108 protein-coding genes (1 of these 108 running past the window's edge) are annotated in these 114728 nt (G+C 66.8%); 57 read left to right on the top strand and 51 right to left on the bottom strand.

Going from position 1 to position 114728, the window contains the following annotated elements; translation table 11 throughout:
* Positions 1 to 717: the 5' portion of a molybdate ABC transporter substrate-binding protein gene (modA, locus tag B9C43_RS41190; RefSeq protein WP_084432882.1), read on the bottom strand. It extends 69 nt beyond the left edge of the window; only the first 717 of its 786 coding nucleotides appear in the window; the start codon lies at positions 715 to 717; its stop codon lies beyond the left edge, outside the window.
* Positions 718 to 892: 175 nt separating this feature from the next.
* On the opposite strand from modA, the gene B9C43_RS41185 reads away from it, so the two are divergent.
* Together B9C43_RS41185 and B9C43_RS41180 are read left to right on the top strand one after the other, a co-directional pair.
* Complete coding sequence (locus B9C43_RS41185) at positions 893 to 2476, top strand: ABC-F family ATP-binding cassette domain-containing protein (RefSeq protein ID WP_084432881.1); 1584 nt, start codon at positions 893 to 895, stop codon at positions 2474 to 2476.
* Between the two features lie 249 nt (positions 2477 to 2725).
* Positions 2726 to 3193, top strand: a complete 468-nt coding sequence (locus B9C43_RS41180) for an ester cyclase (protein ID WP_051896913.1) — start codon at positions 2726 to 2728, stop codon at positions 3191 to 3193.
* A gap of 3 nt (positions 3194 to 3196) precedes the next feature.
* On the opposite strand, the gene B9C43_RS41175 is transcribed toward B9C43_RS41180, so the two are convergent.
* Both B9C43_RS41175 and B9C43_RS41170 read right to left on the bottom strand, forming a co-directional pair.
* Entirely contained in the window at positions 3197 to 5995 is a 2799-nt protein-coding gene (locus B9C43_RS41175; RefSeq protein WP_160097056.1) for a helix-turn-helix transcriptional regulator, read from the bottom strand.
* Between the two features lie 13 nt (positions 5996 to 6008).
* On the bottom strand, positions 6009 to 8738 hold the full coding sequence (locus tag B9C43_RS41170; RefSeq protein WP_084432879.1) for an ATP-binding protein: 2730 nt from the start codon (positions 8736 to 8738) through the stop codon (positions 6009 to 6011).
* 119 nt (positions 8739 to 8857) lie between these two features.
* Between B9C43_RS41170 and B9C43_RS41165 the strand changes: the two genes are divergently transcribed.
* Genes B9C43_RS41165 through B9C43_RS41155 form a run of 3 tightly spaced genes read left to right on the top strand, consistent with a single transcriptional unit; the run spans position 8858 to position 13556 of the window.
* The gene (locus B9C43_RS41165; RefSeq protein ID WP_084432878.1) at positions 8858 to 10024 is read left to right on the top strand and encodes an acyl-CoA dehydrogenase family protein; all 1167 of its coding nucleotides are present in this window, start codon (positions 8858 to 8860) and stop codon (positions 10022 to 10024) included.
* Positions 10021 to 12003 carry an acetate--CoA ligase family protein gene (locus B9C43_RS41160; RefSeq protein WP_200825927.1) on the top strand — a complete coding sequence of 661 codons (1983 nt, stop codon included), beginning with the start codon at positions 10021 to 10023 and terminating at the stop codon, positions 12001 to 12003. The genes B9C43_RS41165 and B9C43_RS41160 overlap by 4 nt, the downstream gene beginning before the upstream one ends.
* Positions 12003 to 13556: a thiamine pyrophosphate-binding protein gene (locus tag B9C43_RS41155; RefSeq protein WP_084432876.1), complete on the top strand. Its 1554-nt coding sequence runs from the start codon at positions 12003 to 12005 to the stop codon at positions 13554 to 13556. The genes B9C43_RS41160 and B9C43_RS41155 overlap by 1 nt, the downstream gene beginning before the upstream one ends.
* Here B9C43_RS41155 and B9C43_RS41150 read toward each other — a convergent pair.
* A complete protein-coding gene (locus tag B9C43_RS41150) occupies positions 13532 to 14140 on the bottom strand; it encodes a TetR/AcrR family transcriptional regulator (RefSeq protein ID WP_033389240.1) in 609 nt (202 codons plus the stop codon). The genes B9C43_RS41155 and B9C43_RS41150 overlap by 25 nt on opposite strands.
* A gap of 3 nt (positions 14141 to 14143) precedes the next feature.
* Positions 14144 to 15325 carry a Glu/Leu/Phe/Val dehydrogenase dimerization domain-containing protein gene (locus B9C43_RS41145; protein WP_235039143.1) on the bottom strand — a complete coding sequence of 394 codons (1182 nt, stop codon included), beginning with the start codon at positions 15323 to 15325 and terminating at the stop codon, positions 14144 to 14146.
* 127 nt (positions 15326 to 15452) lie between these two features.
* On the opposite strand from B9C43_RS41145, the gene B9C43_RS41140 reads away from it, so the two are divergent.
* Entirely contained in the window at positions 15453 to 16988 is a 1536-nt protein-coding gene (locus B9C43_RS41140) for an APC family permease (RefSeq protein ID WP_200825926.1), read from the top strand.
* 126 nt (positions 16989 to 17114) lie between these two features.
* On the top strand, positions 17115 to 17861 hold the full coding sequence (locus tag B9C43_RS41135; RefSeq protein WP_084432874.1) for a metallophosphoesterase: 747 nt from the start codon (positions 17115 to 17117) through the stop codon (positions 17859 to 17861).
* Here the strand turns inward: B9C43_RS41135 and B9C43_RS41130 are convergent.
* Positions 17847 to 19694, bottom strand: coding sequence for a sensor histidine kinase (locus B9C43_RS41130; protein WP_160097054.1), 1848 nt, complete (start codon positions 19692 to 19694; stop codon positions 17847 to 17849). The genes B9C43_RS41135 and B9C43_RS41130 overlap by 15 nt on opposite strands.
* Positions 19695 to 19866: 172 nt before the next feature.
* On the opposite strand from B9C43_RS41130, the gene B9C43_RS41125 reads away from it, so the two are divergent.
* On the top strand, positions 19867 to 20676 hold the full coding sequence (locus B9C43_RS41125) for an SCO4651 family lipoprotein (protein WP_143446954.1): 810 nt from the start codon (positions 19867 to 19869) through the stop codon (positions 20674 to 20676).
* Positions 20677 to 20869: 193 nt separating this feature from the next.
* Positions 20870 to 22027 (top strand): DUF222 domain-containing protein, encoded by a 1158-nt coding sequence (locus B9C43_RS41120; RefSeq protein ID WP_084432871.1) that lies wholly within the window; start codon positions 20870 to 20872, stop codon positions 22025 to 22027.
* Here the strand turns inward: B9C43_RS41120 and B9C43_RS41115 are convergent.
* From B9C43_RS41115 to B9C43_RS41090, 6 genes are all read right to left on the bottom strand, one after another.
* The gene (locus tag B9C43_RS41115; protein ID WP_033389249.1) at positions 22024 to 22680 is read right to left on the bottom strand and encodes a response regulator; all 657 of its coding nucleotides are present in this window, start codon (positions 22678 to 22680) and stop codon (positions 22024 to 22026) included. The two genes, B9C43_RS41120 and B9C43_RS41115, sit on opposite strands and share 4 nt — an antisense overlap.
* 217 nt (positions 22681 to 22897) lie before the next feature.
* Positions 22898 to 23851, bottom strand: a complete 954-nt coding sequence (locus B9C43_RS41110) for a methyltransferase (protein ID WP_084432870.1) — start codon at positions 23849 to 23851, stop codon at positions 22898 to 22900.
* A complete protein-coding gene (locus tag B9C43_RS41105) occupies positions 23848 to 25500 on the bottom strand; it encodes a PEP-utilizing enzyme (protein WP_160097052.1) in 1653 nt (550 codons plus the stop codon). The genes B9C43_RS41110 and B9C43_RS41105 overlap by 4 nt, the downstream gene beginning before the upstream one ends.
* Before the next feature lie 65 nt (positions 25501 to 25565).
* Entirely contained in the window at positions 25566 to 26051 is a 486-nt protein-coding gene (locus B9C43_RS41100) for an ester cyclase (RefSeq protein ID WP_051896916.1), read from the bottom strand.
* Positions 26052 to 26154: 103 nt separating this feature from the next.
* A complete protein-coding gene (locus B9C43_RS41095) occupies positions 26155 to 26511 on the bottom strand; it encodes a DUF4406 domain-containing protein (RefSeq protein ID WP_200825925.1) in 357 nt (118 codons plus the stop codon).
* Between the two features lie 10 nt (positions 26512 to 26521).
* Entirely contained in the window at positions 26522 to 27292 is a 771-nt protein-coding gene (locus B9C43_RS41090) for a DeoR/GlpR family DNA-binding transcription regulator (protein ID WP_084432868.1), read from the bottom strand.
* A 231-nt stretch (positions 27293 to 27523) separates the two neighbouring features.
* Here B9C43_RS41090 and B9C43_RS41085 point away from each other — a divergent pair, with 231 nt between their 5' ends.
* From B9C43_RS41085 to B9C43_RS41065, 5 genes are all read left to right on the top strand, one after another.
* On the top strand, positions 27524 to 28657 hold the full coding sequence (locus B9C43_RS41085) for a sensor histidine kinase (RefSeq protein WP_143446953.1): 1134 nt from the start codon (positions 27524 to 27526) through the stop codon (positions 28655 to 28657).
* Positions 28644 to 29759: a hypothetical protein gene (locus tag B9C43_RS41080; protein ID WP_084432866.1), complete on the top strand. Its 1116-nt coding sequence runs from the start codon at positions 28644 to 28646 to the stop codon at positions 29757 to 29759. Before B9C43_RS41085 ends, B9C43_RS41080 begins: the two co-directional genes overlap by 14 nt.
* Positions 29756 to 30397, top strand: coding sequence for a response regulator transcription factor (locus tag B9C43_RS41075; RefSeq protein ID WP_033389259.1), 642 nt, complete (start codon positions 29756 to 29758; stop codon positions 30395 to 30397). Before B9C43_RS41080 ends, B9C43_RS41075 begins: the two co-directional genes overlap by 4 nt.
* A gap of 77 nt (positions 30398 to 30474) precedes the next feature.
* Positions 30475 to 31134: a response regulator gene (locus B9C43_RS41070; RefSeq protein ID WP_033389255.1), complete on the top strand. Its 660-nt coding sequence runs from the start codon at positions 30475 to 30477 to the stop codon at positions 31132 to 31134.
* Positions 31135 to 31137: 3 nt separating this feature from the next.
* Positions 31138 to 31779 carry a sensor histidine kinase gene (locus B9C43_RS41065; RefSeq protein WP_084432865.1) on the top strand — a complete coding sequence of 214 codons (642 nt, stop codon included), beginning with the start codon at positions 31138 to 31140 and terminating at the stop codon, positions 31777 to 31779.
* A 1-nt stretch (position 31780) separates the two neighbouring features.
* Here B9C43_RS41065 and B9C43_RS41060 read toward each other — a convergent pair whose 3' ends face one another.
* The 4 genes from B9C43_RS41060 to B9C43_RS41045 all read right to left on the bottom strand — a co-directional run bounded on the left by B9C43_RS41060 (position 31781) and on the right by B9C43_RS41045 (position 34528).
* On the bottom strand, positions 31781 to 32347 hold the full coding sequence (locus B9C43_RS41060) for an HdeD family acid-resistance protein (protein ID WP_084432864.1): 567 nt from the start codon (positions 32345 to 32347) through the stop codon (positions 31781 to 31783).
* 147 nt (positions 32348 to 32494) lie between these two features.
* Positions 32495 to 32902 carry a DUF5313 family protein gene (locus B9C43_RS41055; protein WP_033389257.1) on the bottom strand — a complete coding sequence of 136 codons (408 nt, stop codon included), beginning with the start codon at positions 32900 to 32902 and terminating at the stop codon, positions 32495 to 32497.
* Positions 32899 to 33978 (bottom strand): FAD-binding protein, encoded by a 1080-nt coding sequence (locus B9C43_RS41050; RefSeq protein ID WP_084432863.1) that lies wholly within the window; start codon positions 33976 to 33978, stop codon positions 32899 to 32901. Before B9C43_RS41050 ends, B9C43_RS41055 begins: the two co-directional genes overlap by 4 nt.
* Before the next feature lie 7 nt (positions 33979 to 33985).
* Positions 33986 to 34528, bottom strand: coding sequence for a DinB family protein (locus B9C43_RS41045; RefSeq protein WP_084432862.1), 543 nt, complete (start codon positions 34526 to 34528; stop codon positions 33986 to 33988).
* A gap of 302 nt (positions 34529 to 34830) precedes the next feature.
* Here B9C43_RS41045 and B9C43_RS41040 point away from each other — a divergent pair, with 302 nt between their 5' ends.
* A complete protein-coding gene (locus B9C43_RS41040; protein ID WP_327224499.1) occupies positions 34831 to 36099 on the top strand; it encodes an MFS transporter in 1269 nt (422 codons plus the stop codon).
* Here the strand turns inward: B9C43_RS41040 and moaC are convergent.
* Positions 36087 to 36644: a cyclic pyranopterin monophosphate synthase MoaC gene (moaC, locus tag B9C43_RS41035; protein WP_407657155.1), complete on the bottom strand. Its 558-nt coding sequence runs from the start codon at positions 36642 to 36644 to the stop codon at positions 36087 to 36089. The genes B9C43_RS41040 and moaC overlap by 13 nt on opposite strands.
* Positions 36641 to 37672: a GTP 3',8-cyclase MoaA gene (gene moaA / locus B9C43_RS41030; RefSeq protein ID WP_200825923.1), complete on the bottom strand. Its 1032-nt coding sequence runs from the start codon at positions 37670 to 37672 to the stop codon at positions 36641 to 36643. The genes moaC and moaA overlap by 4 nt, the downstream gene beginning before the upstream one ends.
* Before the next feature lie 524 nt (positions 37673 to 38196).
* Between moaA and B9C43_RS59970 the strand changes: the two genes are divergently transcribed.
* Positions 38197 to 39630, top strand: a complete 1434-nt coding sequence (locus B9C43_RS59970; RefSeq protein ID WP_084432860.1) for a cellulase family glycosylhydrolase — start codon at positions 38197 to 38199, stop codon at positions 39628 to 39630.
* A 183-nt stretch (positions 39631 to 39813) separates the two neighbouring features.
* On the top strand, positions 39814 to 41355 hold the full coding sequence (locus B9C43_RS41020) for an alpha/beta hydrolase (RefSeq protein ID WP_084432859.1): 1542 nt from the start codon (positions 39814 to 39816) through the stop codon (positions 41353 to 41355).
* A 21-nt stretch (positions 41356 to 41376) separates the two neighbouring features.
* Here the strand turns inward: B9C43_RS41020 and B9C43_RS41015 are convergent, their stop codons facing one another.
* On the bottom strand, positions 41377 to 41892 hold the full coding sequence (locus tag B9C43_RS41015; RefSeq protein WP_033389267.1) for a hypothetical protein: 516 nt from the start codon (positions 41890 to 41892) through the stop codon (positions 41377 to 41379).
* Positions 41893 to 42008: 116 nt separating this feature from the next.
* Here B9C43_RS41015 and B9C43_RS41010 point away from each other — a divergent pair, with 116 nt between their 5' ends.
* The 12 genes from B9C43_RS41010 (at position 42009) to B9C43_RS40960 (ending at position 52409) form a co-directional block, all read left to right on the top strand.
* Positions 42009 to 42992 carry a Gfo/Idh/MocA family protein gene (locus B9C43_RS41010; protein ID WP_084432858.1) on the top strand — a complete coding sequence of 328 codons (984 nt, stop codon included), beginning with the start codon at positions 42009 to 42011 and terminating at the stop codon, positions 42990 to 42992.
* Between the two features lie 59 nt (positions 42993 to 43051).
* A complete protein-coding gene (locus B9C43_RS41005; protein ID WP_033389269.1) occupies positions 43052 to 43426 on the top strand; it encodes a VOC family protein in 375 nt (124 codons plus the stop codon).
* A gap of 9 nt (positions 43427 to 43435) precedes the next feature.
* A complete protein-coding gene (locus B9C43_RS41000; protein WP_084432857.1) occupies positions 43436 to 43771 on the top strand; it encodes a fluoride efflux transporter FluC in 336 nt (111 codons plus the stop codon).
* The gene (locus tag B9C43_RS40995) at positions 43768 to 44091 is read left to right on the top strand and encodes a fluoride efflux transporter FluC (protein ID WP_084432856.1); all 324 of its coding nucleotides are present in this window, start codon (positions 43768 to 43770) and stop codon (positions 44089 to 44091) included. The genes B9C43_RS41000 and B9C43_RS40995 overlap by 4 nt, the downstream gene beginning before the upstream one ends.
* Before the next feature lie 79 nt (positions 44092 to 44170).
* Positions 44171 to 44857 (top strand): response regulator transcription factor, encoded by a 687-nt coding sequence (locus B9C43_RS40990; protein ID WP_033389272.1) that lies wholly within the window; start codon positions 44171 to 44173, stop codon positions 44855 to 44857.
* On the top strand, positions 44850 to 46655 hold the full coding sequence (locus B9C43_RS40985; RefSeq protein WP_084432855.1) for a sensor histidine kinase: 1806 nt from the start codon (positions 44850 to 44852) through the stop codon (positions 46653 to 46655). Before B9C43_RS40990 ends, B9C43_RS40985 begins: the two co-directional genes overlap by 8 nt.
* Positions 46656 to 46679: 24 nt before the next feature.
* Positions 46680 to 47300, top strand: a complete 621-nt coding sequence (locus tag B9C43_RS57060; protein ID WP_160097050.1) for a hypothetical protein — start codon at positions 46680 to 46682, stop codon at positions 47298 to 47300.
* Complete coding sequence (locus tag B9C43_RS40980; RefSeq protein ID WP_160097048.1) at positions 47297 to 48340, top strand: efflux RND transporter periplasmic adaptor subunit; 1044 nt, start codon at positions 47297 to 47299, stop codon at positions 48338 to 48340. Before B9C43_RS57060 ends, B9C43_RS40980 begins: the two co-directional genes overlap by 4 nt.
* Entirely contained in the window at positions 48337 to 49014 is a 678-nt protein-coding gene (locus B9C43_RS40975) for an ABC transporter ATP-binding protein (RefSeq protein WP_143446952.1), read from the top strand. The genes B9C43_RS40980 and B9C43_RS40975 overlap by 4 nt, the downstream gene beginning before the upstream one ends.
* A complete protein-coding gene (locus B9C43_RS40970; RefSeq protein ID WP_235039142.1) occupies positions 49001 to 50176 on the top strand; it encodes an ABC transporter permease in 1176 nt (391 codons plus the stop codon). The genes B9C43_RS40975 and B9C43_RS40970 overlap by 14 nt, the downstream gene beginning before the upstream one ends.
* Positions 50177 to 50198: 22 nt before the next feature.
* Positions 50199 to 51248, top strand: a complete 1050-nt coding sequence (locus B9C43_RS40965; protein WP_200825922.1) for an ATP-dependent DNA ligase — start codon at positions 50199 to 50201, stop codon at positions 51246 to 51248.
* A gap of 9 nt (positions 51249 to 51257) precedes the next feature.
* The gene (locus B9C43_RS40960) at positions 51258 to 52409 is read left to right on the top strand and encodes an alkaline phosphatase family protein (RefSeq protein ID WP_084432851.1); all 1152 of its coding nucleotides are present in this window, start codon (positions 51258 to 51260) and stop codon (positions 52407 to 52409) included.
* On the opposite strand, the gene B9C43_RS40955 is transcribed toward B9C43_RS40960, so the two are convergent.
* Positions 52360 to 53637: a sensor histidine kinase gene (locus tag B9C43_RS40955; protein ID WP_033389279.1), complete on the bottom strand. Its 1278-nt coding sequence runs from the start codon at positions 53635 to 53637 to the stop codon at positions 52360 to 52362. The two genes, B9C43_RS40960 and B9C43_RS40955, sit on opposite strands and share 50 nt — an antisense overlap.
* Positions 53638 to 53641: 4 nt before the next feature.
* Positions 53642 to 54334: a response regulator transcription factor gene (locus B9C43_RS40950; protein WP_084432850.1), complete on the bottom strand. Its 693-nt coding sequence runs from the start codon at positions 54332 to 54334 to the stop codon at positions 53642 to 53644.
* 85 nt (positions 54335 to 54419) lie between these two features.
* On the opposite strand from B9C43_RS40950, the gene B9C43_RS40945 reads away from it, so the two are divergent.
* Complete coding sequence (locus B9C43_RS40945; protein ID WP_143446951.1) at positions 54420 to 55025, top strand: DUF998 domain-containing protein; 606 nt, start codon at positions 54420 to 54422, stop codon at positions 55023 to 55025.
* Positions 55022 to 56968 carry a glycosyltransferase gene (locus B9C43_RS40940; RefSeq protein ID WP_084432848.1) on the top strand — a complete coding sequence of 649 codons (1947 nt, stop codon included), beginning with the start codon at positions 55022 to 55024 and terminating at the stop codon, positions 56966 to 56968. The genes B9C43_RS40945 and B9C43_RS40940 overlap by 4 nt, the downstream gene beginning before the upstream one ends.
* Here B9C43_RS40940 and B9C43_RS40935 read toward each other — a convergent pair.
* Positions 56922 to 58094, bottom strand: coding sequence for an amidohydrolase family protein (locus B9C43_RS40935; protein WP_084432847.1), 1173 nt, complete (start codon positions 58092 to 58094; stop codon positions 56922 to 56924). The two genes, B9C43_RS40940 and B9C43_RS40935, sit on opposite strands and share 47 nt — an antisense overlap.
* 71 nt (positions 58095 to 58165) lie before the next feature.
* On the opposite strand from B9C43_RS40935, the gene B9C43_RS40930 reads away from it, so the two are divergent.
* Entirely contained in the window at positions 58166 to 58660 is a 495-nt protein-coding gene (locus tag B9C43_RS40930) for a MarR family winged helix-turn-helix transcriptional regulator (RefSeq protein ID WP_084432846.1), read from the top strand.
* On the opposite strand, the gene B9C43_RS40925 is transcribed toward B9C43_RS40930, so the two are convergent.
* From B9C43_RS40925 to B9C43_RS40905, 5 genes are read right to left on the bottom strand one after another with little or no spacing between them, the layout of a single operon-like run.
* The gene (locus B9C43_RS40925) at positions 58661 to 58867 is read right to left on the bottom strand and encodes a heavy-metal-associated domain-containing protein (protein ID WP_033389285.1); all 207 of its coding nucleotides are present in this window, start codon (positions 58865 to 58867) and stop codon (positions 58661 to 58663) included.
* Between the two features lie 31 nt (positions 58868 to 58898).
* Positions 58899 to 59327 (bottom strand): winged helix-turn-helix transcriptional regulator, encoded by a 429-nt coding sequence (locus B9C43_RS59735; RefSeq protein ID WP_268811611.1) that lies wholly within the window; start codon positions 59325 to 59327, stop codon positions 58899 to 58901.
* A complete protein-coding gene (locus B9C43_RS40915) occupies positions 59324 to 59656 on the bottom strand; it encodes a DUF6542 domain-containing protein (protein ID WP_084432844.1) in 333 nt (110 codons plus the stop codon). Before B9C43_RS40915 ends, B9C43_RS59735 begins: the two co-directional genes overlap by 4 nt.
* Positions 59657 to 59663: 7 nt before the next feature.
* Complete coding sequence (locus B9C43_RS40910) at positions 59664 to 60863, bottom strand: LCP family protein (protein WP_084432843.1); 1200 nt, start codon at positions 60861 to 60863, stop codon at positions 59664 to 59666.
* A 5-nt stretch (positions 60864 to 60868) separates the two neighbouring features.
* The gene (locus B9C43_RS40905) at positions 60869 to 61609 is read right to left on the bottom strand and encodes a polysaccharide deacetylase family protein (RefSeq protein ID WP_084432842.1); all 741 of its coding nucleotides are present in this window, start codon (positions 61607 to 61609) and stop codon (positions 60869 to 60871) included.
* 174 nt (positions 61610 to 61783) lie between these two features.
* Between B9C43_RS40905 and B9C43_RS40900 the strand changes: the two genes are divergently transcribed.
* The 4 genes from B9C43_RS40900 to B9C43_RS40885 all read left to right on the top strand — a co-directional run bounded on the left by B9C43_RS40900 (position 61784) and on the right by B9C43_RS40885 (position 65200).
* Positions 61784 to 62350 carry a hypothetical protein gene (locus B9C43_RS40900; protein WP_084432841.1) on the top strand — a complete coding sequence of 189 codons (567 nt, stop codon included), beginning with the start codon at positions 61784 to 61786 and terminating at the stop codon, positions 62348 to 62350.
* Positions 62350 to 63030 (top strand): two-component system response regulator CseB, encoded by a 681-nt coding sequence (gene cseB, locus B9C43_RS40895; RefSeq protein ID WP_033389288.1) that lies wholly within the window; start codon positions 62350 to 62352, stop codon positions 63028 to 63030. Before B9C43_RS40900 ends, cseB begins: the two co-directional genes overlap by 1 nt.
* Positions 63027 to 64256, top strand: a complete 1230-nt coding sequence (locus tag B9C43_RS40890) for a sensor histidine kinase (RefSeq protein ID WP_084432840.1) — start codon at positions 63027 to 63029, stop codon at positions 64254 to 64256. The genes cseB and B9C43_RS40890 overlap by 4 nt, the downstream gene beginning before the upstream one ends.
* Before the next feature lie 140 nt (positions 64257 to 64396).
* The gene (locus B9C43_RS40885; RefSeq protein WP_084432839.1) at positions 64397 to 65200 is read left to right on the top strand and encodes a thioesterase family protein; all 804 of its coding nucleotides are present in this window, start codon (positions 64397 to 64399) and stop codon (positions 65198 to 65200) included.
* On the opposite strand, the gene B9C43_RS40880 is transcribed toward B9C43_RS40885, so the two are convergent.
* The gene (locus tag B9C43_RS40880; RefSeq protein ID WP_033389290.1) at positions 65197 to 65565 is read right to left on the bottom strand and encodes a recombinase family protein; all 369 of its coding nucleotides are present in this window, start codon (positions 65563 to 65565) and stop codon (positions 65197 to 65199) included. The two genes, B9C43_RS40885 and B9C43_RS40880, sit on opposite strands and share 4 nt — an antisense overlap.
* A gap of 134 nt (positions 65566 to 65699) precedes the next feature.
* On the opposite strand from B9C43_RS40880, the gene B9C43_RS40875 reads away from it, so the two are divergent.
* The 4 genes from B9C43_RS40875 to B9C43_RS40860 all read left to right on the top strand — a co-directional run bounded on the left by B9C43_RS40875 (position 65700) and on the right by B9C43_RS40860 (position 70847).
* Positions 65700 to 66209 (top strand): alpha/beta fold hydrolase, encoded by a 510-nt coding sequence (locus B9C43_RS40875; protein ID WP_235039141.1) that lies wholly within the window; start codon positions 65700 to 65702, stop codon positions 66207 to 66209.
* A gap of 114 nt (positions 66210 to 66323) precedes the next feature.
* Positions 66324 to 67226 (top strand): shikimate dehydrogenase family protein, encoded by a 903-nt coding sequence (locus tag B9C43_RS40870; RefSeq protein WP_200825921.1) that lies wholly within the window; start codon positions 66324 to 66326, stop codon positions 67224 to 67226.
* Positions 67227 to 67417: 191 nt separating this feature from the next.
* Positions 67418 to 68446, top strand: a complete 1029-nt coding sequence (locus tag B9C43_RS40865) for an NlpC/P60 family protein (protein ID WP_033389293.1) — start codon at positions 67418 to 67420, stop codon at positions 68444 to 68446.
* 139 nt (positions 68447 to 68585) lie between these two features.
* Positions 68586 to 70847 (top strand): ATP-binding cassette domain-containing protein, encoded by a 2262-nt coding sequence (locus B9C43_RS40860; protein ID WP_084432836.1) that lies wholly within the window; start codon positions 68586 to 68588, stop codon positions 70845 to 70847.
* On the opposite strand, the gene B9C43_RS40855 is transcribed toward B9C43_RS40860, so the two are convergent.
* Genes B9C43_RS40855 through B9C43_RS40845 form a run of 3 tightly spaced genes read right to left on the bottom strand, consistent with a single transcriptional unit; the run spans position 70844 to position 72808 of the window.
* Positions 70844 to 71260, bottom strand: coding sequence for a CoA-binding protein (locus B9C43_RS40855; protein WP_084432835.1), 417 nt, complete (start codon positions 71258 to 71260; stop codon positions 70844 to 70846). The genes B9C43_RS40860 and B9C43_RS40855 overlap by 4 nt on opposite strands.
* 10 nt (positions 71261 to 71270) lie before the next feature.
* Entirely contained in the window at positions 71271 to 72452 is a 1182-nt protein-coding gene (locus tag B9C43_RS40850) for an RNA polymerase sigma factor (RefSeq protein ID WP_084432834.1), read from the bottom strand.
* Positions 72449 to 72808 carry a YciI family protein gene (locus B9C43_RS40845; protein ID WP_084432833.1) on the bottom strand — a complete coding sequence of 120 codons (360 nt, stop codon included), beginning with the start codon at positions 72806 to 72808 and terminating at the stop codon, positions 72449 to 72451. The genes B9C43_RS40850 and B9C43_RS40845 overlap by 4 nt, the downstream gene beginning before the upstream one ends.
* A 98-nt stretch (positions 72809 to 72906) precedes the next feature.
* Here B9C43_RS40845 and B9C43_RS40840 point away from each other — a divergent pair, with 98 nt between their 5' ends.
* The 3 genes from B9C43_RS40840 to B9C43_RS40830 all read left to right on the top strand — a co-directional run bounded on the left by B9C43_RS40840 (position 72907) and on the right by B9C43_RS40830 (position 74976).
* Complete coding sequence (locus tag B9C43_RS40840) at positions 72907 to 73341, top strand: YybH family protein (protein WP_033389303.1); 435 nt, start codon at positions 72907 to 72909, stop codon at positions 73339 to 73341.
* 11 nt (positions 73342 to 73352) lie between these two features.
* Positions 73353 to 73715, top strand: coding sequence for a VOC family protein (locus B9C43_RS40835; RefSeq protein ID WP_033389304.1), 363 nt, complete (start codon positions 73353 to 73355; stop codon positions 73713 to 73715).
* A 76-nt stretch (positions 73716 to 73791) separates the two neighbouring features.
* Positions 73792 to 74976: an MFS transporter gene (locus tag B9C43_RS40830; protein ID WP_235039140.1), complete on the top strand. Its 1185-nt coding sequence runs from the start codon at positions 73792 to 73794 to the stop codon at positions 74974 to 74976.
* On the opposite strand, the gene B9C43_RS40825 is transcribed toward B9C43_RS40830, so the two are convergent.
* Positions 74937 to 76109: a cytochrome P450 gene (locus tag B9C43_RS40825; RefSeq protein WP_084432832.1), complete on the bottom strand. Its 1173-nt coding sequence runs from the start codon at positions 76107 to 76109 to the stop codon at positions 74937 to 74939. The two genes, B9C43_RS40830 and B9C43_RS40825, sit on opposite strands and share 40 nt — an antisense overlap.
* A gap of 291 nt (positions 76110 to 76400) precedes the next feature.
* Between B9C43_RS40825 and B9C43_RS40820 the strand changes: the two genes are divergently transcribed.
* Positions 76401 to 77111 carry an AfsR/SARP family transcriptional regulator gene (locus tag B9C43_RS40820; protein WP_160097046.1) on the top strand — a complete coding sequence of 237 codons (711 nt, stop codon included), beginning with the start codon at positions 76401 to 76403 and terminating at the stop codon, positions 77109 to 77111.
* Between the two features lie 18 nt (positions 77112 to 77129).
* On the opposite strand, the gene B9C43_RS40815 is transcribed toward B9C43_RS40820, so the two are convergent.
* From B9C43_RS40815 to B9C43_RS40775, 9 genes are all read right to left on the bottom strand, one after another.
* Positions 77130 to 79964, bottom strand: coding sequence for an AfsR/SARP family transcriptional regulator (locus tag B9C43_RS40815; RefSeq protein ID WP_160097044.1), 2835 nt, complete (start codon positions 79962 to 79964; stop codon positions 77130 to 77132).
* Positions 79965 to 80037: 73 nt separating this feature from the next.
* Positions 80038 to 80643, bottom strand: a complete 606-nt coding sequence (locus B9C43_RS40810) for a GTP-binding protein (RefSeq protein ID WP_033389310.1) — start codon at positions 80641 to 80643, stop codon at positions 80038 to 80040.
* Positions 80621 to 80983 carry a DUF742 domain-containing protein gene (locus B9C43_RS40805; protein WP_033389311.1) on the bottom strand — a complete coding sequence of 121 codons (363 nt, stop codon included), beginning with the start codon at positions 80981 to 80983 and terminating at the stop codon, positions 80621 to 80623. Before B9C43_RS40805 ends, B9C43_RS40810 begins: the two co-directional genes overlap by 23 nt.
* 15 nt (positions 80984 to 80998) lie before the next feature.
* Positions 80999 to 81430: a roadblock/LC7 domain-containing protein gene (locus tag B9C43_RS40800; protein WP_033389312.1), complete on the bottom strand. Its 432-nt coding sequence runs from the start codon at positions 81428 to 81430 to the stop codon at positions 80999 to 81001.
* The gene (locus tag B9C43_RS40795; RefSeq protein WP_084432829.1) at positions 81427 to 84153 is read right to left on the bottom strand and encodes a sensor histidine kinase; all 2727 of its coding nucleotides are present in this window, start codon (positions 84151 to 84153) and stop codon (positions 81427 to 81429) included. Before B9C43_RS40795 ends, B9C43_RS40800 begins: the two co-directional genes overlap by 4 nt.
* Positions 84154 to 84184: 31 nt before the next feature.
* Positions 84185 to 84994, bottom strand: a complete 810-nt coding sequence (locus B9C43_RS40790; protein ID WP_235039139.1) for an ABC transporter ATP-binding protein — start codon at positions 84992 to 84994, stop codon at positions 84185 to 84187.
* A complete protein-coding gene (locus B9C43_RS40785) occupies positions 84991 to 85941 on the bottom strand; it encodes an ABC transporter permease (protein ID WP_084432828.1) in 951 nt (316 codons plus the stop codon). Before B9C43_RS40785 ends, B9C43_RS40790 begins: the two co-directional genes overlap by 4 nt.
* A complete protein-coding gene (locus B9C43_RS40780; RefSeq protein ID WP_235039138.1) occupies positions 85938 to 86951 on the bottom strand; it encodes an ABC transporter substrate-binding protein in 1014 nt (337 codons plus the stop codon). Before B9C43_RS40780 ends, B9C43_RS40785 begins: the two co-directional genes overlap by 4 nt.
* A 76-nt stretch (positions 86952 to 87027) precedes the next feature.
* The gene (locus B9C43_RS40775; RefSeq protein ID WP_084432827.1) at positions 87028 to 87375 is read right to left on the bottom strand and encodes a hypothetical protein; all 348 of its coding nucleotides are present in this window, start codon (positions 87373 to 87375) and stop codon (positions 87028 to 87030) included.
* A gap of 274 nt (positions 87376 to 87649) precedes the next feature.
* On the opposite strand from B9C43_RS40775, the gene B9C43_RS40770 reads away from it, so the two are divergent.
* From B9C43_RS40770 to B9C43_RS40750, 5 genes are all read left to right on the top strand, one after another.
* Positions 87650 to 90046: a PEP/pyruvate-binding domain-containing protein gene (locus tag B9C43_RS40770; RefSeq protein WP_084432826.1), complete on the top strand. Its 2397-nt coding sequence runs from the start codon at positions 87650 to 87652 to the stop codon at positions 90044 to 90046.
* A gap of 77 nt (positions 90047 to 90123) precedes the next feature.
* Positions 90124 to 90606, top strand: a complete 483-nt coding sequence (locus B9C43_RS40765; RefSeq protein WP_084432825.1) for a 2Fe-2S iron-sulfur cluster-binding protein — start codon at positions 90124 to 90126, stop codon at positions 90604 to 90606.
* A complete protein-coding gene (locus tag B9C43_RS40760; RefSeq protein ID WP_084432824.1) occupies positions 90603 to 91574 on the top strand; it encodes an FAD binding domain-containing protein in 972 nt (323 codons plus the stop codon). The genes B9C43_RS40765 and B9C43_RS40760 overlap by 4 nt, the downstream gene beginning before the upstream one ends.
* Positions 91571 to 93691 (top strand): xanthine dehydrogenase family protein molybdopterin-binding subunit, encoded by a 2121-nt coding sequence (locus B9C43_RS40755; protein ID WP_084432823.1) that lies wholly within the window; start codon positions 91571 to 91573, stop codon positions 93689 to 93691. The genes B9C43_RS40760 and B9C43_RS40755 overlap by 4 nt, the downstream gene beginning before the upstream one ends.
* A 10-nt stretch (positions 93692 to 93701) precedes the next feature.
* A complete protein-coding gene (locus tag B9C43_RS40750; RefSeq protein ID WP_084432822.1) occupies positions 93702 to 94346 on the top strand; it encodes a TetR/AcrR family transcriptional regulator in 645 nt (214 codons plus the stop codon).
* Positions 94347 to 94358: 12 nt separating this feature from the next.
* Here B9C43_RS40750 and B9C43_RS40745 read toward each other — a convergent pair whose 3' ends face one another.
* Complete coding sequence (locus B9C43_RS40745) at positions 94359 to 95213, bottom strand: DUF4429 domain-containing protein (protein WP_084432821.1); 855 nt, start codon at positions 95211 to 95213, stop codon at positions 94359 to 94361.
* Between the two features lie 70 nt (positions 95214 to 95283).
* Here B9C43_RS40745 and B9C43_RS40740 point away from each other — a divergent pair, with 70 nt between their 5' ends.
* The gene (locus tag B9C43_RS40740) at positions 95284 to 96699 is read left to right on the top strand and encodes a sialidase family protein (RefSeq protein ID WP_160097042.1); all 1416 of its coding nucleotides are present in this window, start codon (positions 95284 to 95286) and stop codon (positions 96697 to 96699) included.
* Positions 96700 to 96811: 112 nt separating this feature from the next.
* Positions 96812 to 97867, top strand: a complete 1056-nt coding sequence (locus tag B9C43_RS40735; RefSeq protein ID WP_143446948.1) for a chitinase — start codon at positions 96812 to 96814, stop codon at positions 97865 to 97867.
* 6 nt (positions 97868 to 97873) lie between these two features.
* On the opposite strand, the gene cobF is transcribed toward B9C43_RS40735, so the two are convergent.
* Positions 97874 to 98653, bottom strand: coding sequence for a precorrin-6A synthase (deacetylating) (cobF, locus tag B9C43_RS40730; RefSeq protein ID WP_084432819.1), 780 nt, complete (start codon positions 98651 to 98653; stop codon positions 97874 to 97876).
* 173 nt (positions 98654 to 98826) lie between these two features.
* Here cobF and B9C43_RS40725 point away from each other — a divergent pair, with 173 nt between their 5' ends.
* The gene (locus B9C43_RS40725) at positions 98827 to 99873 is read left to right on the top strand and encodes a ScyD/ScyE family protein (protein ID WP_084432818.1); all 1047 of its coding nucleotides are present in this window, start codon (positions 98827 to 98829) and stop codon (positions 99871 to 99873) included.
* On the opposite strand, the gene B9C43_RS40720 is transcribed toward B9C43_RS40725, so the two are convergent.
* Entirely contained in the window at positions 99866 to 100249 is a 384-nt protein-coding gene (locus B9C43_RS40720; protein WP_033389322.1) for an MmcQ/YjbR family DNA-binding protein, read from the bottom strand. The genes B9C43_RS40725 and B9C43_RS40720 overlap by 8 nt on opposite strands.
* A gap of 16 nt (positions 100250 to 100265) precedes the next feature.
* Positions 100266 to 101045 (bottom strand): SDR family NAD(P)-dependent oxidoreductase, encoded by a 780-nt coding sequence (locus tag B9C43_RS40715; protein WP_084432817.1) that lies wholly within the window; start codon positions 101043 to 101045, stop codon positions 100266 to 100268.
* 218 nt (positions 101046 to 101263) lie between these two features.
* Between B9C43_RS40715 and B9C43_RS40710 the strand changes: the two genes are divergently transcribed.
* Positions 101264 to 102340, top strand: coding sequence for a ScyD/ScyE family protein (locus B9C43_RS40710; protein WP_084432816.1), 1077 nt, complete (start codon positions 101264 to 101266; stop codon positions 102338 to 102340).
* A 17-nt stretch (positions 102341 to 102357) separates the two neighbouring features.
* A complete protein-coding gene (locus B9C43_RS40705) occupies positions 102358 to 102897 on the top strand; it encodes an AAA family ATPase (protein WP_407657153.1) in 540 nt (179 codons plus the stop codon).
* On the opposite strand, the gene B9C43_RS40700 is transcribed toward B9C43_RS40705, so the two are convergent.
* From B9C43_RS40700 to B9C43_RS40690, 3 genes are all read right to left on the bottom strand, one after another.
* Positions 102863 to 104215 carry an MFS transporter gene (locus tag B9C43_RS40700; RefSeq protein ID WP_143446947.1) on the bottom strand — a complete coding sequence of 451 codons (1353 nt, stop codon included), beginning with the start codon at positions 104213 to 104215 and terminating at the stop codon, positions 102863 to 102865. The two genes, B9C43_RS40705 and B9C43_RS40700, sit on opposite strands and share 35 nt — an antisense overlap.
* Positions 104216 to 104254: 39 nt before the next feature.
* Positions 104255 to 105016: a hypothetical protein gene (locus tag B9C43_RS40695; protein WP_033389332.1), complete on the bottom strand. Its 762-nt coding sequence runs from the start codon at positions 105014 to 105016 to the stop codon at positions 104255 to 104257.
* A 105-nt stretch (positions 105017 to 105121) separates the two neighbouring features.
* Positions 105122 to 107995: an AfsR/SARP family transcriptional regulator gene (locus B9C43_RS40690; protein ID WP_084432814.1), complete on the bottom strand. Its 2874-nt coding sequence runs from the start codon at positions 107993 to 107995 to the stop codon at positions 105122 to 105124.
* Between the two features lie 134 nt (positions 107996 to 108129).
* Here B9C43_RS40690 and B9C43_RS40685 point away from each other — a divergent pair, with 134 nt between their 5' ends.
* On the top strand, positions 108130 to 108663 hold the full coding sequence (locus B9C43_RS40685) for a hypothetical protein (protein ID WP_084432813.1): 534 nt from the start codon (positions 108130 to 108132) through the stop codon (positions 108661 to 108663).
* 7 nt (positions 108664 to 108670) lie between these two features.
* Here B9C43_RS40685 and B9C43_RS40680 read toward each other — a convergent pair whose 3' ends face one another.
* Complete coding sequence (locus B9C43_RS40680; protein ID WP_160097040.1) at positions 108671 to 110872, bottom strand: FtsX-like permease family protein; 2202 nt, start codon at positions 110870 to 110872, stop codon at positions 108671 to 108673.
* A gap of 109 nt (positions 110873 to 110981) precedes the next feature.
* Positions 110982 to 112061 (bottom strand): ROK family transcriptional regulator, encoded by a 1080-nt coding sequence (locus B9C43_RS40675; protein ID WP_084432811.1) that lies wholly within the window; start codon positions 112059 to 112061, stop codon positions 110982 to 110984.
* 89 nt (positions 112062 to 112150) lie between these two features.
* Between B9C43_RS40675 and B9C43_RS40670 the strand changes: the two genes are divergently transcribed.
* Positions 112151 to 113392, top strand: a complete 1242-nt coding sequence (locus B9C43_RS40670) for a DUF1479 domain-containing protein (protein WP_084432810.1) — start codon at positions 112151 to 112153, stop codon at positions 113390 to 113392.
* Between the two features lie 82 nt (positions 113393 to 113474).
* Positions 113475 to 114101, top strand: a complete 627-nt coding sequence (locus tag B9C43_RS40665) for a hypothetical protein (protein WP_084432809.1) — start codon at positions 113475 to 113477, stop codon at positions 114099 to 114101.
* Positions 114102 to 114119: 18 nt separating this feature from the next.
* Here B9C43_RS40665 and B9C43_RS57055 read toward each other — a convergent pair.
* Positions 114120 to 114728 (bottom strand): hypothetical protein (locus B9C43_RS57055; RefSeq protein ID WP_160097038.1); only part of this gene is annotated, 609 nt, incomplete at its 5' end.

Raw genomic sequence — 114728 nt, 5'->3', positions numbered from 1 at the left:
TGCCTTGCCGCCCAAGGTATTGGGCGCCTTGGCCAGTGTGACGATCGGGTAATCGTTGATCGCCTGCGCGGCCTCGGGGAAGTCCACACCGTCGACGTCCTTGGCCGACGCGGAGACGTCCGTCTTGTAGACCAGGGCCGCATCGACCTCACCGAGCTTGACCTTGGTCAGCGTGGCCTTGACGTCCTGCTCCAGTGTGACCGGCTTGGGCGTCAGCTTCGCCGCCTCGAACGCCTTCTTGGCTGCGGCGCCGCACGGCACCTGCTCGGCGCAAAGCGCCAGCTTGACCTCGGGCTTGAGGACGTCTGCGAGGGACATGATCTTCAGCGGATTGCCTTTGCTCACCGCGATCTGCAGCTTGTTACGCACGAAGGTGGCGGCCCCGGCAGCGGCCCCGGTGTCGGTGACCTGCTTCATGTTGGCCGGGCTGGCCGAGGCGAACACGTCCGCGGGCGCGCCCTGGTTGATCTGCTGCGCCAGCGCGGAGCTGCCGCCGAAGTTGAACTTGACCTTCACGCCCGGGTTGGCGGCTTCGAAGTCCCTGCCGATCTGGGTGAACGTCTCGGTCAGGGACGCCGCCGCGAACACCGTGACCTGGCCAGTGATCGACTGGCCCGTGCCCGGCGCCGGAGGTGCGGCCGCAGGTTGTGCTGAGTTGGCACACCCGGCCAGCAGGATCGGCGCTACAAGCGCGGTCGCGAGCTTTTTCACGATCATCCTCCGTATATGCGGAACTGTACGCAATCTACGGCAGCATCTGCGGAGAACCAATAATCGTTTGTGGCACCTTGCTAACGTCGTAACCATCATGGAGAGCTGATATCGCCACCCGTCCGCGCCCGAGGCCTGCTGCCCGGCGGACGTCCATCCGAGCTTTCACTGGCGGTGTGCGATGTCTCCATCCCCGTACTTGCTCGCGCGTGACCTGGACAAGGTCTACGGCGACCGCCGAGTTCTCGACAGCGTTTCGCTGACCGCCTCACCTGGGCAGCGCCTCGGGCTGGTCGGTGAGAACGGCGTCGGCAAGTCGACCTTGCTGAAATTGCTGGCCGGGGTCGAGGAACCGGACGCCGGCGAGATCCTCCGGCCACCGGACTGCGGCTTCCTGACCCAGGAACTGCCGTACGGCCTGGCGCAAACGGTGGGCCAGGTCGTCGACAGTGCACTGGCCGAGATCCGCGAGGCCGAGAAGCAGCTGGAGGACCTCAGTACGAGGTTGGACGATCCAGCCGCGCTCGCCGAGTACGGCGAGGTCCTGGAGTGGGCGCAGGCCCACGACATCTGGGACGCCGACCGGCGCGCCGCACTCATCATCGAGGGCCTCGGCCTGGCCGGCATCGACTATGAGCGCGCGCTTGGTTCGTTGTCGGGTGGCCAACGTTCGCGGCTCGGACTCGCGGCCTTGCTGATCCGGCAACCTCAGGCGTTGCTGCTGGACGAGCCCACGAACCACCTCGACGACGAGGCCATGGCGTTTCTGGAGCGCCAGCTGACGCGGCTGCCTGGCGTGGTCGTGGTCGCGTCGCACGATCGGGTATTCCTCGACGCGGTCTGCACGGCGATCGTGGACCTCGACCCGGCGCGCGGCGGGATCACGTTGTACGGCGGCGCGTACACCGACTACCTCGACGCCAAACGAGCCGAGCGCGCGCGTTGGGAACAGCAATACGAAACGGAGCAGGGTGAACTGAAGCGCCTGAAGCACTCGGTGGAGGTGACGGCTCGCGGAGTCGCCCACAACCGGCCACCACGGGACAACGACAAGATGGGTTACGACTTCTTCGGTGGCCGAGTGCAGAAGCAGATCTCACGGCGCGTGCGCAATGCTCAGCTCCGGCTCGACGAGTTGACCCGCACGCAGGTGCGTAAGCCTCCAGCGCCGTTGCGCTTCGCCGCAGCCCTGACCGCGGAGCCGCCGGAGGACAAGCTGGCTCTTTCCATGCGCCAGGTCTGGGTAGCGGGCCGGTTGGCCATCGGCCAGCTCGACATCGTGACCGGTGAACGGCTGATGGTCTGCGGCTCGAACGGCGCCGGGAAATCCACGTTGCTCCACGTGCTCGCCGGACGGCTGACCCCGGACGGTGGACAGGTGCATCGTGCTCGCGGTGTCCGCGTCGGCCTGCTCGAACAGGACGTGGAGTTCGCCGAACCGGTCAAAAGCCCGCGCAGCCTGTACTCGGGCGCGGTGCCGCTGGCCGAACTCGGGCTGGTCGCGCCGAAGGACCTGGACCGTCCGGTCGGCCACCTGTCGGTCGGGCAGCGGCGCAGGTTGGCCCTGGCCATCCTGATCGGCCAGCCGCCTGATGTGCTGCTGTTGGACGAGCCGACGAACCATCTGTCGTTGAGCCTCGTCGAGGAACTGGAAGACGTGTTGCGGTCCGCGCCGGGTGCGGTCGTGATCGCGTCGCACGATCGGTGGCTGCGGCGGACATGGCACGGAGCCGAGTTGGTCCTTAAGGGTGGCCAAGTGGCCTGACCTCAACCTCTGCCCAAGGTGGACGTCTTTCTGGGCGGGGCACCGGGCACTGCCAGGTCATGCAAGGAGGACGAAGGACCGTGATGCGACGCCCTTTCGGCTACTCACTGGATCGGTCCGGCTACGTTCGGCAGTCATTTACGTAGCCATTGGACAGGATGTGCGTAATTACCACGAAGCGCGCAGGGCCGCAGTGCGTCACTATTGTCCGGGGCAAGGGGACCTCCTGGGGAGAGGGTCGAGGAAGCAATGACGGGGACCGCTCACTACAAACGCCTTGTGCTGGAGCTGTGCCGGGCGTTCAACGACGGGAAGATTTCCAGGATCGACGACTACCTGACGCCGGACTTCGCTGACCTCGGGGTGTCAGCCGGGCCGGACTGGTTCAAAAGCTCCATCCAGGCGTTGCGGCGTGCGTTCAAGGACGCCCGCTGGGACGTGCTCGGCTTGGTCGCCGAGGGCACGACAACAGTTGTCCGGCTGCGGTTTTCCGGGGTGCACGTGGGCGAATACCTCAACGTGGCGCCGACGCGATGCGCGGTCAGCATTGAGCAGGTGCACATCTACGAAGGCCGCGACGGCCGCTTGGCCACGCACTACTGCGTGCGCGACGACCTGGAGCTGCTCGACCAGCTTGGCGTCCGCCCGGACACCACGATGGTCGGCGAGACCAAGCCGATGCGGAAGAAAAAGATCACTGTCGCCGCGGCTTCGTGATGGCTACGAGGCCTGACCAGCTCGGATGACGGTTGCGGCCAGCGCGGCGCGTGACTCGACAGCCAGCTTGCCGCGGATGTTGGAGATGTGGGTCTCGACGGTTCGTCTGCTGAGCCGCAGCCGATGCATGATCTCCCGGTTGGTCAGGCCGTCGGCGACAAGCTGCGCGACTTCGGCTTCCCGCGCCGTCAACTGTGGGAGGCTGGCCTGCGTTGACGACCTGCGTGGCGCCACAGCGTTATGGCCCAACGTACGCAATCGCCGGTACACGCCATCGCGGTGCCACGCCATGCCGTAGCGCTCGTACAACCTCGCGGCCTCGGAAAGTTCCTTGATCGCAGCGGAGACGTCGCCGGACGCGGCCAGCGCCCTGCCCAGGATTTCGCGGCTTTCCACTTCTGCGATCACATGATCGGTCGCTTGGAACGCTGATGCCGCCGTGGCCGCGTACTCGATCGCCGCGTGCGGGTCGCGTTCGGCCATGCGGACCGTGGCATGACAGTAGGCGATGTGGCCCGACCTGTTGGCCAACAGGTCGCCGCCACGACAGCCCGCTACGGACTGTTCCATCCACTCGATCCATTGTCGGGCCTCGTCGGGACGACCCCGGGCCAGCTCGGCGGCCACCAGCCCACGGGCGAAAACGGGCCTGTGCAAGGGATCCAGCAACGGCAGCTCAGGACCGCCGGCCAGGCGCACCAAATCGGCCACACACGCGTCCGCGTCCCCGTTGATCATCCACGCACCGCCCAACGCGCAACCCGCGACCGCCGACCACCAGTCCAAGGTGTCGCCACCCGCGCGGACCGCCCGCCGGCCTGCCCGCAACGCGAGATCATGGTTGCGGCGGCTCGTTTCCACCATCGCCTGGACCGTGTACGCCGCCACCCGCAGCTTGTCGCTCGCCGACAACTCCGCGACCTCCACCGCCTCGGCCGCGCTCGCACTTGCTTCCACGAGGTCGCCCAACAGCAACAGAGCCATGGCTTTCCCCGTGAGCAGGTACACGAGTTGCTGGCTTTGCCCAGTGCGCGCTGACAAAGCCAGCCCGCGGTCGATGTGCCGCAAGGCCACGCGCGGCTTGGCCAGGTACAGCTCGGCCCAGCCCAATGTCGCCGGTCCGTTCAGGTTGGCCGCCAGATCGTCGTCGGGCAGCTGGTCAAGGAGCATGGCTGCTTTTTGCTGCCACTCGAGCGCGGTGGCCGCGTCCGAGGCGCCGTATGCGGCGAGCGCGTGGACGCAGCATGCCTCGGCTTCCATGGTCCGGTCGCCCAATTCGCGAGCGGTGGCCAGAGCGTCGTCGATCCAGCCGATCTCGATCTGGAAGTCGCAGCTGATCAGTCCCACCGAACCGAGTTCCAGTTCGAGCCGGACCTTCTCGGCAGGATGTGTTTCCGGCAGGCGCCGCAATTCGGCCAGCAACAGGCCGCGTGCTTCGTGGTGGTGGCCCAGCAACTGCTCCACGCGCGCGCACGACACCACGGCCGCCGCACGCTGAGCCGGTTCGTCGGCTGGCAACTGGTGCAGCACGGTTTGAAGGACGTCACGGCTTTCGTGCACCGAACCGCTCAGCGAAAGTGCATGGCCGAGTTCGGCGAGCAAACCCAGCCGTTGGTCCGCAGCGGTTTCCGGCAGTAGGTCAATGGCCGCCCGCAACCACTGCGCGGCCATTGCAGGGCCGTGCGCGAGCGCCTCGCGGGCAGCGCTCGTCAACAGGTCAATGGCCTCCTGGTCACCTACTTGAGCCACCCGCATCACGTGCGGGGCTTGCTGGACAAAGGGTGCGTTCACCAGCGTCCTGGCCGCCCGGGCGTGCGCTGCGTGCAACCAGCCTCGGCTGGCCGACCGGTACGCGGCACGCCGGACCAACGGATGCCGGTAACGCCACTTGCTTCCGTCAGGGCGAATCAAGTCTCGTGCGACGAGCCCGTCAAGCGCGGATCTGGCCTCGTGCTTGGACAGTTCGGCAACCCGCGCGACCGTGTCCAATTCGAACGGCTCGTCCAACGCTGCGGCCGCGTGCGCGGCCAGGCGCTCCGGTTCGGCCAGCACGGCCAGTTCCGCGTGCAGCACGGCGTCGAACGAGGCCAGAGTGCCCACTTTGGACAATGCGTCCAGGTAGAGCGGATTCCCGCCGCTGAGGTCGTACAGCCGGTTCAGCCGGTGCTGGGACACGTCCGGGCCGACCAGCTCGGCGATCTGTTCGCGGGACAACGGAGCCAGCTCGACGATTTCGCTGTGGCCTGCGGCGAGCGCCGCCGTCAGATGCGACGGCTGCTGGCGCGGCCGATACGCCAGCACGATCACCATGGGCACCTTCGGTGGTCGTCGCAGCAGACGGCCCAGCAACTCGGAGGTCGCTTCGTCCGCCCAGTGCACGTCGTCGAGAGTCAGGACCAGGCCGCCGGGAGCAGCCAGCCACTCGAGCAATTCGCTGAGCGCCGCGTGGACCCGGTATCGGCCGCCGCTCGCCGGGCGTTCGGCGGGTGCGAAGTCCTCGATCGACGGCAGCACGTCGGCCAGCAGCGCCAGGGAATGGTCGTCCAGCGGCGGCCGGCAACCCACCAAGACGTCGTCGATGGCATCGACCAGGACGGAGAACGGCACCGTGCCGGACAACTCGCCGGCTTGCCCGGCGAGCACACGGTGGCCCTTCGCGGACGCCACCGCGCGGAACTCGGCCAGCAGCCGGGTCTTGCCGATCCCCGGTTCACCCACGATCTCCGCGACGCACAAGCCAGGGCGAGCCAGGAGAGCCGTCAGCACAGCCAGTTCGTCGGCCCGTCCCACGAAGTGCGCCATGGCCTCCATATCCCTATTCGCCGCGGGTGTGTTGCGCCGCCAGCGCAGCGCGTGAAGAAACTCCCAGTTTGGCGTAAATCCTCGTCAGATGTGTGCCGACGGTCCGCTCGCTGATCACGAGCGCCTCGGCGATCTGCCGGTTGGAGCTGCCGGACGCGACGAGCTCGGCGATTTCCCGTTCCCGCGCGGTCAGGGTCTCCGACCCCGCTGCCCGGCGGCCGAGCTGCCGGAGCTCGCGGGTGGCCTGCGCGGACAGGACCGGCGCGCCTGCTGCCGTCAGCAACGCCGCGGCTTTCTCCAGTTCGCCGACTGCTTCCGCCGAGTCGCCGAGCGCGGCTGACGCGCGGCCTGAGGCCAGGTACGCCCGCCCAACTTCGAACCTCGCTGCGGCAGCCTCGAAGGTCTCGATCGCCGCCAAGGCACAGGTCTTGGCCAGATCGTTCTCCCCGGCGCCCAACTCGGCGTTCGCCATCGCGAGATGGGCCAGACCGACGCCTATTGGCAGGTCAGGGTGGGTGGCTCGGTGAGCGCGCCATGCCCATTCCCGCGCGCGATCGACGTGTCCCGCAGCCAAGTCGATCCTGGTGAGTTCCTCGTAGCGGATCGGTTGGGTATACGGATCGATCTTGGTCAATTCGGGTCCGCCCAGCACCTCCATCGCCACGTCCATTCCGTCGGCCTGGCCGGTCGTGAGCGCCAGCATCTTGCGTGCGGTACCGGATGGACAGAACGGATCGTTGTCGAGGCGATCCATCACCGACCGCGCGGCTTCGGCGGCGCCTACCGAATCACCAGCGACAAGGCGGATCCGGCTGGCGACCAGCAACGCGAACCCATGGAGCGGCCCGCTGCCCTGCTCCCGCGCCAGCGCCGCGCCATCTTGTGCATGGCGGACCGCTTCGTCGAGCCTGCCGAGCCAGCGCAGGAGGATCGCGCGGCGAACCAGCAGCTGTGGCAGCACGTACGCCCGGCCAGTGGCCGTGGCCAGTGCGATGCCTCGGTCGACGTGGCGCAGCGCGTCATCGGAGCGTTCCAGGGCGCCTTCGGCGTGGCTCAACCAGACGGCCAGTTCGATCCACTCGCCGACCTCACCGTCGAGCAGCCCGTCGAACAGCGCCTTCGCCGCGTCACAACTCTCGACTGCCTTGGCCAGATCACCTGCCAGGTAGCTGGCCCACGAGAGCAGGGCGAGTGCTGCGGCCTCCAAGACGCGGTCGGCCGATCGGCTGGCGAAACCGAGGACTTCATCGACGAGGTTGATGTCCTGCTCGAACTCGCCGCGCACCACGCCGTTGAGAACCACCTCGAGTTTCAACCTGGCCGCACTGATGGTGTGCGTCCCTGAGGGCATCTCGGCGCGCAACATCGAACGTGCGGCCTCGTGTTCGCCCAGCAGCCGCTCGACCATCCCGCACATGGTCGCCGCGGTCGTCCTGAATTCCACATCGTCGCCAGGAAGCTCGGCCAACGCGGTGCGGAGCAGGTCGCGGCTTTCGGCCAGGCGCCCTGTGATGGCCATGGCGTGGCCGGTCATGGTCAGCAGCCGGTGCCTGAGCTGTGGCTGTTCGGCGGGCAGCAGATCGAGAGCCACCCGGAGCCAGTGCACGGCAGTTGCCGGAGTTTCGCGCATCGTCGCATCGGCGGCACGGATGAGCGTGCTGATCGCGTCCAGATCCCCGGCACGTGCGGCAAGGGCGGTGTGGTGCGCCCGAACAGCCACCGGCGCATCCCGCCGCGCCAGTTCGGCGGCAGCCCGGTCATGGGCGAGCCGCGTCCAGGTCTCGTCCCCGTCCAGATACGTGATCTGACGGACCAAGGGGTGCCGGAATCGCAGTCTGCGCTCGTCGTCGGCCCGGATCAGGTCACGGGCCATCAGGTCGTCGAGCGCCACGAGAGTGTCGGCGATGCTCAGCGCGGCGATCGCCGCGACCAGACCTGGCTCGAAGGGATCGCCAGCCACCGCGGCCGACCACGCGACCAACCGGACCACGGGAGCGAGCCCGGCAAGCTCGTCGATCAACGAGGCCGTCGCGATGCCGCTTGGTGGCGCGGTCAGCAGCCACAAATAGAACGGGTTGCCTCCGGACACTTGATGCAGCGCTTCGGTTCGAGCCCGGGGAACGTCCTCGCCGAGAATCTCGGCGAATTGGTCGACTGTCAGCGCGTCCAACGCGATTCGTTCGGCGTCGCCGTCCCGTACCGCCTGGTCGACGGCCGCGGTGACCTGCGCGGACGCTTGTGCGGGCCGGTAGGCCAGCACGACGAGCAAGGGGCCTGTGGGCGGGTGGCGCAACAGGTGCGCCAGCAGTTCGGCGGTGCCGTCGTCGACCCAATGCAGGTCGTCGAGCAGCAGGACCAGGCCGGCCGGCTTGGCCAATGACTCGAGCAATGCCCGGATCGCCCGGTGGATCCGATACCGCTCGACCGTCCCCGAATGCGGCCCGAGTTGCGGGAACAGCGGCGCCAGCGCGGCTCGCTGCGACTTGCCGAGATCCGCCGCGCGGACGTGTTCGGTGAGAGCTTCGGTGATCGTGCTGAACGGAACTCGCCGGGCGCGTTCAGTCGATCGGGAACCCAAGACCAGCATTCCTTGCCGCAGTGCGTGTGCACGCATTTGGTCGAGCAGGTGGCTCTTGCCGATGCCCGGCTCGCCGACGACTTCGATGACCCAGGGCTTGCTGCCTAGCCGGTCGAGGGTGGCTTGGAACCTGGCCACCTCGTTCGCCCGGCCGATCAAGGTCATGTCGCGAAGTATCACAGGGTCGCGCCACTGGTGACAGTGCTCAGGCGCCTCTTGACAACCCTTCCGCTACGAGCGAAGTTATATAACTGACTGGCCAGTTAATTTTCGGAGGGGAGCTCATGGCCCGACCGGTTCGCGACGCGGTGCACCTGACCGGTGAGCAGCGTCAGTTCCTCGAGCTGGCAGCACAGTTCGCCGCCCGCGACATCAGGCCCGTGGCCCGCGCCGTGGACGACGCACAGGTCGAGTCTCCACTCGACCTGTGGCGGGCGGCCGCGAAAATCGGCCTCACCGCCTTCATGCTGCCCGCGGAGGTCGGCGGAGGCGGAATCGTCGACCTGCTGACCCAGGCGCGCGTGCAGGAAGAGCTGTGCCACGGTGACATCGGCATCGGAAACCTGATCACCTCCAACGGTTTCTACGCCGCGCCAATCCTGGAACTGGGTACCGCGGAGCAACGTGGCCGCTGGCTTGAGCCACTGTGCGGCGACGACCCGCCGCTCACCGCACTCGCGGTCACCGAACCAGACGTCGGCTCAGACGCCGCATCACTGCGCACCACGGCCGTCCGGCGTGGCGACCACTACGTCCTCAATGGACAGAAGGCGTGGATCTCGAACGCGCCCTACGCCCAGTCGTTCGTCATCTTCGCCACCGTGGCACCGGGTTCGCGCAGCAAGGGAGTCACCGCGTTCGTCGTCGATCGTGACTCCGAGGGACTGACCGTAGGCAAGCCGATGCGCAAGCTCGGGCAGCGCGCGATCGTCAACGCCGAGGTGTTCCTGGACAACGTCAAGGTGCCGGTGGCCGACCGGCTTGGTGAAGAAGGCCAGGGCTTCTACGGGCTGATGCGGACCTTCGACGCCTCCCGGATCCTGATCGGCGCCGCCACGACCGGTCTGTCCCGGGCAGCTCTGGACCTCGCGACAACGTATGCGAAGGAACGGCAACAGTTCGGCGTGCCGATCATCGAACACCAGGCGGTCGCGTTCCGGCTGGCCGACATGGCGACCAAAGTAGACATCTCGCGGCTGCTGACCATGCGCGCGGCCCAGCTTTTCGACGCGGGTGAGGATGTCACCTCTGAGGCGGCGATGGCCAAACTCGTCGGCTCCGAGAACGCGATGTGGTGCACCTGGGCGGCCGTCCAGACCCTCGGCGGATGGGGCTACTCGCAGGAATTCCTGGCCGAGAAATGGCTGCGGGACGCGAAGTTGGAGGAGATCGAGGAAGGCACCTCCGACATCCAGCGGCTGGTGATCTCCCGTCGGTTGGCCCGGTCGTGACGCTCGGCGTCTTCCGTGATCCCAGGTCGGTAGCGGTGGTCGGCGCGAGCGACCACCCCGCGAAATGGGGCCACTGGCTCGCCCGTGGCGCCCTGGCCGGCGCGCACCGGCGAGCTGTCTACATGGTCAACGCCAAGGCCGACACGGTTCTTGGACAACCCGCATATCAGCGGCTCAGTGATCTTCCGGAAGTACCCGATCTGGTCGTCCTCGCGGTCCCGGCGACTGATTCCGTTGTGGACGAAGCGGTGAGCCTCGGCGTTCGCGGGCTGCTCGACATCTCCGCCAGCAAGACGTCCAGCAAGGATCTCGCTGCGCGAGTCCGTGCAACGGGTGTACGCATGATCGGCCCGAACTGCCTGGGGCTCTACGACGCGTCCACCGACCTGCGGCTCGCGTGGGGCACCTTCACCGGTGGCGCGCTGGGGATTGTGTCGCAAAGCGGCCAGCTCGGTGTGGAGATCGCGAATCTGGCGGCGTCACTCGGAGTCGGTGTGTCCCGGTTCGTCTCGGTCGGCGACCAAGTGGACGTCACCGTCTCCGACATACTGGCCGACCTGGTGGACCATGAGCCCACTCGTGCGATTGCCTTGTATGTAGAGGACTTCGGTGACGGCCGGGCTTTGGTGCGTGCCCTGGCCGAGCTATGGGCCGCTGGCAAACCCACTCTGCTTCTCACTGTCGGCGCGAGTACCGCGAGCCGCGAGACGGCGCAATCCCACACTGGTGCGCTTACCGCGCCACTTGACGTGGTCGACGCAGCCTGCCGTGCCGCCGGTGCGATTCGTGTTCGGACACCAGCGGAACTGGCTTCGGTGGCCCACCTCCTGCTCAGTACGAAGGTCACCGGCAACCGGCTCGCGATCTTGACCGACAGCGGTGGCCAGGGCGCGATCGCGGCGGACATCGCGAGCGCGGCCGACCTGCAGGTTCCACGATTGTCCGACGAGGTGTCGGCGGTGATCTCCCAGTGGCTGCCCGAACGCGCCAGCAGCCGCAACCCGATCGACCTGGCCGGTGAGGGCGAGAAAGACTTGGGTGTCTACAGCCGCATCACGACCGCGTTGGCCGCGAGCGGGGAAGTCGACACGGTCCTGATCACCGGATACTTCGGCAGTTACGGCGTGGACATTCCGGAACTGCGTGCGCGTGAGCTCGAAGTCGTTAAAGACCTTGCCGCCAGCGGCCAAACGATCGTCGTGCACAGCATGGCGGCGGATGGCCCGACGGTCGATGCGTTGCGCGCCAACGGCATCCCGGTGTTTCGCGACGTCGATACCACGCTGGTCGCACTGCGTGGGGGAGTGCGAGCAGCGGGAGCGCAGCCTCGGAAGGTTCCAGAAATCGGCTGCCAGACAGGCGACCTTGGCGCCGGGTACCTCGCCGCGCGGGAACTGCTCGCCACAGTCGGAGTCAGATTCCCGCCGTGTGCCGAGGTCAACGGGGTGGTCCAGATTTCTGGCCTGCGCGCTCCGTACGTCCTGAAGGCCGACTGGCTCGCGCATAAGAGCGAGTCCGGTGCCGTCCTGCTTGATCTGTCCGACCACGCCGCTGTGGTGGACGCGCACGCCGAACTTGTCGCACGTCTCGGGCCAGGTCGCTACGTGGTCGAGGAGATGGACACCCGCGCCGACGCTGTCGAGTTGATCGTCGGCGCACACCGGGACGCGTCGTTCGGTCCGGTGGTGATGGTGGGAGCAGGCGGCGTCGCTACCGAGTTCCACCGGGACACCACCTTGGAGCTGGCTCCTGTAGACATTGACCAGGCGCTCGCCATGGTCCGACGGCTGCGGTGCGCGCCGTTGTTGGACGGGTGGCGCGGCAGGCCGGCCGTCGACGTGCGAGGCGTCGCCGAAGTCATCGTCGCCGTGTCGGAATTGATCACCGCGCGTGCGGACATCGCCGAACTCGAACTCAATCCTGTGCGGGTCACCGCGGACGGCCCGCTCGCCGTGGACGCACTGGTGATGGGGCGCTGATGCCGAGGATGAGCGGTGGCGAGGCGCTGGTGCGTTCACTGGCCGCGCACGACGTCGAGGTGGTGTTCGGCATCCCGGGCACACACAACCTGGGAATATATGCACACCTGGGGATACAGCACGTTTCGCCTCGACACGAGCAGGGTGCCGGGTTTGCCGCCGACGGCTACGCGCGCGCCACAGGGAAACCAGGAGTCTGTATCACCACGAGCGGCCCGGGCATCCTCAACGCCGCGACCGCCGCGGCACAGGCCTATTCGGACTCTGTGCCGATGCTGCTGATTTCGCCGGGTCCACCGGTCGACCATCCTGGCCGGTGGGTCGGGATGCTGCATGAGGTGCGCGACCAGTCGGGCGCGATGGAGGCGGTCACCGCGGGCAGCCACCGCGTTCACGGCGTGGAGGAGATATCGCCGGCCGTCGCGCAAGCGTTTGCCGAGATGTCGTCGGGACGTCCTCGCCCTCGGCACTTGGAGATTCCTTACGACCTCCTCGACGCGATCGTGGACACCCCAATCATCGCCCCGATCAGCGTCAGTCCTCCCGTGGCAGACCCCACGGCGGCCGTGACAGTGCTGCGTGGCGCTCAACGTCCCGGAATCATCGTCGGTGGAGGCGCACGTGGAGCCGCAACCGAGTTGATGGCTCTCGCGACGCGCCTGGGCGCGCCCGTCCTGTCTACCGCGAACGGGAAGGGAATCCTGCCCGAGGACCACGAGTACTCCCTGGGCGCAGGACTGCACCATCCGGCTGCGGCTGAGTTCGTCGCCGAGTGCGACGTCGTCCTGGCCGTCGGTACCGAACTGGCGCCCGCGGACCTGTGGAACGGGCCGTTCGCGTTCACCGGCAAGCTGATCCGGATCGACATCGACCCGGCCCAGGTCGTCACCAACGCGCAGCCAGACATTCCGTTGGTTGGTGACGCGGCGCGGACGCTGGCGGCGATAGCGGGCCTAGTGGAACCCCGAACCGGCCTGGAGTGTGCCGCCACATGGCGCGCCAGGATCGCCACCGAGGCTGCCGCTGAAGGCGCCGCATGGGCGCCACTGGTCGACGCGTTGACCGAAACGCTTGGGCGGGACGGAATCTTGGCCGGAGACAGCGCCATGGCCTGTTACTACGGCGCCTACTCCAATCTTCCTCGATACATGCCGGGATCCTTCTTGTATCCCACAGGACTTGGCACGTTGGGGTATGGCCTGCCTGCCGCTATCGGAGCCAAGCTCGGCCGGAAAACCGCGCGTGTGGCTGCTTTGCACGGCGACGGCGGGTTCATGTTCACCGCGCCGGAACTCGCCGCTGCCGCGGCACTGGGCCTTCCTATCGCGGTCATCGTGGTCGACAACGGCGGATACGGTGAGATCCGGCGGGAGATGGTTGCGCGCGGAGACAATCCCGTCGCTGTGGACCTGCCGTCACCCGACTTCGCGGCTTTGGCCCGGTCGCTGGGATGCCACGGAATCACGCAGCCCGACGATCTTCCCGGCGCGCTGAGGAAGGCCTTCGACGCGGACCGGCCGACGCTGATTCACTTGCTGGAGACGGGGCTTTGACTGAGGCTGTCCACATAGGCCAGACAGGTGGCCTTCATGCGCTGGACGGTCATGTTCTGCGAATGTAGCAGGACCTGGAACGCCATCCCGTCGATCATCGAGATCAGCATGTTGGCAAACTGGACTGGGTCGCCCGCACGGATCTGGCCGCTGTCTTGTCCGTCGCGGATGATGCTCGCGACCAGCCGACGCCACTCGCCGTACATCCGCTCGTTGAGTTCCTGCAGGTTCGGCTCCCGCAGGCCTTCAGCCCACAAGGCCGCCCATACGCGCCATGCTTCGACGGTTTCCTCGTCCACCGGGAGATACGAGTCGATCACGAACCGGAGCCGGGAGAACGGATCGTCCGGTGAGTCCAGGATCCACCGGCGCCGCTCCAGCGACCTGGCGAAGTTGTACTCGAACGCCGCATGCACCAGGTCGCGTTTGCTGTCGAAGTAGTAGTGCACCGTCCCACCGCTGACGCCAGCCTTTTTGGCCACGTCGGAGACCCGCAAGTTGACGTAGCCCTGCTCGGCGATGACCTGGCAGGTGGCACGCAGTATCTGGTCCTTGCGTTCGGCTTCGACGCTGGGGCGGGGCATGGATCACACCGTACTTGGCCCGAATCGCCGCGAGATGACGTCGGTCGCCTCAGCCGCGATGGCCGCAGCCGCGGCCCTGGGCGTAGTCGCCTCGTGCGCCGCTTGGTCCAGGACACGGTTGACCAACTTGCGCATGCTCTCGCGGATCTTGGTGAATGCCGCGTCGGCGTCGGCTTCGATGTCGCCGAAGAACGTCCACCACCACCAGGAGTTGGTCGCGGAGTTCGCCACCACATCCGGGATGATCAATACGCCGCGGTCGGCCAGGCTCACCTCGGCAGTCGATGTCACCGGCATGTTCGCGGCTTCCACGACCAGATCCGCGTGCACGGCGCTTGCGTCGTCGATCGCGTACGAAACGGCTGCGGGTACCAGGACTGAGGCCTCGACATCCAACCACGCCTGCAACGGCAGTTGGCGGTCATCGGGACGCAATTGATCTCGGTCGATCATCCCGAACTGATCGCGGGTCAGCAGCAGACGCTCGACGTCCAGGCCGTCCGGATTGGCCACGACTCCGGCGGCGTCGGCGATTCCCACGACTGGGACTCCGGCCTGGGCGAGGAATCGCGCCGTCGCGCCGCCCATCGACCCGAACCCCTGCACAAATGCCTTTGGTGCAGCCAAGTTAAGACGTTCGATGCCGACCAGCGCCGCCTCGGCGACGCCGCAACCGCCCACCAATTCGTCCAGTGCGACGCCGTCCACCGAGATCTCGAAGGCGTCGGCAAGTCGCTGGCGCGCTTTGCTCTCGTCGTCGAGCAGCGGATAGATGGCCTGGATCGACGACTGCATGCCCAGGTCGGCCAGCACCTCGTCGATGGTGTCCTGCCGCAGGCCCAGATCTTCGCCCATGGTCCAGAACCGCTCGATGTACGGCCGGACTGCCATGAGGTAGCGGCGCAGAACGTCCACCGCTCCCGGATCGCGCGGGTCGAAGTCAATGCCGCCTTTCGCCCCGCCAAGGGGGATGTACCGGCCTTCTGGGTCGTAGTTGAGCGCTTCCTTGGCGGTCATGCCGGCTGCCAGGCCGGTGACCTCGGCGAGCGTGCACCCGGCACGCATCCGCAGGCCACCGCTGCAGACGCCGCGGACCAGCCGGTCGATGACCAGGAACCCTGGCCGCCCGGTGACCGGGTCGTGCCAAGTCACCTGCAGGTACGGCGGCTTAACTTGATTGATCACTCAGTCAGTATCGCTTTCGCGTCTCGCCTGTCAAACAGCTGATTCGCGCTCAAGGGTTGACACGACAGGGTGACGATGGTCACTGTGTGCGGAATAACTGACTGACCAACCAGTTATGGAGGCCGCCATGGACGCGCTCGGCGCCGGGTGGGACAAGCAACGCTCGCGGTTGCGCAAGTCGTTGCGCCGAGTGGACGTGGTGTTCTTCCTGCTATGCACGCTCGTCGGCCTCGACACGATCGGCAGCGTGGCGGCCAAAGGGCCGGAAGGATTGACCTGGATGGTCATCCTCGCGGTCGTCTTCTTCCTGCCCTACGGCCTCCTGGTCGCCGAACTCGGAACGGCCTTCCCCGTTGAGGGCGGTCCTTACGTCTGGACGAAGCTCGCCTTCGGGCGCCGAGTCGCCGGTGTCAACCAGGTGCTGTACTGGCTGACCAATCCCGTGTGGGTCGGCGGAAGCCTGACCGTCATCGCACTGACCACGTTCGAGACGTTCTTCGCCGACCTCGGCCGAGTGGGCACGTACGTCGTCGGCCTGATCTTCATTTGGCTCGGTGTCCTCGCGGTCGCCATGTCCCTGCGAATCGGCAAATGGGTGCCGACGGCCGGAGCCATCGCCCGGATCGTCCTGCTCGGATTCTTCACGGTGTCAGTGGTCGTCTACGGGCTCAAGCATGGCGTGCAACCGTTGTCCGCCAGCGGTTTCGCGCCGAGCTACGTCGGATTCATCGCGCTGGTGCCGTTTGTGATCTACAACTACGTCGGTTTCGAACTGCCATCCACTGCGACTGAGGAGATGAGCGACCCACGCCGGACAGTGCCCTTCGCCATTTTGCGGTCCGGGATCGGCGCCGTCTTGCTGTATGGCGGCCCAATTCTGGGCATCCTGTTGGTCGTTCCCGCCGACCGGATCGGCAGCCTGTCCGGGTTCATCGACGCCTGCAAGATGGTGCTCACCGTGTACGGCGGTTCCGTCGACCCGTCCGGGGCGGTCACACTGACCGGTGCGGGTCAGGTATTCGGCACGATCTGTGCGGCAGGCTTGATCATAGGTCTGCTCACCAGCGGCGTGGGCTGGGCCATCGGCGCGCATCGCGCGCAGGCGGTGGCGTGCGCAGACGGCGCAGGCCCGCGTTGGTTAGGCGAGATCTCCGCCAAGCGCGGTACGCCGATCCGGGTGAACGTACTGTCGGGTGTCCTGGCGTCGGTCACCATGGTGCTCGCGTTGGGCCTGACCGGCGGCTCGTCGGAGAAGTATTTCGCCGCAGGACTTGGCCTGACCATCTCGATGACCTTTGTGTCCTATGTGGTCACGTTTCCTTCCTTGTTGGTCCTGCGCAAGAAGATGCCTGACGTTCCCCGACCGTTTCGGGTACCTGGTGGATGGGGAACGGCAACGGTCGTGACAATGCTCCCGACTCTCCTGGTCGCGTTCACCGTCGCCACGTTGATCTGGCCAGGCCTGGGCGTCGGCTGGTTCGGCACGGACGGAAACCCCGATGACTCCCTGCCGACAGCGTTCGCAGGCGAGCGCCTTTCGTACACACTCAGTCAATTGATCCCGCTAGGTGCAGCGGTTGTCATCGGTGTGCTGTTCGTGCTGTGGGGCCGCCTGCAGACCAAGACCCAGGACCCCGCCGGAGAGCTCCTGCCGACCCGCTGAGATCGGGTCGCAGAATGACTGGCGCATTCGCTGAGCCATGCCTCTGACCAGCAGAACATGGTGGCGAACGAGCCTTGCACGCAATACGGTCTCTCTCAGGGCAGATATACGCTGAATGGGGCCTTCATGCTCGTACTCGCGCACGTGAGCGATATCCACATAGACAGCGATCAGCGGAGCATCGAGCGCGCCACCCGCGTGTTCGACTACCTCAACGGGCTTCCCGGCGACATCGACGCGATCCTGGTCACCGGCGATCTCGCGGACCACGGATTGGCCGAGGAGTACGAGAAGGTCGCCAAGCTGTTCTCGGGGCCGCGGACGCTGCTGCACTGTCCGGGTAACCACGATTCACGCGGGCCATACCGCGAAGTTCTCCTCGGTGAGAGCGCCGGTGACGGACCAATCAACCAAGCGCATCGCGTCGGCGAAGCCGTGTTCGCCATGTGCGACTCGAGCATTCCTGGCCGTTCGGACGGTTTCCTCGCCGACGAAACGCTGGAATGGCTGGAAACTGTGCTCATCGACGCCGGTGACGCCCCGGTTTTCGTCTGCTTCCACCACCCGCCGGTGCTGCTGCACGTGCCGTTCATCGACGGCATCAAGCAGAACGGCGAGGATCGACTCGCTGCCTTGATCACTCGATACCCCAATGTTGTCGCGGTTCTCTGTGGACACGCGCACACCAGCGCCGCCAGCACGTTCGCCGGCCTGCCGCTGCTCGTCGCGCCAGGTGTCGTGTCGACACTGATGCTGCCATGGGAGACCGACAAGATCGTCGACCTCGAAGTGCCGCCCTCGATCGCCTTCCACGTCCTGGATGACAGCCGGCGGCTCACAACGCACTATCGCGTCATATCACCAGGGCTTTAGCGGGAGCACGGCTTCGACGCTCCCGCCGTCCGGGCCAGGGCGGGCTTCACATCGGCCACCGACCTCCGCGGCACGCTCGGACATCGATGCCATGCCGACTCCCGGTGACCAGCCGTTCGGACCAGGCCTGCCGTCATCTCGGACGAGAATGTGGAGTTCGTCGCCAACAGTGATCCGCACGCGGACGTTCTCGGCGCCTGAGTGCTTCGCCGCATTGTTCAGCGCCTCAGCGCTGATCCGGTACGCGGCGACCTCGATGGCGGCGGGAAGTTCCGGCATGTCGGCCGGCGCGTCGACGCTGACCGTCAACGGACGTCCACCTTCCTGATAGGACAGTCGCTCGGCTTCCCGGTGCAGTGCGCCGACCAGCCCGAGTTCGTCCAATGCCGGCGGCCGGAGGCCTTCGACCAGACGCCGGATCTCAATGATCGCGTCGCCGATGTCGCCACGCAGGCGCACCAAGAGGTCCACCGCGGTGTCGGGGTCTGACCGGGCCAGGTTCCTGGCGGCGTCCGTCGCGTACGCGACACCACTCAACGTCGGCCCGAGCCCATCGTGCAGGTCACGGCGCAGGCGGCGGCGTTCTTCCTCACGCGCCGCGACGATCCGCTCCCGTGACTGCTGAAGCTCCTCGGACAACATCGTCGCCCGCAGCGCTACGCCGAGCGGAATCGCCAGGACGGACAGCACGTGCATGTCCTGGCCACTCAAGCGACTCTGTCCAGGACGGACACCGATGACGAGTTCACCGCTCGCGGCGCCGGACGCGGCCAGCGGCACCACCTCGAGAACACCGGCCGCCGACCCGGATGCCGCGACTTCCCTGCCTTGCAACCTGAACGCCACATACGGCAGTTGCAACGCGTCACGGACCGCGGTGAGCAGGTCGTCCAACGAGCCCATTTCGGCGTCCAGACGCGCGCTCAGATGGTTCAACGCACGGACTGGGTCACGGCGATGTCCGTAGAGAACGCGGTCGAGCACTCGTTGCAGACGGACTCTGACCGGGTTGAACAGCAAAGCCACGGCAGCGGCGAGGAGTGCCGCCGCACCCAGGTGCGTCTCGAGGTTCAGGGTCGGGCCGAAGAACAGGACCAGGCTGGAATAGATCGCGATCACGCCTACCGACAGCAGCAAGTACAGCATTCCGCGGGAAACCAGCAGCCGGATGTCCAGCAACCGGTAGCGCAGGATCGCGATCGTGATGGCTACGGGAAGCAGCGTGGACGTCACGAGCACCAGGGCAGGCCCCAGACGCATGAGCCACGGCAGGATCGCCCACGCGTTGGCGATCACGGCGAGCACCAGCCATAGCAGTTGTCGCCTCAGTACCTCGTCGCCCCGGCGATAACGCAGCGCCAAGGACGTCGAGACGGCGACGATCAAACCCAACCAGACAAGTCTCGCCGCGGGCCAGCCGGCGATGACAAAGGGCGTGGCCGCGACAAGTGCCCAGGCGAGCACTGCCCACCACGGTCCCGGCAGGCGTCCAGTGGGGAACAGCAGCAACGCAAGAGGCAGTATCAGCGCGGCCGACAAGATCCAGGTTTGTTGCCCGATCATGTCGCCAAGTGGGAGCGCGAGGGCGCTGGCCGCCTGGGCCCAGCTGGCCGTCAACAACAACCACCCGATCGGGTTTGTTGGCCGCTGCGCGGCAAGCAGCGCACCACACACGGACAGCGCGATGCCCATCGCTGTGTTGGCAGTGACCGGTTGCCAACTCGTCCCTTCCGCCGCGGCCAGCACCAGAGCGACAGCGATTCCGGCGACGGCGACCGCGAACATCCCCCAAGCCAGGCTGGTCGTCAGGCGGTGTACGGAAGGGGGCACCACGTAATACTCCGTCGTTTCGGCTGTTTTGTCCTGGGATCGGGGTCCCGATCTCATCCGGACAGTTTCCCGCTCTTTCCCGGGACATGCCCCTGTCATTTGGGCGTTCTGGTGCTCCAGAGTTGTCGTCGTCGAGGGACACAGCACCAACACCCTGCCACGGAGGACGAAGCACATGCGTACACGATCTGGCGTCATTGCCACAGTCGCGCTGTGTGTGCTCGGCCTGGCCGGCTGCGGAACGGCCACCGTGCCCGGCAGTCCTGTACCCGGCGGCGGCGTGGAACAGCAGGCCCCGAACCCGGGCGGTCAGGCCAACGCCGACCCGAAGGCGCTGATCTCCAACGCCGCGAAGACCACGCGGGACGAGTTCAGCTGCAAGATCGAGGCGAAGCTGGAGTTCACGGGGCAGGGCGGCGCCGGTGTGGGCGGCTGGACCAGCACGGGTGCGTTTGACTTCAAGAGCAATCGCTCCAAGGTCGAGTCCGTGATGGACATGGGCGGCAAGAAGATGACGGTGAGCATCGTCGCCGACGGTGATGCCATCTACATGAGAACCTCCGCTGACGGCGCACCGGCGCCGAGGTGGTCGAAGACCGATCTGAAGGAACTGGAAGCGTCGTTGGGGCAGTTGGGCGGCGGCGGCAACAGCAGCCAAGGCGCGAGCAGTGACCCGATGCGGTTCATCGATGAGATCAAGGAGATCGCGGACGTCACCCCGGACGGCACCGAGACCGTACGCGGCGTTCCCACGACTCGCTACAACGTGACCGTCGATCCGGCCAAGATTCCCGCCGAAGACAAGGACACGTCGGGCTTGCCCGGCGACGCCTCCAGCGCCATGAAGCTCTTCGTCGACAGTAAGGGAAGGCTTGCCAGGCTTCAGATGTCGGTATCGGGTGGATCGATGACTTGGGACTTCCTCGACTACGGCGTGCCGGTCAAGATCGATATCCCGGCACCCAACGAGGTCGAAGGCAACTGAACACAGGCTGCCGATCGCCGTCCCCCCAGCCGGTGATCGGTCAGGGAATCACCCCGCCCAGTCCTTGGGCGGGGTGATTTTCTGGGGTCTGAGCAGGGAAAGACCGTACGAACGGTCCGTTCGTACGAACATCCCCAACCGACACACCGAGAACGAACCAAAACTGTCAGACCCCCGGGCTACGGTCGGTCGCATGCATGAAACCAAGCCCGAAACCAGGGCCATAGCCTCCATCCACATCGCCGAGAAGCAGCAGGCCTACTGGGCAGCTGCGCAAATCCGTGACTTCGCCAAGTACGCGGAGTGCATGCCGCCTGGTCGTCCAGGGATCAAGCTCGCCGACGGCGCACCGGAAGAGGTTGCCGCCACCTTGCACACCTCGATAAGGATTGCCACACAACGGATTCTGGAAGCCGAGTACATCGTCCGCCGACTACCCGCCACTCTCGATGCCTTGGAGAAAGGCACCATCGACCTGGCGCGAGTGCGCGCGACCTGTCAGATCACCAAAGGACTGTCCGATGAGGACGCCCTCGCAGTCGAGAATTCCGTGCTCGCCCACGGACCACATGCGACGTACCAAGAGTATCGACGTGCGCTACGTCGTCAGGCGATGAAGGCCGACCCAGAGTCCGCCGAACGAAAACGAAAACAGAAGGAGGAACTACGTGATGTCGTGACTCGAAAGGGTGAGGACGGCTCAGCCAAACTCGTCGCCACGATGCTGGCCGGTGAGGTCGAAGCAACTTACAACGTGTTGAATCACCTGGCTCATCAGTCAAAGACTCCGGACGACACTCGGACCCTCGCTCAGCGCAGGGCTGACGTACTGCTGGATCTCCTTGTAGGCAATGACATGGAGCGAGTGCAGGCCCACATAAACGTCACGGTGCCGCTGACCACGTTGATCGGTCTTAACAACAAGCCTGGTGAACTTTCCGAGTACGGGCCGATCACCGCCGAGCAATGCCGTGAGCTCGCGAAGAACGGAGTGCTCAGGCGAATCATCACTGACGACTTCGGTAACGTGCTGGAGGCGAGCCCACGCCGGTACGCCTCGGACGGGTTCGCCGATCGGATCAGGATGCGGGACCGCACCTGCCGACAACCCGGATGTCGCGTCCCTGCGCGAAAGTGCACTGTGCAGAGGACATCGAAGAAGAAGGCAGGCCGTCGACGGCGGTTCCGCGAACGTGACTACTTCTTGCTGTGCAAGCGCCATCGGCTGATGTACGAGCGGACGAAGGGCTGGATGCTCACACAACCTGAATCAGGCCGGATGGTCTTCATGACACCCACCGGACAAGTACGGCAGATCGTGGCCGAACGGTATGAAGAACCCGCTGCCTAGCGGCCAAGGCCTGCTTCCCGTGCCCGCACGATCGCCGCAGCGCGGTCCACGACCCGCAGCTTGGCGAAGATCGCTGAGATGTGATTGCTGACGGTCTTCGGCGCCAAGTGCAGCTGCCGGGCGATCACGGCGTTGCCGAGCCCCGCTGCCACCAAGTCGAGCACTTCCCGTTCACGGGCAGTCAAATCAGGGAACGGTTCGGCTGTCCGCGGTGTGGCGAGCAGATCCAGAACTCGGTGCGCCACATTCTGACCGAAGATCGCCTCGCCCGCCGCGACGCCGCGCACGGCACGGACGATGTCCTCCTGGCCCGCGCCTTTGAGGATGTAGCCCCTGGCGCCCGCGCGCATCGCCGAGACAACCGACTCGTCGTCGTGGAACATCGTGAGGACCAGTACCGCCACTTCGGGTGCGGCTTTCAGGACCTCACGGGTGGCCGCGATTCCGTTCAAGTCAGGCATTTGGAGGTCGACAAGCAACACGTCCGGTCGGTGCTTCACCGTTTCCTCAACGGCTTCACGGCCGTTGGTCGCTTCGGCGACAACCGTGATCCCTTCGACGGAGGAGAGCAATGCCGTCAATCCGCCCCGAACTACCGGGTGGTCGTCCGCGAGGACCACCGTCAGTTCTTTCTCCGGTGGCAGCGAAGTCATCGCGTCGTCTCCGTCGTCTTCGGCGGGACTCCGTTCCACGCCCAGCGTGTGGCGGGCTGACACGGCCTGCATTCTCGGATCGTCTCGCTTGGGGACCCCCAAACGGTAGGGACCATGCACCTAGATTGGCCGGGAAACTTTCCCGGTCGCACTGGAGAGCCTGCGACTGTCCGTCTGAGTTTCGCGATTGTCGACACTGGTGCTGTACCTCCGGGCTTCATCGGTTGTCGTGCGCGGAAGCGGACTGACGGGGTTTGCGGCCGGTCAGCACGGCGATCGCCAGCGTGGTCGGAAGATCTGTGCTGGTTATATCCGTGAGACCCGCGTCAGCGAGCCATTCGTAATAGGCGTCTGGTTGGTGGACGGCGCCTGCCTGTGTGCGTAGGTACAGCGATAGCTCTTGCATCGCTGAGCCAGGTGCGCCGGCGAGGGTGTCGATGATGGCCAGGACACCTTCTTCGGCCAATGCTGGAGTGAGTCGCTTGATCAGGGCGGATCCGTTGGATCGATCGAACAGGCTGCAGACTTGAGCCACGATGATCAGGTCGTAGGTGCACGGTTCGAGTGGGGTGGTGAGGACGTCGCCAGGGAGAAATGTGTAGCGGTCGGTGAGACCCGCTCGCGACACCGCACGTCGGGTCGAGGGCAGTACCTCCGGTAGGTCGAGCGCGGTGATGTGGCTTTTCGGATGCCCGCGGCAGTACGAGATCGTCCACGGTTCCGCGCCTGCGCCGACGTCCAGGATCCTTGTCGCTGCTGGGAGTGTTGAGATGGCGTGATCGACTGCATCGCCCCAGAGGCTGGCCAGGTACGTCATGGTTCGCGGGTAGATCGCATTGCCTGGCGACGCGGAGTTCGGGTCGTAGACGGGGATGCCGGTCCTCACCGCGTCAGGAAGGTGGTCCCACAAGGGGATTAGGGGGTGCAGAGCGGCTAGGCCGGTCAACACTGGGCGGTAGCGGCCGTCGGCGAGTTGCTCGACGAAGCCGCCTTCGGCGAGTGCGGCTAGGACGACGCGGACACCGCGTTCGGTGGCGCCGCAGGTGCGGGCGAGTTCGGCTGGGTTGGCGGGTTCGCGGTCGATGCGGTCGAGCAGGCCTAGACGGACGGCGGTGGAGAACGCAGCGACTTTGCCTGCTGCGTTGGTGAGGTTGAGGTATGGCGTGCTCACGCCTCGACCTCCACGACTCCTCGTGCACCGTCCACTGTGACCACTTGGCCGTCGTGCAGGGTGGTGGTTGCGAACCCGGTCGCGACTACCGCCGGAATGCGGTACTCGCGGGCGATGATGGCCGGGTGGGACAGTGGGCCGCCTGCGTCGGTGACGATGGCACCGGCTGACGGGAACAGTATTGACCACGATGGCCGCGTCGTTGGGCAGACGAGGACGTCACCGGCTTGAAGCTTGCCGAATTCGTCCTCCGAGTTGATTACTCTGGCTGTGCCTCGGTAGCGGCCGGCGGAGCCGGCAATGCCGGTCAGTGTGGCGGGTTTTGGTTCGGCGGTGACGCGGTTGCTGAGTTTGGGTGCCAGTACGCGTTCGGCGGCCCAAAGGAGGGCTTCTGTGCTCTTGCGTAGGTCCGAGCGCAGCCACCGGGTGTCTGGTTGGCCGTGGTCGTGGCCGTAGCTGGGTGGTCCAGGGTTGGCTATGGCCCACTGGCGTTCTCCTTTGCGCAGAACGACGAGTGTCTGCATGCCGGTGCTGCCTTGGAGTGCGGCGAGGGCTTCGTCGGCTTTGAGGAAGAACACGTCTGAGTGCGTGTCGATCTGGCCGTTGTGTGCCAGGCGTCGTCCGGCTTCCAAGGCCGCGTACCTGAGCAATGCGTTGGGGCTGTCGATGGTGAAGAAGACGTTGTCCTCGCGTATCGGGTAGGCCTTGGTGGCACGGGCGAGTGCACGCTCGAACCAGGCCAGTTCCCGGCCACGCAAGGAACTTCGGGCTTCGGCGGCGGCTTCGGCGCGTTTGCGGGCCAGTTCCTCCGCGCTGGTTGCCGGGTTGAATCCGCGGGCGATCTGGTCTTGCAGCAGGCGCCTGGCCAGGCCTGGGAGTTCCGCGATGGTCGGGTTCGATAGTTCGACGGTCAGTGACCGGCAGCCATAGAGGCGCGCGTATTGCGTGAATTCCGGGGCGTCTTCGCTCTTTCCGGCCAGGGCGGCCAGTTTTCTGGCGGGTTCGCTGGTTCTGGGCGACAGGCCCGCCAGCAGGTTGTCGACGTCGGTTTGTTGCCAGCCGAGTAGGTCGCGGCATGCGGTGGCCAGGTCCGCGAGGGCCAGCCAGTTCGCGAGGTTGACTCGGAAATGAGTGAGTGTGCCGTCGTCGGCCAGTTCGCGGGCTGCGGTGAAGTGGGCGATGAACTGGTCGACGGTCAGGGCCGCCAGGTCCGCGTCGCGGAGTTCGGCGATTCGGCGTTCGAACTCGGGCTGCCACTTGGTGGTCCAGCGGTCGACCAGTTCGTCCGCGAAGTGGGTGCGGGTGGCTTCCTTGGAGCGACGCATTCGTTCGCGGCTGGCGGGCGATAGCCGCAGCAGCAAAGGCATTAGCCAGCCGGGTGGGGGTGGGGCGTCTGGTTTGCCGCCCACCGGCTGCATGGAGAGGTAGTGCCAGCCTCCGATCGATGCCAGGTGCGGCTCGACAAGCAGGCCGTGCTCGGCGCAGGCCTGCTTGAAGGCGCGGTCGGCTGTCATCGTCGATTCGGTCATGGGGGTGAGCGGCATCGGCATGTGCGCTTCCTCGCGCTGCCAGAATCCCGGTGGCACTCGCACTTCTATCGGCACCTGCTCGACGGGCACGTCGTCGATCAGCCCCCGTTTGTTCTCCATGGCCGAAATCGTGGCTATCGCGGTCCACATGCGCTATCCGTGGCACCACGTAATCTCGGCGCGCGTCACCCCGCGAAGCGAGCCATGTATCCGTGTTTGGTCTGGCGGCCAGGCCGCAGGTACATCGTTGCCTGCACGTCCGAGCGCACGCCCAGTTGATCCAGCAGTGCCAGGTCGTCCCGGATGTAGTGGTGGGTGGCCAGCCTGCCGTCACGGCCTTCGTAGAAGTGGATCTGCTCGACGTCGACCTTGCGCCTTGTGGGCGCCACCCCGACTATCTCGCCCACGTGCACGCCGGTGAGCCGGACCCGCAGCACCACTGTGGACCCCTCGGCGACCAGGCCGAGCACCTCCGACCGGGGGTCTGCCAGCGCCGCGCGCAACTGGCGGACCGCGGTCTTGTACCCCTCCGGGCCTGGTGGCATGTCCCGCTCGGCGAAGTCGGGCGTGAGCAGGTCGTCCACGCCTGACAAGTCGCCGGTGTTGAAGGCGTGGTTGAGCGCGAGGACGTGGTTCTTGTACCGCGAGTTGGGCGCAGACCGATCGCTCATGCTGGAAATCTTGCTCCGAGTCGGCCATTCGGGGTATCCGTGGCACTACGGAATCCGCTACGTAGACCCTGCGCGGTCCGTCCATTCGGTTGCATCGGGCGCATCAGACTGGGAGCTCTTCCAGGCTGGTGAAGACCTGTTTGCCCTCGGTACGGGCCTGCTCGACCATCTCGTCGGCGCCAGCCGATGGTCCGCCTATCCGCAGGACGGCGTCGCATCGGGACAGCAGCTGCCGGGCTATCGGATGGAAGATCTCGTCGAATTCGGCGTCGCCGACCCTGGTCGATCCGGCGAGCTCGATCAACGGCAGGGCCAGGGCCTCGCCGGTGACTGGCAGGTGCCCGGCGCGGAATACCTGCAGGGCGGCTTGGTTCATCGCGTCGACGTTGGCCGCGAGCTTGTCGGGGTCGTCTCCGGTGCCTGACCGGTACGGTCCGGCGACCAGGATCATCAGGGACATGGCTGCTCCTTCAGGCCAGTACGACGTCGACGCCGACGTCGCGGATGTCGTTCAGGGTCTCCATGGCGGGGCCGGGTCCGGGATCGTCGGTCACGAATGTGTCGACGTCCCCGAGGCCGGCCACGCGGGCGAAGGCGCGTACGCCGAGCTTGGTCGAGTCGGCCACCACGATCGTCTTGTCGCCGCGGCAGCGCGCGTGCTGCTTCACCGTCGCGTCTTCCATCGAGAACTCCGACCAGCCGAGTTCACGGTGCACCGCGCCGATGGACATCACGAAGGTGTCGAACCACAGCTCTTCCAGCATTCGCAGGGTCAGGTGGCCGACGAGGCTGCGTTCGCCGGGACGTGATTCGCCGCCGATGACCAGCAGCCGGATGCCGGGCTGGTCGGCGAGGCGGTGAGCCGCCTGCAGGCTGAGCACGGCCACTGTCAGCGGTGCGCGCGCGATGAGGCTGCTCGCGAGGGCCGCTGTGGTCGTCCCGGCGTCGAGCAGGATCGTCTGGCCTGGCTCGATCAGTTCGGCGGCCGCCGCGCCGATCCGGTGTTTGATCGCGGCTTGCCAGGGTTCGCGGGCGGCGAATCCGGCTTCCTCCGCGGGTGCGGCGAGGGCGACCGCGCCGCCGCGCACTCGTTGGACCAGGCCCTTGGCTTGGAGTTCGTCAAGGTCGCGGCGAACGGTCATCAGCGAGACGCCCAGCCGGTCGGCCAGTTCGTTCAGTGAGATCCGTTCGGCGTTACGTACCAGCCGCAGGGTGAGGTCGAGTCGATCGGCGACGGCCATGACGCCTTTCTATCATGAGCTTGTTAGAAGTGGTAGATCTCTGTGAGATGTGTGCGGTATACGGTTGGCCTGGTCGGACGCGGATTTCGGGGCAAAACGTTGCCTGACGTTGGCGGTGTCGTCGCGGTCGTGCTGACTAACCCACCACTAGGATGAGCGGGTGAAAGTGGCGCGCATGAGGGACCAGCCTTCCGCTGGTGGTCTGCCGCCGCTCAGATGGAACCGCTGCCCATGACCGGTCCGGCAGAACGGGAACTCAACCGCCTCGGCCTGTTCTACGCCGTGGTCATCCGTGCTGTCGTCGCGGCGCTGTGCAGCCTGGTCTCGTGGGCCACTGCGACGCCACGGGACTTTCTGCTCGCCACTCTGATCATCCTGGCTTTCAACGCGTGGAACGTGTTCTTCGCCGTGCGCATGCTCCGGCGCCAGGAGCCTTGGCTGCTCGTGGTCGATCTGCTGGTCATCACCGGCGTCTGCCTGGCTCAGGTGTGGACGGCCGCGCCCGAGATGCACGTCGATCGCGTCAGCTGGGTGCTCGTGGCGACCTCGATCATCGTCGTGGCGTATCAGTTCCACTCGTCTGTGCTGGTCGGCGCGGTGGCCGCGCTGGTGATCCTGGCCGCGTACCTCACCGGCGGGGTGCTCGCGAAGCTGCAGGACTGGACTCTGGTCGTCCCGATCGGATCGTGGATGGCCATCGAGGCGGTCCTCGGGCGCGGCCTCTACATCCTGGTGCGGCGCGGTGGACGGGCCGCGGACCGTGAATTCGAACGGGGTGAGCAGGTCCGGCGTGAGTCCGCCGTCGCGACTGCGCGGCGCGCTGACGAGCGTGAATACCTCGCGGCCTTGCATGACACGGCGTCGGCGACGTTGCTCATGGTCGGTGCCGGTGTGGCGAGCCGTCAGGAGTCCTGGCTGTCCGAGCAGGCCGCCCGTGACCTTGAGGTCATCCAGGGGCATACCGACCCCGCGGATGGTGAAGTTGATCTGGTCCCGATGCTGCGCCATGTCGTCGAGCACGTACCGGTGCGGATCGAGTGGCATCTGCAGGACTCGGTGACGCTGCCCGCCGTGGTGGCTGTGGCGCTGTGCCGGGGTGCCCGTGAAGCGTTGACGAATGTCGTTCGGCATGCCGGCGTGGACGTCGCCGAGGTCTCTGTCGCGCGGACCGCTGCCGGTGCGGTGCAGGTCTGGATTCGGGACCGGGGCAAGGGTTTCGAGCTGGCCACGATTTCGGGCCATGGTTACGGCGTGACAGGTTCGCTGGTCGAGCGGATGGCTCGGCTGGGCGGCCAGGCCGTCGTCACGAGCACGCCGGGCCGTGGCACCGAGGTCATGTTGGAGTGGCCCGATGCACGCGCCTGAGCCTTACGACGTTCCCGGCCACGCTGAGGACGTGGCCACGAAGTACATGCGGGGCATGCGGTGGAGCTCGGCCGCGATCAGCTTGGTCGTCATTTACGGCCTGTCGTTGCCGAAGCTGCTCAACCATTGGGATTCCTACCGGCCGGTCGAGGTCCAGGTCCTTGTCGTGGTCCTGCTGACGGTGGTTTCGGTGATCGCCGCCTTCGACCGGATCGTGCGGCGCTGGCGTTGGTGGTTGATCGCGATCGTGCTGGCGACCTCGCTGGCCGCCACGCTGACCGTCGCCCCGAGCGACCGGCTGGGGCTCGCGCACTGGTCCGATGGCGTGGTCGGGTGGCCACTGGTCCTTCTTGCGATGGGGCAACCCGTCTGGTTGTTCGCGGGATTGCTTGCGGCCCATTATCTGCCCGCGTTCGGGCTGGCCATTTTCGACGGCCCGGCCGATGTCACGTTCGCGGGCGCCGTCAACACCACAGTGGTGTCGGCGGCGTTCCAGGTGGCGGTCATCCTGTTCGCCAACGCGTTGCGCCGGGTGGCCATGTCGGTGGCCAAGGTGGCGCGCGAGGAAGAACAGGTGCGGACCGCCGAGGCTGTCGCCGGTCAGCTCCACGAAGACCGCAAGGACCGGTACGCGGCGCTCGCGGAGACCACCGCGCCGGTGCTCGCTGGACTGGCGTCCGGGACGCTCGATCCGGGGGACGAATCCGTCCGGCGGACGTGCGCGATCGAGGCGGCGCGCATGCGCAGGCTGTTCGGCGAGGCCACCGTAAGCCCCGATCCGTTGGTGGACGAACTGATGGCGTGCGTCGGTCTGGCCGAGCGAAATGGGGTATCGGTACGGTTCTCCGAGCGGGGCGAGCGGCCGCCGGTGCCCGTCGAGATGCGCCGGCTGCTCACCGAGCCCGCTGTCGCAGTTCTGGCCACGGCGCGTGGCGACGTCCGGCTCACGGTCGTCGGCGCGGGAGAGCAGGTCACCGTGAGTGTGGTGGCTGATTCCGTGCCGTACGCCGTTCCGATTGTGGACAACGACGAGATCACCACTTCGACCGTGACGGCGGGGGACCGGTTGTGGGTGCAGGCGACCTGGAGGGGCCGCGGATGACGAGCATCGTCGTGGTGGACGACCACCCCGCTGTGATCGCGGGGGTCAAGGCCTGGTGCCAGGCCGCCGACCCGCCGATCGACGTGCTGGACTCGGGATCCAGCGTCTCGGTGGCGTGGCTGGACCCGGGTGACCGGGCCGACGTGGTCGTCCTCGACTTGCAGCTGGACATCACCGGCCCGGCGTACGGCGACCTCAAGCGGCTGGTCGACGCGGGGCGCCAGGTGGTCGTCTACACCATGCGGGAGGACCGGGAGACCGCGCTGACCTGCCTGGACATCGGGGCCTTCACGTACCTGACCAAGGCCGAGGGGGAGGACCACCTCGTCGCCGCGATCCATGCCGCGGCGAGCAACACCCCGTACACGCCGCCAGCTTTGTCGGGCGCGCTGGGCACCGACACGAGGGCCAATCGTCCGAACCTGACCCAACGGCAGATCGACGTGCTGCTCGAGTGGTTCCACTGCGAGTCCAAGGAGATGGTGGCGCAGAAACTGAACCTCACCGTCAGCACCGTCAACGGGTACCTCGACCGGGTCCGCGTGAAGTACGCCAACGTCGGCAGGGAAGCACCGACCAAGGCCGCACTGGTGGCCCGTGCCATCCAGGACGGCATCGTCAAGGTCGACGAGCTATGAGGGGCGATTGACTGTCAGAGCCCTGCCCGCGGATCGCTTAGCGTCCTGACCAGCGATCCCAATGGGGAGGGAGATCCATGGCCGCCACCAGGATCCCGGTCGGTGTGATCGAGGACCATCCGCTCTACCGCGCCGCCGTAGCCCAGTTGCTGGCCGACGCACCGGACATCGAAGTGGACGCCGTCGCGGGGTCGGTGGCCCAGTTCGCCGCCCACCGGCAGAACCCGGCCGGTGTGGTGGTCCTGGATTTGCGCCTGCCCGGCGTCCAAGGCTCGTCGGCGGTGGTCGAGGTCGTCGGTATGGGCCACCGCGTGCTTGTTCTCTCGGCCTACTCCGGGCGCGCCGAGGTCCTCGGTGCGATGGCTGCCGGGGCGAGCGGGTACCTGTCGAAGGACTCCGACGGCGCCGAGATCCTGCACGCTGTCCGGCGCATCGCCGGCGGCAACAGCTACGTCAGCCCGATGCTCGCGGCGCACGTGCTGGATGCTCTGCCCGGCCGGGACAAAGGCCTGGTGATCGAGTTGTCCGCGCGGGAGCGTCAGGTGCTTTCCCTGGTGGCGGCCGGGGAGCGGGACCAGGACATCGCTGAGGCCCTCGATATCAGCATCCGGACCGTGCGGTCCTACCTCGACCGGATCCGGGACAAGACTGGTCAGCGGCGGCGGCCCGAGCTGACCAGGTACGCCATCGAGAAAGGCGTCGCGTACGCGCCAGTCGTGCCGACTGTGCCGGTGTGACCGATGGAAATCCTCATCGCGGCGCTGGCAGTCGGCGCCGCCGGTGTTGTCGCGTACGTGATCGGTGTGCGGCGCGGGCGTGCGGCGGAACGCGCGGAGCTCAACCGCTACATCCACGACAACGTACTGCAGGCGTTGGAAGCCATGGCGATGCGGACGCCGTCGGACTCGGTCGACGCCGAGGCGAAACTCACCGAGTTCCGCAATCTGGCCAGGGCGCAGGCGATCGCGCTGCGGCGGGGCTTCGATGAACCCGCGGTGGGCGGACGGTTGACCGAAGACCTGGCTAGCGTGGCCACGGATCTCGCGCGCGATGGGTTGCGTGCGCAGCTGGTGATGGCCGATATCGACGACCAGTTGCCGGAGGCGCGGCGCAAGGCCGTTCGCGACGCCACCAGGGAAGCGCTGCGCAACACGTTGAAGCACGCGCAGACCACCCAGGTGACCGTGCGGGTCGAGGAGCGGGACGGCGGGATCGTGGTCACCACGCGGGACCACGGCGTCGGCTTCGACACCGCGCAACGGCCACGCGGGTTCGGGATCAACCAGTCGATCATCGCCCGGCTCAGCCAGGTGGGCGGATACGCCGACATCGTGTCCCGGCCCGGTGGCGGTACGCGGGTCACCCTGTGGGTGCCGAAATAGGTCAGGTGCGGGCCAGTTTGCGCAGCCGTATGCCGAGCACGATCAGGACCACGCCGTAGATCAGCGCGAACACGCCGATGAACGCGGCGATCGCGGCGACGCCGAGCGCCGGCCAGATCAGCACGAGCAGACCGAAGATCGCGGAGAGCAGACCGGCGAGGCCGAGCAGGAGCTCGCCCTCGATCTGCTTGCGCAGCCGGATCGCCGCGACGATCTCGGCGATCCCGGTGACCAGGGCCCACGCACCGACCAGGATCGCCAGCGCGGCCACCGTGATGCCCGGCCAGACGATCGCGATGATGCCTGCCGCGATGCCGAGGATCCCGCCGAAGATCCGCATGCCGCGGTTGGACTTGTCGGGGTTACGGAACGCGTCCATCAGCAGGCCGATCCCGTCGACCAGGGCGTAGACCCCGAAGACGATGGCGAGGGCCAGCGCGGTCAGGCCCGGCCAGATCAGCGTGAGCAGGCCGAACAGCACGGCCAGCACGCCGCGCAGCACCACCAGCCCCCACGCTTTCGGCAGGTCCATCACAACAATCGGGTCGCTGACATCGGGGCCGGTCATGGCTGCCTCCAGGGGTGTGTTCCGCGCACATTCTCACCCAGAGTGAGCAGTTGTGCACTCGGACAAACCGTCATACAGAGTGACAACCGGACCTTCGGCGACATGGCAAAACGGCGCGATCTGGCCACCTGGACAGCCGGAGAGGGGTCAGCGTGAGGTGGCGCCGCCGTTGCGCCACGTGGCGTTGTAGCGGTCCCGCTCGGCCTGCTTCAAGGCTTTGCGGACCTGCGAGGCGTACTGGTCGGGGTAGCCGTGGCGGGTGACGCGGCTGTCGACGCTGTGCGTCGAGAAGATCAGGGAGTAGTACATGCCCGCGTAGACGCCCAGGCCCAGGCCGACCAGGACGATCGTCAGATCGAAGTTCATCATCACGGCCAGCACCAGGTACAGCGCGGCGAGGATGGGCGCCATGAACACGAGGCGTCTGATCACGTGGCGGACCAGCCATGTCGGCGCGGTCGCGTCGTGCAGCACCCACTCGCGGTAGCGGTCGGGCAGTTTGCCGCCCACCGCGTACCACAGCCACTGTGCGGGGTTCGGCCGTTTCACACTCATGGGGTACCACTCCCGTCCAGATACACACGCCCGCCCGCGTTAAGTGTGCGCCGCCGGAGGTCCGCGTTGGCAGCCAGCATCTGGGTAAGTGACGTGGGCGACTGCGCTGTCCGCAGCACGGCGACGAGGTATGCCACGTCGCCCGCGGGCAAGGACACGGCAGGCGCGGTGATCAGGCGGGTGTCGAACGGGTAGATCAGGACCGTGCCGGTCGGGCCGACGTCGCCGACGGACGCCATGAAATCCGGGACCGCGTCCTGCGGGAGGAACACGTTCAGCCACGGGTGCGGCTTGTCCTGGTCCTCCAGCACGAGCCGGTTGGCGAACTCGAAGTAGGACACCTCTTCGTCCACCGCGAGATCCGGGACCACCGAGTCGTAGGTCGCCAGGGAGATCTCGAACGTGCCCTCGGGAAGGGCCATTCCTTCGAGGTAGTCGAAGCGGCGTGACTCCATCAGTTCACGTTGCACGGCAAGGAACGCAGCCAGGGACGAGAACTCAAGCTTGTAGCGGTAGACGCGGGACGGCGCGGACACGAGGCGCAGAGCGGCCCGCAGAATGATCCCGTGCCGGCCGTAGCCGCCACGGACCAAGTCGAACAAAGGCATCCCGGGTTCGCATGTGTGGACGACGCCGTCAGGAGTGAGGACCTCCAAAAGGCCGACGTTGTCGACCTGCATCCCGTGGCGATGCGTCATTCCGCCGATTCCGCCTACCGAAAGCGTGCCGCCGACCGACAGTTCCAGATAGTCCGTCAGCACCGGCGGTGTGAGGCCGTACGGAAGCGTCGCGGCGAGTACGGCACTCCACCGGGCGCCCGCCCCGGCCAACACCTGAGCACCGTCCACGCAGATCGAGTCCAGGCCGCGCATATCGACCACCACGCCGTCGGAGACCTGCGCTTGTCCCGCTGTGGAATGGCCTTCACCGCGGGGCCTCAGGCGCACGCCGGAAGCCAAGGCGTCCTGGATTTCGGCCACCGTCCGCGGGCGCAAGACGCCTCGCGGACGGGTGTGCACGATGTGGCCGAAATCGTCAGCGGCCCAGGACAAAACGGCGTCATCCGCAGTGGTCACGCCCTCATTATTCGCCCCGCTGGCCGTCGGCGAACTCGCGCAGCACGTCCAGATGCCCGACGTGCCGTGCGGTCTCCTGGATCAGGTGCGTCAATATCCAGCGAACCGTCCGGTCTTGATCCCGGAACTTCAGTTTCGCTTTGTCGGACGGCCGCATTCCGGCAAGCGCGGCGTCAGATCTTGCCCATTCCGCCTCGTAAGCCGCGATCACCGAAGCGGGAGTCGCGTCTTCGGGGATCTTGAAATCCGTGTCCGGTTCGTCGTCATCCCAGTACAGCGTCGGCAGGTCCGATCCGCCGCCGACATTCGAGATCCACCAGCGTTCCACCGCTGTCAAGTGCTGGATCACGCCGAGCATGCTCATCTTCGGCGACGTCGGCCACGGGGTGGCGACCGCTTTGGACCGGTCCAATCCGGCCACCTTGTTCACCGCGGTGATCCGCAGGAAAGTCAGGAACTCGGTGAGCAGTCGCAGTTCATCCAGGGCGTGGACTTCCGGCCAGGAACGTTCTCGCACTTCAACGGTTTCTTTCGAACTGGTGTTCGCCACGGGGATAGTCTGGCACACGCCCAAAAGGGCGATTGACCGGCCAGCGAACAACAGCGACTCTTTAATTGACGGTCGCCGCCGGTGCGGTTCGCGGGGAGTCACACCGTGTGCGCCCAGAGGGAGGCTCGTATGAAGAGTCTGGGTTGTTCAGCGTCGATCCCGTCATTGCATGACCATCCTGAAATCGGTCAATTGCCCGCATAGCGCGGATCCTCCTTTTTCTTTCGCAGGCCACGGGCCGTCTGCCCTGCTTCATTGACGGTCCGGCGGTCGCGCACACCCCACTTCGAAAGGGGGATGCGATGAAACAAGCCGCACCCGTCTCCACGGCGGTTGTGTTCTTGCTCGCGTTGAACCTCCGACCTGCTGTGACTAGCCTCGGAGCAGCTCTTGAAGATGTGTCGGCAGAGCCGGGAATGACCGCGGCGATCGGCGCCGTACTGGTGGCTTTGCCTTTGTGGGCCAGCGGAATCGGTGGTTGGGGCACGCCTTGGCTGCGCAAGCGTGCCGGAATTCACCACGCGGTCACGTGCTCGCTCATCATTCTTGGCATCTCGTTGGTCTTGCGGGTCCAAGGTGGTTCCGAACTGTTACTCGCGGGGACTTTGCTCGCGTGTCTTGCAATTGCAGTCGTGGGCACTGTCCTGCCGGTTCTGGTGCAACCCGCGTCGTCGGGGACGAGAGCCACTTACACACTCGCACTCGGTGCCGGCAGCACGATGGGTGCACTGGTCACGCCCACTTTGGTCGCGGCGTTTTCGTGGCAGTTCGCGCTGGCCTGCTGGGCATTGCTGGCCGCGGTGACCGTCCATGTGTGGCAAAGCGCGCCACGGTCCAGCATGGTCTTCGCGCACAGCGCGCTGAGCCCCAGAAAGCTTTTCCACTCACGGGCCGCGTGGCACCTGACTGTCTATTTCGGACTTGTCTCCACGCTGACGTTCCTGGTCATGGGCTGGTTGCCGGTGATTCTGCGGGACGCCGGGCTGCCGGCGAGCACCGCCGGTTTCTGCCTGGCGTTGTCGATGGCGATGGGCCTGCCGATGATGTGGCTCGTGCCGTTCTGTGTGCACAAATGGCGCAGGCAATGGATCCTGGTCGTACTACTTGTCGCCGTGAACGCCGTTGGCGTGGTCGGATTGCTTGTCGCGCCCGCGTTCCTGCCGTGGGTGTGGTCGATCGGCCTGGGGATCGGCATGGGCGGCCTCGCGATGGCGCTGACCCTGATTTCGGTTCGGACGGCGGGCAACGCGGATGTGACAACGGCGCTGTCCGGAATGGTGCAAGGGCTCGGTTATTTCATCGCCGGTGTGGGCGCGTTGGCGTGCGGCTTGGTGCACAGCATCACCGACGGCTGGACGGCGCCGCTGGTGATGGCCCTTGTCGTCCTTTGCGGACAAATCTGGTGCGGTGTCCGCGTGACACGGCAGGTCGTCATCGCGCCCAAACCTCAGCCGCAGCCACAACCCAGCACGATGGTGGCCGTCGACCTGCCACCGGAACCCGCGATCCCGTTGCCGCGCCTGCCGATCGTGCCGGCGCAGCACACCGAACGAGTCGGTCAGGAGGGTTGACGCCGGTAGTCACCGCTGCGGCCACCGGATTTCGCCTCGAGCCGGACGTCGCCGATGACCATGTCCTTGTCGGCCGCTTTGCACATGTCGTAGACGGTCAAAGCGGCCACACTCACCGCGGTGAGCGCCTCCATTTCCACACCGGTCTTGCCGGTGACGGAAACGGTGGCGGTGATGGCCAGGGTGCCAGGCCCGGACGGTTTCAATTCGACCGACACGCTGTCGATTCCGAGCGGATGGCACAACGGGATCAGCTCGCCGGTCTTCTTGGCCGCCATGATCCCGGCGATCCGCGCGGTGGCGAACACGTCGCCTTTCGCGATCTTGCCGCCGGTGATCAGCTCGAGCGTCGACGGCTTCATGTGCACCGCGCCGGACGCGACTGCGACCCGGTGGGTCACCGGTTTCTCGCCGACGTCCACCATGCGAGCCCGGCCCGCGGAGTCCAAGTGGGTCAGGCCGGCTGTGCTGCTGCTCGACCCGGCACGCAGGTCTTCGGCGTTCATGCTCGACCCTGCAAGCAGGTCTTCGGCCATCTCGTTCATCCTCCGCGGGTGTGCATTTCCAGGTGAGGGTCGCGTTTGAGGTTCTCAAGGCTGACGAAGACCTGTCCGCGGGCGCGTTGGCCGATCCGCTCGACCGCGCCGCGATCGCGGCGCTGCTGCCAGATCCCCGTGATCAGGTCGCGCAGGTCGTCCAGCGACGCGCCGTCACGCAACGGCGTCCGCAGGTCAGTGCCGGTCATCGCGTACAGGCAGCGCAGCCACATCCCGTCCGCGGTCAGCCTGCTGCGGTCACAGGTGGCGCAGAACGGCTGCGTGGTCGAGGAGATGATTCCGAAAACCGTGCCGTCCGGCAGCACGAAACGGTCAGCCGGTGCCGCATCCGTTTTGCGAAGTTCTTCGGCGGGACCGTACTCCTGCGCCAAGGTTTCCAGGATTTCCTTGCGGGAGAAGACTTTTTCCGGCGTCCAGCCGGTGGCGCCGCCGACGTCCATGTATTCGATGAACCGGACTTCGGCTGACATGTTCTTGCCGAATTCGATCAGGTCGACCAGTTCGTCCTCGTTGAACCCGCGCATCACGACGGTGTCGATCTTCAGGTCGGTCAGCCCGGTGGCCACCGCCGCGTTGATCCCGGCCAGCACGTCCGGATGCGTTCCACGCCTGGTCAACGCGCTGAACCGCTCGGGCCGCAAGGTGTCAAGGCTGATCGTCAGCCGGTGCAGGCCCGCTTCCCGCAGCTGTTCGGCGTGCTTGGCCAGCAGCACGCCGTTGGTGGTCATCGCGAGGTCCTTCACCCCGGGCAACCCGGCCAGCCGCCGGACCAGTTCGGGCAGGCCACGGCGCAGCAGCGGCTCGCCGCCGGTCAGCCGCACCTTGTCCACCCCGAGGGAGACGAACGCCTCGGTGAGGCGCTCGATCTCCTCGAAGGTCAGCAGGTCCTCGCGCGGCAGCCAGGCGTACTCCTCCTCGGGCATGCAGTAGCGGCACCGGAGGTTGCACCGATCGGTGAGGGATATACGCAACGCGCCCATCGGGCGGCCGAATACGTCGACTGGAATGCCGTCCACACCCGAGGCTAACACTCCTGTGCCGGTGGAAGCGTCACGCGAGCCGTCGTCGCCGATGTAACGAACGCCTCGCTGACGGATTGCGCATCCAGCGTTACGGACTGCCCGGAATTCCGGATGATGGAAGAAACGGAATAGACGTCGTTTCCAACTCGCCCGAGGAATGTCCGCGAGGAAGTCCCGGCCTGATAGACGCGGTATTGCCGGATTGCCCCAGACTCTTTGGTCCGTGCGGCGGCTGCTGGCGCCCCACTTGTAGCCGGACGGACTGGCCGGCGCTGGTGGGCCAGCGTGCGGCCGCCCTCGGGCGGTCAGCCGGGCCGTGGTGGATCCGGACGACATTTGTCTAGACCATTTAAATAGGGCACATCCGGCCTTCCCGGTTGCCGATTGACAGACGTACCGGACAAGTGGTGTGATTCGGCTACTGTTAGGAAACTTTCCTATCCAATTCGGCAAGATCCAGCGCCACAACTGAAGAACACTCGTCAAGCCGCCGCCCCCGACCCCTGCAGGAGGCATCAGTGGCACGCTCGAGATGGATCGCAGCTGTGCTCAGCCCCGCGCTGATCACGACCGTGATCACTGCAGCCGTGTTCACAATTCCGCAAACCGCGTCCGCCGCACCGGTCACGTACCAGTCCGAGAGCGCGACGATCTCGCAAGGCGTGGTGGAGTCCAACCACACCGGGTTCACCGGCTCCGGGTTCGTCAACTTCGACAACGTCACCGGCAGTTACGTCGAGTACACCGTCAACGCCGCGGCGGCGGGCCGCCACTCACTGGTTTTCCGGTACGCCAACGGAACCACCGCGAACCGGCCACTGGACATCACCGTGAACGGCACCCCTACCGTGTCGGGTCTCGGTTTCCCCGGCACCGGTGCGTGGACCAACTGGCAGTCGGTCACCACACAGGTCAACCTTGTCGCTGGTACCAACAGGATCCGCACCACGGCGACCACGGCCAACGGCGGGCCGAACGCCGACTCGTTGACCGTTGACGTCGCGGGCACCGAGCCGCCTCCCGGCCCGGGCGACACCCCGGTGGCCAAGAACGGCCAGCTGAAGGTGTGCGGCACCAAGCTCTGCAACGAGCGCGGCCAGGTCGTCCAGCTGCGTGGCATGAGCACGCACGGCATCCAGTGGTACTCCCAGTGCGTCAAGACCGCGTCGCTCGACGCGCTCGCGAACGACTGGAAGGCCGACATCCTGCGCGTCGCGATGTACATCCAGGAAGGCGGCTACGAGACCAACCCGCGCCGCTTCACCGACATGATGCACGGGTACATCGAGGAAGCCACCAAGCGCGGGATGTACGTCCTGGTCGACTGGCACCAGCTGACGCCGGGTGACCCGAACTACAACACCTCCCGTGCCAAGACGTTCTTCACCGAGATCGCCCAGCGGCACAAGGACAAGAAGAACATCATCTACGACATCGCCAACGAGCCCAACAACGTCAGCTGGGCCAACGTCAAGCGCTACGCCGAGGAGATGATCCCGGTGATCCGCGCGCAGGACCCGGACAGCGTCGTGTTCGTCGGTACGCACGGCTGGTCGACCTTCGGCATCTCCGACGGCCAGAGCGAGACCTCGGTGTTCAACAACCCGATCAACGCCACCAACTTCATGTACACGTTCCACTTCTACGCGGCGTCGCACCGGGACAACTACCTCAGCGCGTTGTCCCGCATCGCCGACCGTGTGCCGGTCTTCGTCACCGAGTTCGGTACGCAGACCTCCAGTGGTGACGGCGGCAACGACTTCGCGATGTCGCAGCGGTACATCGATCTGATGGCGCAGAAGCAGATCGGCTGGACCAACTGGAACTTCTCGGACGACTCCAGGTCCGGCGCGGTCTTCAAGAGCGGCACGTGCGCGGGCAGCAACTTCACCGGCACCGGTCCGCTCAAGCCTGCCGGTGTGTGGGTGCGCGAACGGATTCTGAACCGGTAAACCGCTCCGCATCAGGGAAAACGGCCCCCGAGTCCGCTCGGGGGCCGCTTTTTTGGCCGCACCACAGGCAATCCCCTAAGGGCAGGCGCCGCGGAAATCAGGGCGAAGTCATCCTCCAGGAGGTTCCCAGCGCCGGTGAGGTCTTGGCAGGGTCGGTGCCTTCCTAGGAAAGGGGCGACGATCTTGAGACCAGCCATGCGCGCGTTCGGGGTGGCGCTCGCCAGCGGAACACTGCTGTTCAGTGCCGGGGTAGCCAGCGCGCAGACAACAGAGGTCCAGGCGTATCAAGTTCCATCCATCGACTGGAAGCCGTGCGCGGAGGACCCCACGGCCGAGTGCGGCAGCCTGCGCCTGCCGATCGACTACAAGAAGCCCGACGGCGAGAAGTTCGATCTCGCGGTGGCTCGCCGCAAGGCGACCGATCCGGCCAAACGGGCCGGGATCATGCTGATCAACCCGGGCGGGCCCGGTGGGTCCGGCGTCAGCTTCGCCATCGGCAGCAAGGAGTACTTCAGCGCCGATGTCCAGGCGCGGTTCGACATCATCGGCTGGGACCCGCGTGGTGTCGCACGCAGCCAGCCGGTCAAGTGCTCGCTCGAACTGCTCACCAGGGCACCGAGCAGCTATCCCGCCAACCAGGCCGAGTTCGACGCGTTGGCGGCGTACAACCGGGAGCTCAAGGAGGACTGCCGCAAGCGCAGCGGCCCGATCTCCGACCACGCCGACACCGGCGCGACCATCCAGGACATGGACGCGATCAGGCGGTCGCTCGGCGAGCAGAAGATGAACTACTACGGCATCTCGTACGGCACCTTGATGGGCCAGCAGTACGCCGAGCGGTACGGCGACAAGATCCGGGCGATGGTCATCGACAGCAACATGGACCACAGCCTCGGCACGTGGGGGTTCGCCGCCACGGAAGCGCAGACCGCGCAGAGCTCCTTCGACGAGTGGGTCAAGTGGTGCGACCGGACCGCGGCGTGTGCGTTGCACGGCAAGGACGTACGCGAGTTCTGGCACAACCTGCTCGCCAAGGCCGACCGCGGTGAGGTCACCGATCCGTTCGACCCGACCCGCAAGGCCGAGGCACGGCAGATCATCGGCGCCGCGTTCGGCGCGTTCTACGGCCCGGACTGGAAGGGCCTGACCGACTTCCTGGTCGAACTCGACAGCGGCAAGCCCGCGCCGACGCGGGCTTTCGCGGCCGACCAGGAGGTCAACGCGGTGTTCCAGGCGGCGTTCTGCTCCGACTGGAGCCTGCCGGTGCGTTCCTTCGCCGAGTACAAGGCGTTGGAGCGGATGGAGAACACGATCGCCCCGGACATGCGCGGCGGTTCGCTCGGGCACTCGGCCATCACCGGCTGCGTCGGCCTGCCGGAGAAGGTCAACAACCCGCAGCACCGGCTGGACATCGACAACGCGCCGAAGATCCTGATGCTCAACGCGTTGTACGACCCGGCGACCGCCTACTCGTGGGCGGTCAACGCACACCGGCAGACCAAGGACACCACCGTTCTGCTGACGTACGAAGGTTGGGGACACGGCGTCTACGGCCGCAGCGACTGCACCAACGGCGCTGTGGACACGTACTTGGCGACGTTGAAGACACCGAAGAAGGGCGCCAGGTGCGAGGCTGTTGAGCCGCCAGTGAGCCAGACCCTGGGCGCGGGCAAGAGCAAGCTGCCCGCCGGGCCACAGCCGGGCATTCCGGGCTGGATCCGCTGAACCACCCGCTGGCCGCGGGTCTCAGCCCGCGGCCAGCGGCCAGGTCGGGCAGGCCATGGCCAGGTTGCGCTCCGGCAGCGGAATGTCCAGCTGTTCCAGCAAGATCGTGACTCGGCGGGCGTAGTCGACCAGGTCGCCTGCGCTGCCGAGCACGTGCTCGGTGCAGCGTTCGTACTCACGCAGGCCGTAGAGGCACATGAGGACGCCGGTTGCGATGCCGTGGGCGGCGTTGACGAGCCCGAGGGCGGCCCTGCGTTGGATCTCCGCGAGGTACGGTTCGACGGCTTTGTCCACGAGATAGGCGCAGGCGTCGTCGGGGTCGCAGACGCCGACGTCGGGTGCGTCCATGTCGCAAAACTCGTAGCCGGTCAGCGTTTTCGCGAGGGCCATGCTGACCTCCTCGTACGACGGGGCGGACAGCAACGTCGTCGCGTGCCATTCGGCCTCGGCCGCGAGTTCCGGGTGGGACCGCAACAGATTCGTCAACACCTGGGCCTGCTCGGACGTCCTGAGTGCGGCCAATGCGGTCGCTGCCACGGGGATTTCCTCCGATCTAGTAGGACGACGCCTATTCAGCCACCGCCGGTTACTTGCCGGTAGAGCCGGAAGACCTACTCCATTCGAGCACCCGGCAGCCGTGACATGATCGGGGAATGCTTCGAATCGGTGTGCTCGGTGCGGCCCGGATCGCGCCCGCCGCGCTGATCAACCCGGCCAAGCGGAACGGGGACGTCGAGGTGGCCGCGGTGGCCGCCCGGGACACCGGCAAAGCCAGGCAGTTCGCGGCCAAGCACGGCATCCGGAAAGTCCACGAGGGCTATCAGGATCTGCTCGACGACCCGGAGATCGACGCGGTCTACAACCCGCTGCCCAACGGGCTGCACGGCCGATGGACGCTCGCCGCGCTGGCCGCGGGCAAGCACGTGCTGTGTGAGAAGCCCTTTACCGCCAACGCTGTCGAAGCCAAGACGGTCGCCGACGCGGCCGAGTCGAGCGGCCTGGTGGTCATGGAGGCGTTCCACTACCGGTACCACCCGATGTTCCGGCGGGCCGTCGAGGTGATGCGGGACGGCGAACTCGGGGACATCGAACGGATCGAAGCCGCGCTGTGCTTCCCGTTGCCGAGGTTCTCCGACATCCGCTACGACCTCGGCCTGGCCGGCGGTGCGCTGATGGACGCGGGTTGCTATCCCGTCCACTTGGTACGGTCGCTGGCCGGATCCGAGCCGAAGGTGTTGTCCGCACGGGCCAAACTGCACAAGCCGAACGTGGACCGGGCGATGATCGCGGAGGTCGGGTTCGACGAGGGGTACACCGCGGAGATCACCTGCTCGATGTGGTCGAGCGACTTCCTGCGTGTATCGGCGACGGTGTACGGCTCGAACGGCCTGATGAGCCTGACCAACCCGTACGCGCCGCAGTTGTTTCACCGGATGACCGTGGTTGCCGGTGGCGGGAAGCGGGTCGAGCGGTTCGGCAAGCGGCCGACGTACGAATACCAGCTGGACGCGTTCGTCAACGCGGTCGAGAAAGGCGAGCCGACCTTGACCCCGCCGCAGGACTCGATCAAGAACATGGCGGTGATCGATGCCATCTACACCGCCGCGGGCCTGGAGCCCCGCATTCCGACCGGCTGACCGAAATCACCTGTGTTGTCGCTTTGACTTCAATATGTCCGACTTCTAGGCTGGAACATATGGCTATTGAGCTGAACCACATCATCGTTTACGCGAAAGACGCCAAAGCATCAGCCAAGTTCCTCGCCGACATCCTCGGCCTCGAGGTCGGCGACAAATGGGGACCGTTCTATCCGCTTGTGGTGTCCAACGGGGTCACCCTCGACTACTTCGACACCACCGGGGACATCCAGTCACAACACTGCGCGTTCCTGGTCAGCGACGACGAGTTCGATGCCTCGTTCGAGCGGATCAAGGCCGCCGGCATCCCGTACTGGGCGGATCCGTACAAGCAGAAGCCGAACGAGATCAACCACATGTACGGCGGCCGTGGCTTCTACTTCGACGACCCGGACGGGCACGCCATGGAGCTCCTCACCGCGCCGTATGCCTAAAGTGCACGGGTGCTGGTTGTACTCGCTGTTTCACTCGGAGGTGGGCTGGGCGCCCTGGCCAGATACGCCGTCGGCCTGCTGGTTCCGTCCATCTGGGGCACTTTCGCAGTGAACGTGCTTGGCTGCCTGCTGATCGGCGTTCTGATGGGGGGACGGCCGGGACACCGGCTGACTCGGCCGTTCCTCGGCGTCGGAGTCCTCGGTGGATTCACGACTTTCTCCACCTACACCGTGCAGGGGCTCGGCCTGAGCCTCGGGATGGCTGTCGGTTACCTGGCCGCGACGCTGGTGGCGGCCATGATCGCGGTGACCGCGGGCGTCCTGATCGGCAGGCGGTTCGCGTGACCGCCTTGATGGTCGTGCTCGGCGCCATGGTCGGTGCGCCCCTGCGATATGTGGCGGGTCGCACGGTTTCCAGGCCATGGGGGACGTTCGCGGTCAATGTGGCCGGGAGTTTCGTCCTCGGGCTGGTGGCCGGTGCGTCCGGCGGGATTTACGCGCTGGTGGGAACGGGCTTCTGCGGTGCACTCACGACATACAGCACGTTCAGCTACGAAACGTTCGAACTCGTCGAACGGAAGGCGTACGCGACCGCGGCAGCCTACGTCGCACTGAGCCTGGTGGCCGGACTTGGCGCCGCCGCACTGGGGCTGGCGATCCGGTGAGGCAACCGGTCCAGAGTGGAATGTGAGGGTCTTGTCAGCATCACTGGCCAGGTGCTGATCTCGCCCTATTATCGGGCATATGTGTGCGCACGTGGTGCTGGCCGAGGACGACCACAAGCAGGCTGAGCTGGTCCGCCGGTACCTTGAGCGCGAGAACCACACCGTCGCGGTCGTGCACGACGGCCGCAACGCCTTGGACGAGGTCCGCAGGCAGCGTCCCGACCTGGTGGTACTCGACGTGATGCTGCCCGGTGTCGACGGCCTTGACGTGTGCCGGATCCTGCGGCGGGAGTCCGATGTGCCCGTGCTGATGCTGACCGCGCGATCCACAGAGGACGATCTGCTGCTCGGCCTCGACCTCGGCGCCGACGACTACGTCACCAAACCCTTCAGCCCCCGGGAACTGATGGCGCGGGTGCGGACGCTGCTGCGTCGCACCGCGCCGAAGCAGTCCCCCAAGGACCGGGTACTGCGGGTCGGCGGGCTGGTGATCGACCCTGACAAGCACGAGCTGAGCAGCGACGGCGCCGTGATCCCCTGCACCCCAGGCGAGTTCCGGCTGATGGCCACCCTCGCGGCCCAGCCTGACCGCGTGTTCACCCGGGCGCAGCTGCTGGAACAGCTGCACGGCTTCGACAAGTTCATCACCACGCGGACGATCGACGTACATGTGATGAACCTCCGCAAGAAGATCGAACCCAATCCACGCAAGCCGACCCGGCTGATGACCGTGTACGGCGTCGGCTACAAGCTGACCGATGGATAGGAGCAAACCCAGGAATCGGCACAGCCTGCTGGTCCGGCTGCTGATCGTGTCGATCGTGGTGGCGTTGTGCTCCATCGCGGCGACTGCGTGGCTCGCGGCCCAGACCACCACGGTCGCGATCAAACAAGCGCAAGGTCAAGCACTCGCCGACGACGCCAAGATCTACGACACCCTGGTCGGCTACGCGGCCACGCACAAGGACTGGGCAGGCGTCGAAGCCGTTGTGCGGCAGCTGAGTGAGCAGACCGGCAGGAACATCACACTGGCCACATCGGACCGTCGGCCGATCGTGGGATCGGAACCGTTGCCGGAGAAGCCGTCGGCGGTCATCGACCCGCTGTCGGTGGACTCGGCATTGGCCACCGGCCAGACCGCCGACCGGATCGATCGCCGCGCTGTCGGCCCCTTCCAGCTGACGCCCGACGAACACGGCAGGCTCAAGAGCGTGGCGGACACCGTACTCGCCTGTGTGCAGACAAGAACCGGATCCGGCACGCTCGAAGAACTCCCGAGTGGACGGTCCATTGTGCGCGGACCGGAGAACACCGCGGCCAGTATCCGTTCTTGCTCGACAGGCAACGACCTCACCACGCCTATGCCCACCGAGCGCGCCGCACTGAAGCAGCTGGCGGCGTTGGTCAACGCCTGTCTTGACCCAAAAGGACAGCCGCATGTGGCTCTCCAGTTCGACCAGAACGGGGAGATAGTCCCGGCTCCGCTCCCGTCGCAGGCCTCGGCGCCGGTTTCGCCCGATCGAGGCCAAGTGGTGGCCGAATGCGTCGCCGACGCGCGGCGCGAGCAGTTGCGGTCGTACTTCGCGCCAGCAGCGTTGTTGTTCGTCAACACACCGAGCGAGGCGTCGGCTGGATGGGACCTGTCCGCCGCGAGCCGGTGGCGGATCATCGGCGTGGCCGCGCTCGTCCTGCTTGTCACGGTGCTGGCCACGGTGTTCGCTGGTGCCCGGCTGGTCCGGCCGCTGCGTGCGTTGACCGGTGCCGCTCTGCGGATGAAAAGCGGAGACGACACCGCGCGTGTCAAGGTCAGCGGGTCGGACGAGATCGCCCAGCTCGCTGCGGCCTTCAACGAGATGGCTGACAGCCGCGAGCAGCTTGAGGGCCAACGCAAGGCGATGGTCAGTGACATCGCGCACGAGCTGCGGACGCCGCTGAGCAACATCCGGGGCTGGCTGGAGGCCGCGCAGGACGGCGTGACCAAGCCCGACCAAGCGCTTGTGACCTCACTGATGGAGGAGGCGCTGCTGCTCCAGCACATTGTGGACGATCTGCAGGACCTGGCGATGGCTGACGCGGGCAGGCTCAGGCTGCACAAGGAACACGTGCACCTGACCGACCTGCTGGGACAAGTCGTCGCGGCGAACCAGCCGCGAGCCAACGGCGTGCGTCTTTCGCTTGACGTGCAAGGCGATCCGGGGCTCGACGCGGATCCCGTGCGGCTGCGTCAAGTCGTGGGCAACCTGGTGACGAACGCCTTGCGGCACACCGCACCGGGCGGATCGGTCACTGTTTGCGGCCGTATGCAGGACGGTTGGGTGGTGATCGACGTCGTGGACACCGGAACCGGGATCTCCGCCGAGGACTTGCCGAAGGTGTTCGACCGGTTCTGGCGTGCGGAGAAATCCCGCAACCGGCAGTCCGGCGGTTCCGGGCTGGGCCTGGCGATCGTCCGGCAACTCGCCGAGGCACACGGCGGCACGGCGACAGCCGTCAGCGAACTCGGCCGTGGTTCGACGTTCCGGCTGCGGCTACCGGTTGACGACACTTTCCTGACAGGATCCTGATATTCGTCCGACAGGTTCGTCGGTATGAAACTCGTGATCACAGGTGTCCTGGTGGGCGTCGCCGCACTCAGCGCGTGCTCGTCGCAGGCTGAGCAAGCCGCCCCGCGGGTCGCTTCCGTGCAGACGTCCGAATCGGCCACACCGAGTCCGCAAGGGCAGCCAAGCTCGCCGGTGAAAGACCGGCCCCGGTTCCGCATCGACATGACGGCCGAGGAAGAAGCCCGGCTGTATGACGACTACCGCAAGTGCATGGTGGACCACGGCATGCCAGCAGACCTGGGGCGCGGCCGTGACGACGGGCAGTCAGGCCCAGTGCTTCCGGGGTCGCCCGGGCAGTCGGGGGCCGGAGGCCAGAAGCCGCCGAAGGAAGTTGTCGAAGCCGCGGCCAAGGCCTGTGACGGTCTGCTGCCGTTGCCCGCGTGGGAGAACGACATCAACAACCCCGAGGCCTTCGACTTCGCCCGTCGCGTTGTGTCGTGCCTGCGCGCCAAGGGCGTGAAGTACGTCGAGGTCAGCAAGAACGAGGACAGCGGCATGGTCGGGCCCGCGTTCGGCGGCCCGCAGAACGACCCGGAGTCGATCAGCAAGGGCCTCGACTTGACGCCGAAGTGCGAGCGGGAAGTCGCGGCGGGCGGGTACAAGTGAGCCGTAAGGGAATCCTGATCACCGCAGGCGTGCTGCTTGTCGCTGTCGCGGGGGCGATCGTGGTCGCCCTGGTGGGAGGCAAGCAGCACGCTGCCACCGCGAGCGGACCCGAACCGGCCAGAACCACCACCGTCGTCAAGACGGACCTTTCGCTGTCCGAGGAATTCACCGGGACACTGGGATTCGGCGACGAGACACCATTGAAGGCACGTGCGGCCGGAACCGTCACCTGGTTGCCCGCGGCCGGTGCGAAGATCGGTCGCGGCGATGTGTTGTACAAAGTAGACAACCGGCCCGCGGTTCTGTTCATCGGCGGCACACCGACCTACCGCAAACTGGACGCTCCTGGGATCAAGGGCCCTGACGTCAAGGTGGTCAACCAGAATCTGGCCGACCTGGGTTACCTGAGCAAGTCAGCCGGGCGGTCCGACACGTTCACTGAAGCTTCGCAAGCAGCGGTGAAGAAGTGGCAGAAGGCTTTGAAGACCGACGAGACCGGGATCGTCGACCTGCCGGACGTCGTGGTCCTGCCCGCACCCGTCCGGATCGGCACGGTCAACGCACAACTGGGAACGACCGCCGACGGTCCGCTGGTCGGCTACACGTCCGATGTGAAGGTGGTGACCATGTCGGTGGACTCGGCGATCGCCACCGGGACCAAAGTGGACATCGTGCTGCCCAGCGGATCGAAGACCACCGGATCGGTGGCCGCCGTCGCCAAGAGCCAGGACAAGCCCGACACCAACCCGGTCGGAGGCGGCACCAAGATGACCGCCACGGTCACTGTGGACGATCCGTCCGCGGTCGCCGCCGTGGAAGGCTCGGTGACGGTCAAGGTCGTCGGCTCGGCCAAGTCGGGCGTCCTCGCGGTCCCGATCGGCGCGCTGCTGGCTGTGAAAGAAGGCGGATACGCGCTGCAAGTGGTGACAGGCAACACGACCAAACTCGTCCCCGTCGAGACAGGCATGTTCGCCAACGGAATGGTCGAGGTGAGTGGAACGGGCATCACCGAGGGACTCACGGTGGTGACCGCCTCGTGATGCCGGTGCTGCGGATCCAGGACGTGAGCAAAGAATACGCGGGTGGTGTCCGGGCGCTGGACCGCGTGAACCTGACGATCACGCCGGGGGAGTTGCTGGCCATCGTCGGCCCGTCCGGCTCAGGGAAGTCCACACTGCTGCATCTGATGGGCACTTTGGACAAGCCGACCTCGGGCATTGTCGAGCTGGAAGGCCAGGACGTGACCAAACTGTCGGACCGGCGGCTGTCGGCATTGCGCGGCAAGGAGATCGGGTTCGTGTTCCAGCAGTTCCACCTCAACGACGGTCAGACCGCGGCGGACAACGTGGCCACTGGGCTGCTCTACGCCGGAGTTCCACGCCGGAGACGCCGACCGGTGGCGCTGGAGGCGTTGGCCAGGGTGGGCCTGTCGAACCGGGCGAAGCACTTGCCGCATCAGCTGTCCGGTGGAGAACGGCAACGCGTCGCCATCGCGCGGGCGTTGGTCAACAGGCCCGCGCTCGTGTTGGCCGACGAGCCGACCGGAGCGTTGGACACCGCGAACGGACGTGCGGTACTGGAGCTGCTCAACGAGCTGCACGCGGAAGGCACGACCATCGCGGTGATCACCCACGATCGGGAGATCGCCGCAGGCATGCCACGCGTCGTGGAGATCCGGGACGGGCGGATAGGGGCGGATCGTGTCGCCGTTTGATCTGCTGTCACTGGGTTTCGCGCGGCTGCGGACCCGGCCGTTGCGTGCTGTTCTGGCGGCGTTGGGCATTTCCATCGGTATCGCGACGATGCTCGTGGTGATCGGCATCCCGGCGTCCAGCCAGCAGGCGGTGGTCGACGAGTTGGCCGCGCTCGGCCCGAACCTGTTGCGGGCACAGGCGATGCGCGACGAGCTGAACAACAAGGAAGCGGGCATGCCGCCGCAATCGGTCGAGATGGCTCGGCGGATCGGGCCAGTGCAGCTCGCGGACGGTGTGGCCAATGTGCACGCCGACGTCCGCCGGTCGGACGTCAACGCTCAAGGAAGCGGCATCACCACTCTCGCCGCGTCACCGGACCTGCTGCGGATCCTCGGCGGCACGGTCCACTCTGGAACGTTCCTGAGCGCGGCGACCGAGAAGTTCCCCACGGTCGTGCTCGGCAGCAAATCCGCGACCTGGCTGGGGATCACCGAGATCCCCGACGGGCAGGCACCGCAGATCAGGCTGGCGGACAAGTGGTTCACGGTGATCGGTGTGCTGGCCCCGATGCCGCTGGCGCCCGACGTCGAACGATCGGTGCTGATCGGCTGGGACGCGGCCAAGGACCAGCTCGGGTTCGACGGCAAACCCACGGTCGTCTACGTCAGATCCGACGAGTCATCCATCGAGGACGTCCGCCAGGTCCTGCCGCGCACACTCAACCCCGAGCAACCCAGCCTCGTTCAGGTCAACCGGCCATCGGACGCGTTGGCCGCCAAACGAATCACCCAGAACGCCTTCGGCACGCTGCTGCTGGGCCTCGCGGGGGTCGCGTTGCTGGTCGGCGGGATCGGTGTGGCCAACACGATGGTGATCTCGGTACTCGAACGCAAACGCGAGATCGGGCTGCGTCGCGCGATCGGCGCGAGCAAGGGACAGATCCGCGGCCAGTTCCTCACCGAGTCCATAGTCCTGTGTGGACTTGGCGGGCTGGCGGGCGGTCTGCTCGGCATCACGGGCACGGCCGCGTATGCTCACCTGCAAGGATGGCCGCTGGTCATCCCGGGCACGGCGATGCTGGGCGGGTTCGCAGCGTCCCTGACGATCGGTGTGCTGGCCGGGGTGTACCCGGCGGTCAGGGCGTCCGCGCTGACTCCGACCGAAGCGCTCGCGTCGCCCTGACCAGTGCTTTAGTGTTCCAGGCGTGGACCTACCCGTGATGCCGCCGGTGAAACCGATGCTCTCCAAGGCCGTGCACGAGGTGCCGCGCGGGCCAGGGCTGAGCTACGAGCCGAAGTGGGACGGGTTCCGGTGCATCGTGTTCCGGGACGGCGACGAGCTCGAGCTGGGCTCGCGCAACGACCGGCCACTGACCCGGTACTTCCCGGAACTGGTTGAGTTGCTGCGCGAAGCCTTGCCGCCACGGTGCGTGGTGGACGGTGAGATCGTCATCGTCTCCGAGACCGGCCTGGATTTCGAGGCGCTGCAGCTGCGCCTGCACCCCGCGGCGTCCCGGGTGAACAAGCTGGCCGCGGAGACACCGGCCAGCTTTGTCGCCTTCGACCTGCTCGCCCTTGATGACCGCTCCTTGCTGGAGGAGTCGTTCGCCCAGCGCCGCCACCTGCTGGAGAGCGTGCTCGACGACAAGCTGGCTCGGGTGCATTTGACACCGATCACCACGGATCCGGACGTCGCGCAGGACTGGTTCACCAGGTTCGAAGGAGCCGGGTTCGACGGTGTGATGGTCAAACCGACCGACCAGCCGTACGAGCCGGACAAGCGTGTGATGTGGAAGGTGAAGCACCAGCGGACAGCCGATTGTGTCGTCGCGGGTTTCCGGTGGCACAAGGACGGCGAGTCCGTGGGATCTCTGCTGCTCGGCCTGTTCGACGAAGAGGGCGTGTTGCGGCCTGTGGGCGTGGCCACGAGTTTCACCGCGGCACGCCGTCGTGAGCTGGTGACCGAGCTCGCGCCGCTGCGGGAGAACGCGCTGGAGGACCACCCGTGGCGGCAATGGGTCGAGGCGGACACACCCAGCATCGGGTACAGCCGCTGGGCAGTTGGCAAAGACCTGTCATGGGAACCGCTGCGGTGTGAATGGGTGGCGGAAGTCCGTTATGAGCACCTTCAAGGCTGGCGTTTCCGGCACGGCAGCCGCCTGGTGCGCTTCCGCCCGGACCGCACGCCCCAATCCTGCACGTACGCGCAGCTTGAACAGGTCGCTCCGGCTGAATTGAAGATGCTGTTCGGCTAAGTTGGGATCATGGCGTCGCCTTTGGTACCGAACTACGGCGCGGGCGCACTGTCCGACGTGGTCCCGTCGATCATGGCGGGCCTCGGCGTGCCCGGCCTGTCCGCGACGGTGCCGTTGCCTGCGGCGAGAAAGGTCTGCCTGCTACTGGTCGACGGACTCGGCTGGCCGCAGCTGAAGGCTCATCCCAAGGACGCGCCGTTCCTCAACAGCCTGGCGGGCAACGAGATCACCGCCGGTTTCCCGGCGACAACGGCGACCAGCCTGACCACGATCGGCACAGGCGTGCCTTCCGGCACCCATGGCATCGTCGGATATTCCTTCGCCGCCTCGGACGACGAACTGATCAACGCGTTGAGCTGGGGATTACACGGCGCCGGGCGCAACGAGGACTTCCGGGAGAAGTACGTGCCCGAGGAGTTCCAGCCGGTGGAAACGTTGTTTCAACGCGCGTCGGACGACGGCGTGCATGTTCGACTGGCGACTCAACGGGTTTTCGAAGGCAGCGGCCTGACCCGGGCGGCGTTCCGCGGCGGCGAGTTCGGTGGCGTGCTGGCGCTTGGTGACCTGGCCACGAGCGCTATCGAGGCGTTGTCGGCCGGTGATCGGGCGTTTTGCTACGCGTATCACTCCGAACTGGACTTGCTCGGGCACGTCTTCGGGCCCGGCAGCAAGGCATGGCGGTTCCAGTTGCGGCAGATCGATCGGCTGGCGGAGACAATCGCCGAGGAACTGCCGCCGGACGGAATGCTTGTCGTCACCGCTGACCACGGCATGGTGTCGATCGGGGACGACGATCGCATCGACTTCGACGTGAAACCGGAACTTCGCGAGGGTGTCCGGATGCTCGGCGGTGAGCCGCGGGTCCGGCACGTGTACACCGAACCTGGTGCGCTACTGGATGTTCAGGCTGCGTGGGGCTCGCTTGTCGGCGATCGTGCCTGGATGCTGACCAGGGACGAGGCCATCACCGCCGGGTGGTTCGGGCCGAGCGTGGCGGACTACGCGCGGGGCCGGATCGGTGACCTGGTCGTTGCGGCACAGGGCAGTACGGTGATCACTCGGTCCAAAGTGGAGCCAAGGTTGTCGTTGCTGAGCGGCCAGCACGGCTCGCTCACCGCGGATGATCAGCTGATTCCATTGCTGACGGCAACAGCAGCGTAAACGTCGAGCCGTCCCGGTGCATGAGCCGTCCGCCGTCGGCCTCGGCCAGGCTGCGTGCCAACGCCAAGCCGATGCCGTGTCCGTTGTGGACGTTGACGCGTTTGGTGAAGACGTCCACGCCGGGCCGGACACCGGCGCCCTCATCGGAGACATCGATGGCCAGTGCGCCGCCGGCGTCCCGGGCACTCACCCGCACTGTGCCTGAGCCGTGGGTGTATGCGTTGTCCACCAGGACGTTCAAGATCTGCCGGACGCCGGCCTCGGCCGCCCGGGGTGCGGGAGCTCCGTGCACGTTGATCTCCAGGGAACGCCCCGACGAGGCCAACGGCTCCCGCCAGGTTGTCTCGACGTCGTCAAGCAGCGCACCCAGATCCGCCACTGGCGTGGAGTTCAAGTCCCGGGTCAGCGTCAGCAGATCGTTGACTGTCCTCTCCAGACGGTCGACGGCGGCGATGCCCTTGCTGATGGCGGGCCGTGGGTCGCCCGGGGACTCAAGCGCTCCCTCCAGCTGCAGCCGCAACCCGGCGATCGGTGTCCGCAACTGGTGCGAGGCGTTCGCGGAGAAGGCCCGTTCCCGGTCCAGGGTTTCCCCGATGCGCTGTGCCGTGGTGTTCAACGTTGTTCCCACCGAGTCGATCTCAGGAACGCCGCTGCGCCCCGTTCGGACCGTGAAGTCGCCTTCTCCCAACACCTTCGCTGTCGCCGACAAGTCTTCCAGCGGGCGGGCGAGCCGGGCGGCCATGCGGCGGGCCAGCAACCACGTCAGGGCGACCGCGAGCACCGCGCTTCCGAGCATGGTCAGCAAGGTGAACGCCGTGCGGATCGTGGCTGACTTGTGCGACTTCATCGCTCGCATGACACCCAGCAGGCGGCCTTCGTCCATGATCGGAATCGCCACCACGATGGTGTCCTCCGCGTCTGTCTCCTCGATCTCGCCGCTGGTGGCGCGTCGCACCGCGCGATCCGCCAGGATCGGGCCGCTGCCTGCGCGCAGTTCGCCGGTGGGGGTGTAGAGGCCGATGGTGGTGTCGGTGGGCACCACCGGCAACCGGGGCGAACCGGACAAATCGTTGGCTACGGCCAGGGCTGCCGCGGTGGCGACCCGCTCGAGTTCGGTGCGTTCGTCGTCCCAGTAGTACCGGGCGACGAACACGCCGAGTGGCACGCCGAACAGCGTGGTGGCGACCACCGCCGCCATTGTCGCCAGCATGACTATTCGTTTGCGCATCAGCTCACCTCGCCGGGCGTTCCAGCCGGTAGCCGTGGCCGCGCAACGTGGAGATGCGGGGCGCCTGCTCCGGTGTCGGTGCGACGGCGGCAAGTTTTCGCCGCAGCGCCGCGATGTGGACGTCGAGAGTCTTGGTCGAGCCGTACCAGTGTGCGTCCCACACTTCGGTCATCAACGTGTCCCGGCTGACCGCTGAGCCGACCGCGTCGGCCAAGCGGGCCAGCAGGTCGAATTCCTTGGCACGCAACGCGACCTCCTGCCCGGCCACGGTCACCTGACGGCTGGCGGTGTCCACCACCAGTTCACCCACTGAGATCATCTGACGTGCACTGGACGGCCCACGCCGCAGGTGCGCGCGCACCCGGGCCAGCAGTTCGCCCAGCCGGACGGGCTTGACCAGGTAATCGTCCGCGCCCGCCTCCAGGCCGACCACGACGTCCATCTCGTCCTGGCGCGCGGTCACGATCACCAGCACTGTCTGCGGCTGCATCGAACGCAGCCTGCGGCACACCTCGACCCCGTCGAGGTCAGGCAGGCCCAGATCCAGCAGAACCAGGTCGAACGCGGTTCGCTGGGCCTCGTGCAGCGCCATCGCACCGGCGCGCGTCCAGCAGACCTCGTAGCCGTGCAGCCGCAGGCTCGAGTCCAGCGCCTCGCCGATGGTCCGGTCGTCCTCCACAAGCAGCAGTCTCGCCACAAATCTCACACTAGCGACTCAACGACAGCCTTCCGGTAACCCGAGATAACCATCCGTTTGCCTTGGACTTCCTAGCGTGGTTTTCGTGACCCCAGCAGCCCTGCACCTGAGCCGGATCGCCGTGACCATGGCGGCAGGCGCGATGCTCGTCGTCGCGTACCTGAACATCGACCTGGTCCAGCAGGTCAGCCCGATCTTCGACCCGGTCAGCGACTACGTGTACTACAACGGGGTCGCGTTCGTGGTGTCAGTGCTGCTGTTGATGGCCGGTGGCTTCGCCGTCACGACCGGCCTGACCAGGGCGGGAGTCCCGCATTCGGCCGGAGTGAAGGTCCTGTTCGGACTGTGGTTCCTCGGCCTCACGCTGGTCGCGATCTTCCCCGGCAACCCGAGTGTCGACGTGTCCACGGTCGCGGGCGAGATTCACCGGTTCGGCGGTGCGGTCTTCCTTACCTCTCTTCCGGTGGCCTGCTGGCTGTTGGCCAGGTCACTGCGCGATCATCCTGTGTGGATGGTGACGGCCGGGCGGCTTCGCGGGGTCGCTGTGGTCGGTGTGCTGACGGCCGCCTCGTTCGGCGTGGCCCAGTTCGTCCAGTGGCTGCCGCAGGGACTGCTCGAACGGTTCGCGTTGACCGCTGAAGTCGCGCTGGTCATCGTGCTCGCGCTGACCATCCGGAGGGCTGCCCGATGATCGCTCTCGCTGTGTTTCTCGCCGTCGTGGCCGCGTGCTGTTTCGCCCTGTCGGTCGCCATGCAGCACGGCGCGGTCCAGGAAAGCGGGTTCTCCCTGCGGGTGGTGCGATCGCGCCGCTGGCTGATCGGCACCTCGTTCGCGGTTCTCGGCGCGGGGCTGCACATCGTCGCGTTGTGGTTGGCACCGCTGGTGATCGTTCAGCCGATCGGTGTGCTCAGTCTTGTGCTGACGGTTCTGCTCACCGGCCGGGGCAATGTGCTGGCCGTGATCCTGGTCGGTGTCGGCACGGCCGGGTTCGTGTTGGTCGCCTCGACAACCGGTGCCGACATGTCCGGTGTCCAAACCGGAGACATCCAGCTGTTCGTGCTCGGCGCGTTCGGCTTCGCCTGCGTCGCCTTGGCCGTGCGCAACTGTCTGCTGCTGGCGAGTTCCGCGGCGGTCATGTTCGGGCTCGGCTCGGCCCTCATCCGAGCGGCCACTGTGGACTTCTCGCTGGTCCTCGGTGCCGAGTCGATCGCACTGATCCTGATCGGCGGCTGGCTCGTGCACCGGGCCTACGCGGTCGGCTCGACCGCGACCGTGATCGCCAGCACGACCGTGCTCGACCCCTTCACGGCAGTCGCTGTCGGCCTGTGGGTCTACGGCGAAGCCGCGCTTTTCTCACCTGCCCAAGCCTTCGCCTTGGCTGTGTTCGCCCTGCTGTCCGTGGTCGGCGTGATCGCGCTGGCCAAAGATCCCGTACCCAAGGAGGAGACTGTGATCCCGAAAAAAGGCAATGACCGGCTGCGGATCCTGATCGGCGCGGACACGTTCCCGCCCGATATCAACGGCGCCGCCAACTTCGCCGGGCGACTAGCGCACGGGCTGGCGGAACGCGGCCACGACGTGCACGTCGCCTGCCCACAACACGCCGTACCAGTCGACGACCGGGAGATCACAATCCACCCCGTGACGTCGAAACGAACTCCGTTCCACCCGACGTTCCGGATTTCCTTGCCGTGGCAGGCCGCGCGCGAAGCTGAGGAGCTGATCCAGCGCATCCAGCCGGATGTCGTGCACGTCCAGTCGCACTTCCCGGTCGGGCGAGCGGTTCTGCGGGCAGCGCAGAAGCACGGGATCCCGGTGATCGCGACCAATCACTTCATGCCGGAGAACCTCCTCGGGTACGTGCCGATCCCCAAACCCCTGCGTACGGCGGCGGTCCGTTGGGCGTGGCGTGACCTGGTCAAGGTCTTCCGGGACGCCGAGCTGGTCACCGCACCGACTCCTCGCGCGGTGGAGTTGTTGACCGCCAACGGTTTGCCTGGCTCGCCACGGGCGATCTCCTGCGGTATCGACCTCGACCACTATCCGGCACGGAAGACCAACGGCAAGCAGGTGCTGTTCGTCGGCAGGCTCGACGAGGAGAAGAACGTCGACGAGCTGATCAAAGCGGTCGCCCGGCTGCCGCACGTCCGTGCCGAGATCGTCGGCGACGGCTCGTGCCGGGGGAAGCTGTCCGCGCTCGCGGACAGCCTCAAGGTCAGCGATCGGGTCGAGTTCCTCGGCTTCGTGTCCGATGAGGAGCTTGTCCGCGCCTACCAGCGTGCCGACTTGTTCTGCATGCCGGGCACGGCCGAACTGCAGAGCCTGGCCACAATGGAGGCCATGGCGGCCGGATTGCCCGTTGTCGCGGCGGATGCGATGGCCTTGCCGCACCTGGTGGATCCCGGTGTCAACGGATTCCGTTTCCCGCCGGGGAATGTGGCGGTCCTGGCCGCGGCGATCGACGAGGTCTTCCGTGACCCCGCGGTGACGGCCGCGATGGGCCGGGCCAGTCGCGAGATGATCGAGTCGCACGACATCGGCCGGACCCTGTCGACTTTCGAGGACGTGTACTACCAGGCAGCGGGAGTCAGCCCGCAGCCGCAGCCAGTGTCCGCCGTGCGATCCGCAGCGTGAGCTCCCGCAGCTCCCGCAGATCGTGATCGACCAGCACACCGTCCAGTTTGACCACTGTGCCGTCGATCAGGACAGTGTGGACATCCTCGGTCCCCACGCTGGTGACCACCGCGCCCTCGATCACCGCCGGGTCTTCCCCGAACAGGTGCTCGAGGCCGGTCAGCAGGACGATGTCGGCGCGCTTGCCGGCTTCCAGCGAACCGATGGCGTCGCCGAGGCCGATCGCCTTGGCGCCGTTGATGGTCGCGGCCTTCAGCATTTCCCGCGCTTCGAGCGTTCCCCTGGCGCGCTCGGCCATCAACCCGGCACGCATCTCGCTGAACATGTCCGGCACGTTGCCGATTTCGACGTCGACGCCGAGCGCGGGCTGCCCGCCCGCCTCGGCGAACCGCCGGTACGCCAGGTCGCCGTGGCCCATCAGCAGCTCGGTGACCGGCGTGACTGTCAGCGTGCAGCCGTAGTCGACGAGCATCTTGAACTCGTCGTCCTCAAGGCGGTTGCCGTGCACGAAATGCACGTCAGGGCCGAGCAGACCGGCGTCGTGCAGCTTGCGGACTCCTCCGCCGTGCTGACCGCCGACATGCATCGAGGTGATCAAGCCGCGTTCCCGCGCGAGCCCGATGTGCCGCGCGACGACGTCCACCGGCAGGTAGTCCGGGCCCAGTGAGGCGACCGCGTCCGCTTCGGGCCGCATGTCGTCCGGGTTGCTGTGGCCGAACACGACACGTAACCCGGTCTGGCCCAGCACCTCGATCGCCGCGTCGACCTGGTCAGGCGCGGACACCGCACTCCAGTCCAACACCGTTGTCACACCGGCGTTCATCGCCTCGGCAGCGGCCAGTTTCAGGCTGTTGCGCACGTCCAGGACCGTCATGCTCGCGCCGATGTGCTGGACGACCCGCTCCAGGTAGTAGCCGAGGGGCATGTCCGGGCCCAACCCGCGCAGCGGTGCCTGCGCCATGTGCCGGTGGGTGTCGACGAAGCCGGGGACGATCAGCTTGCCGGACGCGTTGATCGCGCGTTTGCCGTCCAGGTTGTCGCCGATCGCCTGGATGGTGCCGTTTTCGATGAGCACGTCCGCGATGCCGTGACCGAGGACGTAGCCGCGCTTGAACACCAGGCTCATGATTACCTCCGCAGAAAGCTTTTCGAAAAGCTATCGCGAAAGCTTTCTGGGCGCAAGGTAGCCTTTCGGACATGGGTGACCTGGTCGACGGGGTCGTCGCGGCGTGGCGTTCGGAACTTCCGGACGTCGTCGGGATCGAACTCGAGCTCGGCAAGCGAGCAGGGCTGCTGCACATGCGGCTCAACGAGGCCGCGAGCCGGGTACTGGGCAAACTCAAGCTGACGAAAGCGGAGTTCGATGTGCTCGCGGTGTTGCGGGCGTCCGGCAAGCCGTACCGGCTCAAGCCGACGGAACTCGCTGCGCGGCTATGGCTTTCGTCCGGCGGGACGAGCAATGTGCTGCGCCGGCTGACCGAGGCCGAGTTGATTTCCCGCGCGGCGGACGAGGATGACGCGCGCAGCTCGTGGGTTCAGCTGACGCGGCAAGGAAGCCAGGTCGCCGAGGAAGCCGTCCGGCTGACATCGGAGGCGCAGCGGCAGCTGTTGAAGAACGTGCCCGAACACACTTCCAGGGCCGCAGCCGACGCGTTGCGCGAAGTGCTGCTGGCCCTGGAAACGGAGTACTAGCTAGCTCGCGAGCTGGTAGCCGGCTTCGGTCACCGCGGCGCGGACGTCGTCGATGCTCAGGTCCGTGTCGCTGGTGACAGTCACTTTGCCGGTGGCCAGGTCGACGTCGACGTTCTGAACGCCGGCGATCTGCCCGACCTCCTCGGTCACCGAGCTGACGCAGTGGCTGCAGGTCATTCCCTCAACCGTGTATGTCGACTGTGACATGTTCCAGATCCCCTTTCGGCCTACCCGGACTTTATACCCCCTGGGGGTAGGGGGTGGGCAAGGTGCTCTCGATCACTGGAACTTTTTCTGCTGCTACGACGACGCCGCGCTCGGCGACGAGCGCGGCGGTCTCCGCGCCGCCACCCAACGGCCTCTCTTGGCTCGCGGCCGCGGCACGAACCTGCTCGACGTTGGCTTCGGCCCAGGCCTTGACCGCGGCGACCACGGGCACGAGCGTGCTGCCCAACGGGGTGAGCGAGTACTCCACCGTGACCGTGATGGTCGGATGCGTCGGGCCCCGGAGTCGGTGCGGACCTGAAGATCCTGTCCGACCTTCCCTGTCCGAACGCGGAATCGACGGAAAAGCCGTCCTGGTGGTCAACGCCTGAGACGTGGAAAGACCGCCGCGAGGCGGAACGCGACGGTCTTCCCTTGCGAGTGAGCTTCCCGATTGGCTCACATGGCTTTCTCCATGCGTGTGGTGGCGCGCGATCGCAACGCCAAGATCACCAGGACGGCCACGATCGTCCCGCCCAGGTACGGGAACGTCTCAGCCAACTGCGTCGCGCCGTCAAGCAAAGGCTCACCAAGGATCACAGCCCCAGCCACCGTGGCCGCGGTGATCAGCGGAGGCTGGACCGCGACGGCGAAGAACGCGGACCGCTCGGCGAGCACGGCGGCGAGAACACAACCGACGATGATCGACAGCGGGAAGTAGACGCCGCCCAAGATCAGGCCACCGATAGCGATGGCACCCGGTCCGAGCACCGCCAGCCACCCCGGGACCATCGGAACCCTAGTCCACACAGGGAATCGCACCGGCGTTGATGGGCTCGACACTGGCAATCTTCTGCACCCTTTCCTGTTTCTGCGCCTGGATCTTCGTCGAATCCGGGTTGTCTTGCTGCTGTTGTTGCTGCTGTACCGGCGGGTCAAGCAGGTCCTGGACGAAGTCGCGGACCTGGCCGGGGTTGACCTCGACCGCGCTGCCGTCCGACGGCGTGGCGAGGTTGATCCGACCGGTCGGGATGGTCTGGAACTGGATGTTGCCCGCGCTCAGGTCCCCGAGCTGCTGTGCGAACGACACCAGGTCCCAGCCCTTGTCCAGGACAACGGCCTTGGTCAACGCGTTGACAAGATCGGTGATCTTGGCCGGGTCGGTGAGCGTGCCCGCGCTGAACATCCGGTTGGCCAAGCCCGCCAGGAACGCCTGCTGGCGACGGACCCGATCCAGGTCGCCGTTGGTCAGGCCGTGCCGCTGGCGGACGAACTTCAGCGCGTCCACACCCTGCAGAGTCTGTTGCCCCGCCGGGAAGTTCGCGCCCGAGTACGAGTCGCGCACGGGCTCGTTCAAGCAGACCGGGACACCGCCGACCGCGTTGGTGATCTCGCTGAACCCGAGCAGGTTGATCTCGGCGTAGTGGTCGATGTGCAGCCCGGTCAGGTTGTTGATCGTGGCGATCAGGTTGCGCCTGCCCGCCGTTGTCGACTCACGGTCCACAGTGGCCTGATCGGCGCCCTGGTTGCGCAGCTGGTTGGCCTTGGCGTTCTTCCCTCGTGCGTACGCGGAGTTGAGCTTGTGCATGCCGAACCCGCCCGCGATGTTCACATAGGAATCACGCGGCAGCGACAGGCCCCACGCCTTCTTCGTCGGATCCGCCGGAACGTGGATCACGATCATCGTGTCGGTGTTCTGCTCACCAGTCGAGTTGCCTGCCTGCAGCTGGGCGCGCAACTCGGGAGACAACGGGTTGCCCTGCGCGTCTGTGCGGCTGTCCATACCGACCAACAGGATCGTGGTGTCCTGCGGCGGTTGCCGCAACGGCGTCGGCGCACCACTGGTGCTCGGTTGCGGCGTGTCCGGGACGATCACGTCGTCCGTGGCCAGGTTCGTCGTCGCGGTCCGGTAGGTCCACCAGCCGGTCGCGGTCACCGCGAGCACCGCCAACGAGACGGTCGCGACCAGTCCCTTGGTGAGGATCGACAGGATCTTCATGGTTCTCATCGCAAGTAGTCCGTCAGTAGTGCGGGCGTCAGGCCGTTGGCACGGGCCTGGTTGAGGAAGGCCGTCACGTCTTTCTCGAAGTTCGCGGTGAAGTGCATGAGCACGATCGAGCCGGGCCGGAACTCGCGCGGGCCGCTGAAGACGATCTGGCCGTTTTTGATCTCCGAACCCCAGTTCACGACGTACTTGGCGCCGGCCTCACCAGCGGCCTGCAAGGTCACGGCGTCGCTGTTGCCGTACGGCGCGCGGAACAGCGTGGGCCGCCGGCCGAACTCGCGGGCGTACGTGTCGGAGACCGGCACGATCTCGTTCTCCTGCTGGTCGAGCGGCTTGCCCTTGAGGTTCGTGTGCGTCTGGGTGTGGTTCTCGATCACCGAGCCGGTGTCGTCACGCAGCTTGCGGAAGAAGTCCACATCGCGCTGGACGTAGGAGTTGGTGAGGAAGAACGTGGCCTTGACGCCGTTGCGCTTGAGGATGTCGGCCATGGCCGGGTCGCGGTGCGCGCCGTCGTCGATGGTCAGGAAGACGACCTTGTCGGCCGTGTCGACCTTGTAGACCAGCTGGGCCGGGCCGATCTTGGGCGCGGGCCGGAGGTTCATCGTGTTCAGGGTGGTCGTCGAGGTGGCCTTGGCCTGTGGCTTCGGCTGTTCGTCGGACAGCACGAGGTAGATCGCGGCGATCAGCAGCGCGAGCACCGCCAACGCCACATACCGGAACGGTTTGAGACGCTCGAGCATGGCCCCTGACTCCCCGACGTTGACACAACGTGATCTCCTTCGAAGTTAGGGACGCTTTTCGGCGGTAGTCCGGCGGTCGTGTAACAGCCCGCCCGCAGAATCTCGGCGGCCTTGTAACAGCCGGGTGGCCGGTCTAGCGGGCCTCGGCAGAATGGAGTGACGAAGGAGGGCCGAATGCGGCGACTGGCACTGGGGCTGTGCTGTCTCGCGCTGCTGACCGGCTGCGCCACCGCGGGCGGGGTACGCGTGGAAGGCGTCGCCAGCCAGGTCAAGCCGCCGCCGTCGACACCGCCACAGCCGAGTGGCGTGACGCCGTCGTTCGACCCGGTCGCGCTGCTGCGGACGGACCCCAAGGTCAACGACAAGATCAAGAGCCAGCTGGCGCCGTGCCCGCAGACCGGCCGCTTCCCGGTGGACTCCCGCTACGTCGACCTGACCGGCGATGGCGTGGCCGAGTTGCTCGTGACGGTCACGTATTGTGATGCCCCGCCCGCGTTGGGCAAGGCGCTCGACTCCACGCGTTTCACCGGCACGCTCGCCAACTACGTGTACAACGTGGTGGCCAACCCGCCGGTCGACCTGCTCGCGCTTGAAGAACCGGGCATCATCCTCGACCAGGACGACGGTGTGGTGCAGGTGACCAACTGGGAGTACCGGTCGAACGACCCCTCATGCTGTCCGTCACAGCGGATCACCAAGCTCTACCAATGGACTGGCACGATGTTCGAGCGAATCAAGTGATGAACCAGACCCACATCCTGCTGGTCGAAGACGACCCGGTGATCAGGGAAGCGACCCAGCTGTCGCTGGAGCGCGACGGCTTCACCGTGACGGTGGCCGAAGACGGGATCACCGGACTGGAGAAGTTCCGGTCGCTGGCACCGGACGTGGCGCTGCTGGACCTGATGCTGCCCGGGATGAACGGGGTCAGCCTGTGCAGGCAGATCAGGGAGGAAAGCCCGACCCCGGTGATCATGATGTCGGCCAGGGCGGACCCGATCGACGTGGTGCTCGGCCTGGAAGCGGGCGCAGACGACTACGTGACCAAGCCCTTCGACAGCACGGTGCTGGTCGCGCGGATCCGGGCGGTGGTCCGCCGGATGAGCCGCGCGGAAGCCGTGAACGGGGAGCAGCCGCTGCGGTTCGGTGATCTCGAGGTGCACCGCAACGGCCTTGAGGTGCGGGTGGGCGGCCAGCCCGTCGAGCTGACGCCGACGGAACTGCGGCTGCTGCTGTGCTTTGTGGACTCACCGGGCAGCGTGCTGACCCGTGACATCCTGCTGGAGCAAGTCTGGGACTACCAGTGGGGCGGCGACTCACGCGTGGTCGACGTCCACGTGCAGCGGCTGCGCGCGAAGGTGGGCCAGGACCGGATCGAGACGGTGCGGGGCTTCGGGTACAAGCTGAAGACCGGCTCATGAAGCTGGTGCCCACCTCGATGCGCTGGCGGCTGAGCGCGGCGATCGCCGTGGTCAGCGCCTTGGTGGCGACGGCGCTGAGCCTGCTCGTGCGGACAGAGTTCGCGCAGACCCAGCTGACCGATGCGCGCCAGCTGCAGGACCAACGGATCCAGTTGGTGGTGCGCGAGTATGCCTTGTCCGGGCAGGCGGCGCTCGGTAGCGAGATGGACTCACCGAACCTTCCGCCGGAACTGCTCGCCGCGGTCCGGGGCGGGCACCGGGCGACGTATTTGCAACGGACACCTGAGGGTTCGTGGATCTGGGCGGCCGCGGAGACGGACGGGAAGGTCTTGTCGCTGCAGAGCCCGTATTCCGATCGGGATGAGGCGTTGAGCCGTCTGGACCAGGTCTTGTTGATCGGGTCCGTTGCTGTTGTCGTCTTGAGTTCCGTGCTTGGTGTGCTGCTCGTTTCGCGGTTGTCCCGGCGTTTGCGCCTTGCCGCGGGTGCTGCGCGTCGGGTGGCTGACGGGGACATGACTGCCCGGGTCCGTGACGTGATCCGGGACCGGCCTCGGGACGAGGCGGCGGAGTTGGCACAGGCCATCGACGGGATGGCCGATGCTTTGCAGGAACGCCTTGTCGCTGAGCAACGAGTGACCGCGGACATCGCGCACGAGTTGCGTACACCGGTGACTGGTTTGGTTACGGCAGCGGAGTTGTTGCCTGCTTCCCGGCCTGCTGAGCTGGTCCGGGACCGGGTGCGGGTGTTGCGGGTGCTGGTCGAGGACATCTTGGAGGTCGCCCGGCTGGACACGGCGACTGAACGGGCCGAGTTGTCCGAGTTGGCTTTGGGCTCGTTCGTCCGTCGCAGGGTCGCGGGCGTGGCGCCGGAGGCTGTTGTCTCCGTGGTTGACGAGCGTCCGGTCCGGACGGATCCTCGCCGGTTGGAACGCGTGTTGGTGAACCTCCTGGTGAATGCTTCGAAGCACGGCGAGCCACCGATCGAGGTGACGGTGGACGGTTTGTCGGTGCAGGTCCGTGACCACGGCCCAGGGTTTTCGGAGGAGTTGCTGCGGGACGGCCCGAGCCGGTTCCGCACCGGCAGCAGCGATCGCGGCAGCGGCCACGGCTTGGGCCTGACGATCGCTGTCGCCCAGGTGAAGGTCCTCGACGGCACGTTGACGTTCGCCAACGCCGAGGACGGCGGAGCGTTGGTGACCCTTTCACTCCCGGACAGCCCCGTGTAAGTCGTGTTTCTCAAAGGGCTTCAGCAGTTCGTCGAACAGGGGCGGGCAAGAGCGTTCTGGTCGTCCTCGGCGGCCGGCCCAGCCAGTGCAGAACCGCGCCGAATCTTGACACTGCCTAGTTGCGGCTGTCAGGGTGAGGCATGGGGTCATTCAAAGAGGCCACGGCGATCGAGGCGGCCGGTGACGGCGTGTTCACGGCCGACCTGGACGCACAGTGGAGCGTCGGCACGAAGCTGCACGGCGGCTACCTGCTCGCCGTGGTCGCCCGTGCGGCGGCTGAACTCGCTGAGCACCCGCACCTGACGGCGATCAGCGGTTCGTTCCCGATGGCACCGGACCCCGGCCCGGCCACCATCCACGTCGAGTTCCTGCAGGCCAGCCGGACGATGACGCAGCTGCGGGCCAGGCTGACGCAGAACGGCAAGCCGTGCGTGGAAGCGTTGGTCACCCAGGGCACGCTGACCGAGGACGACCCGTGGTGGACCCGGGTCGAGCCGCCGGAGATGCTCGCTGAGCAAGACAGTTTCCGGTTCTCCGGCAAGCCGCCCGGTGGCACGTTCGAAGTCCCGATCCTCGACGTGGTGGAAGCCCGCATCGACCCGGCGGCACTCGGCTGGGCCATGGGCGAGCCGGCCAAACAGGGCTCGATCTGCACGTGGCAACGGCTGGCCGACGGGTCGGACTGGGATCCGTTGAGCCTGCTCGTGGCGCTGGATCCGGTTCCGCCGGTGTCGTTCGAACTCGGTGCGCCCGGGTGGGCGCCGACTTTGCAGATGTCGGCGTACATCAGGCGGTTGCCCGCCCCTGGACCTGTCCGGATCCGTATGCACGCCAACGACGTGACCAACAACCGGATGGACGAGGCCGCGTTCGCGTGGGACAGCAGCGGACGTGTTGTCGCTCAGGCCAACCAGTTCGCTGCTGTCCGCGTGCCGAGGAGCTAGCGGTTCTGCGGAACGACGAGGCACGACGTCCCGGAACGCTCGATCCGGCGGGCGATGGCCCTGGCGTACCTGTCTCTGATCGGGACGACGACGGCGTGCACGTCGGTGGTCCGCAGTGCTTCCAGCAGTTGGGTCATGCCCGGGCCGAACCCGGGATGGTCGTCGTGGAACACCTTGCTCAGCAGCCAGCCCTGCTCGAAGGTCCACGCGGTGAGCAGATCCTGGTTCTCGGAGTGGACAGTGCTGTCCGTCGGACCCCACACGTAGCCGTAGACCCGCGGTTTGCCGACGTTCTTGACAGCACCTGAAAGGACGTGAACCCGCAAAGTTTGCCCGACAGGGACGACACGGTCACGGATGGTCACGATGCGCTCCAGGTGTTGCGGCGTTTGTGCAGGGGAGACGCTGCAATTTGCACTCCATGACGCAGCTCACAAAGGAAAATTGCGGGCAGAACATCTTGGCTGTCACCGCCTGGCCGACGGCGCACCCTTGAGCTGTGCACATCACCACCGACCTGGGCCGGTTACACGTCCAGGCGAGCGGATCGGGTACTCCGATCGTGTTCTGGCCGAGCCTGTTGATGGACGGCTCGATGTGGTCGGCGCAGCAGGCGCACTTCGCCGACAGGTACCAAGTGGTGTTGGTCGACCCGCCCGGGCACGGCCGCAGTGAGCCACTGACCGACCTGTTCACTTTCGACGAGTGCGCGCACTGCGTAACCCAGATCCTCGACGGAATCGGGGCGGAACGCGCACACTTCGTCGGCAATTCGTGGGGCGGCATGATCGGCGGGACGCTCGCCGCGCACTACCCCTCCCGCGTGATCAGCGCGGTGCTGATGAACTGCACCGGATCGCCGGCGCCGCGGCCTGTCGCGGAGACCAAGGCGATGGCCGACGCGATCCCCGGTGCGCGATTCGGTGTCCTGGCTGAGACCGCACACCTGGCGGGGCTGGAGAACCCTGATGAGGTGAATGCGTTGATCGACGAATTCCTGGGCGGTTGACTATCTTCCTTGTGTGACTGACGCGTGCACAGCCGACTTCGGGCTTCGCAGGCGGCACACGGAGTTCCCGGACGCCCACCGGCGCCTGGAGCCGTGGTTCGAGGAGGTCGAGCGGTGAGCATGGGGTTCGTCGGCGTCAGCACCGGCGAGTCGTCGATCCGGCGGGTCTTCCCGCAGTGGGCGGAGATTCTCGGCTTGCCGACCCGCAAGCTGACCGGGTTCGACTTACCGCTCGACGCAGGCCGTGAGCAGTACCGGGACGTCATCAAGCGGATCGCCGACGACGCGTCGATGCCGGGCGCGCTGATCACCACGCACAAGATCGCGGTCTACAACGCGGCGGCGGACCTCTTCGACGAGGTTGACGCGGACGCGCAACGGTTCCGTGAGATCTCATCGGTGTCCAAAAAGGACGGACGGTTGGTCGGGCACGCGCTCGACGCGGTCACCGCGGGCCTTGCGATGGAGGAGTTCCTCCCGGCTGGCCACTTCCACCGCACCGGCGGCGAGCTGCTGTGCCTCGGCACGGGCGGCGCCGGCACCGCGATCGTGTGGTACCTGATGCACCGGCCGGACCGGCCCGAGCGGATCTTCTGCACCGACACCTCAAGGCGGAAACTCGCGGCATTGCGCGCGATGCTCCGGCGCGCCGGGATCTCCACGTCCCATCTGGACACTCTGGAGGTCACCGGTCCCGCGGACGGGCTGATCGAGCTGATGCCGCCGGGCAGCCTGGTCGTGAACGCGACCGGCATGGGCAAGGACACCCCGGGAGCGCCCATCTCCGAGCACTGCTGCTTCCCGTCCGGCTCGCTGGTCTGGGAGATCAACTACCGCGGAACCCTGGAGTTCCTGGACATCGCCCGCGACCGGCAAGCCGCCGACAACCTGACGATCGTCGACGGCTGGCGGTACTTCATCCACGGGTGGGCGCAGGTGATCGCGACGGTGTTCCACGTCGAGCTGACGCCGGAGAAGATGACCGAGCTGTCGGCGGCAGCGGGCGCTTTGCGGTAGCCGGCAACGGTCACCACCTTTTGCGGAACGGGGCGTGACCAGGCCTTTGATGGTGGTCACCGAACAACGGAATGCACCGCGTGCACCCACTGTGGACTCACGCTGAGTGATTTCGTAATCTTGCCGAGATCTTTGGCCGACGTGTCACGGCCAACAGGTGCTCGATCGACTTCAGAAGGAGACACGCGCGCGTGTCGAGAAGACTCAAGCGCGGGGCGCTGGTGGCCTCCGCCGTGATCACACTTGTCGGCGCGGTCCTGCCTGTACCGGCGTACGCACAGCAGGAGTCCCCGACCCTGCAGCGGTACCGCGAGCTGAACACGCAGGCCAAGGAGGCCAACGAGGACTACCTCAAGGCTGTCGAGGACCGCGACGCACGCCAGGCCGAGATCACCAAGGCCGGCCAGGACATCGAAGCGGCGAACAAGACGAAGGCCGAGGCGAAGGTCAAAGAGGACGCGTTCCGCGGCCAGGTCGACGCGCTGTCGCAGGCCTCGTTCCGCGGCGCCCGGTTCGACAAGCTGTCAGCCCTGCTGACCGGCACGTCGGCCAAGGACTTCCTGGCCCGTTCGTCGGCGTTGAACGTGCTGGCCACGGACAACAACACGGCACTGAGGGAACTCGTCGGCGCGGTGACCGCGGCGGCGGACGCGGAGAAGAAAGCCGCCGACGCGCAGAAGACCGCGACCGAGGCCCGTGACGCCGCGGCGAAACTGGCCGACGAGATCAAGGCCAAGAAGGCCGACCTGGACAAGCAGATCAACGAGATCACCACCTCGCTGGACAAGCTGTCCCCAGCCGACCGCGCGGCCCTGCAGGGCGAGCTGGACAAGGGCGTTTACTTCCCCGGCAACGGCATCGCGGGCAAGGCCGTGACTTCGGCGTTGAGCCGCCGCGGCGACCGGTACGCGCTCGGCGGCAGCAAGCCGCCGGTCTTCGACTGCTCGGGCCTGATGATGTGGGCCTACGCGCAGCACGGGTACAAGCTGCCGCGCACCAGCCGTGAGCAGTACAAGGTCGGCCGTCCGGTGTCCAAGAGTGAGCTTCAGCCTGGTGACCTGCTGTTCTACGGCTCCAGTGCGGCCACCATCCACCACGTGACGATGTACATCGGCCGGGGCATGATCGTGCACGCCTCGGACTACGGCATCCCGGTGCTCTCCGCGCCGATGGAGAAGGGCGGCAAGGACTTCTTCGCAGCCAAGCGCCCCATCGGCTGACCCACGGCACCAAGCGCCCCGCGGCTGGACAGCCTGCGGGGCGTTTTGCTGTTCCGGGGGCGGTCATCACGGGTTTTCCGGCCTTGACAAACTCCTGCTACCCTGACTCCTTACGGCGTAAGCAATCAGAAGGGTCGGTATGGGGGACTTCATCGCGGACAGCCACGGCCTGATCCAGGTCCGGGGCGCGCGCGAGAACAATCTGCGGGACGTCTCGGTCGACATCCCCAAGCGCAGGCTCAGCGTGTTCACCGGGGTGTCCGGCTCCGGTAAGTCCTCGCTGGTCTTCGGCACCATCGCGGCCGAGTCGCAGCGGCTGATCAACGAGACCTACACCGCGTTCATCCAGTCGTTCATGCCCAGTCTCGGCCGGCCGGACGTGGACGCCTTGCGCAACCTCAGCGCGGCGATCGTGGTCGACCAGGAGCGGATGGGGGCGAATTCCCGCTCGACCGTCGGCACCGCGACCGACGCGTACACGATGCTGCGGATTGTGTTCTCCCGCCTGGGAGATCCGTACGTCGGCACGTCGAGTGCGTTCAGTTTCAACCTGCCCGACGGGATGTGCCCGGAGTGCGAGGGCATGGGGCGGGTCTCAGCCGTCGATGTCGACGAGCTCGTGGACAAGTCCCTTTCACTGCGAGAGGGCGCGATCACCGTCCCCGGGTTCAATGTGGACGGTTGGTACTGGCAGACGCTCGCGTTGTCCGGGTTCGTCAACCCGGATGTCCGGCTGGCCGACTACACCGAGCAGGAGTGGCAGGACTTCCTGTACAAGCCGGCCACCAAGGTCAAGATCGGCACGATGAACACCACGTACGAAGGTCTCGTGGTGAAGGTGCAGCGGCTGTACCTGGCCAAGGACCGCGAGTCGATGCAGTCGAACGTCCGGGCGTTCGTGGATCGCGCGGTCACCTTCGACACGTGCGGCCTGTGCGAGGGAACTCGGCTCAACCGGGCGGCGCTGGAGTCGAAGATCGACGGCCGCAACATCGCGGACTGCTCGTCCATGCAGATCAACGAGCTGGCCGAGTTCGTGAGGGGGATCACCGACGAGTCGGTGGCGCCCCTGCTGAGCACATTGCGCGAGACGCTCGACTCACTGGTCGAGATCGGGCTGGGTTACCTGAGCCTCGACCGGGAGTCCGGCACGTTGTCCGGTGGTGAGGCGCAGCGCGTGAAAATGGTGCGCCACTTGGGTTCCAGTCTCACCGACGTGACGTATGTCTTCGACGAGCCGACGATCGGCCTGCACCCGCACGACATCCAGCGGATGAACGATCTGCTGCTTCGCCTGCGGGACAAGGGGAACACGGTACTGGTTGTCGAGCACAAGCCCGAGGTGATCGCGGTTGCCGACCATGTGGTCGACCTCGGTCCCGGCGCGGGGTCCAATGGCGGCCAGATCTGTTACGCGGGTGACCTGGCCGGCTTGCGCGCCTCAGGCACGTTGACCGGCCGCTATCTCGACCACAAGGTCAAGCTGCGGGCCAACATCAGGCAGGCCAAGGGGCAGCTGTCGGTCACCGGTGCGAACCTGCACAACCTCAAGGACGTCAGCGTCGACATCCCATTGGGTGTGCTGACCGTCGTGACCGGGGTCGCGGGCTCGGGCAAGAGCTCGTTGATCCACGGCTCGGTCTCGACGCGCAAAGACGTGAGCGTGGCCGACCAGTCACCGATCCGCGGGTCGCGGCGCAGCAACCCGGCGACCTACACCGGTCTGCTCGACCCGATCCGCAGCGCCTTCGCCAAGGCCAACGGCGTCAAACCCGCCTTGTTCAGTGCGAACTCCGAGGGTGCGTGCCCGACGTGCAAGGGCATCGGGCTGGTCTACACCGACCTGGCGATGATGGCGGGGGTCGCGTCGGTGTGCGAGGAGTGCGACGGCAAGCGCTTCACACCGAAAGTGCTTGAGTACAAGCTGAACGGCAAGGACATCAGCGAGGTCCTGGCCATGTCGGTGAGCGAGGCGCGGGAGTTCTTCACCACCGGCCCGGCTGCATCCATCCTGACCAGGCTGGTGGACGTCGGACTTGGCTACGTGGGTCTCGGGCAGCCGCTGACCACATTGTCCGGTGGGGAACGGCAGCGTCTGAAGCTCGCGATCTACATGGGGGAGAAGGCAAGCACGTACGTACTGGACGAACCGACGACAGGTCTGCACCTCGCGGACGTCGACCAACTGCTCGGCCTGCTCGACCGGCTGGTCGACGACGGCAACACCGTCATCGTGATCGAGCACCACCAGGCGGTGATGGCGCACGCGGACTGGATCATCGACCTCGGTCCGGGTGCGGGCCACGACGGCGGCCGGATCGTGTTCACGGGAACTCCGGAGGAGTTGATCACGACGAGCGATTCCCTGACCGCGCGGCACCTACGGGAGTACGTCAGTTAAGCAGGGCCGTAACGAGGCCATTCGATGGCCGGGCAGCGATCCATCACCATGCGCAGCCCGGCATCGCCTGCCCGGCCGAATGCTTCGTGATCCATCACCGCCAGTTGGAACCAGACAGCTTTCGCGCCGATTCCCGCGGCCTGGTCGGCGAATTGCCCGGCTTCCGACGAGCGCCGGAACACGTCCACGCAGTCGACGGCGAACGGGATGTCGGCCAGTGTCGCGTAACCCTGTTCACCCCACACGGTTTCCGCCGACGGGTGCACCGGGACGATGCGTTTCCCCTTCTGCTGCAGGAAACGCGCCACACCATGCGCGGCACGGCCGGGGTTGTCGGCGAGGCCGACGATCGCCCAGGTGTGGCAGTTCTCCAGGATCCACCGGATGTCGTCCGGCTGCGCCCACGGTTGCATACAACAGAATCTACGCCAGTGCCTCGGCACGGGAGCGCAGGTAACGCTGCTCGGGCAGGCTCAGGGTGCGGCGCGCGGCCAACTCGTACTCGGTGCGCGCGGTGTCCGCATCGCCTGCGAGGTCAAGCAGATGCGCACGGACCGCGTGCACGCGGTGGTGATCGGCCAGAGCCGGGTCCTGTGCGGCGGTGGACAACTGCTGCAAAGCCACGGCAGGGCCGTGCACCATGGCGACGGCGACGATCCGGTTGAGCGTGACCATCGGGCCGGGCGCGAGCCGGTCGAGGACGTCGTAGAGGGCCAGGATCTGCGGCCAGTCGGTGTCCTCGACCTTGCGTGCCTCCGCGTGCACCGCGGCGATCGCGGCCTGGATCTGGTACGGGCCGAGCTCCGCGGTGGACAAGGTCGAGCTGATCAACGACACGCCCTCGTCGATCGCCTCGGCATTCCACAACGCCCGGTCCTGCTCGGCGAGCGGGACCAGCGCCCCGTCCGCCCGGGTGCGGGCAGGCCGACGGGCATCGGTGAGCAGCATCAACGCCAGCAGACCGGTGACCTCGCCGTGGTCGTGCAGCTGGGCCCGCAGCTGCCTGGTCAGGCGGATCGCCTCGCTGCTGAGCTCCACCCGGTGCAACGACTCGCCCGAACTGGCCGTGTACCCCTCGTTGAAGATCAAGTAGAGAACCTTCAGTACCGTCTCGACGTCACCTGCGACGTGGAAGGACGACCCGGCGGACTTGATCTTCTGCTTGGCCCGGCTGATCCGTTGCGCCACGGTCGCTTCCGGCACCAGGTACGCCCGCGCGATCTCCGCCGTGGTCAGCCCGCCGACCGCGCGCAGCGTCAAGGCCACCTGCGAAGCCTCGGTCAGCGACGGATGACAGCACAGCAGGAACAACGTCAGGGTGTCGTCCACGTCCGGCACCAGCGCCGGATCGGCGGGCACCAACGCCGCGACCGTCTCTTCGCGACGCTGACGGGCGGTGTCGCTGCGCAACAGCTCGATCCGGCGTCGCGAGGCGACCGTGATCAGCCAGCTCTTCGGGTTGTCCGGCATGCCCTGCTCCGGCCATTGCACGGAAGCTGCGAGCAACGCCTCCTGGACGGCGTCCTCGCACGTGTCGAAGTCGCCGAACTTGCGCACCAAGGCACCGAGCACCTGTGGCGCGAGCTCCCGGAGCAGCGTGTTCACGGCAGCTCCATCACCGGCCGTACCTCGACCAGCCCCAACGCGGCCTCGGGCAGCCTGGCCGCGTGCTCGATCGCCCGGTCGATGTTCTCGCAGTCCACAAGGTAGAAGCCCGCGAGATACTCCTTGACCTCGGCGTACGGCCCGTCGGTCGTGGTCACCACGCCGTCCTTGACGTGCAGGCGTTTGCTCAGCGAGACGTCGGCCAGCGCCTCGGAGACGACCAGCTCACCCGACGCCTCCAGCCTGGACACCATGTCCTTGTGGATCTGGTAGCCCTCGGCGTGCTGGTCCTCGGTCATCCCGTCCCACATCGCTCTGGCCGACGGGTTCATCTGGATCATGATCAGGTACTTCACGTCTGCCTCCCAGAAATTTCTTCCCAGACATGTCGAGAACGAGCGGCTGGTCTCTACGTCCCCGGTGCAAGGTACTCACACCTGGGAGGAAAAACATCATGACCAGCCAAGACGAGACTCGCATCCGGCAGATCACGGCGGACATGCAGGCCGCGATGACCGCGGGCGACGCCGAGGCGATCGTCGGCCAGTACGCGCCGCAGATCGTCAAGTACGACCTCGCCCCGCCGCTGCGCAACGTCGCCCCGCTGGACGCGGACAAGCTGAGGCAGTGGTTCGCGACCTTCGACGGCCCGGTGGACTACGAGATCAGGGACCTCGAGGTGGTCGCCGGGCAGGACGTCGCGTACACGCACAGCCTGCACCGGCTGTCCGCGGTGCCGCTCGGCAGCACCGAGCGGTTCGACCTATGGTTCCGGGTGACGGTCTGCCTGCGCAAGATCGACGGCGACTGGCGGGTCACCCACGAGCACAGCTCGACGCCGTTCTACATGGACGGCTCGTTCGGCGCCGCGCTCGACCTTCAGCCGTGAGGAGGAGAGAAGTGTTCGAGAACACCAAGGCGTTCAGTGGTTTCTCCGTCGACGACATCGAAGCGGCCAAGCGGTTCTACGGTGAGGTGCTCGGCCTGCGCATCACCGAGGAGAACGGGATGCTGACGCTGCACATCGCCGGCGACCGGGACACGCTGGTCTATCCCAAGAAGGACCACACCCCGGCGACGTTCACCATCCTGAACTTCCCGGTCGAGGACATCGAGTCCGCGGTGGACGAGCTGCGGGCCCGCGGTGTCGAGTTCGAGAAGTACGAAAACCTCGATGAGAAAGGCATTTTCCGCGGCCAGGGACCACTGATCGCGTGGTTCACCGACCCCGCGGGCAACATCCTCTCGGTTTTGGAAGTCTGACCAGGAAACTCGGGCCCGCCGCGGTGTGCGTCAAAATGGAGTGACTCGTGGCGGGCCCGGATGGTTGTCTGGGCCGGTGATCGGTCGGGGAGTCGTGCTGCTGCTGGCGCTGACGTGCGGCGTCGCGGTCGGCAACCTCTACTTCCCGCAGGCGATCAGCCCGTTGGTGGCTTCCGGCTTGGGGATTCCGGTCGACTCGGCGGTATTGGTCGTCACGGCCGCGCAGATCGGTTACGCGGTCGGGATCTTCTTGTTGGTGCCGTTGGGTGACCGGATTCCGTTGCGGCCGTTGGTCGTGACGTTGCTCGGTCTGACCGGGCTCAGCTTGGCAGTTGCGAGTTCGGCGGATTCGTTGCCGCCGCTGTTCGGTGCGAGCGTCCTGATTGGAATCACGACCGTGGTCGCGCCCGCCGTCGCGCCGATCGCGGCCGGACTGGTCGCGCAGGAGCGGCAAGGCGCGGTCACCGGCACGTTGCTGAGCGGGTCGCTCGGCGGAATGCTGCTGTCCCGGGCATTCGGCGGCGTGCTGGGGGAGTGGCTCACGTGGCGGGCGCCGTATCTGGTGGCGGCCGCGTTGGCGTTGATTCTGGCTCTGGTCCTGGCTTTCGCGTTGCCGAAGACCACACCGCCGACGCGGCAACGGTATCCGGCGTTGGTCGCCGCATCGGTGCGGTTGGTCCTGGCCGAGCCGGAGATCCGGCGCTCGTGCTTCTACCAGATGATGATCTTCGGGGCGTTCCAGGCGGTGTGGACCGGCGTTGCCTTGCTGCTCACCGGTCCCGTGTACGGCCTGGGTGCGCACGCGGTCGGCGTGCTGGCGTTCGTCAACGCGGCGACCATGATCGCGACGCCGCTCGCGGGACGTCAGGTCGACCGGCGCGGACCGGATCCGGTCAACCTGGTGTGCATGATCGCCGTGCTGATCTCGGCCGCGGTCATGCTCGGCGGCGTTCTTGGCGGTGTCGTCGGCTTGGCGGCGCTGGCTGTCGGGACGTTGGTGCTCGACGTGGCGATGCAGTCCGGCATGATCGCGAACATGGTGCGCAACTTCGCGCAGCGCCCCGATGCCCGCAGCCGGGTGAACACGGCCTACATGACGTGCGCGTTCCTCGGCGGCGGGTTGGGGTCATGGCTTGGCTCGCGGGCGTACGTGCTGTTGGGGTGGTCCGGCGTGTGTGCGTTGGTCGCCGTCATGGCGTCGGCCGCGTTGATCCGGCACCTTCAGGTCAGCAGGACGGGCAGCTCCTCGGTGCCGTGCTGAACGAACCCCCGTGCGCCGTAACTGAATTCCACCGGGCGTTCCAGGCGGATGCGCGGGAAGCGGTCAAGCAGCGCGTCGAGCGCGGCGCGAACCTCGATACGTGCCAACGGAGCGCCGACGCAGTAGTGCGGCCCGAGCCCGAAACCGAGGTGCTGCCCGCCCCGCCGGTCGAGATCGAAGACCTCCGGCTGGGGATACGCCTGCTCGTCGAAGTGTGCGGCGGCGATGCAGAGGTAGACCATGTCGCCTGCTTTGACGTCCGTGCCGCCGATCCGGACGTCGGACGTGACCAGCCGGTAGAGGCCCGCGGACGGATTGGCCCACCGGAACGCCTCGTCGACAGCGGTGTCGCGCAGCGCAGGGTCCTTGCGCACCCGTTCAAGGGCATCAGGGTTGAGCAGCAATGAGGCCACTGTCGCCGACAGCATCTGGATGGTCGTCTCCAGGCCGCCCAGCAGAAGGCTGACGACAGCGACCGTGCACGCGTCGACGGAGAACCCGCTCTCCTCCAGATGCGCACGGACGATCTCGCCAAGCAAGTTGTCGCTCGGGTTCTCGCGCTGCTTGGCGACCAGTTCCGCGCAGTAGGCCCGCAGTTCGTCGAATGCCCGCTGGCCAGGCGCGGCGACCTGCTCGCTCATCGGCGACCCGGCCCACGTGACGATCGCACGCACCCACTCCAGTCCCTGATCGCCAAGATCGTTCGGAAGACCGAGCAGATCGAGGAAGACCTCCATCGGATAGCGCGCCAGCGCGTCCTCGACGAGCTCGGCCCGGTCACGCCCGGCCAGCCGCTCGAAAGTCCGCTCGGCGATGGGCACGATCCGCGCGGCGTAGCGCGCACTCGCCGCCGGGCTGAAGAAGCGGTTGTGGATACGCCGCTGCCGGGTGTGTTCCGCGCCGCCGTGCGCGATCATCATCGACGCCATCGGCCCGACACCGTAGAAGCTGGTGCTGAACGTGCCGTGGTTTCGCAGCGCGGCGGACACGTCCTGGTGGCGCAGCACAAGGAGCGCTCCCATGTGCTCGTCGAACACCGTGGAGTGCTGACGCCCCAACGCGGCCAGGTCGAGCCCGAACGACGACGGATCGGCCGACACGGCCCGGAACCTGCTGTCAGCGGCCTTGATCATGGAACCTACCGGGAGTCCGTGCACCGTTCACTACATCGGTGCCACGGTCCGGGCGTCAGCCGCGAATGGCGTTCATGGCTCAAATGCCGCCCGTTTGGGCCATCGAGCGGTCGTGGGTGCACTACCGGAGCCGTGGATACGACCTGGAGAACACCGGTGTGACCAAGGGCAGTAACCCAAGCCGACGCGACGGGTCGAAAATAACCGCCTGACCAGCCGTTTTACCCTTTCTTTGACTCGGTAACAAAGCACTCACTCTTTGTCCACACCTGATCCCTAATGTTTCTGACCATGACAGCTATCGAGCTCCTTGGACCGGTCAGGGTCCTGCGAGACGGCAAGGAGCTGCCCTTGGGCCCGGCGCGGCAACGGGCAGTGCTCGCCGTGCTGGCGTCCCACGCCGGTCAGGTCGTGTCCCGGGACGCGATCATCCGTGCGGTCTGGGGCGAACCCGAGCCGGCGAGCGCGGCCAGCAACCTGCACAGCTACGTCTCCGGGCTGCGCCGCGTGCTGAAGACAGAGGTGGAGACCGCCGCGAGCGGTTACCTCCTGCGGGTGGAGAAGGACCAGCTCGACGTCGGGCGGTTCGAACGCCTTTACTGGCGCGGGAAAGCCGCCCGCGACCCGCGTGAAGCCGAAGAGGCGCTGACCCAGGCCCTCGCTTTGTGGCGCGGCGACGCGCTGCAGAAGGTCCCTGGGCCGTGGGCCGATTCGGAGCGGCGCCGGTTGGCCGAGCGGCGGCTGCAGGTCTTGGAAGAGCTCTACCGGGTCAAGCTGCGGCGCGGCGCGCACCACGAGCTGATCGCTGAGCTGGAGCACCTCGCGTTCTCCCACCCGCAGCGCCAGGCGTTCCTCGAGTTGCTGATGATGGCCCTCGCCCTTGCCGACCGCCGGGCCGAAGCTTTGGGGCTGTACCGCGAGATCCGCGACCCCAACCCGGCTTTGCGGCGCCTGCAGGCGTTGGTTCTCGCCGGTGAAGAGGTGTACGTCGAGTCGGCGTGACAGCGGCCGCCGAAGCGTTCACAGGGCCGTTGTGGACTGGGTCGCCGCCAAGTCGGCTGCATCGCCGTGTGCGGTGAGCCGGGCGCGGACGTCGTCGCTCGGCAGCCGGAGTTCTTCGTAGATGCTCAACGCGGTCCGCCAAGCGGACAACGCCTCCCGGGTGGCGGCGGAGTTCATGGTGTCCCCGAGCACGATCAGCACGTTGGCGGCCTCGGCGAGGGCGTGCACTTCACGGTAGATCTCCACCGCGCGTTTCATGCAGCTCACGGCCTGCTCAGGGTCACCCATGTTCTTGTGGATCAGGCCAAGGCATTCCCAGCAGTTTCCTTCACCGTGCCGGTCGCCGAGGGACAGGTAGATGTCCATCGCCCGGTTGACCAGTCCGATGGCGTCCACGTTCTTGTCCAACATGGACAGACCGGCGGCCATGGCGTGCAGGGAGATCGCCTCGCCTTTGCGGTCTCCAGCCTCCTCGTAGAGCACGAGCGCTCTTCGGTGGTAGGCGACGGCTTCCGCCTCACGGCCAAGCTCGGAGTACACCGTGGCGTAATTGCTGTACAGGTAAGCGAAATCGGTGGTCTTGCCGAGCTGCGTGAGCAACTCCTCGGTGATCTTGAGTTGCTCGAGCGCGTCCTCGCAGCGCCGCAACAAGTAGTACGCGCCCGCGAGGCTCCGGTGCACCCGCGCGAGAACGTACGGATCCCCGGCCTCTTTCGCCGCGGCCAGCGCGATCCGCGTGGTGGTCTCCCAGTCGTGCGCGAGGCCTCTGCGCTGGTAGTACTGCTGGGTCGTGATGGCCAGATACCAGGTGTGCGGCAGGAAACCGTGCTCAGCGGCGGTCTTCACCAGCAGCTGGATCACGTGGCGTTCGCTGTTGAACCAGTTCAGGGCGGTCGTGAGGTTCGGGACTTCGGACAGCGTCACGCCGGGTCGTGGTGCCGGTGGTGGCGGGAAGATCTGGTGCGGCGGCAAACGCAGGTACGCCGCGTAGGACATGTGCACGTAGTAGTCGAGCAATCTGCCGAGCGCTTCGTGCTGCTCCTCGGCCGAGTCGACCTGTATGCGTTTCTCGATCGCATAGGTCCGGATCAGGTCGTGTGCCAGGTACCGGCCGGGTTCGTGCTCGGTCAGGAACCGGATCCGCGTCAGCTCGTCGAGCAACGCCTGTGCCCGCGGTACGGACAAGCCGCCGATACTGGCCGCGGCCTCGACCGAGGTGTCCACACCGATGTGCACCGACAGCAGCCGGAACAGCCTGGCCGCGTCCGGGCTCAGAATCCGGTACGACCACGAGAAGGCCGTGTGCACGTCCAGTTCGCCGTCGTCGTCGCGAAAACCCTGCAGCGTCCCCTTGGCCTGTTTGAGCTTGGCGATGATGGCGCTGAGCGGGAAATGCGGGTACGCCGCGGCCCGTGCGGCCACGATGGCCAGCGCCAGCGGCAGCCTGCCGCACAGCGAGATGATCTCCTCGACCGCGTCGGCCTCGGTCTCCACCTTCTCCCGGCCGAGCCTGCGGACCAGCGTCTCCCTGGCCTCCTCGGCCGACAACGCGTGCAACGTCATCGCCTGCGCGCCCTCGGAAGCCACCAGCCCGCCCAGTCTGCTGCGGCTGGTCACGATCACCAGGCAGCCCGCCGCGCCGGGCAACAGCGGACGGATGTCCGCGATCTCCCGGGCGTTGTCGATCAGCACGAGAACCCGACGGTTGGACAGCACACTGCGGTACAGCGCCGACTGGGCGTCCACCGACGGCGGGATACGGCTCGCGGCGATGCCCAGTGCGTCAAGGAACCCGCGCAGTGCCTCAGCCGCGGTCAGCTGGACGTGGTCCGGGTCGAAACCACGCATGTTGACGTACAGCTGCCCGTCCGGGAACCGGTCGGCCACCGAGTGCGCCCAGTGCACCGCCAGCGTGGTCTTGCCCGAGCCGGGCATCCCGTCGATCGCGACGGTGACCAGGCCGGTCGGCCGGTCCGGCAGCAACGACTCCAGGTACTTCAGCTCGGCCTCCCGGCCGGCGAACGCGGGCAGGTCCGGCGGCAGCTGCGCGGGCTGGACGATCGGCGTGATCAGCGGCGTCTCTTCGACCGTCTGCGGCGTCAGCACCGCACGGAACGCCGCAGTCAGCTCGGGACCCGGCTCCACGCCGAGCTCGCTGGCCAGTTTGTCCCTGACCGTCTCGAATGTCTGCAGTGCCGCGGCCTGGTTGCCCGCGGCAGCCAGCGCCAGCATCAGCCGCGCCTGCATCGCCTCGTTGTACTCGTCCAGCGACACGGCCAAGCGCAGGTACGGCACGACGTCCGCGGCGCGGCCCGCTTCCAGGGCCACGTCGGCCGCCTCGCAGATCACCCGGCAGCCCTCGTGGTCCATGTCCAGGAAGATCGCCCTGGCCCTGGCGGGGGCCGCGACACCGTGCGCGACCCGGCCCTGCCACAGCTTCAGCGCCGAGATGTACGTGGCCACGGCCCCGGCTTTGTCGCCGAGGCCGGCCTGTTTGCGCGCCTGCGCGGTGTGCTCGCGGTACTCGGCCAGATCGCAGGATTCGGCGTCCACCGCGAGGCGGTACGCGCCCGCCTCTCTGATCAGCCACGAACCGGTGGCGCGAGTGGGCAGTTCAGGTTCGAAAAGCCGGCGCAGGGTGCCGACGTAGCGGTGCACGACGTTGACCGCGCTGGACGGCGGTTCGTCCTCCCACAGCAGGTCTACCAGGGTGTCCAGGCTGACCGGCTTGCCCGCGTACGCCAGCAGCACGGAAAGCAGCAAGCGTTGCTGGGGTGGACCCAGTTCGATCTCAACCCCGTGACGCCATGCCCGCAACGGTCCCAGCAGCGCGAACCTGACGGCTGGGCTCACCAGCACCTCTCCCTGCTCCCCAGAGGTCTGTTCCCGGCGCAATCATGCCATCATCCTCTCCGGGTGCCCAAGATCAGGGAGCCGCGCTGCGGGCCTGCGCCCTGGAGAAGGTGTTGCGCAGCACCGCGAGCAGCGCGTCGCGGACCGACAGTTTCTCGCGAGCGTCGAACGTCACCAGCGGTACGTCCTCGGACACCGCGAGCGCCCAGCGCACGTCGTTGAGGTCGTGGTTGAGCATGCCGTCGAACTTGTTCACCGCCACGACGAACGGCACACCGGCCTTCTCGAAGTAGTCGACCGCCGGGTAGCAGTCGTCCAGCCGCCGGGTGTCCACGATGACCAGCGCACCGAGCGCACCGACCACCAGGTCGTGCCACATGAAGCCGAAGCGGTCCTGGCCGGGCGTGCCGAACAGGTACAGCTTGACCTCGTCGTCGATGGTGATGCAGCCGAAGTCCATCGCCACCGTGGTGGTGGTCTTGGACGGGACGTGCCCGGTCCGGTCGATCTCGGCGGCGGCCGAGGTCATCACGGCTTCGGTGCGCAGCGGCGGGATCTCCGAGATCGAGGCGACCGCGGTGGTCTTGCCGACACCGAAGCCACCGGCGATGACGATCTTGACCGGTGTCGGCGGCTTGCGCGGCGCCGCCATCGGTTCAGCGGATGGCTTCGAGTCCACGGATGACCCTTTCGATCATGCGGAGGTCTTGCGGGGTTTCGGATTCCGGCCGTCGTACCACGACGTAGCCGAGGGCGGCGAGGTCGGCGACGAGCACCCGCGCCACCCCGATGTGCAGCTTGAGCATGGCGGCGACCTCGGCGACCGACATCGTCTTGCGGCACAGCGACAGGATGTCGCGCCGCTCGAACGTGAGGTTCTGCACCGAAGTGGCACCCAGGTTGCTCGTCATCACCTGGGCTTCGATCTCAATGGTGTGATCGACTGGCTTGGTACGCCCTGAGGTCATCAAGTACGGGCGCAACAAGGAAACGTCGGGATCGTCTCCTCTGCCACTCATGGCCGCTCCTCCCCTTTATTGGCCCACGGAGTTCTTGAGCTCCTCGATCAACTGCGGTGTCAGGACAGCGCTGGCCCGGTTGGCAAACATTGCCATCTCGTAGGCGATCGTGCCAAGACTCGCTTGTTTGGTCGCGAGAACTCCGAGCGAACAGCCGATGCTGATCGTGCAGACCAGCAGGTAGCCGCGCTCCAGCTCGATGATGATCTTGTCCGGCTGGCCGAGCGGGTGGGTGTCGGACACACCGTTGGCCAGCCCGAGCATGGCCGAGGCGATCGCCGCGAGCCGGTCGGCGTTCTGCCGTGCCAGATCAGAGGACATCGCGATCAGCAGGCCGTCGGCGGAAACCGCGATCGCCGCGATCGCTCCGGCGGTGCCCTGGGCGAAGCGGCTCACGAGCCAGTTGAAGTTCTGGGCCTCGGTGCTGACTCCGGGGGGCGTGATCATGTGGTGCTCTCTTTCATCGGATCAGTGTCAACGGGTTCCTCCCGCACTCCGGCACGGGCCAGTCCACTCGCGAACGCGTCGAGCGACGCCTTCTCAGCTTCCGGATCACGTGCCTTGTACTTCGGCTTGGCCCGTAAGGGAGGGGCACTCGTCGTCTTCATCGTGCGCAGCCCTGGGGCGAGGTTGGCACCCGGCACCCGCCGGCTGAGCCCGTCGCGCATCAGCGGCTGCGGCTCGGCAGCCGGAGCCGCCATGGCCGCCTCCGGGGCAGCCGGTGCTACCGCTGCCTTGGCGAAAGCCTCCTGGAACCCGTCCATGGCCGCACGGGCCGCCGCCGGGTCGTGCTGTGCGGAGCGAGCCATGACCGGCTCGGGCTTCGCGACCGGCGCCGTGACCACGGTGGGTGTCGATGGGATGACCGCGCCGCCAGGGATCTGTGCTCCAGCGACCCGTCGCTTGAACCCGCCGCGGGTCTCACTGGACGCCGCCGCGGGCGCAGGCGCCGTGGCGACCGGCTGTGGTTCCGCGACCGGCGGCGCAGCAGGAGCAGTTGCCGGAGCCGGAACAGCGGGTGGCGGCGACATCGGCGGCGACATCGGCGGCGACATCGGCTCGAACATCGGCGACAGAGCGGGTTCCCCCGAGAAGTCGCCATCGGGGAACCACGAGAACCCGGAGTGCTGCTGGGCCGGTGGGATCCGCATCTCCGGCACGCTCGGCATCTCCAGCCGGGCACGCGCGGCACCTTGGTGCGCGGCGACCGCGGGCGACGACTGGGCCTGCGCGGCCGGTGCGGCGGGCTGGGCTGGTGGCGCGGCCGGGGCCGGCCGGGTGAACAGCGCGGCCGGGATGGCCACCCGCGCGGTCACACCGCCGCCGTGGGTCGGGATCAGGTCGACGGCCAGCGAGTGCCGCCGGGCCAGCCGTCCGACCACGAACAGGCCGAGCACACTGGTCGGGGCGACGTCGAGGCGTTCACGGTCGACCAGACGGCGGTTCTCCTCGGCCATCTGCGGCGGCTTCATGCCGATGCCGTGGTCCACGATGCTGATCACGCACGCGCCCTCGTTGGTGAACGCCGCGCTGACCTCGACCTGGGTGTCCGGCGGGGAGAACGACGTCGCGTTCTCCAGCAGCTCGGCGAACACCAGCACCAGGTCGGAACCCAGCGAGGAGGCACAGGTGACGTCGTGCATGTCACCGAGCTGGACCCGTTGGTAGTCCTCGATCTCGGCCAGTGCCGAGCGCATCGCGTTGGCCAGCAGCATCGGCCCGCCGAGCCCGGTGTCGGTCCGGGTACCGGCCACCACGAGCAGGTTGTCGGCGCTGCGGCGCAGGCGGGTGGAGAGGTGGTCCAGCCGGTAAAGCCGTTCCAGCAGGCGGGAATCCTGCTCGTTGCGCTCCAGCTCGTCGACCAGTGCGAGCTGGCGGCCGACCAGGTTCTGCGTGCGCTGGGCGACGTTGGCGAACATCAGACTGACGTTGTGCCGGGTGATGGCCTGCCGTTCGACCAGCTGGGCGGCGGTCGACTGCACGCGGTTGAACGCCACCGCGAGCTGGCCGATCTCGTCACTGGTGGAGACCTTGATCTCGGTCAGCCGTGGCCGCTGCGCCTCGGGCGTCTCGGTGTCGCTGACTCGGACCAGTTCGGTCTCGGCGAGCTGGGCGACGTTCGTGGCGGCGTCGGTCAGCTGCTTCAACGGCGAGGCGATCGCGCGGCTCACGATCACGGTCAGGAACGCGACCAGCGCGATCAGCGCGGCGGCACCGCCACCGACGAGCCACGCGATGGTCTGCGCGCTGTCGGCACGTGCGGTCGCGGCGTCGGTCAGCTGGCTTGTGACGCGGTCCTGGACCGTACGGCGCAGGCCCGACTGTGCTCCGACGGTCGTCAGTGCGTCGTTGGCGAACGCTTCGACAGCAGCAGGGTTTCGTGCGTCGGTGGGCATCCGCGCCGCGAGGCCTTCGACAGCCGTCGCGGGATCGCCTTCCGCCACTTGCACGACGAGTGTGGCGTGCTCGACGTCCGCCTGTTGGACGAATCGCTCGGTGAACATCTTGGCCTGCTGGGTCGCGTCGTCCAGCAGAACCTCACCGGTGGTCCGGTTGAGCGCGGTCGCGATCAACGCCATACCGCGCAGTTCGCCGTATTCGTTGGCGCGCAACAGCGCTTCGAGAGCGGTCAGCTGCCGGGTGCCCTCGGCGTCACTGGTCACCTGCGGCACGAGGCGCAGGGAGTCGATCACCGCGTCGATGACCGCGTGGTACGTACGCGCCACGCTGTCAGCGGAAATACCGCGGCGCAGTGCGCCTTGCCGGAGCTCGTTCAACGAACCGATCCGCACGAGAGCCGAAGCGAGCTCGTCGGACATGTCGTCGCCCAGTGACGACCGCACCTGCCCGACGGTCTCGTCGACCTTGCGCTGCTGGCGTTCCATCGCGCCGCTGTCGGAACTCGGCGACGCCAGGTACGCCGCGGTGAGCAACCGCTCCCGCTGCAGTTCCCAGACCAGGCCACCGACTTCACGCGTGTAGCGCGCCGCGTCCGCGGTCTGCCCCGCCGATGCGGCGCTGTTGGCCTGGACGATGACGAACGGCGTCGCGACCATCAGCACCGCTGCCAGCGGCAGCAGGAGGAGCAGGTTCAGCTTGCCCCGGATGCCGAGCCTGCCGAGCAGTGTGGTCTTGCCGTCCCGCCCCGGCGGTCTCTTCAGGTGCTTCATGCCACCTCCTCCTGCTTTCTCTGCCGCGGCCTCAGCCGGCTTTGTTGTGCTGGGCGCGAACGAGATCTTCGATCCTCGCCCGCAGTGCGAGGAACTCGGGGGTCCGTTTCACAGCCAGCTCCCGGTCTGTGGGAAGGTCGATGGTGATGTCCGCGGCCACTCGGCCGGGACTGGATTCGAGCACGACCACCCGCTGGCCGAGGAACACGGCCTCTTCGACGTCGTGGGTGACCATCACGACCGTGGTGCCGGTGTCCCGCCAGACCTGGCGGATCAGCACCTGCATGTCCTCTTTGGTCTGCACGTCCAACGCACCGAACGGTTCGTCGAGCAGCAGCACCTCCGGCTCGCACGCCAGCGCACGGGCGATCGCCACCCGTTGCTGCTGGCCGCCGGAGAGCTGCTTGGGCAGCGAGTTGCGCAGCTTCGACAACCCCGTCTCGGCGAGGTACCAGTCGACCCGCTTGGCCCGTTCGGCGGAACTGACCGGCAGCAGCTCTAGTCCAAAAGCGACATTGCGCTCCACCGTCCGCCACGGGTACAGGCTGCCGGCCTGCGGGACGAGCCCGCGATCAGGCCCAGGGCCGACCACCGGGCTGCCGTCCAACAGGATCTTGCCCTCGCTCGGCACGTCCAAGCCGGCGACCAAGGACAGCAGCGTCGACTTGCCCGACCCGCTCGCCCCGCACACGCAGAGGAAATCCCCTTGGGAGACCTGAAGATCGATGCCTTCGAGGGCGCGGACCTCACGCCCGCGCACATCGAACCGCTTGGCAACGCCCTGGATTTCCAACAACCCTGTGCCGACGCTCGATCCTGCAAGCAGATCTTCGGAAGTCACGCCACCCACCGTCCGATGCGATTGCGCAAGAAGCGCAACGCGATATCGATGATCACGCCACAGATGCCGATCAGGATCAGGATCGCGAAGATCTGGTCGGTCTCCAGGAACCGTTGCGACTGCATGATCCTGCGGCCGAGACCGGTCGTGGAGACGACCACCTCGGCCACCACGACCAGGTTCCACGCCGCGGCGATGTTCACCCGGATCGCGTCGATGATGCCCGGGACCGAGTGCGGGATGATCACCTTGCGCAGTACCTCGTTGCGCCGGGCACCGAGCGTGTACGACACGTTGATCAATTGCCGCGGCACGGATCGAACCACATCGGCGGTCATGAACGTGTTGAAGAAGACCGTACCGAGGAACAGGACCGCGATCTTGGGCTCTTCGCCGACACCCAGCCAGATCATCATCAGCGGGATGAACGCGCTCGCCGGCAGGTACCGCATCATGCTCAGGAACGGCTCGAAGAGCGCGTTGCCCGCCATGAACGTGCCCATCACGATGCCGATCGGCACCGAGACGAGCACGGCGAGGCCGAACCCGTACAGGATGCGCTGCACGGTGTCCCACAGGTCGGTGAACAGCGTGCCGTCCTGTGCCATCTCCAAACCGGCCTGGAAGGTGGCCACCGGTCCCGGCAGGAACGTCTCCGGGACCGCTTGGGTCGCGCTCAGCACGACCCAAGCCAGCAACGGGATGACGAACGACAGGACGAGCAGGGTCAGCCGTGTCGTGTGAGAGATCGGCTTGCGGATGCTCAGCAACGACGACGACGGCTTGGGTCTTGGCCGCACCGGAAGTGCGGGCCATTCTGTGCGGTCCGGCCGTGCCGGTGCGGCGACCGTGGCGGTGCCCGATCCCCGGCTGGCCCGTTCGGCCTCGAGGAACCGCTGGGCCGCGGCCTGCTCGTCGACCGACCCGGGGGTCACTCCCGGTTTCACTCCGGCACCGCCTTGACGAACGTGTCGTTGAACAGGCCGTCAAGGTTCGGCGGGTTCTTCGCCAGACCGGTGCTGGTGAGGAAGTCCGCGGCCAGGCGGGCCTGGTGGTTGAGGTGCTGCGGGGTGGTGCCAGGGGTGAACGCGTCGATGTTCTGCTGGCGGGTGAAGATCGTGGTGCCCGAGTCGTAGGTCTTGTAGTCCTCGACGGTCACGCCGTTGCGCTTGGCCATGATGCCGACCGCGCCGTCGCGGTTCTCCTTGATCCAGGCCAGAGTCTGGAACCAGGTGTTCACCACGCCCTGCACGACCTGCGGGCGGTCGCGGACCACATCGGCCTTGAACACCAGGTGGTCCGGGATGGCGCCGGGGAACTCGGCGGACGTGGCGATCGCGCGGCTGCCCGGCCGCTCGAGGGCCGTGGTGGTGAACGGGGCGAACGCGCCGACCGCGTCGACCTTGCCGCCGGCGAACGCCGCGACGGCCGCGTCGGTGGCCATCGGGACGAGTTCGATGTCCTTTTCGGTCAGCTTCGCCTCGGCCAGCGCGAGCAGCAGCAGGTAGTGGTCGACGGTGCCCTGCTCGACCGCGACCTTCTTGCCCTTGAGGTCGGCGACGCCGGTGATGCCCTCCCGGGCGATGATCTTGTCGTTGCCGGTCGAGTTGTCGTTGACCAGCACCACGGTCTGCTTGGCGCCGCCGCTGACGGACATCAGCGTGTCGTTGAGGGTTTGACTGTTGGCGTCGATCGCGCCAGTGGCCAGCGCGTTGAGGCTGTCGGTGTAGACGTCGAACCACTTCAGTTCGACCTCGACGCCGTTCTTGGCGAACAGGCCTTGTTCCTGCGCGACCTGCCATACGTTCCAGCCGGGCCAGGCCGAGAAACCAATGGTGATCTTGCCGGACGCCGACGACGCACCTGTCTCGGAGCAGCCGGAAAGGCTTGCCACACCGAGCATTCCGACGGCGCACAAGATCGCGGTCAGTAGACGGGTCAGGGGACGGGATCGCACAACGAACTCCAGGGGGACGGGGTAGGGAGTTCCGAATAGACGGGTATGTGGTTGTGAGCGGTGCTGGTCTTGCTTCTCAGTGCGGTGTTTCTGGCGTCCGGGAATCTGGCGCGACCGGGAATGCGCCAGGCGCATGCACGCGCCGGAGCACCTGCGCGCCGAACACGATCACGTCGTGCCCGTCGCCTGGACGAACGTCCTCAACGAACGGTTCTTTGAGGAACGTCATGGGGGTGAATCCCGCGCGGGCGAACACGGCGACGCGTATGTCCTTGATGGATCGGGCACCAGTCAGACCCAGCCGCGGGCTGTGGGCCATGGCACGGCCCCACGCCGTTGTGGGTAGTTCGGCTTCCCGTTGCACGGCACCACGGGCCTGCGGCCCGTAATTGTCGTGCAACGGAGCGTCACCAGACCCGGTCATCCTGGTTTACCCTCCACGCCAGTGTTTCGCCGGCGAACGTAGAGGACTCGTTGCGAAAACCGGCCGCTTCCCTCGTGAATACCTAGCGAACCGTGCGCAGAGCCCGACGCCCTTCGCCTCCCGGCGGACAGCTTAGCGACCACCGCAAGTACCTGATCACTCACGCATGCAGCGCAGATACTGCCGGATGGCGGAATTTGCGGGGATTTAACGCACCGAAGGCCGCCCGTCCGGTTCCGGTTAGTGGGACACCTCACCTGGGACGATGTCGGTCATGACCCATCCGCTGATCCTGTCACTGCGAGATCCCGGCGCCGACCTGGCCACAGTCGGTGGCAAAGGCGCGTCGTTGAGCCGTCTGGCCCAAGCGGGATTGCCTGTCCCGCCGGGGTTCTTCGTGACCACCAGCGTGTATCGCGATTCTGTATCAGCTTCTGGCACGGAAATTCCCTCGGATGTCGTAACTGCCATCCATTCGGCCTATGCGCAGCTGTGCAAATCAGCACAGTCCGGCGCGGTATCAGTCGCAGTGCGCTCGTCGGCGACAGTGGAAGACCTGCCGGAACTGTCATTCGCGGGTCAACATGACACGTTCCTCAACATCGTCGGATTCGACGATGTGCTCGACGCGATCAAGCGGTGCTGGGCGTCACTGTGGACGGACCGTGCGGTCCACTACCGCGCCAGTAATGAGGTGTCCGCATCGGACATCGCGATCGCGGTGGTGGTGCAGGAGATGGTGCCCGCGTCGGCGGCGGGCGTGATGTTCACCGCGGACCCGGTCACCGGCGCCAGGGACACGATCATGATCAACGCCACATGGGGTCTGGGCGAAGCATTGGTCAGCGGCGACGTGACTCCGGATACGTATGTGCTGACCGGCGATACCGTGCGATCGGAGATCGCCGAGAAGACGGTGATGACTGTGCCGACCGCGGACAGTGCTGGGTCGGATCGCACTGGATTGAATCGCACTGGACTGCAACCGGTTCCGGCCGAGAAGCGCTCCCAGGCCGTGCTGTCCGACGACCAGGTACAGGAACTGGCCGCGCTCGGCAAGCGCATCCAGGACCTGTACGGCATGCCGATGGACATCGAGTGGGCCGTCCACGACGGACAGTTCACGATCCTGCAGGCCCGGCCGATCACCACGCTGCCGTCGTTCGAGGTCTGGAACGACACATTGCTCGGCGACTATCTATGGACCTGTGCGAACCTGCGCGAAGCGGTACCGAGCGTGATGACCCCGGCGACATGGTCGCTCGCGCAGTCCCTGGCATTGCCGCCACTGGCCGGGCATCCGACGTCCGGCAACATCGGCGGCCGGTTCTATCTGAACATCAGTACGGGCATGGCCGCGCTGACCGCGCTGGGCCTCGGCGGCACGGCGCGCCGGATAGCCGGGCAGATCTTCGGCCGGATCCCCGACGACATGGACATCCCGCGGTTGCCGCTGTCCCGGTTGGCAGTCGTGCGCGCCACAGTGGCCGCGGGTATTCGGATTGCTCGGGATTTCCGTGAGTATCGCAAGAACTTGGACGCGTTGGTCGCGGCGAACCCGGCACGCTGTTCTGCTTTGCGCGCCAGGATTTCCGCTGCTGCCTCGGCGCCGGAGCTCGTGGAGTTGTGGCGGTCGGAGGTTGCTGACCTACTGCTTGCTTGCCGGACTTTCGACGCTGGTGCGCGTCAGGCTTCCGCGGCACGGTTCAGCATGCGGCTGACCGAACTGGTTGGCGCGTCTGACGCGGCGTTGTTGTTGTCCGGCTTGCACACGTCTTCGGACGAACTCGTCAGCCTCGGCCCGATGATCGGCCTGGCCCGGCTGCGCCGCGGCGAGATCACCACGGACGAGTACATGGAGGCGTGGGGGCATCGCGGTCACGACGAGTTCGAGGTGTCGGTGCCGCGTTCGGGGGAGGACCCCGCGTGGATCAAGCGCTTGCTCGACGGCATGACCGCCTCGCCCGAGGAACTGCTTGCCCGGCAAGCGCAAGCCCGTGATGCGGCGTGGGAACGCCTCAAGGCCGCGCACCCCCGCTCCGCGCCGAAGATCGCCCGCCGGCTCGCGAAGGCGGCTGTCTCGGCGCGAAAGCGGGAACGTGCCCGCTCGGAGTTCGCCCGGTCGTTCTGGGTGTTCCGGGCCTTCGTCCTGCGAGCGAACGAACTCACCGGTCACGACCTGTTCTTCTTGCGGTTCCCGGAAATCATCGCTGTGCTCGAGGGTGCGACGCAACCGCTGGCCGCGATCGGCGCCAGGCATGCGGCTTACGAGTACTACTCGGCGCTGCCGCCGTACCCGACCCTGATCTGCGGCCGGTTCGACCCGGCGAATTGGACCTCGGAAGACGACTCTTCGGCGATCACCGGCTTCCCGGGGGTCCCAGGGGCCGTCGAGGGAGTGGCTCGGGTGGTGTCCACAGTGGAAGAAGCCGAGTCGTTGCGCGACGGGGAGATCTTGGTGACGACCGTGACCAACATCGGCTGGACGCCGTTGTTCCCGCGCGCGGCCGCCGTGGTCACCGATATCGGGGCGCCGCTGTCACACGCCGCGATCGTGGCCCGTGAGCTGGGCATCCCCGCGGTGGTCGGATGCGGCAACGCCACGTCCCTGCTCTCCACGGGTGACCGCATCCGCGTCGACGGCGGCAAGGGCACCGTCACTCTCCTGTGATCAGGAGTTAGGGAACCGACGTTGACTTATTAGGTCAACGATGGTTCCCTAAGTGTGGGGCCGGGAAGGAGAGTGCTGTGGAAGTGACGCTGCGCGTCAACGGGCGCGAGGAAGTCCTGGATGTCGAGCCGAGAGTGAGCCTGCTGGACGCGCTGCGGGAGCAGCTCGGGCTCACCGGCACCAAGAAGGGCTGTGACCAGGGCGCGTGCGGTGCGTGCACGGTACTGGCCGACGGGACGCGGATCGTGTCCTGTCTGGCCTTGGCTGTGCAGTACGAGGGCAAGGAGATCACCACGATCGAAGGCGTGGACCACCCCTTGCAGCAGGCCTTCGTGCGCACGGACGGGTTCCAGTGCGGCTACTGCACGTCCGGCCAGATCTGCTCGGCGATCGGGATGCTGGCCGAGCACAAGGCGGGCATGCCGAGCGTGGTCACCGAGGACATCGAGGAGTCGGCCGAGCTCACCGAGGAGGAGATCAGGGAGCGGATGAGCGGCAACCTGTGCCGGTGCGGTGCGTACAACGGGATCGTGCGGGCGATCGAGGAAGTGGCGTCGTGAGGCCGTTCGACTACGTCAGCGTCACCGATGTCCAGTCCGCGGTCCAGACGATCGCGACCACGCCGAACGCCAAGTTCCTCGGCGGCGGCACCAACCTCGTCGACCTGATCCGTGAGGACATCGAGCGCCCCGGGACAGTCGTCGACATCACCAGGCTGCCGTTGACCAGCGTGACCGCAGTCGGCAACGGGGTGCGGATCGGCGCACTGGTGCGCAACAGCGCGCTGGCCTCGCATCCGCTCATCAGGACCAAATATCCCGTGCTGGCGCAGGCGATTCTGGCCGGTGCGTCGGGGCAGCTGCGCAACATGGCGACCGTCGGCGGGAACCTGTTGCAGCGCACTCGATGCAGCTACTTCTACGACTCGGCGTCCCGGTGCAACAAACGTGAGCCGGGCAGTGGATGCGATGCGATCGGCGGGTTCAGCCGTGGTCACGCGATCCTTGGCGTGAGCCCGAACTGCATCGCCGCGCATCCCTCCGACATGGCCGTCGCATTGACCATGTTGGACGCGCAAGTCGAAGTCGAAAGCGTACGGGGGACACGCCGGATCCCGATCGGTGAATTCCACCGGCTGCCGGGACAGACGCCACACCTGGAGACCACCCTCGAGCCGGATGAACTGATCACGGCCGTGGAGATCCCTGAGACGACCAAGAACTCGCGGTATCGCAAGATCAGGGATCGGGCATCCTACGCGTTCGCGCTCGTCTCCGTGGCTGCCGCGATGGAAACCCGGGACGGCAGGATCACCGAGATCAGGCTCGCACTCGGCGGCGTCGGCACAAAGCCTTGGCGCGCAACCGAAGCCGAACGGATCCTGGCAGGGGCACAGGCAGGCGAAGCGGAGTTCCGCCGCGCCGCCGAGGCCGAGCTGGCCGCCGCCGTTCCGACCGAGCAGAACGAGTTCAAGGTCGAACTGGCCATCCGGGCCATCGTCGCGATGCTGCGTGAGGTGAACCCATGACCGGCGTCATCGGCCAGCCCGTCGACCGCAAAGACGGACCTGCCAAGACCACTGGGCAAGCCCGGTATGCGGCCGAGTACCCGTATCCGGACATCACCTACGCGGCCCTCACACACGCGACCATCAGCCGGGGCAGGATCGAGAGCATCGACACCGCTGAGGCCGAGGCGCATCCCGGTGTCATCGCGGTGATCACGCACAAGAACGCCCCGCGGACCAAGCCGACCGCGCCGACGAGCCTGATCGATCTGAACTCGCTCGCGCCGGGTACGAACGTCAACTACCTCAACACCGACGAGGTGCACTGGGACGGCCAGCCGGTCGCGATAGTCGTCGCGGAGTCCGCCGACGCCGCGCGGCACGCCGCTTCCCTTGTGCGCGTGCGGTATCAGACCTTACCGGCCACTGTGGACTTCCAGGCCGCTGTTCCTACGGCCGTGAAACAGAAGTCGAGCCCGCTGGGAACTGGCGCCAAGAAGGGCGATGCGCAGAAAGCGCTCGCCCAGGCGCCGGTCGTGGTCGACGAGCAGTACACCACCCCGCCGCACCACCACAACGCGATCGAGCCGCACGCCACGACCGCGTACTGGGAAGGCGACAAGCTCACGGTGCACGAGACCACGCAGAACATTCCTTATGTCCGTACGCACCTCGCGAAGAAGTTCGACATCCCGGTCGGGAACATCCGGGTCGTCTGCCCGTTTGTCGGCGGCGGGTTCGGCGGCAAGATCAACCTCTGGCCAGGCACGGTGCTCGCGGTCCTGGCAGCGAAGGCAACCGGGCGTCCGGTCCGGATGTCGTTGAGCCGCAAGAGTGTTTACCGGACTGTCGGCGGACGGGCGCCGTCAACGCAGCGAGTCGCGTTGGGTGCCGAGCGCGACGGCAAGCTGACCTCGTTGATTCACACGAGCGTGACCAGGCTCGGTCACGTCGGTGGTGCCGGTGAGCAGATCGTGTCCATGACCAACCACGCCTACGACGCGGCGAACATCCACACCCAGCAGCACACAGTCACACTCGACGTCTTGTCGAACACCTCCATGCGGGCACCCGGCGAATCGATCGGGTCGTTCGCGCTGGAATCGGCGGTGGACGAGCTGGCCTACCAGCTCGGCATGGACCCGATCGACCTGCGGATGCGCAACGAGCCCGCACGAAACCCGGTGAACGGCAACAAGTTCGGCCACCGGATGCTGCGCGAGGCCTACGCCCTTGGCGCCGAGAAGTTCGGCTGGGCCGCCCGTACGCCCGAGCCCGGCTCGATGCGGGACGGCAAGTGGCTGGTCGGGATGGGCGTGGCGACCGCGTATCACCCCGCTTGGCAGTTCGGATCGAACGCGTACGTCCGGCTCAACCAGGACGGCACGGTCCTGGTGAAGGTCGCGATGCACGAGATGGGCATGGGTGCGGCGACCGCGCAGGCGCAGATCGCAGCGGACGCGCTGAACGTCCCGGTCGACTCCGTGACCGTCCAGTGGGGTGACTCCGAGCTGCCGTTCGCGCCCGGCGCAGGCGGCTCCGGGCAGACCGCGAGCGTGGCGGCGGCCGTGCTCGACGCGTGCCGCAAGATCGACAAGAAGCGGCGTGAACTGGACCGGAAGGGCTTTGTCGAGGCCACGTCCGGCGGCGGTGACCTGCGGAACAACCTCAAGACGCTGCAGTTGGTGCTGTCCAGCAGGCGGCATGTGAAGGCAGCGTCCGGTGCCCAGTTCTGCGAGGTCAGGGTCGACCCGGAGACCGGCGAGATCCGGATCGCCCGTTTCGTCGGCGCCTTCGACGTCGGCACGGTGATCAACGCCAAGACCGTCGCCAGCCAGCTGCGTGGCGGGATCGTGATGGGCATCGGTATGGCGCTGGCCGAGGAGACACTCGTCGACCCGCGCACCGGCCGGATCATGAACCCGAGCCTGAGCGAGTACCACGTGCCCGTGCACGCGGACATCCCGGACATCGACGTGCACTGGCTGGGCGAACCGGACCCGAACATGCCCCTCGGGCTGCTGGGGGTCGGCGAGGTGAGCATTGTCGGCGTCGCGGGCGCGGTGGCCAACGCCGTGTTCCACGCCACCGGCAAGCGAGTGCGTGACCTGCCGATCACTTTGGACAAGTTGCTGTGATGATGGACGTATGGCGCAGGAGTTCCAGCGGGCGCGCCGCCCTGAGCAGAAGCAACAGCGTTACGACGCGATCCTGAGTGCCGCGCGCGCTCTCGCCGAACGCGACAGCGTGCGCGACACCAGCCTCGCCGACATCGCCGCCGAGGTGGGCATGCACAAGTCCGCCCTGCTCAAGTACTTCACCACCCGCGACGAGATCTACCTGAAGATCGCCGCCGCGGACTACGTGAGCTGGGCGGTGGAGATGCGCGAGCTGCTGGCGAAGGCCGGCTCGATCGGCGATGTGGCGGCGGCCTTCGCCGAGACGCTGGCCACGCGCCCGCTGTTGTGTGACCTGATCGCGCATGTCCCGTTGAACCTCGAACGGACCGTGCCGCTGGAGTCGGTCCGCGAGTACAAGCTCACGATCATGCCGGGGATCTTCGAGCTCGCCGAGGATGTCCGCAGGTTGCTGCCGAGTTTGACCGACGAGGACATCCTCGACCTGGTGACCGTGGTCAGTTCGGTGGCCGCGAGCCTGCACCAGATGGCCAACCCGCCGGAGACGCTGGCCCGGCTGTACCGCGAGATGCCCGAGCTCGGGCACGCGTCGGAGTTCGAGCCCACGTTGCACCGGATCGTCGAGACTTTCCTGCGCGGCCAGCAGGCCCGGTGATCACCCGGCGTTCTAGTCTTCGAGGAGTTTTCGCTTGGCCGCGGCGAACTCCTCGTCGGTCAGGATCCCCGACTTGTGCAACTCGCCCAGTTCCCGCAGACGGCGCAGCATCGCGTCGGGATCGTCGGCCTTGGCCGGTGCGGCGGCCTCAGGCAACGCGCGAGCAGTGGACGGGTGCGGCAGCCGGGAAACCACGGCGGCGGCGACCAGTACGGTCGTCCCGCCATCCCGCTGGATCCCCCAGGCCAGGCAGTGCCGGTCGTGCTCGGGGGCGACCGCGTTCGTGTCGGTCTTTGTCCGGAACCGCAGGAATCCGTAGCTGATGCCCTTCTGCGGCCGCCATTCCACGGCGGTCACATCGGACAGTGCCAGTTGGACGGGACCGGCCGCGGATTTGCTGTCCTCGGCCATCCAGCTCCAGTCCAACCGGATGTATTCGCCGTCGAAGGTCGCCGTGCCGTCACCTGCCGCCGCAGTGATCGGCGTGGGCTGCGTGGGCAGCAGATAGCGCGTGACAGGAGTCGACGGGACCTGATGGACCATCAGTGCGGTGCGCACGGACTCGGCGAAGTACTGGCTCGTCCCGATCTGGTTGGTGTCCACGGCAAGCAGATACGGATCAGCGTTCTCCGAGAGGCGTCCAGCTGTCACCTGGCTCAACGGGTCCGCGCCGTCACGCAGCCGCAACCGGAGGCGTGCGCCCTTGCGACCGGGTTCGTACACGACACTGGCGATCGCTTCCAACGGGATGGACAACTCCCCGATCGCCTGCCGCAACTTGTGCACACCGCGGCCGTGGCCGGGCACGATCCGGAGGGTTTCCAGGTCGAACGTCCACGTCCCGTCCCGCCCCAGTACTTCGTCCATGGCAGAACCATGCCATGACCGGTCGAGTGCGGTTAGCCTGGGGACGCGGCACTGGAGGACCTGGGGGTTCATGATGCGACTGTTGACTGTTGCCGTGCTCGCCGCGAGCGCGTTGACCGTGGGGACAAACGCTTACGCGGACGCCACCTTGACGAAGGTGTCCGGGCCGTCGCCGTTTCCGCCTGCGTGCAGCGAGACCGGGCCGGGCACGTTGCACTGGAATTCCGAGGTGCAGTCGCATGCCGCGGTGAACCCGAGGAATCCCGGGCACTTGGTCGGGACGTACCAGCAGGACAGGTGGTCCAGCATCGCGTCGCAGGGCGTTGTCACGGCCACGTCGTTCGACGGCGGGCGGACGTGGCGCCAGTCGGTCCCGCCCACCTCGCAATGCTCGGGCGCCGGGAACTTCAAGCGTGCCACCGACTCGTGGGTGAGCGTCGCACCGGACGGCACCGCCTATCTGGCTACTTTGGCGATGACGAAGGCGTTCTTCGAACCCGGTTCCGAGCACGCGATCCAGGTTTCGCGATCCCGGGACGGCGGGCTGACGTGGGGCCCGGCGACGGTGCTTGTCCGTGAGGGCGGCGAGTCGGTGTTCAACGACCTGCCTGCCGTCACCGCGGATCCGACCGACTCGCGATACGTCTACATGGTCTTCACGAAGATCGAGGTCTTCACCGAGACCGAGTTCACCGGCTCCGCGTACCTCGCGCGCAGTGTCGACGGCGGCCGGACCTGGGAGCCGCCGAAGGTCGTCTACGCGCCCGGGCTCAACAGCCAGACCATCGCCAACAAGATCGTGGTCCGGCCGGACGGGACCCTGGTCAACGCTTTCACCCGGTACTACCTGGACGCTTCCGGGGCCGAGTGGGAGGAGATCGCCGTGATCTCCTCGGCCGACAAGGGCAAGACGTGGTCGGCGCCGGTCAAGGTCGCCGACCTGACCAAGGTCGGTACCAAGGACCCGGACACCGGCACACCGATCCGGGACGGCTCGGACTTCGTCCACGCCGCCGCGAGCGGCCGGGACCTGTACCTGGCCTGGCAGGACTCCCGGTTCTCCGGCGGGAAGCACGACGGGATCGTGCTGTCGCGTTCCCGGGACGGCGGTCTGACGTGGAGCGCCCCGGTTCCAGTGGCCGCGCAAGCGTTTTCGCCCGCGTTGGCGGTGCTGTGGGACGGCACAGTCGGCGTGACGTACTACGACTTGCGGGACAACACCTCCGACCCGGCGACCCTGCCGGCGAGGTACTCGCTCGCGACTTCCAGTGACGGTGTCACGTGGCGTGAGCAGCGGGTCGCCACGTTCGACTTCGCGGGCGCACCGACGGTCGACCGGCCGGAAAGGTCGCTGTACCTGGGTGACTACCACGGGCTGGTGGCGTCCGGCGGCTCGTTCGTCCCGTTGTTCCCCAAGGCGGGCAAGGATCCGGCGAACCGGTCGGACGTCTTCGCCGGCCGGTTTCAGCCGATCGCGGGGTTGTGACCAAGTGGTCTAGGCCATTACGTTGGAGGGACCCTGCAGATCGGTTTCTGGCGGCGCGAGCCGGCGGTTGGGTAACGCCGGTTGCCAGGCTGTGCCCCAGAAGGGAGCCGTCATGGCTCGACTGTCCCGTCTGTTGTCCCTCGGCGTGGGCGTGCTGCTGGCAGCCGCAGCGCCCATCCCCGCGACAGCACAACCAGTACAGGTCCAGGCGGACGTGTGCGCGGTGAAATCCAAACCAGCCGGAAAAGTGCTCCAGGGTTACTGGGAGAACTGGGACGGCGCATCCAACGGCGTGCACCCGCCGTTCGGCTGGACACCCATCACTGACGCACGCATCCGCAACGCCGGGTACAACGTCATCAACGCCGCGTTCCCAGTGATCCGTTCCGACGGGACCGTGCTGTGGGAAGACGGCATGGACGCGACGGTGAAAGTCGCGACACCAGCGGAGATGTGCGAGGCCAAGGCGGCGGGCGCGACCATCCTGATGTCCATCGGCGGTGCGACGGCAGGCATCGACCTGAGCTCGGCGACCGTGGCGAACAGGTTCGTGGCCACGATCGTGCCGATCCTGAAGAAGTACAACTTCGACGGCATCGACATCGACATCGAGACCGGCCTGGTGGGCAGCGGCAACATCAACACGCTGTCGCCGTCGCAGGCCAACCTGATTCGGATCATCGACGGCGTGCTGGCGCAGATGCCGGCCAACTTCGGCCTGACGATGGCGCCGGAGACCGCGTACGTCACCGGCGGCAGCGTGGTCTACGGCTCGATCTGGGGCGCGTACCTGCCGATTGTCAAGAAGTACGCGGACAACGGCCGGTTGTGGTGGCTGAACATGCAGTACTACAACGGAAGCATGTACGGCTGCTCCGGTGACTCCTACCAAGCCGGGACAGTGCAAGGGTTCCGTGCGCAGACCGACTGCCTCAACCGTGGTCTGGTCATCCAGGGCACCACGATCCGCGTGCCGTACGACAAGCAGGCGCCGGGCCTGCCCGCGCAGCCGGGCGCGGGCGGCGGCTACATGTCGACGAGCCTGGTCTCGCAGGCGTGGAGCGGGTACAACGGCGCCTTGAAGGGCCTGATGACCTGGTCGATCAACTGGGACGGCTCGAAGAACTGGACGTTCGGCAACAACGTCAAGCGGCTGCAGGGCCGGTAAAACAGCTCAGTGCGCCCCGTCCGGCGCGGGCGGGGCGCTGCGCCGCAGCAAGTACGTGTCCATGATCCATCCCTTGCGCTGCCGTGCTTCGGTGCGCTTGGCCACGATCTCACCGGCCACTTCGGACAGTTTGCCGCTGATCAGGATCTCGTCCGGAGTTCCGATGTAGGCACCCCAGTAGATGTCCGCGTCCTCGCCGACGTGCCCGGTGAACGCGGTCCGCGCGTCGAGCATCACCACGACGTCGTCCACATCGGACGGCCAGTGCACGGAAAGCCGTCGCCCGGTGGTGATCTGGACCGGTTTTCCCACCTGGTTGAGCGGTACGCGGTGCCGGGCGACCAGTGCGGAGACACTGCTGATCCCGGGAATCACCTCGATGTCGAGCTCGAAGCCGCGGGAGGCGATGTCGTCGAGGATGGCCAGGGTGCTGTCGTACAGCGTCGGGTCGCCCCAGACCAGGAACGCGCCGGTCTGCCCGTCGGCCAGCTCGGCGGTGATCATCTGCTGGCAGACGTCCGCGCGGCGCCTGCGCCAGTCGTCCACGGCCTCGACGTAGGCCTCCGTCGTGCGGTCGCGGTCTGGGTCACGGCCGTACACCACTCGGTAGCCGCCGTCGGGGGCGTAGCGCCGCAGGATCTCCTGGCGCAGGTCGACCAGGTCCTGCTTGACTTCGCCCTTGTCCAGTACGAAGAACACATCGACCTGGCGCAGCGCGGTCACCGCCTGCATGGTGATGTGCTCGGGGTCACCAGCGCCGATGCCGATCACGAGAATCCTTCGCATGCCCCCAGTGTCGCTCATCCGCTCACTGGCCGGTGGACCGGTCTAGCCCGGTGCCTGAAAGGCCTTCAGCGACGTCCCTTCCGGACATTCATTCACACCACGCGCAAGCACTAGCCTGCTTGCCGAGTCGCGGCAGCCAACTGTCCGAAATAGACTCAATTGGGGAGGTCGGGATGAACCGAACGATTGCTGTACTGGCAGCGGGAATTGTCGCCGCCGCACTGGTTCCAGGCGTCGCGTACGCGGGCGGCCCGAAGGTCACCACCGTTGCGAGCGGTCTGGACAACCCACGCGGGCTGGCGTTCTCGCTCGACGGCGATCTGTACGTCGCCGAATCCGGTCGTGGCGGGACGGACGGGTGCTTCGCCGGACCGGAAGGCGAGGCGTGTCTCGGGTCGTCCGGCGCGGTCACCAAGATCGAGCACGGCAAGCACAAACGGGTGCTGAGCGGCCTGCCGTCGGTCGCTGCCCCCGCGGGCACCAACGCACTCGGCCCGACCGACGTGGTCGCCAGGGGCGGTTCCATCGCGTTCACGATCGGCCTCGGCGCGGCGCCGGACCAACGCACGAAGCTGCCCGAGGCGGCCCAAGGGCTGTCCACGCTGCGCAGCGATGGCTACCGTGGCCTGAAAACAGTCGCTGACCTGGGTACCTACGAGGCCACGGCCAATCCTGACGGCGGGGCGTTGGACACCAACCCGACGTCGGTGATCGCCAGCCCGTGGGGCTACACCGCGGTCGACGCGGGCGGGAACTCGCTGCTCGGCGTGGGCCCGACCGGCAAGGTCTGGACGATCGCGACCTTCGCAGACCACGACGGCGCGCAGGCCGTGCCGACCGCGGTCGCTCAAGGGCCTGACGGCGCGCTCTACGTGGGCGAACTCACCGGCTTCCCGTTCAAGCCGGGTTCGGCACGGGTCTACAAGGTGTGGCCGGGCAAGCAGCCCGAGGTGTTCGCGGACGGCTTCACGAACATCATCGATGTCGCCTTCGACCGGCACGGCACGCTGTACGTGCTGGAAATCGCCAAGGACGGCCTGACGGCGGGTCCACCGGCGGGGGCGCTGATCAAGGTCGGCGAGGACGGATCGCACGAGACCGTGCTGGACACCGGCTTGACCGCGCCGGGCGGCCTGGCGATCAAGGGCAACGCGGCCTACATCTCCAACTGCGGCACGTGCGCCGGTCAGGGCACGGTCGTCCGGGTGCCGCTCAAGTGAGCCGTTTGGCCAGCGACTTCGGGGCCATCACGCAGTAGGAATCGGTCATGAGCTCGGTGACTTCAGCCCAGTCGGTGTCGTCACCGAGCATCATGACGATCATGTCGTCGGGCCAGACCGTCTTGAAGAACGGCGGGCCCGCGTTCGCCAGCGCGTGCAACTCCTCTGGCGACGCGCGGAACGCCAGGACCAGGCCGTCGCCGGAGATGACGTCCGCGAACCACGGCGGCCTGCCGTCCTCGACCAGCAGCACGTGCGCGAAGGTCTTCTTGCGGATCCGCCACCGCGTGCCGAGCCACGCTTGTTCCTCGTAGGTCTCGGGCAGCGCCAGGCAGACTTCGCGTAATCGCGTGAGGACCTCGTCGGGGACGCTCATGGGCCGAGGCTAGAGGTCAGGGGAGGATCGAGTCCACATAGCCACCGTCCACCCGCACCGCGCCGCCGGTGGTCGCTGAGGCGAGCGGAGAACTCAAGTACACCACCATATTCGCGATTTCTTCCGGCTCGATCAGCCGCTGCAGCAGCGACTGCGGCCGGTGCTCGCGCATGAACTCACGCTGGGCCTCGTCCCACGGCAAGTCCTTGTCGACAAGTTGATAGACGAAGTCCTCGACACCGCCCGTGTGCGTCGGGCCCGCGATCACCGCGTTGACCGTCACGCCAGTGCCGGCCGCGGCCTTGGCGAAACCGCGGGACACACCGAGCAACGCCGTCTTGGACATGCCGTAATGGATCATCTCGGCGGGGATGGCGACCGCGGAATCGCTGGCGATGTACTGGATCCGGCCCCACCCGCGGCTCATCATGCCCGGCAGGTACGCGCGGGTCAGCCGGACCGCGGCGAGCACGTTCACCTCGAAGTAGCGGCGCCACTCGTCATCGGTGATCTCAAGTGGCTCGGCGGCGCCGAAGATGCCCAGGTTGTTGACCAGGATGTCCACATCGGGCACGGCGTCGAGAACCTGCTGGGTGCCCGCGTCGGTCGAGATGTCGCCCGGTGCCGCGACGAAGCCGTCGCCGAGTTGGTCGATCGTGGCCTTGACCTTGTCCTCACCGCGGCCGTTGATCGCCACGGTCGCCCCCGCACTGGCCAGTCCTTTCGCGATCTGCGTGCCGATGCCCTGGGTCGAGCCCGTGACCAGCGCGGTCTTGCCGGAAACGTCCAGTCGCATGATCTCCTCCTCCTGCGTGCTGTCTCCAGCTTGGGGCAGGCAACCTGATCATGCAGTGCGACGACACCGTGCGCTCCTTGGACATCACCCGGTACGTGAGTGCGGACGACCTGCCAGTGCTGCGGAATCGCTTGGTAGGGGCCGAAAGGGGCTGAAGCGGGGTCGCGAGCGCCGGTATTCCCTGATCTGGACTGCTGTTCAGCGGAAGGGACTCTCGGATGAGAACGCTAGCCGTGCTCGCGGCCGGACTGCTCACGCTTTTTCCGACACCGGTGATGGCACAGGAAGCCACGACAGTGGCCTCGGGCCTGGACAACCCGCGTGGTTTGGCGTTCACGCACGACGGGACGCTGTACGTGGCCGAAGCGGGTCGTGGTGGCGCAGGACCGTGTTTCCCTGGCCCGGAAGGCGGGGACGTCTGCTTCGGGGCTTCCGGCGCGATCACCAAGGTCAGCCGTGGTCAGCAAAAGCGTGTGGTGCAAGGGCTTTCGTCCATTGCCGCGCCGAACGGCACTCAGGCGATGGGCCCGTCGGACGTCGCGGTCGTCGGCGACTTCCCGGTGTTCACTGTCGGACTGGCCACCGCGCCGGCGAAGCGGGACGAATTGCCTGGTGCGGGCCAGAACGCGGGCCGTTTGCTGCTCTCGGCGGGCGGGCGTGTGGTCAGGCTCGCGGACATCGCGGGCTACGAGGGACAAGCCGACCCCGATGGCGCGGGTGCGGAAACCAACCCGAACTCGGTGACCCTGACATCGGCAGGTGCGGCTGTGGCTGACGCGGCAGGGAACTCGCTGGTGAAGGTCGCACCCAACGGCACCGTGTCCACGCTCGCGGTCTTCCCGAGCCAGATGGTCGACGCACCGGACTTCCTTGGCCTGCCGCCCGGGAGGAAGATCCCGTCGCAGGCCGTGCCGACGGCCGTGGTCCAGGGGCCAGACGGCGCGTACTACGTCAGCCAGCTCACCGGATTTCCGTTCCCGGTCGGCCGCGCAAGCGTTTTCCGCGTGGTGCCCGGCCAGGCGCCGACCGTGCACGCCACCGGCTTCACCAATGTCGTCGACCTGGCATTCGACCGTGACGGCACCTTGTACGTGCTGGAAATCGCGCACAACGGCCTGCTTTCCGGCGACATGACCGGGGCGTTGATCAAGGTCAAGCGGGACGGCTCGCACCAGATCGTCACGACCGCGCTCACCGGGCCCGGCGGACTCGCCCTGCGGGACGGCGCCGCCTACGTCTCCGACTGCGGCGTTTGCCCTGGTACCGGCAAGGTCGTCCGAATTGCGTTGCGCTAGTGGGCATGATGTCCCTTATGACCCAGCAGGCGATCATCCTGATCACCGGGATCCAGGCAGCGGGCAAGTCGACCATCGCCCAGCTGCTGGCTGAGCGGCTGGAGCGGTCGGTACATGTGCGCGGCGACTCGTTCCGGCGCATGATCGTCAACGGTCGTGCGGACATGACGCCCGACCCGTCCGATGAGGCGTGGCGACAGCTCCGGTTGCGGTACAAGCTGACCGCGATGGCGTGCGACGAGTACTTCCGTGAAGGCTTCACGGTGGTGGCGCAGGACGTCATCCTCGGCAAGCCGCTCAGCGAGATGGTGCACATGATCAGGCAGCGGCCGTTGCTTGTCGTCGTGCTCGCGCCGCGGCCGGAGGCCGTCCTGGCAAGGGAAAAGGGCAGGTCCAAGGCGGACACGTACGACCAGTGGACGATCGAGCTGCTGGACAAGGGCCTGCGCGAGGACACGCCCAGGATCGGGTTGTGGCTGGACACCTCCGACCAGACGCCGGAGCAGACCGTCGAGGAGATCCTCAGCCGCGTGTGGTCAGAAGCGTCCGTCGACTGAACCACCAGATACCGGCGACGACCAGGCCGAAGAACACCATCATCGCCATGGACAGCAGTTGGCCCGGCTCCGGCGGCACGCCGCTGCCGGGCAACGGCACCACGGCGGCGGCCGTGGCGACGGCCAGCCCGGCCGCGCCGCCCACGTTCTGGAAGCTGGTCAGCAGCCCGGCGGCCGAGCCGTGGTGCTCGGGCTGGACCGCGTCCACAGCCATGATCGACGCGGCCGGATAGCTCAGCGCGATGCTGATGCCGATGATCACGAACGCGGGCAGAAGTCCTGCGGCGTAAGGCAAACTCATGCCGACCGTGCCCAGGTAGCCCAGCGCGGTCACGACCAGCGCCATGCCCGTGGTGAGCACTTTGCGTGCCCCGAACCTGGTCACCAGCTTCGCGCCGAACATCGTCGCGATCGCGTTGCTGATGCTCTGCGGCACCAGCGCGAGACCGACCTCGAACGCGGTGTTGTTTGCTTGCAGCGCAAGGCTTACCAGGTACACGGACGTGACCAGTGCCGCGAAAACCCCGGCCAGTGCGAAGGATCCGCTCAACACACCCGCGGATCTGGTCACCTCCACGGGGAACAGGCGCCGCCCGCTGAGTTTCACGGTCATGCCCAGCAGAAGTGCGCCGCCCAGCTGCACCGCTGTGCTCCACAGTGGAGCGTTGCAGACGTCGGCGATGGCGTGCACCGCGAGCATCATCGCGATCGTCACGGCGATCGCCGACAACGGATCGAGCTTTCCACCTGGTGCTGCCGAACGCTGGATGGTCTGCCCGATGATCAGCATCGCCACGACCAACGGCAAGTACACGAGAAAACTCGCGCGCCACCCCAGTTCGGTCACCACGAACGCGGGCAACACCAAACCGAGGGAGAACCCGACCGCGCCCATGGCCGCGTACAGCCCCATCGCCTGATTGCGCGTCTTCCCGGGCGGCAACCCCGCGATGATCAACGCCACAGCGGCGGGAGCACTCAGCGCCGCGCCCGCTCCCTGCGCGAACCTGCCTGCCACCAACCACAAACCGGACAGTGCGGCGGCGCAGATGACGCATCCAAGCCCGAACAGCGCCACGCCCCACAGGAAGACCGTCCGGCCGCCGCGGGTGTCGACCCATCGTCCAGCCAGCGGCAACAGCCCGGCGTACGCGATCAGGAACGCACCCACGGTGAGCTGCAACAGCGCAGGTGACAGCCCGAAATGGCGCTCCAGCGCACCGATCTGCACGTTGATGCTGGACGAGCTCATCCCCTCGAGCAGCAGCACCGCGCAGATGAAGCCGATACGCCACCACGACGTGATGCGATCGGCCACAGTCACCCCCCGTGATTGCCTGTGGCCGAGCTTATCCGTTCAGTAACCGCGCTGGGGAGGGTATCCGTACGGCTGCTGCTGTTGATACTGCTGCGGGGGATAGTGCTGCTGGGGTGGGTACTGCTGCTGGGGGTACTGCGGCATGGGTGGCGGCGGTGGGGGAGCGGGCTGGTGCATGGGCAGCAGCGGGACCAGTTGGGCGAGCTTGCCGAGGGTCTCGACGATCTCGTCCGGCTTGGTCCGGCCGAAGATCGGGTGCTCGACGTAGAGCAGCTCGTTGCCCACCAGCGACCAGTTGTGCAGCTTGAGCTGGCGCATCGCGGCGCACAGCGGCGGGGTGAGGATCCGCATGGCGACGTTCGGGTCGGTGTCGATCATCTTGTACCAGCGGTTGAACTTGCGGTCCGGTGTCGGCGGCTCGGGATACGGCTCGGTGTCGAACGTCGGCTCGGTGTCCCCGACGATCTGGAAGAACGGCATCGCGACCGGCAGCGTGATCACCCAGACGCTGTCGATGGTGATCGTGTCGAGCTCGTTGACCTTCTTGTTGGTCCATCGCGTGTGCACGCTGGTGACCACGGGCCGCCGGTGGAAGTCGAACACGGTGAACGGCAGGCCCTGGTAGTTGCCCTGGACCACACCGAACGCCAGCCGCTTGTCGCCGCGCTGGTTGAACGGCAGCACCTGCCACCGGTCCAGCAGGGCGGGCACGTCCGCCCAGAACTGCCAGCCGTAGCCGGTCGCCATCTGGTAGCGCTCGTAGTTCGTGGCCTCGATCCGCTTGGCCTCGATGGTGTCCATAGTGTCCAGCCCCCAGTTGCTTGCACCGAGGGCACGACCGTAGCTCACCGCGGCGGTTCGCGCTCGAAGATCGGCACCGTTTCAGGCGTGCCGTAACGGCTCGGGCTATCCGATCTCCTGCAGCGCCTTCTCGACCGCCGCGGCCCGGTCGGCTTGGTCGATCGCCTGCCAGAGCTCAAGGGCCATGCCCAGGTGCCTGTGGGCGGCTTCCGACTCGCCGTGCCGCATGTCCAGTTCGCCGAGTTGTTGCCAGCATTCGGCTTCGTTGCGCCGGTCGCCGTTGACGTAGAACACGTCAGCCGCGCGTTCCAACGCGCATCGCGCACGTGAATGGTCGTCGAGCTGTGCGTAGACGGCGCCGATTCGTTGCTCCGCATAGGCTGCGCACCGCTCGTCGTCGATCTCCTTGAAGATCGTCAACGACCTTGTCAGGCACCGCAACGCCGCCGGCGTATCGCCACTTGCCTGGTAGTACTTGCTTGAATTACGCAAGATCACCGCTTGGCGGTGGCGGTCGCGCAGTTGGCGGGCCACGGTCAGCCCGCTGTCGATCCATTCTCGGGCGTCGTCGAGGTTGCCCTGCTCGAGCCGGACCAGGCCGATGGCGCTACGCAGCTGCGCTTCCGCGTGCCGGTGACCCACCTCTATGAACAGATTCAAGGCCGTGCACGCGTCGCCCAGTGCGAGGTCGTAGTTGTTGTGTACGCGCCGCATGGTTGCCAGGCCCGCGAGGGCGAGCGCCATGCCGCGCTTGTCCCCGGTTTCGCGGTGCAGCTCCAGGCTGCGTTTCAACGACCGCAGCGCTTTGGCGTCTTCGTCCCGGTAGATGTGGACTTGGCCGAGGCTTTGCAGCAACACGGCTTCCCCGTGGGTGTTGCCTGCCGCACGCGTTGCCGCGAGTGCGACCCGGTGGCTTCGCGTCCAATCCTGGTAAAGGCTCCGGTGGTCGTAGTACGGCACCGCGGCGGCCGCGAGTTCCCACGCGAGCTCGTCCAGGTCCCAGTCGACCGCGAGCTGGATCGCGTGCAGCAGCCTGCCGCGCTCGACGTCGAACCACGCGATCGGGTCGACGACGGCGTAGTCCGGTTTCCAGCGCGGCGCGGTGCCTGGCGTCGGCTCGAAAAGACTGGGGTAGAACAGATCCCGCGCCTGTTCGGCCAGCGCGAGCCATGCGGCGAGAACCCGTTGCACGGCAGCACGCCGCTCGTCCAGCGGGTAATGCTCCTCAGCCGCTTTAGCCGCATACGTCCGCAGCAAGTCGTGCAGCCGGTACCGCGGTTGTCCCACGTTGTCGGTGTCCATCAGACGCACCAAGTTGGCGTCCACCAACGCGTCGAGCACGTCGTCCGCGTCGTGCTGGTCGATCAACGCGCCGATCACCCAGCCTGGCAGGCTTTCCGCGCCGAGCAGTCCCATCAGCCGGAACGCCCGGGCACTGTCCTCGGGCACCATCCGGACGCTCAGGTCGAAATTCGCCCGGATGTCCAGATCGCCGACGCGCAGCTCGCGCAGCCGCCGTGACTCGTCCTCCAGCCTGTCCTGCAGCACCTGCAACGTCCACGCCTGTCTGCTGGCCAGCCGGGCACCCGCGATCCGGATGGCGAGCGGCAGGTTTCCGCACAGCTCGACGATCGCGGCGGCTTGCTCGGGCTCCCGGTTGACCCGCGCGCTGCCGACAATGCCCGCGAGCAGCTCGCGGGCGTCGTCGCTGGGCAAGACGTCCAGTTCGACGTGATGCGCGCTGGTCAGGTCGGCCAGCAAGTGCCGGCTGGTCACCAGCGCCGCGCAACCACCGGACGGCGGCAGCAGCGGACGCACCTGGTGCGCTCCGGCGGCGTCGTCCAACAGCACCAGCATTTGACGGCCGGCGAGCGTGGAGCGGTACAACGCCGCCCGCTCGTGCAGGCCGTCCGGCATCACCGCGTCGGTGACGCCGAGTGCCCGCAACAGCTCGGCCAGCATCATCGCCGGGTCTCTTGGCACGTCCGCGGTTCCGGCCAAGTCCAGGTACAGCTGTCCGTCCGGGAACATCTCCCGCGCGCGATGCGCCGCTCGCACCGCCAGCGTGGACTTCCCTGTCCCCGGCGCGCCGACGATGACCGCGGTCCGGCCGCCGGTCAGCAGGCCGAGCACCTCGTCGAGCGATTCGGTCCGGCCGGTGAAGTCGGGGATGTCGGCGGGCAACTGGCACACCGCGAGCGAATCCAGCTCCCGTGGCGCGGCACCCTCGGACAGCGCCGGGTCCGCGCGCAGGATCTGGGCGTGCACGCGTTGCAGCCCATGTCCGGGGTTGGCTCCCAGTTCCTCCGCGAGCAGCCGCTGAATGTCCTGGTAGACGGCCAACGCGTCAGCCTGACGGCCGCTGCGGTACAACGCGATCATCAGCAGCTCGCGTACCCGTTCGCGATACGGATGGTCGGTCGCGAGCCGCGACAACTCCGCCACGGCCAGCGCGTGGTCGCCCTGCACCAGGTCGAGTTCGGCGATGTCCTCCAGCGCCCCGACCCGGTACTCGTCGAGACGGGCGCGTTCGATGTCCGCGGCGGGGGTGTCGATGCCGCTGAACGCCGGTCCACGCCACATCGCCATCGCGTCGGCCAGCGTCTGCCGGGCGCCGACCAGGTCGCCGCCGTTCCTCGTTTCCCGGGCGTGTGCCAGATCGGTGGAGAACTTGGTGCTGTCGAGTTGGTCCGGTGCCACGCGCAGCAGATAGCCGGTTCCCACGGTGATCAGCGAATTGCCGTCCAGCCCCAGTGCCCGGCGCACGTCGCCGACGTACTTCTGGACGAGGTTGATCGCGCTTCGCGGCGGGGTCGTACCCCAGGCGCACTCGATGATCTGCTCACGGTCCACGCGGCGGTTGGCGTGCAACAGGAGCATTCCGAGAACCTGGCGGCATTTGCTGGGGCCGAGGCCGACCATCTCGGTCCCGCGCCACGCCGTGACCGGCCCAAGCACACCAAACCGGACCTCAGGCATTGCGCAGGCTCCCTTCCTGGTCGCCAGAGACTACCGCTGAGCTGTGCACTTCCGTGAGACTTCAGCCGGGGTGCAGTGGCATCTGACACTCTCGCGCCACTCGATGTCACTGGTTCACTGGGGGACTGAGGGGCATGACATTGCCGCTGGCGCGAACACCACAACACCTGCAAGACGTGCTGGACCGGCTGCGGGACCGGCACGAGTGCGTCCGGACCGGGACGAAGTCGCTCAACGGCTGGGAGATGGAGCTGGCGGCCGACGCGTATGGCCGGATTCACACCCGTCCGGTGCCCGGGACCCCGCTCAGCGGAGTACAGGTCCGCACAGGTGAAGTGGAAGCCGTTCTGGCGTACGTGATTCGCCGCGTCCACACCGGAGTGATCGAATTGCGTGACGGGGACGTCACCGGCTGGTGCCCGCCGAGCGCGGTCAAGGACTGGCTGCCGGAGTCCAACCTGGCCTCAGGCACGGCCGTGCGGATCCGGCAAGGCACCCGGTTCTTCGCGCCGCAGGTGGTCGCGGCCCGTGCCATCGTCAGCGATCTCGACGGCGTTGTGGCCTGGGGCGGTGACCATCCTTCGGCCGACCAGTCGTTGTTCTTCGTCGACGTCGAACCGGACGCCGTGAGCCTGCTGCTGGCGGCACGACGACTTCGTGGCCAGTAGCCGGCTTTCACACTTCCCGCAAGGCGGTCGTGCTGGTCGCCTGCCACAGCGCGGGCAGCGTGAGCGCGGTGACCAGCAGGACCGAGCCAAGGGCGACACCACCGAAGAGAGCCACAGTCGTCCAGTCGATGTCGACGGGGCGGCCGGTCGCGGTGAGCAGCATCGCGGCCAAGGCCAGTCCGGCGACGGTGGCGACGGCCACCGCGACGGCGACGGGAATGCTGGTCTGCCAGAGTAAAGCTCTGGCCAGAATGGACCGTGGGACGCCGTTCGCGGTGAGCACGGCGAGGGAACGGCGGCGCTCCCGCATTTGCTCAAGCGCTACCACGATCAGGCTCGCGATGGCGATCAGCAGCGTGATGAACGCGCCGATCTGCAGGATCCGGCTGATCAGCAGGTAGTTGGCATCCCGGCTGGTGCCCTGCGAGTACACGACTCCGCTCCAGCCGAGGCGGCCGACGGCGTTGCGCATCTGCTCGATCAGCGCGGGATCACCGGTGGCCGGCACGTGCGTGTTCGAGTAGAGCGCGACCTGGCCGGCGGAGGCCAGTGCGCCCGGGGTGATCACGAGTTGGGCGTCGTCTCCGGCGATCCGGGTCAGGCGCGGGATCGTCCACTGTGGAGCACCGGCTCGGTGCTCACCGAACCACACGGCCTCACCGGGGGACACCTTGACCGATGGACTGGCAAAGACATCGCCGTCAACACAAGGCCTGACGCGGATGCTGGCGCATGACTCGACCACTATGGAATGGTGCTCGTCCGCGGAGTCGACAACCCGGCCGGTTGTGCTGATCGGAACGTGGGCCAGTCCGTCGATGCTGTGGATCGCCGAGGCGAACGCGTCGATCTGGGCGAGCGAGTTCGCGAAGTACGAAGCCGATATCTGCCCTTGACCGGGCGGCGTGGTTTCTTTGTCCGCGCGTTCGTAGACCGTTTGCAGGGCGATCGCTCCGGCCAGCACCACCGCGACACCCGCGACGACGCGGGCGGCTGTGCCGGTGTCCATTTGCAACCGGCGCACAGCGAGTTGGAAAGCCGGTGACCCGCCCGCGTTGATCCGGTTGGTCACGAGTTCCACGATCCACGGCAGCAGCACCGGCACCGACAGCAGGAGCAGCGTGATCCCGGCGATCAGCGGGAATCTGCGGCCATCGGTCGCCACCAGCAGCAATGTGCCACCGGCGAGCGGCAGGATCAGCCGCCACCACAGTATCCGGGGTGCGGTACTCGCGCGCCGGACCACGCCAAGGGGTTCGATGATCGTGCGACGCAACGACATTGTCGCGATCGTGACCGCCAAAGCGGGCAGTCCCGCGGCGATCAGGACGGCCAGGCGCCAGTCCGGACGAACGTCCGAGGCGAAGATGCCACCACGGAACGCCGACACGGTGACCATCGGCACGAGGCTGCGTACCAAGAAGAACAAGCCCAGACCGAGGAACAGCCCGGCGACGGCACCGACGAACGCCTCGCCCGCCGCGATCCGCCGGACCTGTGCGCTACCCGCGCCGATCAGCCGCAACGCGGCCAGCCGCCGGTCACGCACCGATGCGGCGAGCCGGGTGCTGGTGGCGACGAACACGATCACCGGGATCAGGAACGACGTCGCGCCGAGCACGATCAGCAGCCATTCCACTGTGGTCAGTCCGCGTCCTGCCCACGGCGTGCCGAACTGGCTGATCCGTGCCGCGTCTGGCATCGCGGACGCGGAGTCCGATCCGATGTAGAAGTACAGCTCGTTCGGTCCGGTCAGGCCATCCGGGCCGACGGTGCCGATGATCTGCTGGGTGAAACGCGGCCGCAGCATCTCGCCCTCCGGCGACTCCAGCAGCTGGACCAACGCGGGCGACAGGACCGCCTGACCTGGCCCGGGCAACCGGTCGACGCCAGGTGCGTGCGGCGCGCGGGGGCCTGTCGGAGCGACGAGATAGCCCTGCATCCCGCGGCCCTGGAACTCATCCGACCGCTGGACCGCGTACACCGGGTCGACGCCCGGCACGGGCTGGCTCGAGTCGGCGGTACGGGCCGAGCCGCGTTCGTTTCGCGCGTCGATCATGTGCGGTACGGAGGCCGCGACGAGCAGAACCATCACCCCGAGCCCGACGCCGATCGCCGTCAAAGCCAGTCGTACCAGGGAATTACGGCCGCTCCCGACGGCCAGCCGCACGCCGAGCACGAGGTCGTTGACAAGACGAGGGACGCTCACCCGGCCGACTATACACACGGTGTATAGCTTGGTGCGAAGTCGACCTTCCTGAGTGGCGCGTGCCTTCCGGAGTCGAGTGTTGCTGACGGACGAGCCCGGTTCGGCAGCGTCAGCGGCCGCTTCGGCTGACGATGGCCGACCTGAGTTCCTGCACGGCATGGGTCCGTGCACCCGTCATCGCTGGATCGCGGATCTGTGCCTTGACCAGCGGCACCTTGCGAGTGCCTTGGTGCCGGTCGATGTTCTCCGCCAGATCGGGGCCCCACTCGCCGCCGATCACGGCGATCTCGGGATCTACGAGTGAAACAGCGGCCATCAGCACGCCGCACACCGCGCGGGCGATCGACTCCCGATGCTCCGCCGAGGCGGCGCGCAGGGCGACGGTGTCGATCGCGGTGGAGGACGGCTGACGAAGCCCGAGTGCCGCGAAGACCTCGGTCAGCGGCATGGCCGTGCCGTCAGGGCCGGTCGTGGAGACGTGCGCGATCTCGCCCGCGAGGCCGCGGTGGCCGCGTCGCACTTCACCGTCGCTGATCACCGCGAAGCCGAGACCTTCGCCGAGGTGCAGGTACACGAAGTCGCGAACCCCTTGGGCGCAACCGGAATCGCTCTCGGCCCGGGCGGCCCAGTTGACGTCGTTGTCCACCAGCACCGGGCCGTCCACCAGCGGACGCATGACGGCGACCGGATCGAGTGAGCCGACCAGGAACGGCGCGTCCGGCAGGTGCACGAGTGCTCCGGTCCTCCGGTCAACCGGGTCCGCGGCGCTGACAACGGCTGTTCGCGCCGCGCCGCCGATCTCCTTGGTCACTTTTCTCAACGCCCGCGCAGTCCGTGCCTCACCAGCCGAGCGGTCCAACGGCACAGAAGCGCGCGCAACCGTCGTACCGAAGGCGTTCACTGCCTCACCCGTCACGCCCGACGGGGCGATGTCGACGACCAACGCCACGCCGACGTCCTCAGACAGCGAGTAGTACGAGCCCACTCCGCCTCGCCCGGTCGTGCGCTCACCCGTGTCCATGAGGAGACCGGCCTCGGTGAGCCTGCGGACGCTCTCCGAGATCGTCGGCTTGGAAATGCCGGTCGTCGCCGCGATCTGGGCTCGCGTCGCCCGTTCATGCTGCATAAGGGCACGCAGCACGTGCTCGTCGGTCATCGAGCGCAGCAGGTCGAGGCTCGGCTTGGTCATGCCGGCATTCTAGTAAGGAGTGTTGCCTGGATCGTGGCCGGACGTTACCGTGAGAACCAGTTAGGAGACCTGACTGAAGGTGGCTGGACATGCTCACGATTCCGAACTGGCAGACCACACCGCACGATCTGCCCGAGGCGATCCGGGCGGTGAAGACCGCGCTGCGGGACCGGATCGAGTCGTCCGGCCGCAGCATCGACGAGGTGTTCGCCGCGGTGCAACGGCTGATCGAGCAACGCCTCGACGAGATCGACGCCGACCCGGAGGTCTGGCCGGTCATCGAGTACGCCGACATCGAAAACGACACGGTCACCCGGGCGCAGCTGGACAAACTCAAGCGCCGCGGCTGCCTGGTCGTGCGTGGCCACTTCGACCGGTCACAAGCCCTGGAGTGGGACGCCGACATCCTCGATTACGTCGAGCGCAACCACTTCTTCGAGGCGTACACCGGCCCGGGCGACGACTTCTTCGGCACGGTCGACTCGAAGCCGGAGATCTACCCGATCTACTGGTCACGGGCGCAGATGCAGGCAAGGCAGAGCGAACGGATGGCCCGCGTCCAGTTCTTCCTGAACTCGCTGTGGAAGCACGACGGATGGTTCGACCCGGCCCGCGACGCGCTCTACCCGGACCGCATCCGCCGCCGTCCACCCGGCACGGACTCCGCCGGCCTCGGCGCACATTGCGATCCCGGCACCCTCGACCTGTGGATGACCCGCGAGTACCAAGCAGCGTTCCGGCACTTGTTCGACGGCAACGTCGAGGCGTACGACCCCTGGGACGCCGCATACCGGACCACCGGCCCGCAGTACCCGGGATCCACCATGTGCTCGGCGTTCCGCTCGTTCCAAGGGTGGACCGCGCTGTCCGATATGGACCACGACCAAGGTGTCCTGCACACCGTGCCGATTCCGGAAGCGATGGCGTACCTGATGGTGCGGCCGCTGCTGCGTGACGTACCCGACGACTACATGTGCGGCGTCACGGTCAACCAGGTCTTCCCGGCGAACGAGAAGTGGCACCCTCAGCTGGTCGGGGCACTGACCGGAATTCCGGACGTGCGCGCGGGCGATTCCGTCTGGTGGCACTGCGACATGATCCACAGCGTCGCACCCGTCACCGGCCAACGCGGTTGGGGCAACGTCATGTACATCCCAGCAGCGCCCTGGTGTGCACGTAACGAGAGGTACGCGGCGTCTGTCCGGGAAGCGTTCCTGACCGGCTCAAGCCCGGCCGACTTCCCCGAGGAGCACTACGAACGCGACTGGGAAGGCCGGTTCCGTTTCGAGGACCTCACCGAGATCGGCCGCCGCGGCATGGGTTTCGGCTAAAAATCTCGGTCCGGGCCGGGGAGGACTCGCCGCACCCGCGCACAACCCTGCTGAGAACCCAGTCGACCGATGGGAGAGGCAGATGGCTGTGCGGTTCGCTCTATCACGGGTTTCCAGCGTCCAGGCACCAGAATACCGGTCCATTGTGGCGATCGACATGGTCGGGTCGGGCCAGTGGGACGACTGCGCCCAGTTGCGGGCCCGGACCGTGCTCGACGCCATGGTGCGGTCGGCTTTCCGGGCCGCGGGGATCAGCTGGCGCAAACTGGTCGTCGAGGACCGCGGCGACGGGATGATCGTGCTCGTTCCGCCGTCGACGTCCAAGGTGGACCTTATCGACCCGCTGATCCCGTCGCTGATCGCCAGGTTGCGTCAGCACAACGCGATGGTCGGTGCCGAGCACCGGATCCGGGTGCGGGTGGCGGTGCATGCCGGTGAGGTGCTGCGCAGCCCGTCCGGCTGGGTCGGCACCGACATCAACCTGACCTGCCGCTTGCTCAACGGCGTACCGCTCTACCGGGAACTGTTGCGTTCCCCGCAGTCGGACCTGGTGCTCGTCGTATCGGAGGTGATTCGCAACGGCGTGGTCCGCCACGGTTACCGCCGGATCGACCCGGCGGAGTACCGGTGCGTCCACATTGTGTCCAAAGAGGTCGACACGTCGGCCTGGATCTACGTCGCCGGTGTGGATGCGGGCCCGGCGACGTAAATCCAGGCCCGACGTCCATCAGCGCGTTCGTGCGCGCCGCACCACGAGCGTCGAGTTTCCCCGACCGGACAGCACAGCGTCGAGGCTGTGATCGTAGTCGACGTGCCCAGACTCGGTGACGCGGAAGGTGAACCTCCGGCCGTCCGACAGGTGCAGGATGTGCACGCCCGGCACGAACCGGAGTGTCACCAGAGTGTTTGCGGCCCGCGTGGTCAAACCCACGACGCTGAAACTGCTGGCCCCTGAATTCCTCAGGTCGAACGTGATCGGCCGGCCGCGCACGGTCAGTGTCGCGGTGCCTTCGCCGGTGAAGACGGTGCGTTGTTCGGGTTTGTAGGTGACGTGTCCTTGTGGGGTGACGGTGAAGGGGGTGTTGATTCCGTTGGAGGTGGTGAGGTGGTGGTTGCCGGGTAGGAGTTTGTAGGTGCGGTTGGTGTTGGGGGTTTTCCAGGTGAGGCCGAGGAGTGAGGTGTTGGCGTAGTCGAGGTCGGTGGTGTTGATGGTGATGGGCTTGCCGTGTGCGGTCAGGGTGGTTGTGCCTTCGCCGGTGAAGACGGTGCGTTGTTCGGGTTTGTAGGTGACGTGTCCTTGTGGGGTGACGGTGAAGAGGGTGTTGATTCCGTTGGA

Origin of the sequence: Kibdelosporangium aridum (assembly GCF_900176515.1) — a bacterium.
In the GTDB taxonomy this organism is placed as follows: domain Bacteria; phylum Actinomycetota; class Actinomycetes; order Mycobacteriales; family Pseudonocardiaceae; genus Kibdelosporangium; species Kibdelosporangium aridum.
This window is presented reverse-complemented; position numbering and strand designations above follow the sequence as displayed.

Excerpts from the sequence above, each read along its gene's own strand:
- B9C43_RS40985 (WP_084432855.1), top strand. The coding sequence starts at position 44,850 with ATGGATAGGAGCAAACCCAGGAATCGGCACAGCCTGCTGGTCCGGCTG.
- B9C43_RS41135 (WP_084432874.1), top strand. The coding sequence starts at position 17,115 with ATGCTCGTACTCGCGCACGTGAGCGATATCCACATAGACAGCGATCAG.
- B9C43_RS41005 (WP_033389269.1), top strand. The coding sequence starts at position 43,052 with ATGGCTATTGAGCTGAACCACATCATCGTTTACGCGAAAGACGCCAAA.
- B9C43_RS41170 (WP_084432879.1), bottom strand. The coding sequence starts at position 8,738 with ATGACCTTGATCGGCCGGGCGAACGAGGTGGCCAGGTTCCAAGCCACC.
- B9C43_RS40740 (WP_160097042.1), top strand. The coding sequence starts at position 95,284 with ATGATGCGACTGTTGACTGTTGCCGTGCTCGCCGCGAGCGCGTTGACC.
- B9C43_RS41140 (WP_200825926.1), top strand. The coding sequence starts at position 15,453 with ATGGACGCGCTCGGCGCCGGGTGGGACAAGCAACGCTCGCGGTTGCGC.
- B9C43_RS40800 (WP_033389312.1), bottom strand. The coding sequence starts at position 81,430 with ATGATCACGCCCCCCGGAGTCAGCACCGAGGCCCAGAACTTCAACTGG.
- B9C43_RS40690 (WP_084432814.1), bottom strand. The coding sequence starts at position 107,995 with ATGCCTGAGGTCCGGTTTGGTGTGCTTGGGCCGGTCACGGCGTGGCGC.
- B9C43_RS40705 (WP_407657153.1), top strand. The coding sequence starts at position 102,358 with ATGACCCAGCAGGCGATCATCCTGATCACCGGGATCCAGGCAGCGGGC.
- B9C43_RS40725 (WP_084432818.1), top strand. The coding sequence starts at position 98,827 with ATGAACCGAACGATTGCTGTACTGGCAGCGGGAATTGTCGCCGCCGCA.
- B9C43_RS40840 (WP_033389303.1), top strand. The coding sequence starts at position 72,907 with ATGACCAGCCAAGACGAGACTCGCATCCGGCAGATCACGGCGGACATG.
- B9C43_RS41075 (WP_033389259.1), top strand. The coding sequence starts at position 29,756 with ATGACGAGCATCGTCGTGGTGGACGACCACCCCGCTGTGATCGCGGGG.
- B9C43_RS40745 (WP_084432821.1), bottom strand. The coding sequence starts at position 95,213 with ATGGACGAAGTACTGGGGCGGGACGGGACGTGGACGTTCGACCTGGAA.
- B9C43_RS40770 (WP_084432826.1), top strand. The coding sequence starts at position 87,650 with ATGACCCATCCGCTGATCCTGTCACTGCGAGATCCCGGCGCCGACCTG.
- B9C43_RS41155 (WP_084432876.1), top strand. The coding sequence starts at position 12,003 with ATGCCGAGGATGAGCGGTGGCGAGGCGCTGGTGCGTTCACTGGCCGCG.
- B9C43_RS41100 (WP_051896916.1), bottom strand. The coding sequence starts at position 26,051 with ATGAGCGATCGGTCTGCGCCCAACTCGCGGTACAAGAACCACGTCCTC.
- B9C43_RS41120 (WP_084432871.1), top strand. The coding sequence starts at position 20,870 with ATGCATGAAACCAAGCCCGAAACCAGGGCCATAGCCTCCATCCACATC.
- B9C43_RS40715 (WP_084432817.1), bottom strand. The coding sequence starts at position 101,045 with ATGCGACTGGACGTTTCCGGCAAGACCGCGCTGGTCACGGGCTCGACC.
- B9C43_RS40795 (WP_084432829.1), bottom strand. The coding sequence starts at position 84,153 with ATGAAGCACCTGAAGAGACCGCCGGGGCGGGACGGCAAGACCACACTG.
- B9C43_RS40990 (WP_033389272.1), top strand. The coding sequence starts at position 44,171 with ATGTGTGCGCACGTGGTGCTGGCCGAGGACGACCACAAGCAGGCTGAG.
- B9C43_RS57060 (WP_160097050.1), top strand. The coding sequence starts at position 46,680 with ATGAAACTCGTGATCACAGGTGTCCTGGTGGGCGTCGCCGCACTCAGC.
- cobF (WP_084432819.1), bottom strand. The coding sequence starts at position 98,653 with ATGCGAAGGATTCTCGTGATCGGCATCGGCGCTGGTGACCCCGAGCAC.
- B9C43_RS41080 (WP_084432866.1), top strand. The coding sequence starts at position 28,644 with ATGCACGCGCCTGAGCCTTACGACGTTCCCGGCCACGCTGAGGACGTG.
- B9C43_RS40710 (WP_084432816.1), top strand. The coding sequence starts at position 101,264 with ATGAGAACGCTAGCCGTGCTCGCGGCCGGACTGCTCACGCTTTTTCCG.
- B9C43_RS40940 (WP_084432848.1), top strand. The coding sequence starts at position 55,022 with ATGATCGCTCTCGCTGTGTTTCTCGCCGTCGTGGCCGCGTGCTGTTTC.
- B9C43_RS40750 (WP_084432822.1), top strand. The coding sequence starts at position 93,702 with ATGGCGCAGGAGTTCCAGCGGGCGCGCCGCCCTGAGCAGAAGCAACAG.
- B9C43_RS40820 (WP_160097046.1), top strand. The coding sequence starts at position 76,401 with ATGACAGCTATCGAGCTCCTTGGACCGGTCAGGGTCCTGCGAGACGGC.
- B9C43_RS40885 (WP_084432839.1), top strand. The coding sequence starts at position 64,397 with ATGGGGTCATTCAAAGAGGCCACGGCGATCGAGGCGGCCGGTGACGGC.
- moaC (WP_407657155.1), bottom strand. The coding sequence starts at position 36,644 with ATGAACGAGATGGCCGAAGACCTGCTTGCAGGGTCGAGCATGAACGCC.
- B9C43_RS41095 (WP_200825925.1), bottom strand. The coding sequence starts at position 26,511 with ATGTCCCTGATGATCCTGGTCGCCGGACCGTACCGGTCAGGCACCGGA.
- B9C43_RS40775 (WP_084432827.1), bottom strand. The coding sequence starts at position 87,375 with ATGACCGGGTCTGGTGACGCTCCGTTGCACGACAATTACGGGCCGCAG.
- B9C43_RS40930 (WP_084432846.1), top strand. The coding sequence starts at position 58,166 with ATGGGTGACCTGGTCGACGGGGTCGTCGCGGCGTGGCGTTCGGAACTT.
- B9C43_RS40910 (WP_084432843.1), bottom strand. The coding sequence starts at position 60,863 with ATGAAGATCCTGTCGATCCTCACCAAGGGACTGGTCGCGACCGTCTCG.
- B9C43_RS41150 (WP_033389240.1), bottom strand. The coding sequence starts at position 14,140 with ATGCCCCGCCCCAGCGTCGAAGCCGAACGCAAGGACCAGATACTGCGT.
- B9C43_RS41105 (WP_160097052.1), bottom strand. The coding sequence starts at position 25,500 with ATGGAGAACAAACGGGGGCTGATCGACGACGTGCCCGTCGAGCAGGTG.
- B9C43_RS40695 (WP_033389332.1), bottom strand. The coding sequence starts at position 105,016 with ATGGACACCATCGAGGCCAAGCGGATCGAGGCCACGAACTACGAGCGC.
- B9C43_RS40805 (WP_033389311.1), bottom strand. The coding sequence starts at position 80,983 with ATGAGTGGCAGAGGAGACGATCCCGACGTTTCCTTGTTGCGCCCGTAC.
- B9C43_RS41065 (WP_084432865.1), top strand. The coding sequence starts at position 31,138 with ATGGAAATCCTCATCGCGGCGCTGGCAGTCGGCGCCGCCGGTGTTGTC.
- cseB (WP_033389288.1), top strand. The coding sequence starts at position 62,350 with ATGAACCAGACCCACATCCTGCTGGTCGAAGACGACCCGGTGATCAGG.
- B9C43_RS40955 (WP_033389279.1), bottom strand. The coding sequence starts at position 53,637 with ATGCGCAAACGAATAGTCATGCTGGCGACAATGGCGGCGGTGGTCGCC.
- B9C43_RS41125 (WP_143446954.1), top strand. The coding sequence starts at position 19,867 with ATGCGTACACGATCTGGCGTCATTGCCACAGTCGCGCTGTGTGTGCTC.
- B9C43_RS40755 (WP_084432823.1), top strand. The coding sequence starts at position 91,571 with ATGACCGGCGTCATCGGCCAGCCCGTCGACCGCAAAGACGGACCTGCC.
- B9C43_RS41085 (WP_143446953.1), top strand. The coding sequence starts at position 27,524 with ATGACCGGTCCGGCAGAACGGGAACTCAACCGCCTCGGCCTGTTCTAC.
- B9C43_RS40665 (WP_084432809.1), top strand. The coding sequence starts at position 113,475 with ATGGCTGTGCGGTTCGCTCTATCACGGGTTTCCAGCGTCCAGGCACCA.
- B9C43_RS41165 (WP_084432878.1), top strand. The coding sequence starts at position 8,858 with ATGGCCCGACCGGTTCGCGACGCGGTGCACCTGACCGGTGAGCAGCGT.
- B9C43_RS41055 (WP_033389257.1), bottom strand. The coding sequence starts at position 32,902 with ATGAGTGTGAAACGGCCGAACCCCGCACAGTGGCTGTGGTACGCGGTG.
- B9C43_RS40720 (WP_033389322.1), bottom strand. The coding sequence starts at position 100,249 with ATGAGCGTCCCCGACGAGGTCCTCACGCGATTACGCGAAGTCTGCCTG.
- B9C43_RS41060 (WP_084432864.1), bottom strand. The coding sequence starts at position 32,347 with ATGACCGGCCCCGATGTCAGCGACCCGATTGTTGTGATGGACCTGCCG.
- B9C43_RS40915 (WP_084432844.1), bottom strand. The coding sequence starts at position 59,656 with ATGGTCCCGGGGTGGCTGGCGGTGCTCGGACCGGGTGCCATCGCTATC.
- B9C43_RS40855 (WP_084432835.1), bottom strand. The coding sequence starts at position 71,260 with ATGCAACCGTGGGCGCAGCCGGACGACATCCGGTGGATCCTGGAGAAC.
- B9C43_RS40860 (WP_084432836.1), top strand. The coding sequence starts at position 68,586 with ATGGGGGACTTCATCGCGGACAGCCACGGCCTGATCCAGGTCCGGGGC.
- B9C43_RS40925 (WP_033389285.1), bottom strand. The coding sequence starts at position 58,867 with ATGTCACAGTCGACATACACGGTTGAGGGAATGACCTGCAGCCACTGC.
- B9C43_RS40905 (WP_084432842.1), bottom strand. The coding sequence starts at position 61,609 with ATGCTCGAGCGTCTCAAACCGTTCCGGTATGTGGCGTTGGCGGTGCTC.
- B9C43_RS40735 (WP_143446948.1), top strand. The coding sequence starts at position 96,812 with ATGGCTCGACTGTCCCGTCTGTTGTCCCTCGGCGTGGGCGTGCTGCTG.
- B9C43_RS40890 (WP_084432840.1), top strand. The coding sequence starts at position 63,027 with ATGAAGCTGGTGCCCACCTCGATGCGCTGGCGGCTGAGCGCGGCGATC.
- B9C43_RS40900 (WP_084432841.1), top strand. The coding sequence starts at position 61,784 with ATGCGGCGACTGGCACTGGGGCTGTGCTGTCTCGCGCTGCTGACCGGC.
- B9C43_RS40935 (WP_084432847.1), bottom strand. The coding sequence starts at position 58,094 with ATGAGCCTGGTGTTCAAGCGCGGCTACGTCCTCGGTCACGGCATCGCG.
- B9C43_RS41115 (WP_033389249.1), bottom strand. The coding sequence starts at position 22,680 with ATGACTTCGCTGCCACCGGAGAAAGAACTGACGGTGGTCCTCGCGGAC.
- B9C43_RS41185 (WP_084432881.1), top strand. The coding sequence starts at position 893 with ATGTCTCCATCCCCGTACTTGCTCGCGCGTGACCTGGACAAGGTCTAC.
- B9C43_RS40825 (WP_084432832.1), bottom strand. The coding sequence starts at position 76,109 with ATGATCAAGGCCGCTGACAGCAGGTTCCGGGCCGTGTCGGCCGATCCG.
- B9C43_RS41070 (WP_033389255.1), top strand. The coding sequence starts at position 30,475 with ATGGCCGCCACCAGGATCCCGGTCGGTGTGATCGAGGACCATCCGCTC.
- B9C43_RS40675 (WP_084432811.1), bottom strand. The coding sequence starts at position 112,061 with ATGACCAAGCCGAGCCTCGACCTGCTGCGCTCGATGACCGACGAGCAC.
- B9C43_RS41090 (WP_084432868.1), bottom strand. The coding sequence starts at position 27,292 with ATGGCCGTCGCCGATCGACTCGACCTCACCCTGCGGCTGGTACGTAAC.
- B9C43_RS41175 (WP_160097056.1), bottom strand. The coding sequence starts at position 5,995 with ATGGCGCACTTCGTGGGACGGGCCGACGAACTGGCTGTGCTGACGGCT.
- B9C43_RS41040 (WP_327224499.1), top strand. The coding sequence starts at position 34,831 with ATGAAACAAGCCGCACCCGTCTCCACGGCGGTTGTGTTCTTGCTCGCG.
- B9C43_RS40960 (WP_084432851.1), top strand. The coding sequence starts at position 51,258 with ATGGCGTCGCCTTTGGTACCGAACTACGGCGCGGGCGCACTGTCCGAC.
- B9C43_RS40685 (WP_084432813.1), top strand. The coding sequence starts at position 108,130 with ATGACATTGCCGCTGGCGCGAACACCACAACACCTGCAAGACGTGCTG.
- B9C43_RS41180 (WP_051896913.1), top strand. The coding sequence starts at position 2,726 with ATGACGGGGACCGCTCACTACAAACGCCTTGTGCTGGAGCTGTGCCGG.
- B9C43_RS40670 (WP_084432810.1), top strand. The coding sequence starts at position 112,151 with ATGCTCACGATTCCGAACTGGCAGACCACACCGCACGATCTGCCCGAG.
- B9C43_RS41010 (WP_084432858.1), top strand. The coding sequence starts at position 42,009 with ATGCTTCGAATCGGTGTGCTCGGTGCGGCCCGGATCGCGCCCGCCGCG.